This window comes from Leptothoe sp. LEGE 181152, from assembly GCF_032906605.1.
Taxonomy (GTDB): Bacteria; Cyanobacteriota; Cyanobacteriia; order Phormidesmidales; family Phormidesmidaceae; genus Leptothoe; species Leptothoe turfae.
The window spans coordinates 115,344-230,686 of sequence record NZ_JASATU010000017.1 but is presented as its reverse complement, the minus strand read 5'-3'; the positions used below and the strand labels follow the sequence as shown (position 1 = coordinate 230,686).

Genomic DNA, 115,343 nt, shown 5'->3' with positions numbered 1-115,343 from the left:
TGCTCGCACAGCCGTTGAACTCGACCCCACCAGCGCAACTCGCACACCGCCAAGTGCTCGTATTCCTACCGCCTATCGAGAAGAAAGTTTTAACCTGGCTCAGGGGTATCGATACTGGAACACAGAAGATATTTATACCCCCACCCTTGGCATTCGGGGAGAGTTAGATTTTTGGTCCCGGCCAGAAGACTTATCAATATTGGAGACAGAACTTATCAATGCTCCAGTTGTGCAAATGGTAACAATTCCAGATGCAACCCATTACCTGTTCAACGATCGTCCAGAACGGGGACGTGAACGTTTTATTCAAGAGGTATTGATATTCTTGCTAGACTGACTCACATTTTTAGCGACCGTCCCATAATTTTTACTTATGTTCTTTCTTAACGTAGAATTCAGCTTATCGACAGAAGGTCGGTGTCTTTGGGTTTAAAGGCTCACTAGGAGATTTCAGGTCCAAGGTTTCCTATAAACTAGAGCCTTGTATCCTTTGCTACTTGCCCCTTTCATGACAGAGCAGATCAGCCTGTTTAGTAATCAGCTGCCCTCCGAAGTTGATGCCCTATCCCCAGAAACCTGGGAGCAAATTCCCACCCGTGCCAGTATCCCCATTCCCTCGGGCACCTACGAAAATCTAGAACAACTAGCTCAGCACTGCAATCAGTGTCAGCGCTGTGACCTGGCCGGTGGTCGGACCAACGTGGTCGTTAGTCGAGGTAACCCCAACGCCGCCATTATGATTATCGGAGAAGGGCCGGGGCAGCACGAGGACGAACAGGGATTGCCCTTTGTCGGTAAATCAGGTCAGCTGCTGGACAAAATTTTGGCCTCCGTCCGATTGGACATCAAAAACGACGTTTATATCTGCAATGTAGTCAAATGTCGTCCCCCTGGTAACCGCGCCCCCACCGCAGGTGAAGTCGCCGCCTGTATCCCCTACCTGAAAGAACAGGTACGTCTGGTAGATCCAAAAATCATTCTGCTCACCGGCGGCACCGCCCTCAAAGGCCTAGTCGGCGTCAAACAAGGCATCACTAAAGTGCGCGGCAACTGGATGGAATGGGAAGGTCGAAACTGCATGGCCATTTTCCACCCAGCCTACTTATTACGAAACCCCTCCCGCGAAAAAGGCAAACCTAAATGGCTCATGTGGCAGGACATTCAGGAAATTAAAAAAAAGCTCGATGAAGTAAACAGCCAACAAGCATAGTAGTTGCTGGTTGAGATGCACAAGGCCATCCCCTACATAGGTTGTATCGCCCTTGCCTGACAATCCTGCAACCAACGCTGCACCGCCTGCCCCACACTTCCCTGACTACTATCACGGGGCGGCAACAGGTTTTCATCCTCAGCCTCGATCGCAGAAAACATAAACACCATTTGCCATCCCGCTTCATCAGGCGCTAAAAACAACCAATGAAAATGACTGATGGAAATAGCCTCAGACTCCGAATACTGACGTTCAAGCGTCGTAAAAAACAGCTGCTGCAAATCCTGGCCGTCATCAGGCAGGGTGGTATAAACCCGATCTTTAATCTCCAAAGGAACCCGATCTGGCTGACTAGCCGTAATCACATAAGCTGGCCGATAGGCAGAACGAATATCCGCCACACTGCTTTGCAAAATCCGGTTGGTATAGCTAGGAATATCTCGAATTAACAGAGTCGAGAGAGCTGCAAAATCTTGAGGACAGCTAGCCTGGGGACGAATATAAGGGGTATCGCTTTCAGGCTCCCCTTTAAAGGTAGGTTGTTCGATGGAGGACTTTGATACCTTGGCCAGGCCGGGCGAACTACCCAGGGCAAAACTCAACACAATGCAGACGCTTCCCAAAAACTTTTGGGAATACAGGTTGGGCATAAAAGAAGCCATTCGTGCGATCGCTAACACACCACTTACGATTAATCCTAAATTCTGATCGGTAGCATGCAATAGTTCAGGGCGAGCACAAGGCATCACCCCTACGAGATTATCCATTTATCGTAATTTCATCGCAAATCTGTTGAAATGCCGTGGCAGGATTTTCAGCCTGAGCAATCGGACGACCAATGACCAGATAGCTAGCTCCAGCAGCAATGGCCTGACTGGGCGTCATGGCCCGCTGCTGGTCATCTTTAGCAGAACCGGCAGGTCTCACACCAGGGCACACCAACAAAAACTCATCACCGCACACACGGCGCAAAGCTTCTGCCTCTTGGGGAGAACAAACAATACCCCTTAGACCACTATCCTGGGCCAGCAAAGCCATCTGCAATGCATAGTCCTGTAGCTCCAGAGAAACCTTGAGCTCAAACGCCAGAGCCCGGGGATTAATGCTGGTAAGCAAGGTAACCGCAATTAAGTTAGGGGGGGCACAGCCTGTGGCGGCAGCCCCTTCCATAGCAGCCGCCTGGGCCGCCTGTAGGGCGACTTTACCCGCCGGAGCATGGACCGTGATCAGATCCACACCATAACCAGCAGCAGCTCGACAGGCTCCCGCCATAGTGTTAGGGATATCGTGGAACTTGAGGTCAAGAAAGATGCGCTTTTGACGCTGTTTTAGCTGTTCTAAAATGGCAGGCCCAGCGCTGACAAATAACTCTAGACCCACTTTCCAAAAGGTAACGTTGGGAATTGTATCGACGAGTGCGATCGCATCCTCCATCGTTGGCACATCTAACGGCACAATAATCCGCTCCGCCGCTGATTGCGTGGTCAATTTTTGGGCCATTATGCCACCAGCCTCACAAACTTCTTCTTACCCACCTGTAGCACTTTGCCCACCAGCTCATCGGGGCCAGCAAATTCCACATTGGGGTCGCTGACCTTCTCCCCATCCAACTTCACCGCACCGCCCTTAATCTGACGGCGAGCATCGCTGCTGCTGCTGCATAGAGGCGTTGCCCCTAGCAAATAAAAGACCTTGGCCGGGAAATTCACCGCTGTTAGAGAGAATTCCGGCACCGCCTCTGCCTGACCCGAGCCCCCCTGCACCAGGTTAATGGCATCCTTTTGCGCCTGCTGCGCAGCCGCTTCACCATGGAACTGACCGGTAACATCTAAAGCCAGCTGCTTTTGAGCCTGCCGTGGATTCTCCGGCAGACTATCCAGGGACCGCTTTGTCAGTAACTCAAAATAGTCAGAAATCAGGGCATCAGGCACCTTCTCTAACTTGGAATACATGGATAGCGGATCTTCTTGCAGCCCCACATAGTTGCCCAAGGATTTAGACATTTTCTGACTGCCATCGGTGCCCAGCAACAGCGGCAGCATCATGCCAAACTGTGGCGTCAGACCAAAATGACGCTGTAAATCTCGTCCCACCGCCACATTAAATTTCTGGTCAGTGCCCCCCAGTTCTACATCGGCCTTAAGCGCCACCGAGTCAAACCCTTGCATCAGGGGATATAAAAACTCGTGGAGATACACCGGATTGCCCTGCTCGTAACGCTTGGCAAAGCCTTCCTTGGCCAGCATCTGACCCACAGTCATGGTACCCAGCAGCTCCAGAATTTTGCCCAGGTCCAACTTCGCTAGCCACTCCGAGTTATAGCGAATTTCTAAACGGCCAGGGGTATCAAAATCGAGAATGGGGCGTACCTGCTCAATATAGGTTTCTGCATTAGCTTTAACCTCAGCCTCCGTCAGCTGTTTGCGCACCTCTGACTTACCAGTGGGGTCCCCAATGCGAGCCGTAAAGTCGCCAATCAACAGGACCGCCGTGTGGCCTGCATCCTGAAACGCCCGCAGCTTTCTCACCGGAATGCTGTGACCCAGATGAATTTCAGAACCCGTGGGATCAATCCCTAATTTGATCCGGAGTGGCCGGTCAGTTTGCTGTAATCTTGCCAACAAACTTTCATTAGGATCGTCTGAGTCGGGCTGATGGGGAAATACTTCACTGACGCCGCGATAGATCCCTGCAAACTCCTCAGGGATGGCCGACATTACAAAATTAGAAGCCTCGGTCATAGTGTGTTGGTGTAAAAATGCGCAGTGAACCGCCAAAAATAAATACTGATAACTCCGTAAGACTGCCTAAGTTTTCAAACTTGCCTAGACATCTGCCCGGAATCCACTATAGTAGCGGGTAAATTATCTCCCTTTTCTGATGGATGCATAAGGCCCTTGTGCCTGCATCATGTGGTTAGGGAGATTTAACGGCACACATTGAGTCCTCAACGACCTATCCACCCAATTTTTTCAGATTATAGGTACGTCATTCGTCCGATGCGCTTGCCGCAAATCATTTTACTGGTCTATGGATCAGCTGGAACATTCCTCGGTACTGAATCGGTCCTAGGGGCTTGTTGTTCCTAAAGACGTTTTGAGTACGATCTGGGAAGTCTGACTCTAATTTCGACATCAACCGCATCCACATCTGAAACAACGGTTTTTCTATTTGGGAAGTATACGTGTTTAATTTGGATGTGATTTAAATTCTGTTTATGGCAGCAGCTTTATAATTACGGGTGCTGATTTAGAGGAGGAGTCGATCTGTTAGAAATGCTATAAGTCGGCATTTTTCAGACGAAATCATCGCTCAGATCAGCCGCGCCTCACTAATCTGGCCTGCCGTGTATTTCCGTAAGGATGTAGCGTATCCGTGGCATTTAATACCATTCGTCAAACCCGAGTTCCTTTGCAGTTTACTGGTGAACCTAAGCTGATGAAGCACATTCAAGATGTGCTTCAGATTAGCGGGGCGACACTATTGACGGCAACCATGCTATGTAGTGCGATCTCAGCTGGTGGCTTAGTGGGTTTAGCCATTAGCTTTCGAAATTTGCCCGATGTGCGATCGCTACGCAACTACATCCCCACCGAAACCAGCTACATCTACGACGTAGACGGCACCCTGCTCGATAGCTTGCACGACGAAGCTAACCGGGAAGTGGTAGACCTCAACGAAATTTCCCCCCACCTCAAGCGCGCGGTTTTGGCCATTGAGGATAGTGACTTTTACGAGCACAGCGGCATCAACCCTGTGGGCATTGGCCGAGCATTTCTAGCCAACTTCCAGGCAGGCAATACAGTGCAGGGTGGTTCAACCATCACCATGCAGCTGATTAAGAATTTATTTTTGAGCCCCCAGCAAGCCATTAGCCGTAAGGTGGCTGAGGTGGTTTTATCGCTGCGCCTTGAGCAAATTTTCGAGAAAGATGAAATCCTCGAAATGTATCTCAATCAGGTGTATTGGGGTCACAATACCTATGGTGTTGAAACCGCTGCCCAGAGTTACTTCAATAAGTCATCCAAGGACTTAACCCTGGCTGAGGCTTCGATGATGGCGGGATTGATTAAAGCGCCTGAAAGCCTGAGTCCATTTGTAGACTACCAGGCCGCAAAGCGAGAGCAGTCTATCGTCCTAGAGCGGATGCAAACGCTGCGGTGGATTACCCCAGCCGAAGCCGAGGCTGCGAAAAAACAACCCCTGCGCTTGGGTAAAGTCACGTCCTTTGTTTCCAGTAAGGCTCCCTACGTCACTGAAGCGGTTGTCCAGGAGCTACAGGAACAATTTGGTCAAGAAGCCGTACTCAAAGGTGGCATGCGAGTGCAGACCACCATTGATATTAAGCTACAGTCCTTAGCTAAACAAACCGTAAAATCGGCCCATGCTAACCGCTTTGGCAACGGTGCCATCGCCGATCAAATGGCTCTGGTTGCCATCGACCCGCGCACCCATTTTGTAAAGGCCATCGTCGGTGGTGTGGACCATGAAAGCAGCCAGTTTAATCGGGCCGTTCAGTCGCGTCGTCAGCCAGGATCAGCCTTCAAACCCTTTGTTTACTATGCGGCCTTTGCCTCAGGTCGGTACACCCCTGATAGCATCGTGGGGGACACACCGGTCACGTATCCCGATGGGTCTGGCTACTATTCACCTAAAAACTATGGTGGTTCCTTTATGGGAAGTATGCCGATTCGGCGTGCATTAGAGCTGTCCCGTAATATTCCCGCCGTAAAACTGGGACAGGCTGTGGGCATCTCGCGGGTGATTGACGTAACCCGTACCCTGGGCATTGAGAGCCCCATGGATCCGGTGATTTCTTTGCCCCTGGGGTCAGCAGGTTTAACCCCCATGGAAATGGCTGGAGCCTATGCCACCTTTGCCAATAATGGTTGGCACTCTGACCCAACCCTGATTGCCCAGGTAACCGACAGTGATGGCAATGTGCTACTTGACAACACGCCTAAACCCCAGCTGGTGCTGGATCCTTGGGCAACAGCGGCCCTCACGGATGTGTTGCGCGGCGTCCTTGAGCGAGGCACGGCCACCAATGCTCGCATTGGTCGACCTGCGGCGGGTAAAACGGGCACCACTGACTCCCAAAAAGATGTCTGGTTTGTGGGCTATGTGCCTCAGCTAGCAGTGGCGATATGGGTTGGTAACGATAACAATAGCCCCATGGGCCGAGGGGCAACGGGCGGCAGCTATGCAGCTCCCATCTGGCGAGATTATATGGTCCAAGCGTTGCGCAATGAGCCGGTTCAGAACTTCCGTCGTCCGTCAGAGTTCATTCGTCCGTAGGGTGGGCAAAAACGAGAGCATAGGCTGACATATGTTTGATGGGGATAACGTTACCGAGGCAGGTGAGTCGCTGCATGGCTTGCTCAAGCAATATGAACAGGCCATTGCTGCTTTAGAGCCGTCTGGCTATGCCCCCCAGGTGATTTTGGAAACGTTGTTGGTGCGCGATCGCATCCAAAGCTTATTAAAAGATGGCACCCTCAATGCTCCAGGTTTGGTACATCTAGATCAGTTGGATGCCCAGCTACAAACCCACGAAAATTCCTTTAGTAAAGCGTCAGACCTGGGACGATGGCGAGAGCTCTCTCAGCCGCAGTCAGATGCATGGTGGTGGTATCCAACCACGAAGGATGCTAAACAGCAAAATCGTTACGATTGGCTTTGGAATGGTCTGTCGATTGTTTTTTTAACCGTATCAGCCAGTTTGATTTTGAATACGGCATCGCGGTTTTGGAGTGGCGGCATTGCATCAGCGGGGACGCTAGCAGTGGCAGCCCAAAGTGTGTTGACACTGATTGTAGGAAAAGGGGCGCTGACAGACTCCGGACGCAAGGCTTGGGAGCAAATTTTGAAGCGGCGTGGTGTGCCTGAGTACCACTGGCAGGAATGGAGCTGTGGGGCAGCGGGCGGTGTGTTTTTGGCAGTGGCAGGCATCCATGGATCAATGCCATTGTTTGCCACCTGGTACAACGGCTGGGGTCTGAAGGATTATGAAAATGATCGGTTGGCCAGTGCCTTGCAAAACTATCAGGTGGCCCTTAACCTGAATCCTGACTATGGAGAGGCATACTACAACCTGGGGGTGTTGTATGAAGATTTACAACAGCAAGGGGATGCAATTGAGGCGTATCAGTTTGTAGTAGAGAAAGGTCCTGAGGTTGTTGAGTTGCAAACCTGGTTAGAGGCGAATAACAATCTAGGTCGACTGTACATTTTGCAAGAAGATTATCGGGCGGCGGTTACACTACTGCTACAGGGATCTGATGAGGTACAAAGCAATGCGACAGCCATAGATTCAGATCTGGCAAAGGTCCACTACAATTTGCTAAAAAATTTAGGCTGGGCTCGATTAGAGCAAGAACGTTATGCAGAAGCTGAAACCTCTCTAGACGAGTCAATTCTAGTATTGGAAGAAAATCTGTCTAATGATGAGTCTGTCCGTAATCGAGGTTCGGCCTATTGTTTAATGGCTCAGGCGTTAGATGCTCAAGAACTGTCCGATGAAGCCGAAGGATTTTGGGAAACGTGCTTGATCGCAGCCAATGCCGGTAATCCGGATGAGGATACCTGGCTGGGGGTATATGAGCAGAGAATACAAGCTGAGGAAGCAGAAGACATTGGCGGATAAGAGATGCGTAAGGAAGTAATCGAACGACTTAAGCGTCTGGGCGATACGTGGTTCCCCTTGGCAAGGGGAACCGTCAGGGAGGGGGCTTCGATATTTGCATCTTCGATCGGGCCCCCTCCGCTACGTTTGCCATGTTACGAAACAATTCGCCAGCAGAATCTTCCTAATTACCGAAACCTTAGTATTCTCGCTTTTTCGCTTGTCCTACAAGGACTTCTCCCAACAGCGGCTCTAGCCTCTGCCCGCATTGTTAGCATTCAGCGAGGAACCGTTCAGGTACAGCGTCGAGGCAGTTCTAGCTATGAGCAAGGAAGAGTAGGAACACAGCTAAATTCAGGAGATGCATTAATTATTCCCAATCGCAAAACACGGGTGCGGGTGCAGTGCCCCAGTGGAGCCAGGCGACGGGCAACGGCAGGACGACGTTCGGGCATGCGGGTGATTTGTCCGGATTTGGCCCGGTCGACGGATCCGCGTAATGACAATGATTTGTTGCAGTTGCTGGCAGGGCAGTTTCCCTATAAGCCACAGGTTTTAGACACGGTGCCAGGGTTTTATTGGCCTGCCAAGGCAGGCGTGGATGAATATCAAGTGCAGCTATTACAACAGGAGTATGTGCAGCCGGAATCGGAGGATGCGTTTACCTTTGCGCAACCGGAGTTGGTGGAAACGGTGGTGTGGGAATCGACAGTGTTAGGCAACAATCTGGTGTATGACGGCCCTGAATATGAGCCGGGGGAGCGGTATCGGTTTCAGGTGATGGCTGGGACTGAGTTGCACTACAGTGTGGCGTTTCAGGCACTGGCAGTAGAGAAACAGGAAGAGGTTAGTGTTGCTGTTGCGGGTCTGACGGATGGCGATGTGTTGCTAATGGCCTATGTGCATCTGGAGCAGGGACTGTTTTGGGAGGTGATTGCCACGCTGCGACCGGTAGTGGAAGCGGGCGGCGCTTCGGCAGAGATGCATCGGTTATTAGCGGAGAGTTATTTGCGGGTAGGGCTACCTGGGTTGGCGGAGACGCACTATGGTGCGGCGGTGGCACTGGCGGATGAAAGTGGTGGGGTGAGGACGCGGGCTGAGGGCTGGGTTGGGTTGGCTAAGGTGGCGGCAATGCAGCAGGATGAGGCATTGGTGCGGCAGCGGTTGGTGGCGGCGCAGGTGTTGTATAGGGCGCTGGAAATGGATGAGGGATGGTTGGAGACTATTGAGGTTTGGTTGGCGGGGTTGGATGGGGGTTAGGGGCTTGTATATTTTTGTTATGAAATTGTTCCTCCCCCTGCAAAGAGGAGGTGCCTTAGTCAGAGGGGTCTGCGGTTGTTGGCGCTAGTTATTTAGACCTCTCCCTAATACAGTCACGTTTGCTCAAGCCAGTTAAATTCTTTAAGGAAGTCGACGATCTTGCTGGGGGCAAACCAAGATGGCAGGAATAGCAACTGGATTACTGGCTACGGTTTTAATTACGGGTGGTTTCTCTGCTCAGTCCGTAGGAGGGTGGGCCAAACCGGTGAATAGCTCCCAAACCACATCTATTGCCTTTGTTATCGACGATGCTATTGCCCAAGCCCAGACTCAGCAACGTCAGGGTCAATGGCTAGACGCGATCGCAACCTACAAAACTATTCTCTCAAATTCAGAGAGTACAGCCTTACAACAAGCCCAAGCCGCTTACCAAACAGGCCGCCTCCATCGCCAACTACGGCAATTTGTCAATGCAATTCCCTATTTAGAACAAGCCCAAACCCAGTATCAAGCGGCAGATAATCCCCTGGGAGAGGCTGACACTCTGACTGAACTGGCCTATGTCTATCTATTGTTTGAACGCGAGACGCTGGCCTCTGAAACGTTAGAGCAGGCAAAACGGCTATTCCAGACTCTGTCAGATGGCTCTAGCAGCTCTAAACAAAGCCTAAAGGCAGATATCAGCCGTACCGAGGCAATTATTCAATTTCGACTGGAACAGTATGCTGCTGCCAGGGATCTGGCCACAATAGCGATCGCAAACTATCAGCAACTGGTCGATAATCCTGATCCAGACAGCCCTGTCGAGGCTATTCTGCAAGACCAATTGCAGGTTGTTTTACAAACTCGAAACGTGGGTCTGGTGGATTTTGTTAACAATGACTTTGACTCTGCTATTACGATCCTGACCGAGGTGATTGAGGGTCTGGAAACCATTTATGCCGAGTATCAACGGTTAGGGAACACAACCGGCATCGCCACCACACAACATTATCTCTGTGAAACCTATAGCTTTGTGGGCGCGTCTCAACCTGCCTTAGGGTACTGTCAGGAGGCCCTGGCCACTTTTCAATCTTTGAACTATGGCCACTGGACAGGTCAGATGTTACAGAGTATTGGCTCAATTTACTATTTTGCTGAACCAAACGATGTCGGGTTGCAGACCGAGGCGGAGGCTCAGCAACAATCGCGTCGGTTTCAAGAACAGGCCATTGCCGCCATGGCAGCAGTTGGTGATGCCTGGAAGGTGGCAGAATATCAGCTGAGCCTGGGGGAAAATTATTTTTTTGTGGGTGACTATGATAGGGCCTTTGAGTTGGAGACCCAGGCCTTGGCCACCTATGAAGCCCTTTTGGAAACACCCTATGGAGAGATTTTAGGAGCCCCTTATCAAGCGGGGCAGGCGTTACTACTCAGGGGAGATGTCTTTTATCAGCGGGGAGACTATACCACTGCCTTAGAAGACTATCGCCGGGCTGAGGAAATTTATGCACCCCTGTCTCAAGTACCGTTAGCCACCCTAGAAGAAAAGCGTTCCCTGGGCTATGCCCATCTAGATTTGGGGCGCACCTATGAGAAACTGGCGCGCTATGGAGATGCGATCGCATCTCTAGAGAAAGCTCTGGCCATCGGTCGAGACTTTTATGAGCCCTTTACCGAGAGCATGGCCCTGGATGGTCTGGCTAATATTTCTCTGGAGCTAGGCGAGTCTGCTCAACAAGAGACCTTATCAGCTGAAGCGGAGGAGGTGCGATCTCAGCGGCGAGAGTATCGTATCGGGTTGTTTGAGGCACCAGAAGATGACTTGGCTAATCTGTCACCCGAGGAACAATTGGCCGCCGCCCAGGAGTTGGGCAGTCAGCAACAGGAGGGCTACGCCTATACGTCTATTGGGCTAGAAGCTTACCATAACAATGATTATGAGAATGCCCTTGTGGCCTTTCATCAGGCGATTGCTATCCATCAAGAGGTGGGGGATATCCCAGCGGTGGCCAGTTCGTGGGGTATGGTTGGTCTCAGCTATGAGGGTTTGGGCCAGCTAGAAGCAGCCACTCTGGCATTTCAGAACTCCCTGGCACTGCATCGTCAAACAGGCGACCGCTTTCAGGCACGGGTGACATTGCGGGATCTTGCCTATGTTTATTTCCAGCGAAATCAACCGGAAATTGCGATCGCATTTTACAAAGAAGCGGTGACTGTTAGCGAAGCCCTACGGGACGAATTGGAAACACTTCCCCTGGCCCGACAAGCATCCTATGTGCAAAGTGTGGAAGCCACCTATCGGTTTCTAGCAGACTTGTTATTGCAGCAGGGACGAATTCTAGAAGCACAGCAAGTCTTAGAACTGTTAAAGGTCCAAGAAATTCGTAACTATATTGATGACCAGCGGGCTGTTAATAGTGCTAGCGGTGTTACCCTACTGCCCCAGGAAGAATCGCTGTTAATCAGCCACGGCAGCCTGGTGGAATTTGGTAAAACGGTATCTCAATGTGAACAGAGCCGCTGTGACCAGCTCAGCAAGCTTCGCAATCAGCGCGATGATCTGGCGCGGGCCTATCAAGATAATGTGGATAAACTATCTAGCTTTATTCGTGAGCAGTTGGCGGCTGATCAGGCCTTATTAGACCCAGAAGATTTAGGCGGTCAGGCCAGGGAAATCCTTAAACAACAGCCTGGTACGGTGGTTATTTATCCGTTAGTGCTGGAGGATAAGCTGTGGTTGCTATGGGCTACGGAAGGCCGAGTGGTCAGTCGTCGGGAGATTGCAGTCAGTCGTTCTGAGGTGGCCAATGCGGTGGTGCAAATGCGTCAACTGTTGGATAACCCCAGGTCGGATATTGAGACCCTACAAGCGACAGGACAACAGCTGTATCAATGGTTAGTTCAACCCATTGAAGAAGAATTAGAGGCGGGGAGCATTACAAATCTGGTGTTTGCCCTGGACCGTAACCTGCGCTATGTGCCCATGGCGGTTCTCCATGATGGGGAGCAATATCTAGTTGAGAAATATGGCATCAGTCACATTTTGTCAGAGGAGCTGACGGACTGGCGCGATCGCTTTCCGGCAGACTCGGTTAGTGTTTTAGCGGCTGGGGTTTCAGCGGGCACAGCGGAGTTTAATCCATTGCCCTATGTGCCAGTGGAGTTAGATGGCATTGTGCGAGAGGACGGTGAGGATACGAACGGGATTTATGACGGCACCAGTTTGTTGGATGAGGCGTTTACGTTTGAGAGTTTGCGGGATGGGTTAACGGGACAAAATATTTTGCACATTGCCACCCATGGTGAGTTTGTGCCGGGCCGTTCGGATGAGTCTTATTTGCTGTTGGGGGATGGTGAACGTTTGCCGATTCCGGAGATTCGGATTTTGGGGGATTATCTGGAGGATGTGCATCTGGCGGTGCTATCGGCCTGTGAGACGGGTTTAGGTGGGGCTAAGGCAGATGGTTTGGAAATTCAGGGGATGAGTTATTTCTTTTTGGACCATGGGGTGGAGTCGGTGCTGGTGTCGCTGTGGCGGGTGAGTGATGTGAGTACGAGTTTGCTGATGCAGCAGTTTTATCGGAATTTGGCGACGGGTGAGTTGTCTAAAACTGAGGCGTTGCGGCAGGCGCAGTTGATGTGGATTGGGCCTGGGGAGGAATTGGCGGCGGATACGGCGCGGATTATTGGGCAGCGGGTGACGGAGGAGCAAGGTAGTACGTTATTGTCGCATCCGTATTATTGGGCTCCGTTTATTTTGATTGGTAATGGATTGTGAAATGTGATCTGGGTAAATAGCGTTAGATATTAGCGGGCAGCCACAAGGCCAGCCCCTACAGAAAAATCCGTAATTTTGATTGTGAAGATGTAAAAAGGTTAGGTCCCACCGTATTAAATATGGGGGCTTCCATAATGATTTAGCTTTTCCAGAAAATACTTATCTTGGCTGGTTGTATGTTTCTATGAAATTACGCTTTTTGTTTTGGCTACTGGCAACGGTTGGGATAGTGCCTATCGCTACAGCACCCGGCTGGGCTCAAGAAAGTGTACTCCTTCTGCAGGTAGAAGGCGTGTTGGAACCAGGGGATGCTCAGTTAGATGATGATGGTAGTTTTTATGATGAGTATTCGTTTGAGGCAGAGGCAGGTGAGACCGTTATCATCACTCTGGAAAGTGAGGTATTTGATACTTACCTATTACTATTGAATGGGGTTGGGGAATCCATTGCGAGTAATGATGATGCGGATGGTGAAACAAACTCACAAATAGGCATCGTTTTGCCTGAGACAAGCATCTATCGAGTCAGAGCTAATGCATATAGTGCTGATGCCCAGGGAGCCTATAACCTCAGCGTTGAATTATCTGCGGCTGATGTTCCTAAAGTACGACGATCAGAGGCAGAACGGCTCTATGCACAGGGGATGGAATGGCTCAACCGAGCCAACTATCCAGAAGCATTGGACCTTTTTCAGCAATCGCTCGCCATTCGTCAAGACATTGGTGACCGTCGAGGCGTTGGAGAGTCACTCAACAATATCGGTGGCATCTACGATAGTCAGGGGGATTATCCCCAGGCTCTAGACTACTACCAGCAATCACTCGCTATTCGTCAAGACATTGGTGACCGTCGAGGCGTTGGAGAGTCACTCAACAATATCGGTGGCATCTACGATAGTCAGGGGGATTATCCCCAGGCTCTAGACTACTACCAGCAATCATTCGCTATTCGTCAAGACATTGGTGACCGTCGGGGCGAAGGCGTGATGCTCAACAATATCGGTGGCATCTACGATAGTCAAGGGGATTATCCCCAGGCTCTAGACTACTACCAGCAATCACTCGCTATTCGTCAAGACATTGGTGACCGTTGGGGCGAAGGCGTGATGCTCAACAATATCGGTGGCATCTACGATAGTCAGGGAGATTACCCCCAGGCACTAGACTACTATCAGCAATCACTCGCCATTCGTCAAGACATTGGTGACCGTCGAGGCGAAGGCGTGATGCTCAACAATATCGGTGGCATCTACTCTCGTCAGGGAGATTACCCCCAGGCACTAGACTACTATCAGCAATCACTCGCCATTCGTCAAGACATTGGTGACCGTCGAGGCGAAGGCATGATGCTCAACAATATCGGCGGCATTTACTCTCGTCAGGGGAATTATCCCCAGGCACTAGACTACTACCAGCAATCACTCGCTATTCGTCAAGACATTGGTGACCGTTGGGGCGTTGGAGAGTCGCTCAACAATATCGGTGGCATCTACGATAGTCAGGGGGATTATATCCAGGCACTAGACTACTACCAGCAATCACTCGCCATTCGTCAAGACATTGGTGACCGTCGAGGCGAAGGCATGATGCTCAACAATATCGGTGGCATCTACTCTCGTCAGGGGGATTACCCCCAGGCACTAGACTACTACCAGCAATCGCTCGCCATTCGTCAAGACATTGGTGACCGTCGGGGCGTTGGAGAGTCACTCAACAATATCGGTGGCATCTACGATAGTCAGGGAGATTACTCCCAGGCACTAGACTACTACCAGCAATCACTCGCCATTCGTCAAGACATTGGTGACCGTCGGGGCGTTGGAGAGTCGCTCAACAATATCGGCGGCATCTACGATAGTCAGGGAGATTACCCCCAGGCACTAGACTACTACCAGCAATCACTCGCTATTCTTCAAACCGTTGATAGTCCTGAGATAGAGGCTGTTTCACTTGCAAATATTGGTCGCTGGTTTGAGCAACAGGGGCAGTCTGCTTTAGCAATTATTTTCCTAAAGGAAGCTGTTAACACTTACGAAATAATTCGCACTAATAATCAAGATTTTTCTTCCCAAGAGCTACAACAAAGCTATACAGATAAGGTTGCTGATGACTATCGAGCCTTGGCTAATTTGCTGCTTGAACAAGGCCGCATTCCTGAAGCACAGCAGGTGCTCGATCTATTGCAACTAGAAGAACTACGAGAGTTTACCGACACCCGTACTGTATGGACCAGCGACGGCATCCGCTTAAGCGAACCGGAGCAAACTATAGCCGATGTCCATGGCAGCTTTATCGCTTTGGGTAGCAAACTGGTGGAGTGTGAACGCAATGACTGTGCTGAACTTGATACACTGCTCGATCAGCAAGAAAGCTTACTGGCTCAATACAATACCGAAGTGGATCGCTTTGTCGAGACTATTCGAGCGAATCGCCGTGATGATGACAACTTTCAAGATCCCGACAACATCAGCGTCGATGCTCGAAAGCTATTAGACGCCTATGCCGCCGATGAACAAAACTCCCTGCTGGTGTATCCCTTTGTATTAGAAGATAAACTCTGGCTAGTATGGGTCACCGTGGGCGATGTCGTCGGCAGTATCGAGGTACCCGTCGAGCAAGGAGAGTTGGCCACTACAGTCCAACAGTTTGGTGCATTGCTTAAGTCTCGCTCCAGTGACATTACAGAACTACAGGCCACCAGCCAAAAACTCTACAACTGGATCATTCAACCCCTCGCCGAAGAACTAGAAAAAAACGACATCGACCATCTAGTATTCGTCAACGACCGCGTCACCCGCTATATCCCCATGGGTGCCCTCTACGATGGTGAAAACTACCTGCTAGAAAATTACACCGTTTCTACGGTGCTATCTACAACCGCCACCGATATGGACGATCGCCTTGGTCCAGTGGCTGATTCGAATGTCTTAGGCTTAGGACTAACCGAAGCAGTGGATATTGATGATCAGACTTTTAACCCTTTACCTGCTGTCCGCGATGAACTAGCTGGCATTATCAAGGGTCAGGATGGCGATGGCGTATATCCAGGGCAGACATTTCTCAACCAGGAATTTACCCTGGATGCCTTCAAAAACAACCTGCGGGGCAATCGTATTCTCCATATGGCCACCCATGCCGCCTTTGTCCCCGGACAACCCAAAGAGTCGTTTATTGTGCTTGGCGATGGTGAGCGCCTGGAAATTCCTGACATTGAGACCATGACACGACGATTAAAAGATTTGCATCTAGTAGTACTCTCCGCCTGCCAGACTGCACTGGGTGAAACAAATCAAGAAGATGGTACTGAGATTGCAGGACTCAGTTCCTACTTCTTAGAAGCCAACCGCTCAGGGGCAGTGGTTGCCTCCCTTTGGAATGTCAATGACCAAAGTACCAGCGTACTGATGCAGCGTTTTTACGAAAACATGGCCGCTGGTGAAACCAAAGCCGATGCCCTGCGCAACGCTCAGCTTTCCCTATTGGGCAGTGACCAGGCAGCTGACGGCGATGAGCGCATCATTGGGCCGCGCCAGGCGGAAGATTCAGGAGCAGCAACTCTGTCGCACCCCTATTTCTGGGCACCTTTTATTTTGATTGGTAATGGTCTGTAGGTCTTGCTGATTAGGAGATTTCTACCGATACCGTTGGCTGAGCGGAGTCGAAGCCAACAATCTCAGCCAGCGTGCCCTGAGCGGAGTCGAAGGGCACGATTATGCTCCGAAACACCCAAACGGGAATTGTAAATACAAACAACCCTTCCCTGAGCTGCACCTATGCAACGTTTTCTCTCAACCTTGATTGTCATAGGTGCCCTCATATCACCTGTAGCCCTGCCAATGCCGCAGGCAGTCGCCCAAGAAACCATTGAACCTATAACCGACGAAAGCAGAGCCATACAGCTGCATAATCAAGGCTTAGAGCAATTTAATCGCGGTCAATATCAAGAGGCATACGTCTCCTGGCAAATGGCCCTTGAACTTTTTCAAGCCTCCGGTAACCGTGAGAACCAGGTCAATACCCTCAATAGTTTAGGAATTCTATTTCGTACCTTGGGCCAGGCCGAACCAGCGCTTGACCATCACCAACAATCCCTCGACATTGCCCGAGAGTTTCATAATATCCCCGCAGAAAGTAGAGCCCTAACTGGCCTGGGCCAGGTATATGACATGCTCGGTCAATACCCACAAGCCATTGACCATTATGAACAAGCTCTGGCACTTAACCTTGAGCCCCAGGCACATATCTTTGCTCTGGGTAATCTGGGTAGTACTTATATGAATCTAGGCCAATATCAACGGGCCATTGAATACTACGAACAAGTACTGCCTTTGGTGCGTGCAAGCGATAATCGTCTAGGCGAAAGCTCGGTTTTGGGTAATTTAGGCATTGCCTACGACAACCTGGGCCAGTATCAACGGTCCCTCAGCTTATTAGAACAACAACTGGCCATCACCCAAGAACTTGGCTACAGAGCAGGTGAAAGCCGTAGCCTGGGAAATTTAGGGAATGTCTATATCGACCTGGGGCAGTACCAGCAGGCCATTGACCTATTGGAACAACAACTGGCCATTACCCGAGAACTTGGCGATCGCCCTGGGGAACGACGGACCTTAGGTAACTTGGGCAATGCCTATTCCCGGTTGAATCAAATTGAGGTGGCGATTGGTTTTTATGGGCAAACCCTTGCGATCGCACGCGAACTAGGTAATCGCGTTGATGAAGGTCGCTCCTTAGGTAATTTAGGCTATGGTTACAGTCGTTTAGGTCGGTGGCATCAGGCCATCGACTTTTTAGAACAGCAGCTAGTGATTGCCCGTGAGCTAGGAGATCTGCCTGGAGAAAGCAGAGCCCTAGGAAATCTAGGCCATGTCTATGGCCGTTTGGGGCAATCTCAAAAGGCGATTGAGTATTTTGGTCAAACTCTGGCCATCAGTGGTGAAAGTGGCGATCGCCACGAAGCCGGACTGGCCCTAAGCAACCTGGGTTATGCGTTTCAGGCAGATGACCAACCGGAATTAGCCATTGCCTTTTTTAAGGAGGCGGTCACGGTACGGGAAAATATTCGTCAGGATATCGCAGATCAGGCTTTGCTACAGTCCTACACAGATACGGTGGCGGATAGCTATCGTACGTTAGCTGGCCTGCTGCTGGAGCAAGGGAGGGTTCTCGAAGCCCAGGAGGTATTGGAACTACTGAAAGTTGAGGAGTTAACAGAGTATACGGACGAACGGGCTAGCGATAGCGATGCGAAAGTGACGCTGCTACCAAAGGAAAAGGAAATGGTAGAGCAGTACTCCTCATTGGTGGAATTTGGTAAACAGCTGCAGGACTGTGAAGCGACTAAATGTGAGAAATTAGGAGATTTGAGATCTCAACGGGACGATCAGTTTCGTCAATATCGAGAAGCCGTCAACAGCCTCAAAACCTTTGTTGGCGATCGCCTGGCAGAGGGCGACAAATCTAACCTTTTGTTAGATCCTGAGAACTTTGCGACAACGGCCAAAGACATTATTGATCAGCAACCTGGCACCGTTGTTATTTATCCATTGGTGCTTACAGACAAACTGTGGTTGCTGTGGGCTGCCGATGGTCGTGTCATTGGTCGACGAGAACTGCCTGTGAGCCGTCAGGAGGTTGGCCAGACCGTAGTGCAATTTCGAACACTGGTGGAAAATCGCAATTCTGACATCGAAGAAATCCAGCGCCTGGGCAAACAACTCTATGACTGGTTAATTGCCCCCTTTGAAACTGAGCTTGCCAGTAACCAGGACATTAAACATCTAGTGTTCTCTCCAGATCGGGTGATCCGTTATTTACCCCTGGCGGCCCTTTACGATGGTGAACAATATTTGGTGGAAAAATACACCGTTGGCACAATCCTATCGGCTGCCCTGACAGATGTGAATCATCGCTCTCCGGTGGGTACCGATGGGGTATCGATACTGGGGGTGGGCATATCGCAACCCGTGGAGAATTTTAGCGCCCTTCCCAACGTACCCATCGAACTAGATGCCATTATTCGTGAGGAAGATAATCCCACTGATACTCAAGGTATCTATCCGGGGCAACAGTTTCTCGACGGTGAATTTACCGCCGCTGCCTTACGAGATGGGCTCAATGGTCAGCAAATTCTTCACATGGCCACCCATGCTGAATTAGGTGAATCGCAGGAAAACTCTTATTTGTTGATGGGTGATGGGCAACGGTTACCGGTTCGAGACATTGACCTTCTGAGTAGCTATCTGGAAGATGTGCACTTAGTTGTTTTGTCTGCCTGTGAAACAGCCCTGGGTAGTCCCGATGCCAGGGGAGATGAAATTGCGGGCTTAAGTTATCACTTTCTTAAGAGTCAAGTTGACGCGGTAATGGCGTCTCTATGGAACGTCAACGACCGGAGTACCAGTTTGCTAATGCGCAGGTTTTATGACCAGTTAGCCCAGGGCACCACAAATGCCCCTGTGACTAAGGCTGAAGCACTCCAGACTGCTCAACGTTCTTTTATCCAAAGCACAGACTCGGTTACAACTGACGATGCTCGCATCATTGGCCAACGCCAAACCGAAGATAATGGCCCAACTCTGCTGGCCCATCCCTACTACTGGGCACCGATGACCCTGATTGGCAATCCGCTGTAGTCGCTGTACTAAACTACCTCAAACGAAATGGAAAATGCAGCGATATCAGCTGTTTGAATCTGGGGTAGCTCATCCGTCGCTGGTGAATTATCCAACGTCCCACTACGCGAAGAACTGATCTCACCCAGCAGAGTGTTCACAGCTCCTAAGGACAACTCTGCCGATTCATTCTCACTGCGCTCACCCGAGGCTTGCAACGTCGCCAACTCTTGCAGCTGGGCTAATCCTTCTACAAACGGTTGCCGACTGGCAATAATCAATACTTCTGCCCGACCTCGTTCCTGGCCATATAACGGCGTTTCTGATAAAGATGGGGCATATAGTTTGGCACCATTGCCCTCAATGCGACTTTCTAGAATTTGCTGCCCACGGCCCCTTTGAGGACGGGGCAAAATCACAAACATCCGCCCATCGGTGACGAATACCACAATGCTGATGTACAGGGGCTCCGGTTCATGGTTGACGACCTGAAACCGAAAGTCCTGCTGGTCTAGCAAAATCTTGTGGGTGCCGTCTGTCTCACCAGATTCACCCCGCACAGTAAAGGCTGAGGCCACTAGTTGAAACTGCTCCCCTGCCAATTCTGTGACCATGGATGCGTCTACATTCAACCGGGCGGAGTTGGCTTTGAGGAGGGACTTAATTAAACGGGCTGCGAGTAAGGATTGAAGTTTGGGGGTGAGGCGTGCGATCGCATCCGTCGCGAATTCTTCAGCATCCTGACTAAAGGACCCTGGTATCCACTCATCGATACTTTGAGACAATAGCCCAATCCTATCTATACCGGGCACCGCATCATCCGGTACCGCATCATCTATAAACCGCTGCCGGTAGTCAGCCGTCATCCGACTAAGAATATAGTGCACATCCTTTTCGTAGGGAACATTGCCCCCTTGATGGGGCACTCCAAGCACCCGAGGAATGGCACCTAACTGCTGCTGAATCCGGCTGGTATAAAGACCCAAAGACGGATCAATGCCAATCCGTAGCTGCAACTCAGGCGATACCACCCGAGAAAATTCCTGTAGCAATGTTCCTGCTGGCACTGCCGAAGGGAGCTGGATAACACCCCGCATACCCTGGCGTGACAATAGCTCCACCTCACCCAGTGATTCAAAGCCTGCCGGGGTAAACTTAGCCCCCCGACCAAAGGTGGTAATACTTTCATGGTCGATCCCCCCAAGCCATACGGTGGCCTGATCACCATCCACCTGAGTAACAACGGCCTCAGCCGGTGGAATTTGATTTTTCTCAGGAACAAAATAAATATCTGATTGAGCCTGTTCCGATGGGGCATCCAGAAAAGGAACCTGACCAGACAGATCCTTCATATCACGGGTAATGCGCACCACAGTACCTTGACTGCTATCGGTCTGCTGCCACAGATACTGGGTGAGCAGGTAGGTAAAGGCTCCCGCATAAAACCCGTCAAAGCCTACATCAACAGCTTCTTCATCTTTTTGGGCAGCAGCGATGACCACCCCTTTAGCCACACCAATAGTGCGACGATTTTGCAGAGTCGGAACATCTACACCTAACGTCCGCAACCACTGGCTTTGATACGCTAACTCTGCTGCACTCGCCTGATACGAATTGCCATCAAAACCTGAGCGCACCCGCACATTCCCACGGGTACCGCCGCCGGCGTAGCAGCTGTCCAAGACAACACTGACCTGGTCCGTTGATAACGCCGACGTCAGCAAAAACAACGTCCGTCCCATGATGTCATCAACGTCAGTGCCATTTTCTTGAATGTCACCAGGTACAAAAGTACTGTTAAGCCCATCACCATCAGGGGAATTGGGCTCTAACACCTGGGAACCATGGCCCGAGAAATGAAAAACCACCACATCCCCAGGCTGAGCCTGATGGATCAGATGCTCTTCAAAGGCTGTCAGAATATTGCTGCGGGTAGGCTTCTGTGCTGCATCATCACTAAGGACCAGAATATCGCTGGCCTGAAATCCAAAGCGATGTATCAGTAGCTCGCGTTGTAGCTCTACATCCGTTGTACAGCCTCGTAAATTTGTAAAGCGACTGTTACCAGCAGGATATTGATTGACACCGACTAGCAACGCCAATTTGCGAGTCGTCGATTGGGCTAATGCCTGACCGTAGCGTAGACCGTGGGAAACAAGTTGCCGCTCACTTAGCCCGTAAGCTGCCAATGTGGTCCCGGCAAACTGTAAAAAACGGCGACGGTTAAATGTCGGCATAAGGTATCCCTTTCAAGCAGCCCGTAGGGTGGGCAATAGAAACTGCTCAGGCATACCACAGCAGGATATCCAATGCCCACTTTCGAACAGGTTATGTCTCTTTGATTTCAGACTTCATGCGGTCTAGGGTCATCTGCATCTGGTCAAACATCTTTTGTGGTGTCATCCCAAATTGACCCAGATGGGTTTTCAGCTGTTCCATCGTAAGTTGAGCTGTGAAATCTTCGGACAGCTCAAATCGTTTCATAAAGACGCGATATCGATCCATGATGCTTTCCATCTGCTCGATGTATAGCTTCTTGCCATCGCGATCAAATTTGCCGTAGCTGCTACCGAGCTGCATGAGGGCCTGATAATCCTGAAAGAGCTTCGTGGCTTCCTGCTGCACGATCTCTGAATCAAAAAAGCTCATACATCTACTCCCAGGGGCTTACTTTCATTGGCTGCGCGCTATCTGTAAGCGTTAACGTTGACTACTCTTTCAGAGTAAAAGCTCGTTTCGATATACGCAAAGGTGAGATATCCCCACCTAATACCTACTAGCGATCACCTAGCGACCCAGTAATTTCTTAAGCCAAGATTGTTGCCCTGACTCAGGCTTAGGATCTGGTGGAACCACCTGACTAGCTGCCTTACGCTTTTCAGCCATGCGTTTTTCTAAAACTTGACTATATTTCAACGCTACGGAATGGTTGGGGTTTAATTCTAAAACACGCTTCAAATGGGCACGGGCCATGCCGTAAGACTTCTTCATCAAATAGGCTTGGCCCAGCATTGAGTGAAGCTCAATCCCATTGGGTGCGATCTTAAGCGCTTCTCTCAGCTCCTGAATGGCTAGATTGTAATTACGCTGGTTCAGATATGTCCGAGCTCGAATACCATATTTTTCAGCGTAGTTGATAACAGGGGGTTCCGGAGGTTTAGGATCTTCCTTCTTTTCTTCTTCTTCTGAAGGGGTATGGTCAACGGCAACTAAGCCAGTACGCTTAGGTCGGATAGGCTTACTGATCTTACGGTGTAGAAATGCTAGGTTGAGCTGACTTAGACCAGACAGCACCATGGCAAACTCATCGGTCGAGCTGAACTGGGTTGTTACTAGCTGATTAACCGTATTTTCATAAAAAACTTCCACTTCTGCTTCTGGAATACGCAAAAGCTGTTGAGCGCTTTCAAAAGAAGGCGCGAGTTTGCCTTGACGATCGAGTTGCCTAGCGCGAAACCGCATGTTGGCCAAAACTTCGGAGCGATTCTTCTCTTGCTTAAGCCGTTGATAGCCAGGGTTGATGACCTTAGCAATCAGCTGCTCAGATATTTGACTAATGGCAGTGGGGTTAGTCGCTTGAACATCGGGATGAAGAAGTTTTGCTATCTGGCGATAGCGCTTAAGAATGCGACGATCTTCAGCATTTAGAGAGAGGCCTAGGGCAGCGTAGGGATCTTTCTCAGCAACTGTGATCCATTCATCTTGAAATGACTTGGCGTTGGTCATGCAACAGGAGGCTAAGAATTGGCTCACGTACAATTCATAAACAACACGAGATTGCTAAATTCCGGCGACTACTAACATTTGAACCGTCCGTTAGATATAAAAGTAACCGAATTTTTAGCGTTTTAAGTTTTGATTTCTGACCTTAGGGATTACTTTCAGGAGAATGCACAAACTAACTTTGCAAAAAGCATACAGTCTATAAGCACAAACGTTTTGGATGGATGAGGTATGGATACCTCTATAAATTCTAGATTCTCCAGTCAAAATATCCCTTGGGGTCAAGCATGATGGATGCATCATGTTATGTAAACACATATCAAATTCTAGCTGTTTCATTGGAAAATTAGGCACCCTCTATAGTGCTCAATTACTAAAATTCGCGATGTCGTACCTTCAAGTTAAAACCAAGGCTGTTTATGGATGATCATCAAACTAATCATCAGAAAAATAGAAAAATCGCAGCCTTACTCGCATTTATAGGGGCAATTCAGCCAACTCCGGTTCCTTTTGCTGGGATTCATAAGTTTTATTTAGGTCAGTATGGCTGGGGGATGGCTTATTTGCTTTTGGGGGCAACCCAGGTACCACGGTTTGCCTGCCTGCTTGAAAGCATTTGGTATTTAACTGAGCCTCTGTTCCAAAGGCTTTGGCAGCATAATAACCAGAGGGCTTCACCCATCCCTAACCTGGGTGAAGCCGTTGAAGGTGTGGCGAATAGCCTCCGAGAAATCGAGCATTTGCGGCAGGAAGGGCTGCTGTCAGAGTATGAGTTTGAGCAAAAACGACGCAGTTTGCTAGAGCAAATACCCTGATGCAATGGAGGCCTTGAGTGACCCGTCAGAAATCCCCACAGTCATGGCGACGTTTTTGGGTTAAACAGGCCCTGCGAGGTTTGGATGCCCTAGAAGCTGGGCTTACTCCCCTGAGAAAAAAGCTGGCTCAGGATAATTACTATCGCTTTAGCTCAGTTGATGAAGTGCAATTGGGAGCAAAGTTGGGAGTGCGGATTGACGCCAATCGCGCCACTGTCGATGACTGGTTACGATTGCCAGGTATTTCGATTCATCAGGCGAGGTCTTTGGTGGAACTCAGTCGTTCGGGCACGCTGCTAACCTGTTGGGACGATGTTGCAGCCATCACTGGCATCGGTTTACAGCACCTGCAGGCATTTGAGGGTATGGTGCAGTTTTATTATTACGATCTCGATAGTGAGGTTATGCCCAGACAGCTGCTGATTAATCAGGCAAGTGCTAGGGAGTTAACAACAATTCCGAGTATTGATCTAGCACTTGCTGAGCGGTTGGTTTACGGTCGCCATCGCTATGGTCCCTACAGGGATTGGTTAGATCTAAAACGGCGACTACAGCTACCTCCTGATGTGATAACAGAGTTATTGCACTATTTGCGTTTTTAAGGTGAATGAACGCTGTATCCCTTGCCTATGTAGACATTGGGACGATAAGAAACGGCTGAAGGGAAATCTATTTAATCTGAAAATCTCTCATCCGGTCGGGTACTGTGCGGAAAACGGTTGAGTTGACTTGGTGATAGGTATATCAAGTTATGGTGATGAGACTCACACCAATCTTGTAAAACGCGGAGTTTACTTGAGTTGTCTGCAAATTCTACGGGAATATCCTGGGTCTGTCTGTGGAATTGAGTAGGTTGAGATAAGTATAGAGTCGGGACCATGCAGGGACTAACAAAGGTCAGTAAGGCAATTCATCGTGGGATCACAGCTGTTGCAATGACGATTGCGATCGCTACAATTTACGCAGCCATGCCCGCTGAGAATCAGGCAAACAGCGGAGAGGTATTAAGACACCAGATACAGGCTATTTTAAAACTTCATCAAGCTGATAAAGAAATTACGCAGGACATGCAAGACTCCCAAGAGAGTTTAGCAACACTCTTACTGAGCTCCCGAACCAAGGCTTACAGCCATCAGTGAACAGCTGTAGGTTAACATTTATTGCATTAGATTTAGCTGACCGCGATTTTGGGCATGTTCCGTAACAATATCCTTGGATCCGGCGTTGGCTCCCATACCATAGGGACTATGACTAAATCTCTACTGACTGATGCCAGCCGTCGCCTGGATCGGGCACTCAAGTACGTGACGATTTCTGAGGATGCGGCGGAGCGGTTAAAAGCCCCCAAAGCAAGTCTTAAGGTGTCTATTCCGGTGCGTATGGATGACGGATCCCTGAAGGTTTTTGAAGGATACCGTGTGCATTTTGATGACACTCGTGGACCCACAAAGGGAGGGATTCGCTTCCACCCCCAGGTGACGTTGGATGAAGTTCAGTCCCTGGCGTTTTGGATGACGTTTAAATGTGCGGCGCTCAATATCCCGTTTGGTGGGGCCAAGGGAGGCGTTACCCTTAACCCCAAAGAGCTTTCCAAAGCAGAGTTGGAACGGTTAAGCCGAGGATATATTGATGCGATCGCAAACTTTATTGGTCCTGATACAGATATTCCGGCCCCCGATGTCTACACAAATCCCATGATCATGGGGTGGATGATGGATCAGTACAGCATCATCCGCCAGCAGCGCAGCCCGGCAGTGATTACCGGTAAACCTGTGGCCCTGGGGGGGAGTTTAGGTCGATCTACAGCGACGGGGACTGGTGCGTTTTACGTGCTAGAAGCCATGATGGAGCATCTGTCAAACAAACGATCAGGCAAACAGCCATCCTCTCCAAAAACTGTTGCCGTTCAAGGTTTTGGTAATGCTGGTGCGGTGGTCGCTCGGCATCTATTTGACGCAGGTTACACCATTGTTGCCGTGAGTGATTCGCGTGGGGGCATTTATACCCCTAATGGACTAGATATTCCCAGTATTCAAAAATTCAAGGCTGATACCCGCTCTGTTAAAGCCGTCTACTGTGATGGCAGTGTGTGCAATCTTGTTGAGCACGAAGTGATTACCAACGATACGTTGCTCAGCTTAGATGTGGATATCTTGATTCCAGCGGCATTGGAAAACCAAATTACCGCAGCCAACGCCGATGCGATTCAAGCTCGCTATATCTTTGAAGTGGCCAACGGGCCCATCAGTACCGACGCCGACGACATTTTAGAGGCCAAAGGCATTACCGTCTTTCCCGATATTTTGGTCAATGCCGGGGGAGTGACCGTGAGCTATTTTGAGTGGGTGCAAAATCGCAGCGGTCTGTATTGGACCCTCGACGAAGTTAATCAACGCCTGAAGAAACAAATAGTGGCGGCGGCCGATACGATTTGGCACATTGCCCAAACCCACAAAACATCGGTGCGCACGGCGGCCTATATCCATGCCCTGAATAGCTTAGGTGCAGCCATGGATGCACGGGGCACACGGGCGGATTATGTGTCGGGGAATAGAGAATAACCCTATGTAGGGGCGTTCCATGGAACGCCCCTACATAGGGTATGGAGAAGGTAAAATTGCTAGGCACATTATTAGGCCTGGAATGACCGCTGAAAAATCTTCTCCCGAAACCACGTTGGGAACATCACTGCAAACCATGGTGAAGTCCAATGCCAGATTGGTGGCCATTGCTATGGCAATCGCCGTGGTCATTCGACTATTTATTGCAGAACCTCGATTTATTCCATCTAACTCGATGGATCCAACCTTACATATTGGCGATCGGTTGCTGATCGAAAAACTCTCCTATCGTTTCCATCCACCGCACCATGGCGATATTGTGGTGTTTGAACCACCGCCACAGCTCCAGGCCATTGGCTATCGGCCTGAGCAGGCCTTTATTAAACGGGTTATGGGTTTGCCTGGTGACACATTAGCTGTCCGTCAAGGTCAGGTCTATCGCAATGATCAGCCCCTAACAGAACCCTATATTCTGGCTGCTCCTAACTATGAGATGACCCCAGTCGCGGTGCCAGACAATACTGTTTTTGTCATGGGAGACAATCGTAACGACAGTAATGATAGTCACATTTGGGGTTTTTTACCCATAGAAAATATAATCGGCCATGCTACTGTACGCTTTTGGCCCCCGGATGACTTAGGAACGGTTTGAAGTAGTAAGTAACTGGTTCAAAAGAACAGACATGGACCGCAGGGCGCAATGGCAAAGCTCTAGTCTTGAACAAGGATTAGGTTTTAACGGCGGAATACCGAACCTCTTTCCCTTACAAGCTTTGCTAGGCTAATCAAGAAAATACCGTAACGGCATTGTGCGATCGCAACGAGGAGCTTGGCTATGGCAGCAACTGACTTCAAAGATTATTACCAAATTCTGGGGGTCAGTAAATCCGCTAGCACGGACGACATTAAACGTGCTTTTCGCAAGCTCGCTCGTAAATACCATCCAGACGTTAACCCTGGCGACAAAGTAGCTGAAGCCAAATTTAAAGAAATCAACGAAGCAAACGAGATCTTATCGGATCCGGAAAAACGTCGAAAATATGACCAGTTTGGCCGTTATTGGCAACAGGGGGGGCGTGCAGGTGCAGGCGCAGCCCCGGGCGATTTTGGTGGCTTCGACTTTAGCAACTACGGCAGTTTTAATGAGCTACTAAATGAACTGTTGGGAGGGTTAGGCGGCGGCTTCCCCGGTGGAGCCCGCACGACCTATCGTCAGTCCACCGGTGGCGGCCCAGGGTTTGGGTTTGAAACCGCTGGGGCCAATAATAGTGCCCAGTTTGACCAAGAAGCCAGCATCACTCTGGCCATGTCAGATGCGTTTAATGGTTCTCAGAAAAAGTTTCGCATCGGTGGTGATGCACTGACAGTCAAAATTCCAGCCGGTGTAAAACCGGGTAGCAAAATCCGTCTGCGGGGTAAGGGACAAATGAATCCTTACACCCAGCAGCGGGGCGACATCTACCTGACGGTAGATATTCAACCCCATTCTTTTTTCCAGTTTGATGGCGACAATAACCTGGTGTGCGAAGTCTCTATCTCTCCCGATGAGGCCGTGTTAGGGGCCAAAATTGACGTCCCTACCCCTGACGGTAGTGTTACTGTCAATATTCCTGCCGGGATTCGCTCTGGTCAAACCCTGCGTTTGCGAGGTAAAGGATGGCCCAAACCCAAGGGCAGTCGCACCGATCAGCTGGTAACGGTGATGATTAAAGCGCCCAAAAGCGTTACTGATAAAGAGCGTGCTCTGTACGAGCAACTGCGTAATGTACGCAGCTATAACCCCCGACAAGAGTTGCAAAATGTCAGGCTGTAGGCTGTAACTAGTTAGCAAAAAGCGAGTAGAGTCATTGCCTACTCGCTCTTTGTGGGGTCATTTTTTGTGGGGTCATTAACGGGTGAAAGGGGCGCGCTATTGGCTAAGTCTGTGACGTAGCGTTCACCGTTATATCGCAGGACAGGAACCGCTTCATCCATTTCAGGCTCAGTTGTGTCAGCGGGAGCATCCAGGATGGATGCTTCTTCCAGACTGTGTTCCAGATCTGTGACAATTTGCCCCTGATGGTTAAGCTGGGCAGCCACCTCAGTTTGGTCTTCTAAATCCCCTGTGTAGGACACCAGATTGGAGAGGCTGTTGAGTAAATCCCGCACATTACTGCGTAGGGTGGGATCGCCGGTCAAGGTGTCCACATCGGCCATGATTTTTTGGGCGCTCTGAAACACATCGCGGGCGGATTCGATGGTTTGCTGTAGCAGGACTAAGTTTTCGCTGGTGTTAAGTCTCGAAGAAATATCCCGCAAATCCTGGGATGCAACGGCAGCATTGGTGGCTAAAAGCTCAATGTTGTTCACCAGAGTGCCATCCTGGATGACGGGGCTGAGGGTATCTAAAGCCAAACGCAACTGCCCCGTGCTAGCACTAATGTTGTCAAGGGTAATGGCCAGATCATCTTGGTTGCTGGCCAGCATCGTATTGACCTGGGTCAATGTGACATCTAATTGCTCAGATGTACGTACAGTGGTTGCTTCTAGCTGGTTAGCTGCTTCCGATACAGACGCCAAGGTCTGGCGTGCTGATACGGATAGGGGTTGAATTTCATTGCGTAGACTTTGAGCCATCAAAGTCACTTCATCGGTCAGGCCAACGACGTTACCCGAAATTTGGCGAGTATTGTCCAGAATTTCCCTAGCATCTGCCAAGAGCTCAGGGTCGGCAAGGGCCTCAGAAATCTCCTGGGAGGATTCCAGTAAATCCTCATAGTTCACCCCCACCAAGCCATTCACCCGGTCGCCATTGCAGAGAATTACGCTACTATCACAGTCGCGTGCAATGGGCTCAGGTAAGGAATCGTCGTTCACACTGACGTCTGATGGCGGTTGAATGGCAATCGTCGTTTCACCAATGAGTCCCGACTGACTTGTTTTAATGACTGACTCGGCGGGAATACGCAGGTCTGATTTATTGATCTGAATCTCGACTACCACTGTATTCGAGCTTGGGGTCATGCGAGTAATTTGGCCGACTTGCACACCACGATAACTAACGGCGGAGCCTTCCAGGATACCGTTGGCGCTTTCAAAATCCACCAACAGGCGATAACTACGCTGACCGTAGTTCACACCTCTTAGCCATATAACCAGACCGCCAAAGAGGGCCACACCTGCCAGTACTAGCAGGCCAACAGAGCCTTCACGAATGGTTCTTGCACGCATTAGTTTCCTATGGGATTAACGGTAGATAGTACAGCCAGTCGTACACCCTGGGGAAAATTATAAAGGGGAGTCTAAACCTCGTCTATATCTAGAAAGTCGTCCCATATTCAGAAATATTGTTCTGATCCAGGGAAATGCGCGGTTTCAATTTCGCTACATTTAACAGAATCAATTGGTAACTCGAATCGGGCCGTCGATGGCGGCACTAAAAAACTGTCGGACATAGGGGTTAGGGGTAGAGTCAATGTCTTCAACAGGTCCCATCCACTGAATGGAGCCTTTGTGCAGCATAACGACACGATCGGCGGTGCGACGAATTGTGCTGTCCTGGTGAGTGACAATTAAATAAGTGCTACAGCCCCGGTTGCCATGGATGTCACGAATTAAATCTTCAATCACCGTTGAAGCAATGGGATCTAATCCGGCAGTTGGTTCGTCATAGAGCAAAACCGTTGGCTTTTCTTCGGCCTCACGGGGATTATTGATGACGGCGCGGGCAAAGCTTACTCGCTTGCGCATACCGCCTGAGAGTTCGGCTGGGTAGCGATCGCAAATGTTCGGTAGCCCCACCATCTCCAGGGCATGTTTAGTCAGTTCATTAATCTCACGTTCTGCTAAATCAGAGTTTTGATATAAGGAAAACCCGACATTTTCCTGTACTGTCAATGAATCAAACAGGGCTGCCTGTTGAAACACCATGCCAATATTGACCGGATCGTTGGTCGCATCTTCAATCAACCCGTGGCGCTGCTGGCCAGCCACAAAAACATCGCCATTGTCAGCAGCGAGCAACCCCGCAATGATGCGCAAAATAGTCGATTTTCCCGTACCTGATGGGCCGATGAGGGCGACGGCTTCACCGGGCTCAACAGTTAGGTCAACATTGTCAAGTACCTGATTGCTACCAAATCGTTTAGAAATACCCTTGAGTTCAAGAATTGGGGTATCCCCTCCGCAGGGAGACTGGGGAACAATCGCGTTAGGTTCTGGGACAGACATGGCGGTGGTTGCTATAACTCGCTAACGAGCTGGGGACAGCTTATGACAAGATAACCCAAGGTTATAAAAAGGGCGTGAGAGATAAGCCTATGCTCTTGTGGATCGGTTCAATTAGGAAGTTTTTAAAGCGTAATATCCGATTTGTTTGGCAAGAAACAAAGGATTTAACCCCAGTGAACAAGCGCTGGGTACGCTGGCTTCTACCGGGTCTTTTAGTCAAACGCTGGCTGTTTCTAAGCACAGTGGGGGTGCTCCTGGTGGGTCTAGGGGCCATGATTTGGTTAAGATTAACCCCCGTCTTTTTGACCGTTCGATTTGTATCTACGGTACTGCGTACGATCACTCAGCTGATACCCCGATACATTAGTGGACCGCTGGCCATCATCTTTGGATTATCCCTAATTATTTGGGGGCAAAGTCGTACCCTGGGGTCAATTACGGAAGTTTTGCTACCGGGCAGCCAGGAAAGTAGCCTATGGGATGCGATCGCATCCCATCGTAAACTCAATCGCGGTCCCCGCATTGTGGTTGTTGGCGGTGGAACGGGCTTATCTACCATGCTACGCGGGTTAAAACGTTACAGCGCTAATATCACTGCCATTGTGACCGTGGCAGATGACGGCGGTTCATCAGGGCGACTACGGCGGGAAATGGGCGGTCTGCCCCCTGGCGATATTCGCAACTGTCTGGCCGCCCTGGCCGATCAAGAAAAACTGGTCACTGAACTTTTTCAATATCGCTTTAGCAGCGGCAGCGGTCTCAGCGGCCACAGTTTTGGCAACCTGTTTTTGGCCGCCATGAACGAAATAACTGGCGACTGGGAAAAGGCCATTGAGGCCAGTTCCCAGGTACTGGCGGTACGGGGTAAAGTGCTGCCTTCCACCCTCAGCGATGTCAAGCTGTGGGCAGAACTCAGCGATGGTCGGCGGATTGAGGGAGAGTCGAATATTACGAAGGCGCGGGGCCGCATCGTCAATATTGGCTGTACTCCATCTGCGCCACCAGCTCTGCCTAAAGCCATCGAAGCAATTAAGGAAGCTGACTATATCATCATTGGCCCAGGTAGCCTTTATACCAGCATTGTGCCGAATCTACTGTTGCCCGATATTGCAGATGCGATCGCATCTGCCCAGGTCCCCCGTGTATATGTGTGCAATATCATGACCGAACCCGGTGAAACCGACGATTACAGTGTTTCTGAGCATATTCGTGCCATTGACCGAGCCTGCGGTCGCCGGTTATTTGATGCTGTCCTTGTGCAAAAACGTTCACCCTCGACAGCGGCACTAGAGCGTTATCGCAAAGAGGGGGCAGAGCGAGTGGTGTTTGATCGAGATGCCGTCATCGCTTCAGGTCGCCGCATTGTCATCGCCAATGTCATGCATGAAACCGAAAAGGGCACCATTCGCCACGACCCACCACGACTGGCTAAGGTGCTCATGCGTTGGCACGCCAGGGTTTATTGATCATTATGTAGGTCAAACAATTATGTGGAGACGTTCCATGGAACGTCTCCACATAATTATCCCTTAGCAAAAAAACGATTTGATACCCAGTTAATCACACCGATGGCGATGGCCCCTGCCATCAAAATACCAATGGAGGGCATAAATAGGGGGTCCCACAGGCTGTACCAGATGTCGAACCCCAAATTAATATGGGCAGCTTTGCCTGCTAAGGACACTACAAACCACCCAAAACTGAGCAGCACAAAGAAAAGGTTGATGGTTAATGCTGTATTTAACCAGTTGATTAAGCGATCTTTCATTCAGACAACAAAAGCGACTTACGGTCTAATAGGTCAGATTATCAACCCTAAAGGGCAATTAATCGAGCACAATCGGAGCAAACTTGACTGAATATTTGCCCCAAAGTCATCAGTAGATCGCCCGGAGATAGCAAATATGATGACATTTTTCAGTAAAGTTTAATGTCTTAAAAAGGAAACTCTTAACACTCTAACAAACACCGAAACAGTCAAGTACCAGCCTCTTATTAGTCATATTTAAGATGCACATTGACCTTGAAATTGGCATCGCAAAAAGACAAAAAAATATGGCTGATCCAATCAGGATAGCCATACTGTAGAAGCTGAGTTTTACCGACGGTGAACAACAGAAGGGATGAGGGGTAAGGCCCTACACAGCATCAACATCAAGTCCTTGAGAAGCTTTTAAATTGTCAGGATCAACGTAGTGGCAAACTGAATCATCGATACAAATTAAAGCCCAACCAGACTTTTCGATTCCCATCAATTCATAGGGCCCATCCTGAACAAAGAACCCCTTGTGGTTTCTAGTTTCAGGCTTAACTTCTACAGCATGCTTATCCATTTTTTTAAGACTCCTTGCAACGGGGTGAGTTCCAACAAAAAGAAAATCTTATTGGAATCTTTTCTTAAGCTTATCAGTTCCTTTTTATTCCGAGCGTTAAGTTATCTGACCTCAAAAAAATGCAAAAAAAAGCGGGGATCATTGCCCCGCAACCCTTACAAAAAGCTAACGAACACCCACTACCCGACGTTTGTTAAGGGGGGGTAGCGCCTGATGTTTTTAGGGTAAAAAAACAAAAATTCATAAATTTCTGTAAACCCTTAAAGTATCCCAAGTGGATCGTACGTTGACGCCACATGCCCTTTACAAACAGGGGTTTCAGCTATTGAAAATCCAGTTTTCTACTTTTTTAAGACTGGCCCAATCGGGTTTTCTAGTTAATCCTTCTTTAAAATTCTGCCGTATATCGTCTTGAACCTCCTCAACTGACATCACAAGTTGAGTTGCTAATTCGATATGTTCCCGTACTCCTTTACGACCGCTATCAAGAATTGCGATCGCAATGTTGATATGGGCTTGAGGGTCTTGAGGTGTGATCTTAATGGCTTTCTGAGCAGCTTTATAGGCAGCAGTAGGTTTCTCCGCCAGTAAATAGAGCCATGACAGGCATGTGTAGATAGCACTATTTTTGGGTGCCTGTGCGCTAAGTTCCTTGAACATAGGAATCAGAGTATCGACACTTTCACCTGCCTGGTAGCGGTTCAACCCCTCTTCAAACAGTTCATCAATGGTTTGGCTCATGGGAAGTTTTTATCGAAAACCTTCCCATTTTAAGCCGCCTTAGGCACTAAACGACTTGCCACAGCCACAGGTTTGGTCAGCGTTGGGATTCGTAAATTGAAAGCCACCACCGATGAGGGCATCGCTATAGTCGAGCACCAGTCCGTAGAGATAGAGCATGCTCTTTTTATCACAGATAACCTTGAAGCCTTCATAGTCAAACACTTCGTCGTGCTCGCCAAGATTGCCAAGGGTTTCAAAGTCCATCATATAAGACATGCCAGAGCAGCCTCCCTGACGTACCCCGACTCGCAGACACAGGTCATTTCCCTGTTTCTCTTTTAACGCGAGGAGGTGGGAGAGAGCCGCCTCAGTCATCATGATTCCCTGTTGCGATTGAGTAGCTTGGGTCATGGGTCGTGTGGTTAACTAAAATTCTGCCGTTAATACTTATATAGTGTAGCTTCAGGGACTGATAGAGCGCTTTTCTAGCTTCAATGGCAATCATTGAATACAGCCACGTTTATTACCCTCAATAGTTGAACAAATCTATCGGGACATAGCCAATGGTTTGATTCTTCTCCACAATAGAGGCTGTTTATATACCCATATTTATGCCTCCACTGAGCCCGTTTACCCGCCGTCGTATTCAAAAGCTACCCCAAACGGATAGTGTTTGGGAGGGGGGACGTTTTTCTATGCCTGAAGCCCAGGAAGATGAGCGTGACTGTATTTTGTGGATTGATGGCAATCAGGGGTATGTACGCAGTGTAGATCTGATCTCTGCCAATAGTGGGTATGACGCCGTAGCGCGGAGTTTACTGCAGGCGATAGAACATCCCCAAGGACCTGCTGAACCAAGCCGTCCCCAGAGAGTTGTTGTCAACGATCGAGAGTTACAGTTTTTTTTGCGGGGTGTGCTTCAGGATTTAGAGATCGATGTTGTCTATGGGGCTAAGCTGCCTTGGGTAGACGAAATTTTTGATCATGTGTTGTCCCACTTCTCCGTACCGTCCTCCTCTTTGCCGGCAAATTACAGCGAGAGTCTTCGTCAAAAAGCGCTGGCGTTGTGGCATGAAGCGCCTTGGTATCAACTTAGTGAGCAGGAACTACTGGCGATTGAGTTAAATCAATGGGATGTGGATACGCTGTATGTGTCTATTTTAGGCATGGCCGATGTGGACTATGGTTTGCTGTTTTATCGCAATTTGGATTCACTATTGCAATTTCGTGAGCGCGTTCTGGATTGCGATAGCATCAGCGCCGATTTACCCATGTCTATGTCTCCCCAGGATCTACAGCAAATTTTTCTGACGCAGGACTGCTTTTTTCTAAACTACGTTGTCGAACGCCCCCGCCAGCCAGAACCTGATGACTATGAATTTGGCAGTATCCACCCCCTTGAAGGGATGCGCCATGAACTAGATGAGGCGGAGGCCGCTACGTTGATCGTGGCATTAGAGGCCCTGCATCGCTTTTTTAAAAAAGCGCCCGATCCCCTTAATGTTTTAGAGCCCATTGAAAAAACCTTCCGAGTGCCTAACCCTATGGAAGGCAGCCATCCTAAACAATGCACGGTAAACGTGAAGTCACTGCCAGAGGTTTCGACTAATTTGATGGCAGAAACTGAGGACATGTTGGATCTAGGAGAGAATTTTGCCAGTGGTCCTATCTTGCACGATGATCTTGTCCCTGATGGCGCTCTGATTTTACTGACCAAGCTACCTCCAGACCGCCTCAAGCAACTGCGCACTGGAAACATGTACTATCAGCCTGTTGCTAGCGTTAAAGCTAGCGCCAAAAAAGCCGCTTGGCCTGTGGTAATTGTTCAAACATCTCGCCCTAAAGCCATGGCCCTGGTTGAGCACATCGAGTTAATCGGCGGGATTAAGTCCATGTGTTTCAATCCTGGTCATGATCCGTTTAGTCAGCTCACATTTCAATTGGGTATTTGGCAAGCTGGTGATAATAGTTTCCACCTATTCCATGAATATGACGTGAGCGATGGTCAACATCGCACTGCCCTAGATAAATGGCATCAACAGCAAATCAAAAGTCATGGTTGCTGCGGCGTTATGATTGCGGCAGGGGTGACGGGACGAAATCGGGGAAATCCCCAGGAAAAAGATGTTGTGGCCTTTTTAGAAGTTAATTTTTGTCCCCCTGAAGCCCTCAATTTAGAGCCCCTAGTCTTGAGCTATGCCTTGGAATAATGTGGGGTATACGTCAGTGTCGCCATTCAATCTTCAAAACTCAACCCTGAAAACGGATGCACATCTAGTAGTCTGTAAATCTTGAACGTGATGCACTACGATCCCCCTTCATAAATTCCTCAGATTCTTTACCTACAAAAGGTATGGGAGGAACTATGGACGGCGGAGTCATTGTTCAGGGAGGACGACATGCTATTTGTGAAAGACATTATGACCAAGCCTGTGATTGTCATTCGCAGTTCGGCAACGGTAGAAAATGCAATTTGGCTGATGCGGACTAAGCGCGTGCGATCGCTAATTGTAGAAGAGGCTGAAGGTCAGGGTCCCTATGGGATTGTAACTGAGAGAGATATTATCTATAAGGTGATCGCTAAGGGCAGCTCTCCACACTTTACTCGGGTTAGCAATGTAATGCGACGTCCTTGTATCCGCATGCCCATGAATGCCACGTTACAGGAAGCGGCCCAAATTTTCTCAGCCACAGGTGTGCATCGAGCTCCGGTAATTGAGGATGACCAGCTACTGGGCATTATTTCATTGACGGACATGCTGATGAAAGGACACCCAGGTGCCCTGTCTCGAGATGAACTCTCCCAACGAGTACAAACAGCGTTACAGCATGCTCGAATCATTGATGATGAAGATGCTCAGATTCAACAAGAATGTGACATCGCCTGGCAAGTACTTGAAACCATGAAACCCCAGACGGTTACTTCGGTTTAATGGGGGTGTACCTATCGTGGAGTAGGGGTAATGGCTATGGGAAAAAGCATGAACACTCGATTTCGAGATCGCACCGAGGCAGGCCAGAAACTAGCGCTACAGCTCCAAGCCTACGCCAATCGTGCGGATGTTTTAGTGTTAGCCCTGCCACGGGGTGGGGTGCCCGTGGCCTACGAGATTGCCCGCACCCTCAACCTAACCCTGGATCTTTGTTTGGTACGCAAGTTAGGAGATCCCGATAATAAGGAACATGCCATCGGAGCCATTGCCGCAAATGGTGCACGGGTGATTAACTATGACGTTGTCCGCTGGTTGGGAATTACTAAACAGCAGCTTGAAGAGATTACGGCCAAGGAGCAGCAAGAGTTACAACGCCGAGAACAGGTGTATCGCGGTAATCGCCCTAAAGTCAATGTCTATGATCGCATTGTTGTTTTGGTTGACGATGGGTTAGCCACTGGGGCAACTATGCGGGCGGCGGTGATGGGGGTGCGATCTCAATATCCAAGGCAGTTGATTGTAGCTGTACCCATTGCCTCTCAAAATGCATACCAACAACTTAAAAAGCAGGTAGATCGGCTGGTGTGTTTGTGTATTCCCAACCGTCTGTTTGCCATTGGGCTGTGGTATGACAATTTTGAGCAGGTCACGGATGAACAGGTTTGTACTTTACTGGATCGCTTGACTGTTGCGCACAATCTACCAGGGTAAAGTCTGAATTTAGAGAGATCCAACTAAACTCTTGAATTAAAAAGATTTCGGCGACCAACAACAATGTTTATATCAGGCTGTACAACACCATTAAAGCAAGCTTTTGGGCAGGTAATATTTTGTGCAACAGCTACGTATAATATGCGCCCAAAGAGATGTTTTAACCGGGCCAACGGAGCAAAACAACTTCTTCTCTAAGATCTACTTCGGTCTTAGACGCACGTCTTGTGCGGAAAAGGTCGATACCCATCAGTTCATAACCGAGATCTTGAGCAATGTGGGCGAGCAGGGAGCCCGTGGGGATATGCACCTGTAGGTAGGATGCCTGGTCCCCAACAACGTAGGCTAATCGGGCATTGGGACGGAGTCGCGATCGCAAATTAGCCAGATGACAGGCCATCCCACCAAAATAAAGCGTTGTTGCCCGCGCATACAGTCGAGAAAACCCACTCGTTTTACCCAGTTCTTCCCGTCGTCGATTGATGGTATCGGCAATCTCTAAAATCTGAGGATAGTTTTGAATCCATCGATCATCATCGTCATCACGATAGACACAACGGCTATTAGACCGCACCAGTTCATGCTTAATTGCTTGCAAACCAGCCTTATTTTCCAAAAATCCCAGGAGTACTGACTCTAGACGGGTAGTCCGGGTATAGTCTTTTTCATTGGGATAGGGAGGTGATGTGATCACCACATCAACCGAGTTGGGCGCAATATGACGATGGGGCTGACGGGCATCCCCCAAATGCACAACAGCAGACTGGGTTGGTGAAAATGCATTCCCTAAAGCACTCAAATCCTGGACCATTATGTTGACCTGTTGTAACCAATGAGCAACCACCTGAGCATCGGACTTGTGTTTGCGGGAAACACTCACCTCCGGAGCAAATCGTAGATTGCTCGCAAATACCGCTGAGTTCGCTAAGGCAAGGCGGTAATGTCGCCAAGCGACGCTAGAACGGTCTCGATCAATATGCCCTAACAACGTCAGAACTTTTTGGAGCGGACGGGGACTAATGGCATCTTTAAACAATAAGCCAGCTGCTTCTGGAGATAAGCTTGGGGCAAGATTTGGTAATAGCTCGAACTCTTCCCGCACGGCTGCCGCAATCACCTCAGCGGTTTGGGACAAATGCTCCGGTAGCGGTGACCAATCTAGTTTTACAGAGGATGCAAAATGCGCCATTGGATTTGCTTCTAGCCCAACGGCAGGTAGACCCAGTTTTTTCGCTTCAACGACAGTGGTTCCTGTTCCAGAGAACGGATCTAAAACAACAGTTTGTTCAGTCGCTTGCAGTCGATGTAAATAATGTCTCACTAAGTGAGGCGGAAAAGACAAGACAAACCGATACCAGTTATGTATAGCTCTATCCTTAGAGCTCAGTTGGTTACGGGCTTTACGACCAAGTTCAAGGTCTAAAAGATCTGAGTCAGACAACGTAAGAGATGCCATTAGTAACTGTGATAAAACGCTTGGCTTGGCCCCATGCAAAATATAAAGACTTTAAATTCAGCGCAGATCAGCGTAAGTGTTGGACTAAGAGTTTGATACCTTATTCAAATATGGACCAGGGGCAGTATAACGGATGTTGTCTTTCAGTACAAATGAATTATTATGACGGGTATAACAAAGTGTCGCATAGAGCTCGGCTGAATGTATTGGTGTAATTTGGCATTCTAAGGATGTCAACCAAATCACGTGAGACAGCTTCGACACAATAAGCGTGAGTTAGTATTGCGCTTCTCAAATTTAGGGCGTCATCACATTGCCGGAAGCGTTACGAATCTGGCACGACTGGGGTCACTTAGCTTAGTTAGTGTGGTCTGGCTAGGTTATTGTCAAGCGCCATTGCTGTGGGTGGTGTTGATGGCAGCAGGCATTTTATTGATCTTGGTAGAGCCCTTTGTGCCAACACTCTATCCTGAGGTAGCCACCTGTATATTCAACAAAGCGTTTAATCGGTTCACCATTGTCCACGAAATTCCTCGGGGTCGAAAACGTCAGCGACGGGTTAATCACTATCACCTCAGCCACATTGAGCAAGTGCAAGTGTATCGTCAGCGAGTGGGGTTATGGCGTTTGAACTACGTGATGATCATCCGAGTGTCGTCCCCAGCCAATACAATTATCCATGTCAATGGCTGGTCAGATCAGGTGCTGATTCAAACGGGTGCCCGCCCCATTCAGCTGCTATCTAAGACCGTTCGCTATCATCTGGGTCGACGCACTGCCGTTGATTGGTCTTTCATTGATGTTCCCCACGGATTACCCATTGCTGAAATTGGTCGCAGGATTGTTTCTCGTAACTCTATGGAACGGTTGGATAAGTTTGACCTGCGACGGTTAGCCCACACCATTGAGCAGTTTATTTGGTCGCCGTGATCGCTCGTACCATACCCAGACCGAGAAATGTTTTATTGCCAATACCACAGTAACGGCTAAAGTTCGTCAGCGCGTTGATACGCTTAATAATCAACGGATCCGCTGTACCTGAAATTTGAAATGTTAAATCACCGAGGCAGCCAATAATTGTTTTATTACCACCAATGGACACTGTGACCGTACGCAAATCAAAGGTTTTTGCAACAATGGGGGTAATGGTGTCAGGGGCGAATACCAGTCCACTGTAGCGATTCCAGCACTTGCGCAAACCGTGAAAAACAGCATCGCGTGTGGGTAGTGGAGACTCTTGTTCTCCCTGGCGAAAAACCGCAGGTGTAATGAGCTGAAACGTCAAGTGACGGTTACTGTCAGACGCTTGCTTATACAGTTGTTGATAACTAATATGGCTGGTCCATTCTGGAATATTGGCCGGTGCAAAATTTGTGATGTGTAACCGCGCAGGTCCCAGATACCAAGGTTTACGGGCAGCTACCTGTTCCAATCGTGAGCTGATGTGCTTAAACAGCCCATCATCTAGTAGAGCAATCCGCCACCAGCAGTGAGATCCGGCGGGCATTGAACTATTCGCATATTGAAATGTAGTGGTTTCTAACTGCTGACGCGGGAGTAAAAATTTAAGGTTGCGGGCTGACGTGGTTTGAGGTTGAGACGCCATCTGTAACGGACTCAAAGCAAACGCTCGATAACTATATGCTTGTAGCGTTTGACTCAGGTCTACATCAACGGCACTAATGAGGGCTAAAAACAATCGGTGTAGATGATATCCTCGAAGATATTGGAACGGGATAGTTGATTCCGCAACTAGATTAATCACTAGACTTTCTGGCATGCCGTTGGGGCTCTTGGCCGTGGTAGATATCCCTTTCTTCTAGATGTAATAGTGATGTCCAGGACAGTTATCGTCGGGGAAGTCAGGGTGTTCACTATAGCTCGGCAAGCCCCAAAACAAATAATCCCAGTCTAGTTCTACGACCAGACTGGGACACAGCAGACTATAGACCATATATGGATAAAGATGCTTGGGGCATGATCGACCTAAGCACCGGCTGAAACCTTGAGTTTTACCGTTTACTTAAGAAGACGAGTGATCCGAATGTCATATTCAGTTGCTTTAGGATATTCTTGCCCTGCTTTAAATAGTGCAGTGTCGTGGGCATCTGTGCGACCACTGGCATCTATTTCATAGCGAGTCGCCATAATACGATTGCTGGCATGATTTTTCCCAGCACATTCTTTAATATCGACGAACACTTCAAATGTGTGCATGATGGGCTCTCCTTATCCGCCGGGTAGCAATATCGGCGAATACCCAAGTATGTTGTGTCAATCTAGGATCACTGATGAGTTAGCCGAAAATAATTGATGAATCTTGGTAGTTCGACACAACTAGTTTTAGAAACATGAAGCCTGAGCCCAGCTATGAGAACGTGAGAAATTAATAATTTGAAGATGAAAAAACACCGTTTGCGCACTCTGAACGAAAAGCTGTGCGGTATGATATCACCCGAGTAGGCTGTTTACTACCAAGCATTTGAGAGCAGCTGAGCACGTAAGCATCGGAGAGTAATCGTGACTATTTACGTTGGAAATCTGTCATTCCAAGCCACAGAAGATGATATTAGGGATGTATTTGTCGAGTACGGTGAAGTGGCCCGCATTACACTGCCTGTTGACCGTGAAACTGGTAAACGTCGTGGCTTTGCCTTTATCAACATGGTCAAAGATGAGGAAGAAGATTTGGCCATTGCCGAATTAGATGGTGCCGAGTGGCTTGGACGTGAGCTACGGGTGAATAAGGCTAAACCCAAAGGTGATGACAGCCGCCGCCCCAGCCGCAACAGTAACTTTTCCCGTAACCCTCTTTAATGTTTAGTTTTTCGCCAAACTGATCACCATCCCTTCATGGGCCAGCAAAACTTGAGGCTCAACATCTTTAAGCTGATGTGCGAAGGCCTTTAACATGGCATCAGTTTGGCGAGGACCATAATGAACCATGGCAAGTCGTTTGACCTGGGCTGCCTGGGCCAGGTTAATGGCCGCTTGCCATGGTTTCTGGGAAGACGGAATTTGGATCTGATCGCACATATCTATATATAGGCCATCGTAGATGAGTAAATCTGCGTGATGGGCTAGAAATAGTAGATTTTCGTCAAGATGCTCATAATCAGTATCTGTGGCATATACCACCGACTTGTCCTGATAATTCAGTCGGTATCCAAGGGCATTATTGTCAACATTTAAGCCGATGGGCTCAATTTGAACATTGCCAATTTGCAGGGTTTCACCAGGGGTAATGTCATGGAATGTGAGATTAGCCCGCATGGTGTGTAGGGGAAGCGAAAACCCTGGTTTAAGCATCTGTGTTGTTAAACACTGTTTGATGGAAGCCCCATTGGCAGCTATTCCACCATAGATATGAAAGTGATTGCCCGCTTCAAAGGCTGGTAAAAAAAATGGAAATCCTTGAATGCGATCCCATTGGGTGTGGGTAAAAAACAGATGGCCTTCCACAGGCACTGACGTTTGATATAAGGTTTCACCTAGCACCCTAAGACCGGTGCCACCATCAAAAATAAAACGCTGTTGATCGGCCAAAACCTCAATACAGGATGTATTGCCTCCGTAGAAGGCTGTGGCTGCACCTGGTGTTGGTACGCTGCCACGCACCCCCCAAAATTTAATCAAGAGGCCCGATTGAAATTGTAGTGTGCTTTCTGTGCCTGACATATAGGCAGATACACTCACGGTGTGTATCCCCAAACTGTACGCATGCTCATGTAAGGTTGGTTGTCCCCTGTAACCTCAAGGATACTAGTAGGCATTATAGGGACACATTTTATACGGTGATGTATCCCTATAATGCTTAATCCACTATTCGGAGATTACTAGCTCCATACCGGACTACTTAGCAGCAGCAATACACTTTTCTACAAGAGGTTGCACCTCATCCAGGCCTTTCCAACCCAAGATTTCGGTTACTTTCTTCTCCAAGTTTTTGTAGGTTTTAAAGAATTCTGCAATTTCATCTAAACGATGAGATGCAATGTCATCTAGAGTTTTAACACCTGCATAACGAGGATCTTTGTCAGGAACACATAAAATTTTCTCGTCACGATCGCCACCGTCGATCATTTCGAGCATACCGATAGGTCTAGCTGCGATCACACATCCAGGGAATGTGGGTTCATCCATGATGACCATGCCATCTAGGGGATCGCCATCATCAGCTAATGTGTTGGGTACAAAACCGTAGTCATAGGGATACTGAACAGACGAGAAAAGGACGCGATCTAGGGCAAATGCATTGATATCCTTATCAAACTCATACTTATTCTTGCTGCCGCCTGTAATCTCGATCAATACGTTGATCAGACCTGGCTTAGGCTGAGCAGGAATACGAGATAAATCCACGATACTTCTCCAACTAGTAATGAGCAGTCGGGATAAACGTAAACCGTCTATCCCGATAGCATTTTAGGAGAAAAGGGAGACAGCACCCACGGAGTGGTTAGATCTTATTCGTTTGTTTGTATTGCCGAGTAAGGTAAACCATTCAGGGTATCGATGGGTATTGATGAAAAATAAGTTACCGTAAATAGGGGCAATGTCAGGGTTGCTAAGGCAATAAAAGTACCTAGTAGTTCTACAAGTGGACTATGAGGGGGTTCAGAATTAGACTCTAACTGACTGGCAGATTCCATGCTGGAGGATATGCAAAAAATGATAAAAAACTAAGGTATACGTTGCTCTCATTGACGTATAGGCCTTGGAGGGTATGAATTTAAAGATGTTAAGTGACCCTATGGTGGTCTGTTCATAAAGGAGTAGTTTGTGATGGGTGCTAACTGCCGACATCCACTAGGGTAAACATCAACGGGGCCATGCTAAATTCCTGCCGGTATATGTCAAAATGCAAATCTTGACAATGCTCACTTGATCCAAGGTTAGCACTGGTTTGTGGATCTAGACGCAGCTTAAAATATAAAGTATAAGCCGTATCCAAGTTCATGGCTTGTCCAACACTATGGGGCAGTCTAATGGCTTTGTTCTATCAGCTCTCGAATCACCTTCAGTTCAGCCAGTACCTGGCGTAGAAGTTGATGGGTAATGGTTTCTGCTGGTTGGCTAATTTCAATGGTGACCTGTTTAATCCCTAAAACATCTTGAGCAAAGCGGGCTACTTCGTTGGGATGGAACATCAGCGGCTCTTCTTTATGCTGTCTTGATTCAGGGTTAAGACGCTTATGGTCAAATGGGGGATTAAGAATTAGAGCATCGGTGTTGGCATAGCGATAAACCGATGCTCGGGAACGGTTTAGCACCTTTTGCACTGATTCCACACTCATGAGGTTATGGGTGTCAGCTTCGACGGAAACGTGGGGCTCGAGGGTATTAATGGCTGTAGTGACACTGTCTAATGCATTGGTTATGTCGGACATGGGGAAACCAATCTTTGTTTTATGGCTAGACACACTCTACGCATATTGAGCCTCATGTCAATACTTAGGGTCTATTTTTAAGACAATGAGTGGTTCTTAGTGTTCATGGGCTTGACTGCCTAGCTTTTTGCAACATGTGATGGTGGGGCTACATGAAAGTCTTAATTTGAGATTCAGAGTCTTTACATTGGTCTTGTTTTGAAGTTATATAGTCTTGTTTTGAGATTTAATTTGCGATCGCACCTCTCCTGCTCCCAGCTACCCCATTGGAGTTGTGTCAGGATGTCAACAGAGTGTGTGATTTAACTGCCGATTCAAGCTGCCTAAAACTCTCGTTCTACTTTGACTAACGCCTCAATTGTCAGACTAGTGGGTGCTTCTCCACCAAAAGCTGTGCCGATGCGCTTATCAGTAAAGTGATCAAAAGCCAGGTTGTAAACCTCGTTGGGCAATGGCACATACCCCACCACCTCTGACTCACCAACAATAGCCTCAGTGAAATAGTCATAGGTGCCTGACTCGACTGTACTTGCATTGATGGCAGCCTATTTTTAGGTTGGATAGTTTAATGCTATTGCAGCGGTCATATTTGTAAGAAACGCTTTGTCTCAAGGCAAGATCAAGATCGCAATCTCAAGACTCACATTAAGTCAGTGAGTCTTATTTTAAGACACGAAAGATGCCTATGATTGTGAATCTATCTCTTGAAGGTGATAGAGACGCAGTAAACTTAGGTCACTTTTTTGGGAATGTTGCCATAAACTACAGGTTATTTGTGTCGATTGCGATCGCAAATACTGCAATTCCCAGCTATAGATTGGATAGGGGTATCCTAGGGGTGCGGCAGACTTTAAAGGATGTTTTGACCTAAAAGTAGTTCTCGAAATTTAGTCCATCTTTAGTCCATAGTCCTTTTAGGTACCTCTAAAGTTATTGAATTTAGATGGTTTTTAGTTTTTGATTGGCTGCGGTGTACGCAACTAATCAATTTGATTTTCAAGATCGGCTTTCTTTGTGACTGCGACCATAAAATATCCAATTTTGACGCTTTATGGTCGCATTTGTGGTGTGACACTTTATGGTCGCAATGATGCCGCCAGAAATATGGCACAGTGCAAATCAAAATCTCGCTCTACATGGCACTTGGACCGTACGTGCTTTATTGCCGATGCCTGAAAATTCATCTCCAGTTTTTGGGCAATAGTTTTTGTCAATACATTTGTAAGTATCAATATCTCAGCCTATGATGCGTGTTGAGAGCTGAACTCAGCACTTGATACTGGTGATTGATAAAGTAAAGCTCCACAAGCCATACAGTCTGTAAGCTTATGATTGGATACGAGTAAAGGTTGCAAAGAGCCGCATCGACGGCACTTACGTTCCAGTCGGGTCATGTGTTGTGGACAATCATGCACTGTCCTAATCTGCCAACTTAGGGGCTTATAGATTATGCTGCTCTTCTCCTGCCATTCTATGTAACAGGCTGGGCACCAAAATTGAGTGCTGCGAAAGATATATCCGTTGCCTTTTTCCGTCGAAAATATACCTGTATTTATTAGGCAACGCAGGTCATCGCGAAGTGTTAGACCTTCGAGTATTTCCACTATTTGGTCTGATACCTTGCTTGAAAGCAACCAAATTGCTAGCTCATCAAAGTGTTTAATCCGATTAAATTGGGCTCTTTGCCTTCTATCCAGTCGCGGATATATCTCTTCGCTGATGAGATATGAAAGATTTACTTGGTGAGACCAGGCTAAACGAATAAGGTAGCTGCTAAGGCTTTCTACTTGGGATGTGCCTATTCCAATAGGTTTAATAGAGTTCAGACGACTGCGTAATGGAATACCAGGTATATCTGGTTGCCATGCTCCATAAAATTGGTGAGGTTTAACTGGCATCTTTGGCTTTGCCTACCGGTCTGCGTTTGGGCTTTGGTGTACCGACAGCCTTACGCTTAGCTTTTTCTATGGTTTTATGTTTCGGTGCGGTATCTTTTGGGAAATCCATTCCTAAAGCAGCTCTTAGCTCGTCTTGAGATGTCCTTGGCCTTAAACGTCGCTCTTCTTCCGTAATTTCAGTAAGCATTTTCATACTTTGATCAATTGAAAATGCATGTCTTTCTAAATCTCTAATAGTTAGTTCCTGATCATGCCCATCATTGCTTAGAACAGAACCTAAAGTTCTAGATAGCCAGTCTTTCAAAATGCCCACACAGCCGAGACTTCGCTCATAACATAATTCCCAATGATCCAGGAGATTAGGTTCTGTCTCCAGCGGAAGATGCCTCTGAAAAGAACGAACAATGCTTCTAAAAATCTTTTCATCTTGGGGGCCATCCATTCTATATCTGGGAAAATGAATGTTTGTGCTACGACGAGTTAGTTGGGCACTCAGATCACGTAACATGACTAGTTCGTAGGTACCCACCAGAATGAATTGGTTATTGGTAAGATTAGCAATAGATTTAAGAGAGTCAGGTTGCTCCTTTAATCTTCGACCGCTACTCATTTTCCCGACATTTTGTGCTTCATCAATGAAGAAAGCATCTGGGTGTCGCTGCTGTAGAGAGGTTTCAAAAGCTAGTCTAAGCGCCCACTTTGAACTACTTTGAGTATTCGCAATTCTCCCACGGAAGTAGGATCCCATTCTATGTTCTAAAAAAGGATCATTTAGCGCCTTCAGTGCTCTGTAATAAAAATCCTTCCAATTAAAATTGCCATCTTCTGATGCAGCAGCTTCAATTCCCACGATGGGTATATAGCTTTTGTCCTCCTCGATTTTGTGCAATGACGATTCAATAATCTTCTGCGTAGTTCTTTGCAATAATGTAGACTTTCCTACTCCTGTCGGCCCAAAAACAAAAACTAGTTGAGATCCAACCGGACTTTGAATGCAAGCCATTAATTCCTTTGCAGCTTGCAAAAGTTTAGGATGAGCCATTGTGTAAGATAAAAAATAGGCGATCCTATCTTCTACGGGGCTTTTTAATAGCTCCCTTGGAAAACCATCTGGATTCATAATCAAAATTCTCCATAGTATTCCAATTCTTCAACTGAGAAATCATTTTTTAAGTTTTCTGATTGTTCATTTTGTATATCAACTGTCTGTACTGCTTGCTCTAAATGAACTGTATGGTCGTTTCGTATTAATTCATTGCCCTCGACTACTTGAAAAACAGTCTTATCTTCAAGAGCTTGCAGACGTTTTTGGAGTAGCTTCCCCTCTTTAGCTTCAACAGAATTCAAAAACCTGACTAGTTCTTTTTCTGTCGTAGTAGTCTTATTTACATCTAATTTTTTGCGGCGATTGAGGTCTGCTGTTAAAAGCCTAATTTCTTTCTCGGTACGTCCTTTGAAATATTGCGTGTAGTTCGATACGCACTCTACCCATTGGCCTTGAACATAAGCATAGGCAACACTTGCATCAAACGGATCATACTTAACATCGACCATCGTCTTTTCAATTTCAGGGTCTCGAAAAGCATTGCACCAGTAGTAGATGTTGTTGATTTTCACCCCATGACTTGGCTGAACTTTTCGTTTACCGCGTTCCGGTGCAGGCAAGGTCAGCACATGAAATGACTCATTGTAAAGGACACTTATATGAGTCCGATTACCTCCTATGGCCAATCCACTTTGGTAGAGACTTCGAGGACTGGTACCCAAAGCAGAATGTTCGCGTTGATCATAGATTTCGTAAGCCCATTCACATAATGCTTGGTACAAATCACCAATTGTCCAAGTTGCAAGCTTAGCAGGGGCTACAGACTTTGTAACTTGGCGAACATTTTTCATGATCTGGGTGTTGCCTTGTAGCTCGTATATCAGTTGAGAATTTGCGGTTCCAAACAGACGCTCAACAACAGAACCAAATCTAGCTTGGGCAGGTGGACGATACTTTTGCGTGCAGGAATAGTAAGCAAGTAATTGTTCAAAATAGTGGCTATGAAATTCCTTGCCGTTATCAACCACAATAGTCTGGGGAAAGCGATTAAATCGCTTCACACAAATCCTAAGCGCCATCATGCAGGATCGATAGCTAGGTTCCTCATAGGTAATATAGACAGCCAGTAAACGCCTGCTATAAGCATCAACCATGAATGTTGCCCAAGGGCGACCCAGATTAAATGGATTGCGCTTTGATATCGAGGAAAATTTTCTCGATGACCAGTCCAATGGCTGGAATGTACAGAAATCAGAAATCCGTTCTGTTCCTGCCTTATCTAGATTGTGGTTCATTTTGGCAGTGGCCACTCTCTATGTAACCGCCCAAGGCGTTGAGGTGGTAGAAACAGGTAAACGTCGATGGATAGACACCCACTGGTTTCGAGGAAACAGCTATTTTCGGATTGGTTGGGAGTGGATCAAGACAGCTTTAGAGAATGGCTGGAACCTGATTCGCCGCGTTCGCTTCACCAGTAATCACGATCCTGACCCAGCCATGGCTTCGCGAAAACAACATGAAAAACGACAGTATCGACTGGAGTTCAAAATACAGACGTATCAGTATGCTGCTACATAGTTTTGTCAGTCAACCAGGTGATTTCATCAATTTTTTGAAGGCGATTTCCCCGTCCTTTATGCTTAGGTAGTAATCCTATGTAGCCAGCGCCGTATATTGCTTCTGCTTCTAGATAATTATTGCGCCAGCGCCGAAGTTTTCGAGTTGGGCAAGTCGGAGCATCGCTATCGAGATAAGGAGCTAGTTCTTTAAAGCGAGAATTAGCAATACTGTTCAGAGTTTTCCAGTGCGCTCTGTAAATAGCAGTCAATGTATTGACTAATGATTTCCTTCTGAGACTGAATGCTAAGTGTCATACCAATACCTCTGTTATGTATGTTTGATAGAAATTATTTGCGGTCAAAGCAGTGCCGATTAGTATTCCACGCACCGTATTGCTTACATCAAGAGCCTCACAGGCTGAACTGTAGACACTGATTCTGACCAGTTCAGCCTCAAGAACCTGCTGAACAGCTTCGACTGATTTTGTGGTGGCTTTAGCCTCAACGAGATATGTTTTGCGATCAGCGACCATCACAATGTCTGGATAGTCCTGAATAGGACGGGCTAGTTTTCTGGCCCGATAGCTGCGCTGCATAACCAGACCAGCAATACCTTCTCCAATGGCTGCTACAGCGCTTTTATTTGGCGATAAGTTCTGCTTTGATGTTCGACGACTGTAGTAGAGCGATGGGTATCCAGGTTCAAGGAAAATGCCGCTGTAGTAACCAAACCAGAACCCCAGTTCTTCTAGAGGCTTGTAAACAAGCTGCTCACTGTATTTACGGACCATCACCTTCAACGTACTCGGCGAAATTTGGAGGGTACCAATTGAGGAATACGCTGTAGCTTTGTTAGCGAGTCGAGTCTGGAAATGATCACGCATTGCCTTACGACTCGAAGCAGCCTGAACTATTGACTGCTCGGAGACGGAAAGCTGAATCTGTCTGCGATAGAGCGAAATTTCTATGTCCATTGTTCTAAGCAAAGCGCTCAGTAAAAATATCCCATTTTGGGATATTTTCGCAAGCTCTGTAGTTTCCCTGTTTATGGGAAACTCAGTGTATTCAGAACGTTACAAAGCTTTTCTAAGGCGGCTTCGTGCCGCACGAAAGGAAGCTGGTTTGACTCAGGAAGACGTAGCAGATCGCCTTAAAGTACATCAGTCATATATTTCTAAATGCGAATCAGGGGAGCGTCGCATAGATGTGGTTGAACTACTTGATTTTGCAGCTATTTATAACAAGAAATTAGATTACTTTGTTGAAGTCAATATTAACCAAACCTGATTACCTTCATCTAGTTTCTAGATAAATGAATCAGTCAGTTTTATATTCTTTGTTAAGAGGTTGATTGTTAATAAATAAGCAAGCTTTGTGCAGGGGAAGCTTGCTTATTGCTAATCAGACATCTATTTTTACAAACTCATTGCATATTCAATACCATTATTATCAAGGTGAGAACTCATATGGGACTATTTTCAAATTACAATTTAGTTCCTTATTAAGGGAACGCATAATAGGATTAACATCACGGAAGCCCTCTGCACCTCTATTATTAAGACTGTCTTGTAATTTCGTTGATAATTGAGATAGGCACATATTTGAACTATTACTCAATATTATTAAATTCTCTTTTGCAGATTGAATATCCCATGCTGCAATAGATTTGTGTAAATCATCCATGTAGTATTGTTCCTGAGCTGGGGAAATATTTTCCACGGTAGGCTGTGCTACTTCATCAGGAGAGTATTGCTCAATTTCAGAACCTGGGGGCCTCATCAAGAAAATGAACGCCATAACCACTAGAACTAGAACCCAACATCCTGCTGAATCATCACTACCAACAGTTGCATTATTTCTATAATTGGTTTGGCCAAAATTCAGGCTGACAGAGAAGCCTGGTAAGTTAAATATTTTTCTTATATTTGTGACATCTAACAACCAACTTAAAGATGTCCAAGATATTGGCGTTCCGTCCACTATATTAAGTTTTTTATATACATCTGCTTTACGTTCAGCATTTTCATATACAAAATCGGTGCAAGTTATGCGCCATCCTAGAGTAATATTATTATGCTTTCTTATGACCAATTTGAATTGTTGAATCGCTTTTTCTAAGTTATTAACTTCCTCTCCATCAATACAAATAATTCTGTTTTTATGTTCATTATCTATTGATAAAGATATTGCTGCAACAGCAATATCTACACTGTTATATTCACTATAGTCTTTGAATCCATAAACAGAGACCTCTTTGATCCAATTCTTTTTTATTCCTAACTTCATTCTTTCTATCGAATCATGAGGCTCATTCATTGTGCTACTTAGAAGTAGCTCCAATTGATAATATAAAAAGTCTTTTGAGAATCCGGTCATCTGATTCTCATCATTGCTTTCCTCTGAGGAATCTTGATAATCTTGGTAGCTTTCATCAGTATCTTCTAATATTGGTAGTTCATCTTCTAATACTGATAGTTCTATCTGTTCATCTAATTCATCAAGACTTTCAGAAGGTTCCTCATGATATTTTATTTGAGGTTCATCTTGAGATTCAAATAGAATGTCAGGCTCAGAATCTAGATAAGCATAACTATAGATATCTGGTTGAATATCTGGTTCAAAATCTGGTTCAAAATCTTCTATATAGTCATCAGAATCATTTTCAATTAAGTAAGAGAACCACTGCAAAAGATGATTGACACTTTCAAGAGTTTTTAGATTTTCAGCCCTTATTGAGTAAGGATTACCTTTAATATTATTTTCCAAATCGGAAACTAAATTCAGCAGCAAATCTTGTGATGGTAGCTCAGAATATATATTGTATTTTTCGATTAAGTGCCTCAAGGAATTTCTAATATTTTCTAGGTCTTTTTCAGCAGCATTTTTTTCACCTAATAAAGTATCTAGAACCTTTTGAGCTTTATAAAGTACTGGGTCATATTCTTTTCTTAAAGGCTCTAAATCCAGATCAATACGGCTTTCTAACCTTTCGATATTCCTGATTAGATCAGTTTCAGGTTCATTAGAAGATTCCGTGACTCGATAAAGAAACTTGAGAATCTTTTTATCCAGGAAAAGTCGATTTCTTTTCTGGCTAAGTCTGATGTATTCTTCTTTGGATTTTTTACTTTTGTCTTTCCTAAGATTTTCCTTATGTAGATTTTTGATGTCATTAGAAACTGCTTTACGCATTTTCTTAGGATCTTCGATACAATCCCATAAAAGATTAAATACATGTTTTACGGGAAACTTGGTTTTTGCAAATAATCCTCCAATAGACCAAATGATTAAATAAAATGATAGAGATAATAATATTAAAATGTAATGAAGTATACGATCTTTCGGATCAAGTATTGGATGCTTTTCAAGAAAATCACATGCATTCCCTACATATACTTCTTGAGCATCTGGAGCATTTAACTGAAAGACATTTCCTGAAGAAGCATAAGCAGATTGTTGGTTACCCTTTGGAGAACCAGACATATCTTGCCTAACGTCATTTTTATCTGACTTATTGCTATCACTGTCTGCTTCAAAATCAGGTATATTTGAAGTCATTTTTCAGGAACTTTAATATGAAAATTAATTTTGAAATCTTTGCTAGATGAATGTTCCAGTTATCCAAGCAACAATTTTACCTAAGAATGGTGATATCTCTTGCCATAAAGTTTTACCAGATTCTGAAATTTTAGAAGCCTCTTTCAATGATTCCGAAACTTTCTTAAGGGATCCTAAAAGGATATCTTTGCTAGGCTTTTTATCGTCAAGCTCAGATTTCGTTTGACTCAGATATTTAATTATTGTTTTGCGATCATCTTCATTTTCTACTGAGTCAGGCTTGATTAATTTCTCGATTGTATTTAATAGCTCTACAACATCTTCTTTAGACATTTTTTCAATGTCGGCATCAGCATTTGCTGTCGAATATTGGAAAACGTTATCCCCGCTGGCAGCTTGCTGATTTCCACCTGGAGAATGAAACATACTTTGACTAATTCCTTTAGTCGGTTTGGTCATGATCTTTACTCCATAAATATTTCTGTGTTAACACGACTCATCCCTAGTTATTTTGTCGTTTACGTTACATTATTCTAATAACGGTAAATTGAAAGGGTGTTCATATATTCGCATACTGACTCTGAGACATCACAAATCGATAGGATTTACTGTTCTAAGAATCTACAGAATCAAGACCGCTAAGCTTATTGTTTGGGAATGCTCTCAAAAAATAGGCTTTCGGGCTCTATGTTAAGTTCGGTAGAACTAATGTCAATTAGTACAGCAATCAAAATTATCAAAATTACTTCATACCCCAGATAGATACAATCAAAAGCATATCTGTCTGAAATATTGGTGCGAATGAACTACAAATCTATTGGTCATCATGTTGTGCCGACAAATATCTGGACAGTTTATGATCGCAACTAGCACTGCTGGACAGTTTATGGTCGCAGTATCCGAGAAGTAATTCATCGCTCATAACGAATTAATAAGCATCCTATCGTCATTTAGTGACAGTTTATGGTCACAACTTGGGACGATTTATGGTCGCAGTCACATTCTTTGTGATGTCATGCATAAGTTGAGCAAGCTGCTCAACTTATGCCTTCTCGGACGTTTGCTCAACTTATGGATAGTCTCTCCAAGAAAGCCTATGACTATCATGTGCTCCCAGGCTAATGACACGGCGTACTGAATCCTGAAATTTACTCGTCCTCAGATGCCTTTGATATTGGTAATATTTGACCTTGACTAGGCTGGCATATTTCTAGATGTTTGATAATTCCTTCCATACCCTGAGCCAAGAAACTATCTGGCCAGTCTTTATATATAACAATATCTGATAATTCTCTTAAAATAGAGGAAACAATACTCTCAAACCTTTTCATTAATCTCTCATAGGCTACTGTGTTCTCAACCCCATCATGTATAAGAGGGTTTCTGACAAATGTGTATAGATCTTCTATATCTTCTCGCATCCATAAACGTGCCTGTCTGTATAGATAGCTATTTCCAGGCTCTATTAATTGATTGACTCCTAGCCGAAATAGCGACACGCTATATGGAACGAGTGCTTTAGTAGTTTGGTTAGAGAATGTATCTGCAGCAAACAATGTGTCAAGGATAGTCCAATACAGTCGAAAGCGTTCAGATAAGTTCTCAGTAAAATATCCTTTTCTAAAGAGCTTAATGCAATGCAAAATATTACGAGCAATTTCTCCTAAAGGATTACTAGCAGCAGCTCTTTGGGTCAATATCTTCGTTTTACGTGCTGGCACAGCTAAATATAATTGAGTTTTTTGATTTAATTGATAGGGAAATACACCTGGCCTTTGATGGGATATTTGACTTATCCACCAGCTAGAAGTAAACGAATCATCATCATAAATTTTCTTGCAGAAAGCCATAACTTTAGAATTTTCCACAAGTGGCTCAACTTTATATTGATGCCCATGTTGACTTAAGTACCATTGAGCCTCCATAGCATCGAATAACTGGCTCATAGCAATTTTGAATGCCTGCTGAGAGTCACCCGCTTCAATTCCTTCAAAAGATGCACATGCAGTAGCATTTTCAAAAATAAAAACCATTGGTCCATCTTTGATTGAAGATGTTACTTCTATTGAGATAGTTTTCAGTATTTCTGGAGAAAGAAACTTTATTTCATGCGTTTCGCTAAGGCTAGTAGCAAGTTCATGGAAATACGAATCTATTGATTTGTCAGTTACAGCTATACCTCTTATTGGAAAATATACATTCCATGAATAATTTTTTCCAAAATATTTATGCAAGCATTTATGAATTTTTCCTATATATTCATCTCCAGCAAATATTCTATCTATGAGGTCATTAAATTCCTTTTCTGGAATGGATGTGTAAGAAAGAAAACGGCGAGATAGCTCCAGAAGTATATTCGATGAATTAGATCCGAAAAAACGAGATTCAAATCCATCTTCGATGAATTCAGTTTCATTTTTTTTGGCTATTTGATTGGCTATCTCAATAAAAATATTGACTAACTCAATTCGTAGACTTTCGGCTTTTTCAATCGAATTAAATAAGTTGGTTACTCTTGTACATATAGAATCTACTGAAGTGGTAAGTTCTTGTAAAGATATTCCCTCATAATCTGTTAAAGCAGGATAATGTTTATCTAACAAAGATTTGCTTAACAGATCCATGTATTCACTTGAGCCTTGATCTATATTTTCAGGCAGTTTGACTGATCTTGAAATAGGCTTAGCAGTGATTTTATAAAAGATTTTCTGAAGAATCTTTCGAATAGAAAATTCAACGAATTTAAGCGATTCATTCTTATTTTCTTGATTCTGAATTAAAGCAAGAAATAAATATATTTCTATATTTTCAAAAAATACTTTTTTAAATACTTTGAATGCATCCTCAATTCCAGAATTGGAAAATAATTGATCATTATTAGAGTAAGAAAAAATCAATATATTTCTTACTCTCAAAGCCAATTTATATATAGGCCTATCAATATAGAGTTTTATGTTACTATCTTGTCCTAATCTATATAAATAGTCATCTACAATCGCTAAATTGCTTCTATTATTTCTCGCATTATATAATTGTTTTAAAGTGGGATGGATATAACCTCCAAGCTCTGAATTGATGATAATACTTCCTTCTTTTTCATCATGCGGACTACTAGGAGAGGACGAGTAAGACTTACTCTGTTTTATGTTCTGAACCCTTGTAATCTCTTCGTCTACACTATTAGGATCGGTAGGTAAATCATTTCCAATACTTATTGCTATCCACTCACCTTTTTTATTATCATCTTTCTGTTTTTTTGATTCTGCTTCTGCTTTTTTGATGTCCTTGATGATTGGATTCTCTTCTTGAGAAGATAATCTGGATATTTCATTCTTCATGAAAATGTCCAGCAATTCTTCCAGCATTACAGAAGTGGCATCGCAAGGAATCTCTGCCAAAATCCTATTAATAAAATCTGAGTCCTTTAAACTTCCTGCAAAATAACATAGTGATAGACGTAACTGTTTATATAGAAGAAGCTTTCTAGTGGAGTGTATAAGTGTATTTGTAACTATCTTTTCATTTTTCTTGAAACCATTTAAATCTTTTAGAGCATTCCAGATATTATTATTATCTAAAATATAATTTAACTTTTCGGATACTATTGGCTTTTCAATATCTATTAATCTGTCTAATAAGCCTACAGAGATCGCCGCATTAACTTTATGTTGTAAATTGACGAGCCATTCTTCATAGGGATGTGCCGCCATTAGTGAAAATCTTAGACTATGTTTAGAATGTAGCATTTATGTTCGAACCTTTGGTGTGGGAATGCTTCAAAGCAATATGCTACCCAGAAGCATTTCTAAAATAAATTTCTTAGTAGCTTGCTGATGCCTTTTGAGATAAAGCTTGCCGATTTCAGGCAACCAATAGTGATAGGTTGAACCTTCAACCATCCAGCCTAGTATTAAGGATCGATTTCGGTGAAAAATGGTCAAATAGCGTCTTCTGCCTTCCCAAATTTGGGTAGCTCTCGTACTGCAAAAAATAATCGAAATCAATCGAGTGCGCTTCTATCAACCGTTGGGTATAGCTGGCCAAACTTTCAACATTGGAAAATGCTTTTGCACCCCCTTGGGTAACATCGCCTGTAGCATCCGACGAAACTGCTGCTGCTCCTCGGTTCGCGCTAAGAAAATATCCTCTACCATTGGCCTTAACTGCTGCACTTTCCCAGATTATGGCCCAATTCCAATTAAAGAAGGCCTCTTTCCCAACGACTAATGGTTCGGCCAGACGTACCAATCTGCCGTGCAAACCCCTCCCGGGACATATTCAACTCTTCTCGAAGTTTTTTAAGCGGCGATTCGCCTGAAACCTGTACATGCCTAAGCTGATTCATCGGCCTCAGCAAAATCATCAGGGATATCTTCTATAGATTGAATATCCAAAAGCATCATTAGCGCCTTCCATTGTGGTGGGGTCAATTTCGCCTCAGTCTGTCCAGACACCCAGCGCTGATACGTACGCAGAGGAATGCCACACTTAACAGCAAATTCAACCTGTGATAATTCCGTACGCTGAATGCGCAATACCTCAATGGGAGATTGACTTTCCTGGGGCCGCCTGTCTTTTTTCATTAAGACAAAATGGCACGCCATAATGGCGTATGCAATCAAACGCTTGTAAGCAGCCGAACCTAAGCTGGGCTGTTTTACTCGTGTGCCTTATTCTACCGCCATCATGCAACTCTACGACTCACCACGTCCGTGGGTGATCTATCGTCGCCTGCCCAATTTTCAGCACATTGCCGTTGCTCGATTTCAACGCCGCACCGATGCCGAACAATACCTTGCCACATTGCAATATCTCATCCCCCAAAGCCCATTCCTCATGACCTTTGACACTGACAATATCCCCATGGAAAATGCCCCCCATCGCCATCGCCTACGTTACTATCTGGTAGATTCACCAACCGATACCCAGCAAGCCATTGACCGCTTACATCTGTTGGGCTACCTCGAACGCATCATCTGGAGTCAACCCATTCAACTCTCCGAAGCAGGCGTTATCATCCGGCCTGATCCGGGTGACGTCTTACGATATACCCAGCGAGAATTCATAAACCAAACCACAAGTTTTTGATACCCAAACCACCCTTATTTGGATTTCATTTAACCCTTACCAACCTGCATATCCATTAACAATCCGCTGACAGAATAATGCACATCTAACTCAGACCACTGCAACACAGAGCCCATATTTACCGCAACAACATCATGAAGCTGTTCACCCGTCGCATCCTTCAGCTCAGCAAAAAGCTCTAAGGAAAACTCAACATGACGCCCGTCCCGTAAAACAGCCTTGTAAACCCGGTGTTCCTCATCAAACTCGATAGATTTCACCAATGGTTCATCCGTAGTAAACGCCCACAACTCAAGGGGAGTCAAACGACTTTTCTCAATCGTTATGAAATCGCTTCCAGGTATCCCAACAGTCATCTAGATTATCCTCAACGAGCTTAATAGCCAGTTTGCGCCACTTAGCAGCAACGAGTTCAGAATAAGCGTCCTGCCTTAATTTTAGATGCACACCCTTCTTTGCCCAGTTCTATCTTGAGCGTCCATTCACCACCTTTGCGAACATGGGCATGAGCGGGGTTGTGATCATTTGAATAAATCAGTAAATCCATTCCGCGTAACCGGGCAATGGTGACCATTTACGTTTACTTGATCGAGACATCAGCATTGAGTAAATATCGCACATTGCCAGATGTATACCGTAAACAGTCGATTTCTTACACCAAAACCCTGTAGAAAAGTCAGTACCCCCTTCGGCTTCGCTTAAGAGAGCACTGACGGGTAGCGTTCCAGACTGGATGCTTCAACCCCAACACACAATTTTTCCTGCTTTGTATCGGCAACTCTTGAACGTAGATAAATTGGCGTGGGATATATTAATTTGCTCGACCGCCTAAATTGTCATATTTTTGGACCAACAACCATGACTCCCAATCAAGCAGCCGTCACCACTGCCATTACCGTTCTCCTATCCACCACGCCAGAAAACCGCCTAGGCCAGCTATTAAAAGTTTGCTTGGCCGCCAAAATAGATGGCAACGCCCATAGCAAAGCCCAGGAGTTATTTCACGATACCGGTAACCTGGCCCATTGGGTACAAGACGTAATTGGCAATGACGGACAATACACCCCGGACGAATGGCAGGCCCTAGGGGAAATGGATCTACTGGAGAATGTTGAAAAATTTGTTGAAGGATTATTGACTGAAGTGGAAGCACTGTAGCCATGGAGATATTGGCTGCGGCTAGCCATAATGAAGCTAAACTTTAAGCCAAAGTTGCGCTCAAGGGTGTTTTCTATGCCTCTCTTTTCATTCTCAGGCAAACGTCCCGATAATCTAGGTGTTAAGCAGGGCAAGCTCTTGGCCTGTCCCGGCACTCCTAACTGCGTCAGCAGTCAAACTGATGCTAGCGATCAGGAGCACTTTATTGAACCGATTGCCACTGATAAAGCACCTGGGGATGCGATCGCAAAACTCAAAACCATCATCGAAGGGATGGAACGCTCCCAAATCAACGAAGCCACTGACAATTATCTCTACGCTGAATTTGCCAGTAAGCTCATGGGCTTTGTCGATGACATGGAATTTTATGTCGATTCTGGTCTGATCCATGTTCGGTCAGCCGCCCGATTAGGCAAGTCAGATCTAGGTGTCAATCGCAAACGAGCCGAAACCATCCGAGAAAAATTTCAAACGGATAATTAATTCCCAGGCACCTATGGAACGCCTCTACAGGTATAGATCCTGGAATTCTCATTCTCCTAGGTGCAACAATCTGCAGATGCCTTATGAGACATCTGCAGATTGCCACCTTTTGCCCAGGGCTGGCACAAGACCAGCCCCTACCAAATTGATCATCTTAAACTAGGTGCTTTGAGACCAAACTTGGCAGCACCCAACTCTCTCATATCAAGACGAATTATGCTCAACTTGAGACTTACGTTGATCCATTTAGTCTCAAAACAAGACCAAATGGATCAACTCGCCACAGCCGACTTCCATAACTCAAAATGCAATCCTCAAAACTCAGCACTGATTAGGTAGAAATTGCATTTTCAGTCCCTTAAAGAAACACAAACCGGCTATTCGCTGACTATCATCGACGTACCGGCTTCAGACGTAGGGTACAAACTTGTACAAATTCCTGCTGATCCAAGTGTTGAAGATGTAACTTCGGTAAATAGGGTATTCTGCGGCGATTGATTAAATTTATGACCGGAGCAATTAAAGCCATACAAATTGGACTGGTCTCGTTATTATTGGTGCTCTGCTGCTGCACGGGCACAGCTTATGCCCGTGGGGGCTGTTTTGGTGCTGGCACTCCGATCTTGACTCCAGATGGCTATAAACCCATAGAACAAATCGCTATCACCGACCAGCTTGTGGGCCTAGATGTGTCTAATGGTCAGACTGAAATAGAAACCATTGGAGATATCCAAATAGCACAAACGTCTGATTATTACCTGATTAATGATGCTACTCAGGTGACCGGCTCCCATCCTTTTTATGTGCAAACAACTCAAGGCTTAGAGCTTGTCCAGGTTCACAATCTCAAAATTGGCGACCATCTTATTGGAGAGAACAATGCTTCAGTTGAGATTTCTAGCATCCAACATATTCAGGCTCCCCTCAAAATCTACAACCTGGTGGAGATTACGCCATCCCATAATTTCTATGCGGACGGTATTTTAGTTCACAACAAAGGTGGCGGTGGCGGTGTTGCTGGCAGTGGCGGTGCTTATGGAAAAGCCAACGGAGCAGTCGGTCTTGATGACAAAAACCTACCGAGGTTGATACTATCTCTATTCCTCCTAATAGCCGGTCTGATACCTTTTGCCTTCCTGAGAGAGATTTATAATTCAATTCGCTTCAGAAATAAGACGTTCACTGATGATGCTGAACTGATTGAATTTACGAAAAGCATCAATGAAAAATTCAAAAATGTTTATTCTGTTCGATATACCGAAGATAATGAGCCTTGGATAAAAATACGTCCTTCTCAGGAGGTAGCAGAGACAACATATCAAGACTTTATTGATAAGGCTGAGCTGATAGATTTAGTCTCTCAAGTGTTTGTCCAGTATCAACAAGATTGGACTAAGAAAAAGTTTGATGAAATGGCTGACTATGTAGACCAGCCATTCTACGACATGCAAAGGACAATCTTTCAGGATGCATTTGGCAATAATTTCGATATTGTCTATCAGCCAACGTTACAAACGGTGGTGCCTTTAAGCCGTAGCCAGCAAGAAGATAGCTATATTTTTAAGCTTCAAATCAACGCTGAGCTGATCAATTTTGCCCTATCATCTCAAGGCTATGTCCTAAGTGGAGCAGCCTATTCCAGATCATTTACTGAATATTGGAAGATTAAGATAGACTCGGCTAAACAATGCTCTTTGATGGATATTGAGAAGCTTTATGATTTCTCAAAAGTGCATGATTAAAATTGAGTCTCTGTTAATCCCTTGCAATTACACGCTATGCATTTTTCCAGGCTGTTACGCACTATTATCCTCGGACTGATTAACCTTTTTGGGGGGCTAATTTTGGTAGGATTCGCAGCCTGGATACATTATCGAATCAATGGCCCCTATAACCCAGGTGAGATAGCGCTTGAAGATTGGTCCCTGGCACTCGCCATATATACTGTCCCGCTGCAGTTAGGGGCAGCGATAGAGGCCATAATCATTGGTCTCTGCACCCGGTTTCGGTGGATCAAGGTTAATCACGGTCGACTCGCAGTTGGAGCATTTAGCCTGATTTCGCTTTACTTCGCAATTAGCGCAATTTGGGTAGGCATGACAAGCCGCTATAGCAATCTGTTCGGGGTTTTACTGTACGAGTTCATCATCACCCTACCCCTGTGGTTGGCTTGGGGTTTATTATTTTTGCTACCCCACCGTCAACAGCGGCGAAAAAATAGTTAACCCCCCTGGCACACAGGTAAACTCAATCGGATTTGCCTCCCATAACTCCCCGTCAACAACCAGCTTCTGCGGTGGATTTGTGGTTACCGTAAGCCGCTTGGTGCGCAGACAAATCACATCTTCCCGCTCAACTTGGGATTTAACCAGGGCAGAAGTAAACAACGTGGCCATTACATTGACCCCTTGTAATCGCGTTTGGGGCAGAGGAATCGTCACTTCCAGCAACCCATCATCGGGAATCACCTCGCCAAACCCTTGGGCTGCCACAGAGGTGGCCGGGGCGGCATTGGCCACTGTCACGGCCACCGTATCAAATTCAATGGTCTCTCCATCAATTTCAATTTTTGCCTTAAATAGCTCTTGGGAAAAAAACTGCTGTGCACCAGATAGAACATAGGCCAGGGTTCCTAGCTGATTTTTTAATTCTCGGTTGGCATTGTCTACCATCTCCGCCTCAAATCCCAAACCTGCCAGCAAAATCATTGGGATATCGTTGCAGTAGGCGGCATCTACCACCCGTGTATTCCCGGCTGCAATGGCTTCACACGCTTGCTTCATGTCAGTGGGAATCCCCATGGCTACCGAAAACGCATTGGCGGTCCCTCGCGGAATCACCCCCAGGGGAATACCGGTGTCTATGGTCACACCTGCGATCGCAGATACTGTCCCATCGCCCCCGGAGGCAATGATAAATCCGGTATCATCCTCGGTTTGGTTGGCTTGGATGGTTGAGATCGCAGCTTTTGCCTGGTCAATGGGATCCACATCCGGCTGCGTAAAAATCGTATGCAAATTAACCTGGGGTGCCAAAATCTGGCGAATTAAGGCCAAATCTCGATCTGGGTTGCCCTGTCCAGCCACTGGGTTAAAAATCAAATAGGCATCTCGCCGCTTTGCAACCGCTTGAATCGCCAGCTCAGCCGTTGCCATATTGGTGGCCAGCACAACGTTGTGTAAGGTACACACCCGCAGCAACGCCCGAATATCCGGCTCATTAGGATTGACACTGACCGGATCTAGCAAAAAAAAGACCCCTGCCACTCCACCAGACACTACCCGAGCTGCAATCTGCAATTCTCCGCCCTGGGCTCCCGCAGCCATTCGCTCCACAGGTAGCCCAGTAACCGTTTCAATTAACTGTCCTGTGGTTTCAGTCGCAATCAAATGGTATCGAGCCAACACATGCCTGTAGTTGGTTGCCAGCATTACCAGGTCATTTTTCTTGGTGTCATGGGCAATCAAAGCAAGGCAGTCGGGCATGGTGTTATCTCCCTAAGCATGGTCCTAAAGCATTTCCAAAGGATAGCTATCCGCAGGGGAAGCTGACCACTCCCACATGGAGCCAGCATAATTTTTAACCTGATAGTCCAGGGTGACTAAAACCGATGCCAGCCAGCCAGAACGAATTCCCCCCGTGCAATACACAACAATTTGGCTGTCTGGTGTAATGCCCGCATCCAGCAATTTGGCATGGATATCATCCTGGGAAAGGAGTTTGCCATCCTGCCCCAAAAACTCTTTGAAGTAGAGATTAATGGCTCCGGGTACATGGCCACCCCGTTGTTCTCCATAGGGGGTCTTACCAGCAAACTCCCGCGCTTCACGGGTATCAATCACCACAAGATTGTCGTTACCTAGCTCAGCTTTTAGCTGCTCCTGCTGAATCTCCCATGTAACATTGCGCTCAACAACAAAATCTCCAGATGGCGGTGCATTGTTCGTGCCCTGTTGTACAGATACCCCCGCATCCACCAGTGCATCAAAACCACCATCCACCATGGCCACTTGAGCATGTCCCAGCGTACGTAACATCCAAACAATTCGACCATCTTCACCCCAGCCCCCCGGTGGGTTAGCAAAAACCACCACAGGCCTGTCCTTTGAAATTCCCATTTGCTGCAGCTGCTGGGTTAGCAAGGCATCCTGCTCTAGCAGTCTGCCGCGAGTGGTTACCTGCTGCGGAGAAAATTGTCGCCAGTCGACATAAACGGCTCCCTGTAGCCTGGTGAAAGCCAGTTTGCGAGTATCCAGCAGGGTAGCCCCTTGATCAATCAGCCGTTTTGCCTCCGGTGCGCTGATAATCCACCGGTTTTCTAAAGATGCTGCTAATTCTGGCGCTGTCACAGTTGCCTTGATAGTCTCAGAAAAGAGATTATTGCGCTCAAGCGGCAAATTGTTCTTTCTCCATTGAGAAATATCACCCTCTAAATGGAAGATTGAGGTAATGCCAGCGTTCCGTAGCGTTCTTTCTGCAATCTTGACCCGTATACCCCGCTCGCAATACACCACGACCGGACCACCATGGGCGATCTCGTCAATCCGATCGCCAATCTCTTGAAAATGAATGTTAATCGCTCCCGGAATGTGACCAGCCTCATACTCCTCTGCCGTACGCACATCCAAAATTAGCGGTGCAGTGCCAGCTTCGATTTGAGCAACTAACGCTTGCTGAGAAATGGGAGCAATGGTTTCAGCCATAGCCCCACAGGCTGCCAGCTGGAGACACAGACATGCGGCCCACAAAAGTTTACGCCCTTGACGATACATCGACCCCATAGTCATGCCATAGATAAAAAATATACAATCTTATGTCGAGATTAATAGACTCACCTTAAGTCCACTTAAGATGTGCTTAATCTCGAATTGAGACCAAGATTTAACACACGTCTTTTATTATCCCATTACTTATTTATTGGCTTATCTTGCTTTAAGACTGATTTGACTCAACATAGGTCTTAACTAGAGACTTTGTGTCTCGTCTTGATTTAGTTTGATGGGTAATTTAATCGTGAATTTTGCCCCTTGTCCTAGCTGTGAGTGGCATTCTAATGAGCCTTGATGGGTTTTGGTAATAATTTGATAGCTAATGGATAGGCCCATGCCGGTGCCGGTGCCGATGGCCTTGGTGGTATAAAACGGGTCGAACAGCCGTATGAGCGATGATTCAGGAATGCCAGGACCGTTGTCACTGATCTCAATCGAGATCCAATCAGGCTCCAATATGCGGGTTGCGATCGCAATCTTAGCCATCCCCTGAGGTGGCGAACAGCGCAGCACATCAATGGCGTTACTCAGAATATGCATAAACACCTGATTTAGTTGTCCGGCATAGCATTCAATGCAGGGCAATGGACCATAGTCACGCGCGATCTCAATTCCTGGCTGACCGGGTGTAGCCGTAATTTGGCTATTGAGAATTGTCAGCGTGCTATCAATGCCTTTATGGATATCTACCCATTTAACAGCCGCCTCATCCAAACGAGAAAATGATCGTAAAGACTGAACAATCGTGATAATCCGAACTGCTCCTTCTGCCATGGATTGCATCAGGTTTGGAAAATCTTTTCGCACAAATGGCAGATCAATCTCTTCGAGAGCAGATTGGATTTCAGTAGCCGGGTCAGGATAATGCTGCTGATAGCGATCCAGCAGCATAACAATATCGTTGACATAGTCACTCGCATGTTTGAGATTGCCATAGATAAAACTAACGGGATTGTTAATTTCATGGGCAATTCCAGCCACTAATTGTCCCAAACTCGACATTTTTTCGCTTTGTATCAATTGCCATTGGGTTTGTCGCAGTTCCACCAATGTCTGCTGTAAATCCTCAGCCTGCTGCCGTAGAGAAGCTTCAGACTGTTGCAATGCCTGGGTTCTTTCCACAACGCGAACCTCCAATGTTTGGCGAGCGTCTTCCAGTTCCATGGTGTATTGTCCAGCCCAGCTGACCAACTGATTTAATGCCTCTGCCAACAGCAAGACCTCGTCCTGGGTGTGAATCGAAACGTGTAGCTGAAAATCATTCGCTTGGGTAATGCGTCGTGCAGTCAGGGTGAGCTGCTCAATGGGCCGGGCAATGGCTCGGCTAGTGATCACAGCCAGGATAATGGCTAAACCGATGGAACAGACCATACTGACCAAAATGATGATCAGTCGTAATTGCTCAGACTTTTGTAGCTGCACAATGGATTGGTGGTACTGCCGATCAGCCGTTTGTTGCAATCGCGTTAAATCTTCAGACAGTTGCTCAAAGGTGGTGGACAGTTGATTGGCATCTCGACTACTAAGGGCGATCGAAATTACTTCTAAGGCAATTCGCTTATTATCAACCCCCTCTAAATCAAACCAAAGGTACTGAATAAAGCGCTCATACTCCTGCAAATTAGTCCGATAGCCACTGATCAACAGGGTTAGCTGGGTTTCAGATGCTGTATGGGGAAGTTGCTCAATTGTCTCTAGTTGGTGACGGAGCTGACGGAGTTCTGTATTAAATTGATTGGTTTCATACTGCACCCAGATCCGGCTTTCACCGGCGATCGCAAGTAACCGCTGAGGATGCATCTGAATACTCATGTTTTGAGTATTCAGCTCATTGAGCAACTGCTTTTTACGCAGTGTATTCTCAGCTTGCTTGCGAGCAGAGAAGGCTTCATAATGCCCTCCCAGCAGACCACCGGTAGTGCCCAAAACAGCTGTTCCCAAAGCCAGGGCATATCCACAACTAATCTTTTTAGAAATACTGCGATGGATACCCAGCCGTTTACTAAAGCTAGAGACTACATGGGATAACAATGCAATCATCGACCCTAGCCCTCTCAGACTTATTCAATTGCTGAGCCCTGGCCAATAGCATAATAGCTATCTCGTAGGACTTGATAATCAGCATCAGTTACCGCCACTAATTCTGATGTTTTATACTTCTGGTTGGCTTCAGATGCTAAAAGCGCTGCTATCAATGTCTCTTGATGGTCAAGCATGTGGTTTCTCAGTTCTTCTAAATACCGTGGCCCCAGACTAGGATTGGCAACAAATACATCGGGGGGCAAATGATCACTCGCAGCAATGACTTGAATGTCAGTCCCTTCCAAACCCGGTGCTTTCACATACTCGACATAACGATCATGGGAATCACTCCAGGCATCTACCTGACCAGACTGCAGCGCTTCAAAGCCTTGGCGATTAAGCATGACCACCTGATAATCTTCAGGTGGCACTCCCGCATCTAGCAACATTTTCATCGGCATAATATGCCCTGCTGTTGACCCCTCAGTTCGCATCGCAATGGTCTTGCCTTTCAAATCACTCAGTTGATCAATGCCACTATCTACTCGGGTCATCACCATGGCCGCATACTTGGGACGAGTTATGCCAATGATGGGGATAGCCCCTGCCCGCGCCCTCAGTAGCAAATACTCAGAAGGTCCCGCCATCACAAAATCCAACTCATCGGCAAGGAGTGCTGGTGCCGCCGCAGAATAGTTTTCAACTGCAAAAAAAACAACGGGTAGCTGAAGGGTCTCTTCTAAAACTTGTCGAAATGCACCAAAGTCTCGCTCTAAAGCATCAGAACCACTTAAATCTGTCACAGCGAAGTGGAGTTTATTAGGATAATCAAACTGACTATTGGTTGTTGAGTTTGTCTTAGCTAGACCACAGCCCCCTAAAAACAACAAACTATACCCCAGAAAAAAACGACGACCTACCATAGCAGCCACAAGCAAGAAGGCTAACAGTACTGCTTGACCTGCATACAGCACCGTTTGACCTTCATATTGCCCAAACTATCCTTGGACTACGCGCTTAATTCTGAACCACTCTAAACTTTTCTTAAAACGAGATTGACCCCTAAAAATAAACCTACAAGACTTGATAAACCCAAATAAACAACAAAACAAATCTTTGCCTTAAAAAAAGTTTATATTTCTTATTTTGGACTCACAGAAAACCAAGCATTCTTATTTTAAGGATTAAGAGCAGTTGGGAAACCCTCTTGATTAACCGTAATTTATAGGGAATTTATAGGGTTAAGTGAGCATATACAAGATTTCAGGCTAATTAGTATATTCTAGGGAGATTCAGCTAATTGAGCCTCCCTAGAATATACTAATTAACGTAATTTATTTGTCAGGTATGCGCTTACGAAGCTTCTTGCTTTCGTTAAGGACATAGCTGCCATTGGAGACAATTTTAGGCAGAAAAGAAAGCTTGCTGTCCCCCTAATAATATCTACGGTTAGCTTAGCCCAATGTAAACGCCAAACTCATGTATTTATCCACCAATCTGAGACATTGTGCGGCTATAGGCTCCAGTAGTGCCAGATTCTCGCATTTTGAAATTAATCTCTGGTTTATCCGCCACTAAAGCGCCGACGCGATCACGAATAGTTTCAATGGCTTCTCCACTGCGCAAGGCATCTCGTAAATTAAGTTGACCCGTTTCATTTAACAGACAAGGCCGTAGCCAACCATCCGCAGAGAGTCTCATGCGATTGCAGCGATCGCAAAAACATTCAGACATTTGGCTAATAAATCCGAGCGTCCCTTTAGCACCTGGAATCTTAAAAACATCTGCAGGGCCATTGCCACGAATGCTTGATTCTTCTAAGCCCCAGCGATTTCGGATCTGTTGGCGAATTGTCTCAGAATCAATCCATCCCCTAGTTGTGAATAGCGCGTCATTACCAATAGGCATAAACTCAATAAATCGCACATGCCAATTCCTATCCAGGGTTAATGCGGCAAGATCTAAAATCTCGTGATCGTTGACACCCGGAATCACAACAACATTAAGTTTAAGGGGGTCAAATCCTACCTGGTGGGCCATTTGAATGCCTTGCCATACCTGTTGCCAACGCATATATTTTGATGCGGTCTCTGATGTTAAATCACGAGTAGCCGGTGGGCCCACAATTTTCTCAAATGTCTCTGGCTGCAATGAATCTAAACTGATATTGATGCGTCGTAACCCTGCATCATATAAAGGTTTAGCCAACTTCTCTAGCTTAAAAGCATTAGTCGTCAGGGCCAGATCTGTTGTCTCTGGCAAATGGGAGATCTCATCCACCAGCTGGACAATTCCTGGACGTAGCAGTGGCTCTCCTCCCGTAAGCCGAAATTTTGTGAATCCTAAGGGAATAAATACCCCCTTCAGCAAGCTCAAAATTTCCCCATGACTTAGCCAAAGCTCTCGCAATACATAATTAAGGTCGGCTCCCTCCGGCATGCAGTACACACATTGAAAATTGCAACGGTCAATCAGGCTGATACGGAGATAATCAATAGGATTCATGTGGTTTTTGAACTCAAAGCCCCCATATATCAGGGGGTTGGGAGCTGAACACGTGGGGGAAAGGTTGCCTCTATCTTAGCGGCTACGATCTTATTGAGTCGTATTGCCTGACGCAGTTGCATACATCAAATTCTGAACAAGCAATTTAGAGAATGAAGCATTAATACCGTGGTTTGCTACTCTAGTTAAAATAATTTTCCATATACGTCTGGAGCGGCACACCCTCTACCCATAATCAATGGTTATTAAATGCCAGGATTTAGCTACTCGCGTTTAATAAGCAGCTCATTAGAATACGAAAATTACACCTGCTTTCCCACCCAATAGAGCTTCAGGACCTATCCGTGACTGCACAAACTCCCGCTATTACCGATAACGTATCTACCAAACCATCTGAGTTTAACCGTCAGATGCTAATTATTCTTGACTTTGGTTCCCAATATTCTGAGCTAATTGCTCGACGCATTCGCGAAACTCAAGTTTATTCAGAAGTGCTTTCCTACCGCACTTCAGCTGAGAAAATTCGTCAGCTTAATCCTAAGGGCATTATTCTGTCCGGTGGGCCTAGTTCCGTTTATGCTGACCACGCTCCCAAGTGTGATCCTGCCATTTGGGATCTGGGGATTCCTGTACTAGGTGTGTGCTACGGCATGCAGTTGATGGTGCAACAGCTGGGGGGGCAAGTAGAGACCGCCGAACGGGGTGAATATGGCAAAGCGTCCTTGCACATTGATGATCCAACCGATTTGCTAACCAATGTGGGTGACGGTTCCACTATGTGGATGAGTCACGGTGACTCGGTCACTAGGCTGCCCCAGGGGTTTGAAGTTCTAGCCCATACGGACAATACACCCAGTGCTGCGATCGCAAATCATGACCAAGGCTTTTATGGTGTGCAGTTCCATCCAGAGGTGGTTCACTCCGTTGATGGTCAGGCCTTAATTCGTAATTTTGTATATCACATCTGCCGCTGTGAGCCCACATGGACCACGGAAGCATTTGTGGAAGAGGCCATTCGTGAAGTACGTGCCAAGGTAGGCACTAAACGGGTTTTACTGGCTCTGTCCGGAGGTGTAGATTCATCCACACTGGCATTTTTACTCCATCAGGCCATTGGCGACCAGTTAACCTGCATGTTTATTGATCAGGGCTTTATGCGTAAGGGGGAGCCTGAACGTCTGGTAGAGCTATTTGATCAGCAATTTCATATCAAAGTTGAATACGTCCAAGCTCGCACACGCTTCCTAGAGAAAATCAAGGGCATTACTGACCCAGAGGAAAAGCGGAAACGCATTGGCCACGAATTTATTCGTGTTTTTGAAGAGGAATCAAAACGCCTGGGCCCCTTTGATTATCTGGCCCAGGGTACACTATATCCCGATGTAATTGAGTCTGCAGACACTAACGTTGATCCCAAAACCGGTGAACGGGTAGCGGTCAAAATCAAGAGCCACCACAATGTGGGTGGTCTACCTAAGGATTTGCAATTTAAGCTAATCGAACCCCTGCGCAAGCTCTTCAAAGACGAGGTGCGTAATGTGGGTCGCTCCGTTGGCCTTCCCAATGAAATTGTACGTCGTCAGCCCTTCCCCGGCCCAGGTTTAGCCATTCGTATCCTGGGTGAAGTGACCGCGGAACGGCTCAATATTCTGCGGGATGCTGACTATATCGTGCGGGAAGAAATCCGTAATCGAGGACTGTATCACGACTTTTGGCAGGCGTTTGCGGTATTGCTACCGGTTCGTAGCGTTGGCGTCATGGGCGATCAGCGCACCTATGCACACCCTATTGTGTTGCGTCTTGTTAGCAGTGAAGATGGCATGACGGCTGACTGGTCTCGGCCTTCCTACAATTTGCTAGAGGTTATTTCCAACCGCATCGTCAATGAAGTGGACGGAGTTAACCGAGTGGTTTACGACATCACCTCCAAGCCCCCTGGCACCATCGAGTGGGAATAAGCTGCGCTTGAGCCGCAGGCTCTTTTCAAAACCCCGGGTGCTAGCAACCGGGGTTTTGGGTTTTTGCAGCTAAGCCGTCGCCGTCCCTTTAGGGCGTGCAAAAATCATGCGTCCCGCTGACGTTTGTAGAGCGCCAGTCACCACCACCAAAACATTATTGCCGATGTAGCCTTTCCCTGACTCCACAACCACCATGGTGCCATCATTCAAATAGCCCACACCTTGGAAATCTTCCTTTCCTTCCTTAAGAATTTTGATCTCGATATCGTCTCCGGGTAAATACGCCGGGCGAATTGCCTTAGCCAGGTCATTAATATTCAAAATGCCTACCTGCTGCACCCGTGCTACTTTGCTGAGGTTGTAGTCATTGGTAATGAGCATGGCATTCATTTCCTGGGCCAGTTTAACGAGCTTAGCGTCTACAGTTGTGATGTCTGAATAATCGGCAGGATCAACAACAACCCGGTCGGGATAAGCCGCCCGCAGACGATTCAGAATATCCAATCCCCGTCTACCCCGGGCTCGTTTTTGGTCGTTGGCAGCATCGGCAACGGCCTGTAGTTCCTGTAAAACAAATTGAGGAACAACGATCCGGCCCTCTAAAAAGCTGGTTTCTAGCAGCCCTTCAATGCGACCATCAATGATGCAGCTAGTATCCAAAATCTTTGAGGTAGCTGGTTTAAGCGTGCCTTCTGCAATCAGCATGCTCTCTACGCTGGAAGGATTGACTAAACGCAGCAATGCCCGTCCTTGAGTGTCAGCCAGATTCATCCCCGAGACTGAAAATATAATGCTGTTCATGACAGCTGCCAAGGGTTTGATGAAGTTAAACTCGCTGGGGATCGGCAACAAGAACACGGGGGCCAAAATCAAGTTGGCAATGAGTAGACCCAAAATTAAGCCAATGGCCCGAGCAAAAATGCGGTCGGGGGGCAGGGTGCGGATTTGTTTCTCGAACCGCCGATAGCTGGTCTGGGCAACAATTCCTAGGCCAGTACCAATCAGGCCTCCAAACCCGGCCATGACGGTACCGAGACCCTCAATGTTGTTAACTTGTCCTAAAACCTGAGGCGGTAGCAGGTCAACACTGTAAAAACCAACACCTGCCCCTGCAAAAATGAATGAAATTATGATTAATGCGTCTAGCATTCGAATGATGTCGCCCTTAGGGTATATCTATTGATGTGATGATGGTGAAGCATACACCATCCCTGGGAAGGCTCAAACAACGACATTATAATCACTGATGTTCCCCACGATTGGGTTCCTCCCTGAATGCTTTTATGTTCTCCAGTGGCCCCATGCCCTTATCGGCCCCCACATCGGCCTACGTTCATATTCCGTTTTGTCGGCGTCGCTGCTTTTACTGTGACTTTCCCATTTCGGTCATTGGTAACCGAAAACGCGGAGAAACATCTAGCACCATTAGCACCTATGTCGATTGGCTATGCCAGGAGATCAAGGCTACACCCGTTTTGGGGCCTGCGCTGAAGACGGTTTTCTTTGGCGGTGGGACGCCATCGTTGCTATCTGTCGCTCAGCTTGAGCAGATTTTGCAGACTCTTGATCAGCAATTTGGCATAGCGACCGATGCAGAAACGTCCATGGAAATGGATCCGGGCACCTTTGATTTGTCCCATGTACAAGGCTACTGTGCCCGAGGTGTGAATCGCATTAGCCTCGGAGTGCAGGCATTTGACGATGGCTTGTTGGAGCGATGTGGGCGATTCCATCGCCTGGTGGATGTGCATCGAGCCGTGGATGATATGCATCAAAGTCAGGTGCCAAGTTGGAGCTTAGATCTAATTTCAGGATTGCCTTATCAAACTTTGGAGCAGTGGCAGGAGGCAGTGGAGAGGGCGATCGCAATCCGTCCCCATCACATCTCCATCTACGATCTCACCATCGAACCCCAAACCCCCTTTGGTAAGCAGTATCAGGCAGGGGAGCAACCGCTACCGACCGAAGCAGCCACCGTTGACATGTACCGGCTAGGGCAGCAGATTCTGACCAACGGGGGCTATGGGCACTACGAAATTTCTAACTATGCCAAACCGGGGCATCAATGCCGCCATAATCGCACCTACTGGGAAAATCGCCCCTTCTATGGCTTTGGTATGGGAGCCACTAGCTACACCCAGGGACAGCGTTTTGCCCGCCCCCGCACCCAAAAGACTTACCGACAGTGGCTTAACAATTATCAACAAGCCGGTGGCATTCTAGATGAACCCTCATTACCGGTCACTGAACAACTGACCGATAGTTTGATGGTAGGGTTGCGCCTGGCAGAAGGTATCGATATTAGCGCTTTTATCAACGCATTTGGTGCGGCCTTTATCGGCATGTTGAATAGTCGCTTGCACCCTTATGTAACGTCAGGTCAAGCCATATTTGAAAACAACCGCCTTCGCCTCAGCGATCCCGATGGCTTTCTCATATCGAATACGGTGCTAGCAGATCTCTTTCATGGGATTGAACAACTCACCGAAAAGTAGCGATCCCTCTTGTGGAGACGTTCCATGGAACGTCTCCACAAGAGGGATCGCCATCTAGAAAGACCTTGCCTATTTCCAAAAAACTTAAACGTTTTGTAACATTGGCAACCATATCTGCGAGCCATAATTTGCCAAAGAAAGGATTTGTCCCCTTGCAGTGATGCAGTACGATGAGTCCTTGTGAAAAAAAATCCTCCCTGCTATGCCGAAGGTACTTGTCTCCGACCCGATTGACCAAGCTGGTCTCGATATTTTGGCCCAGGTGGCCCAAGTTGATGTGAAAACCAAGCTTCCGCCTGAGGAGCTTGTTCAGATAATCTCCAACTACGATGCTTTGATGATTCGCTCGGGCACTAAGGTTACCAGCGAGGTGATTGAGGCGGCAAGTCAGCTCAAAATTATCGGTCGGGCTGGTGTGGGTGTCGATAATATCGATGTAGCTGCCGCCACCCGTCGCGGCATTGTGGTGGTCAATTCCCCCGAGGGCAACACCATTGCCGCAGCAGAACATGCCCTAGCGATGATGCTGTCGTTATCGCGCAACATTCCTGAAGCCGATAAATCAGTCAAAGAGTCTGCTTGGAATCGTAAACAGTTTACCGGCGTAGAAGTTTACAAAAAGATTCTCGGCGTGGTCGGTCTCGGTAAAATTGGCTCCCATGTGGCTACGGTTGCCCGCTCAATGGGAATGACTATTCTGGCCTACGATCCTTTCATTTCTAAGGAGCGGGCGGCTGAATTAAACTGTAGCTTAGTGGATTTAGACCTCCTTTTCCAAGAGGCCGACTACATTACTCTACACATTCCCAAAACTAAGGAAACTGCCCACTTGATCAACGCTGAAGCGCTGGCCAAGATGAAACCAACTACCCGTATTATTAACTGTGCTCGCGGCGGCATCATTGACGAGGCCGCTTTGTATGACGCCCTGAAAAATGGCGTCATTGCCGGTGCCGCTCTCGATGTTTACGAGGCGGAACCCTTAGGAGAGAGCGCTCTGCGAGAGCTTGGCAAATCTGTTGTTCTCACTCCCCACTTGGGCGCTTCCACCACCGAAGCCCAAATTAATGTGGCGGTGGATGTGGCTGAACAGATTCGCGATGTGTTGTTGGGACTCCCTGCCCGGTCGGCTGTGAACATCCCTGGCCTCCGCCCCGATGTACTAGAAAAACTGCGCCCCTATCTACAGTTGGCTGAAACCTTAGGTAACTTGGTAGGTCAGTTAGCCGGTGGACGTGTGGAGCAAGTGCAAATTCGTCTCCAGGGTGAGCTGGCAAATCAAGATAGTAAGCCCATCGTCATCGCCACTCTCAAAGGCCTATTAACAAATGCTTTGAGAGAACGGGTGAACTATGTTAATGCCTCCATTGAAGCTAAGGAACGGGGCATTAAAGTGATTGAGACTCGTGATGCGAGTATCAAGGACTTCACGGGGTCCCTTTATGTCTCTGCCCAGGGGTCCCTGGGTGAGCATTCAGTAACGGGCGTTATTCTCGGTGGCAGTGAAGTACGTATTACTGACATCAATCAGTTTCCCATCAACGTGCCTCCCACCAAGTACATGTTATTCACCCTGCACCGCGATATGCCAGGCATTATTGGCAAAATCGGGTCTTTACTAGGGAGTTTTAACGTCAATATTGCCAGCATGCAGGTGGGACGCCAGATTGTGCGCGGTGATGCCGTTATGGTGTTGAGCATTGACGATCCGCTACCCGACGGGATTCTCGAAGAGATCACAAAAGTGCCTGGCATTCGCGATGCGTATACCGTCGCCCTATAAAATGGGTTAACCATGACTGTGTTAAGGACACTCCAAGTGCTTAACACAGTTATTGCTGATTTCTATAACCCTTACGAAAGCCTTGGCAAACACTTGGTGGGAAATACAAGTTACCTGCTCCCCACTGCTTGAGGATACGATCTTCTGGCGGTTTGAAGATTGGCATGGGCGCGGCACCGCCAGCGAGCGCTGGGGGCAACAAAGCCGAGTGAAAGCCTATTTTCCACAAGAGCAGTTTTGTAATGTTGATTTGGCCGCCCTAGCCTTGCGGTTTCAGCAAGACGCTCTATGTTTGGGTATCAACGAACTACCCGATGTCACCTGGCATCTGATTGAAGATGAGGATTGGTCCAAAAGCTGGAAAAAATATTGGCACCCTCAACCGATTGGTGATCGGCTATTGATTAATCCGGCTTGGATGGATCCCCCTACTGACTCGTCGCGTTTAGTGCTCAAGCTGGACCCAGGAACCGCCTTTGGCACTGGTACCCATCCAACCACCCAGCTGTGCCTGGAAGCGCTGGAGATGCGTTTGAGCGACGCTCAACCAGTGACCCTGGCAGATATTGGCTGTGGGTCTGGCATTCTATCCATTGGCGCAATTCTGCTTGGTGCTCAACAGGTTTATGCTGTTGACACAGACCCCCTCGCTGTTAAGGCAACGGGTGAAAATCGGGCTCTCAACAGTATGGATGCGAGTCGCATTCAGGTTACCCAAGGGAGTATCGACAGCCTCAAGGTGAGTGAACCCGTCGACGGCATCTTGTGCAACATTTTGGCCGAGATCATCGTTGAGCTGATTCCGCATTTTAATGCCATTGCCAAAGAGTCCACCTGGGGGATTTTGAGCGGTGTTTTGTTGGAACAATCGAAGTGGGTGGCCGATACCCTCGAAGCGCATAATTGGACGGTAGCTACGCTCTGGCGACGTGAAGATTGGTGCTGTTTGAATATTCGGCGTCCTTAAAGAATGGAGTAATGATTATGGATAACGGGTTGTATGTGTTGAAAATTGCGATCGCATCCGCCCTACTCAGTGTCTTAATTAAATGGATAGGGCCAATGATCGCGCCTCCCGAATCCATTGCACTCATTCTTGTCTTACTTCCAACAGCTATTCTAGGCGGCTGGCTTCTGAGTCGTTGGAGCCGATAACGTCTGCCATGGCCACCATCCGCACCATCCCTGAAATTAATCAAAAAATCAACGACGGCAGCGTCACCGTATGGACCGTCGAAGAAACTAAAGTCAACGTGGCAGAACTCGGCCTAGAGGCGGCCACTAAAGCGGTGGATGTAGTCACCACCGGCACCTTTGAACCCATGGAGTCCTCCGGGGCGATTATTAATCTCGGCCATACCGATCCCCCCATTAACATCCGAGAATGTTATCTGGATGGGGTACAGGCCTATGCCGGTTTTGGTGCAGTTGATCTCTATCTTGGGGCTAGCCAAGCCGTTAGTAATAATCGTTGGGGAGATACAGCAGAAAATAACGATATCACGAGCGAACGGGGTGGAGGCCACGTCATTTCTACCTTGATTGCCGGCAAATCGGTCAATCTCCGAGCCATCGGTCAAGTCAGCGACTGTTATCCCCGCTCCACCCTAGATATCTCCATTACCCGAGATACGATCAATCAATTTTATCTGTTCAATCCCCGTAACCTTTACCAAAACTTTATTGTCGGGGTTAACAGCAGTGACCGCCCTCTACTCACCTACCTGGGTCCACTACAGCCATTTCTCGGGAATGCTGTCTATGCCAATGCCGGGGCACTTTCACCCATGCTGAACGATCCTCAAATGCAGACGATTGGCATTGGCAGTCGGTTATTTGTGGGAGGAGCCCCCGGCTACATAGCTTGGGAAGGGACTCAACACTTCCCTCTACAAAAACGATTACCTAACGGTACGCCCGTTGGCCCCTCTGCCACCGTTGCCCTGATCGGAGATGCGAAACAAATGCAACCTGAATGGGTTCGTGGTTGCTACTTTACTGGCTATGGACCGTCCCTGATGCTGGGTGTAGGTGTCCCCATACCCGTTTTAGATGAAGCTGTTTTACAGAAATGTGCCGTTGAAGATAAAGATATCCTGGCCCCAGTGATTGATTTTTCAATTCCCCGCCGGGTCCGGCCCAGTTTCGGCTTGGTCAGCTATCAGCAACTTAAATCAGGTCGTCTTACCATCAACGGGAGCCGTGTGAGAACAGCTCCCCTATCCAGCCTTTATCTTGGGCGCAAGGTTGCGACCACCCTAAAAGACTGGATTATTCAAGGTAAGTTTCAACTCAGTGAGCCGGTTGCTCCCCTACCGAGACAAACAGCCTTTCTGCCCCAGAATAACTGAGGCCAACATTGCATCGCTAGGGCATAGTTGGGGGATACAGCTGGGAAGATGCAGCCGCTTTAACCCTCTGAGCGCTCGGCGGCATCAGCCACCTCATTGCTGTTGCCCACTTTGACCACCTTAGGTGCATCTGCATTGGATTTTTCCACCCTGGCAGTATCATCCTTAACCAGATTAGGTTTAGGACTAGGACGTCCTCCACGCTTTGATGATGGAGGCCGCCGCTTACTACCGCCACCGCCACCCATTGGCTTTTTCTTAGAACGCTTTTTCGGGGGGACAGCGCCGACATAGCTACCATCAGTTAAGATCAACTGGTTTCCCTGCCGCTGCACATGCATATCCCAAAAGTAGCCAATGGTTTTAACACTAATGTTGCCATTGATCACTAGCTTAAAGGGACGTTTGGGCTGTTTTCCAGTGCGCATCTTTTGCACGATACTAACGGTGATCTCCTCTTTCCGCTCATCGAATTTGATGACCTCACCGCGAATAGAAAAGTAATCGGGCTGCACTGCATCAGCGGGTGTTTCGAGCACGTCATCCTCTTCATCGCCCAAGGTCTCTGGCTCCCATACACCGACGATTTGTACGGCAATACCAATATCATCTTGGAAAATAGTGCGTGGATAAACCACCCAGAGGTGATCTTTTTCTAAATCTAGATGCTTTTTAACCAAGCTGGTTGTGCGTCCTAAGAGCACAGCACAGGTTGTGGTGCCATCGTGGTTAACAATGTTACCCCGGTTAAACGTTTCTTCTGAGGGCTCATAGCGTCCTTTTAACAGCCCAATCGCTCTGTACTGCATGGGCTCACTAGGCGGTGCAATCGGCTGCAACCTGGGTTGAGGCGTTTCTGGCTCAGTAGGCGTATCGTCTACTGGTGGCTCAGCTACTGATGACTCAGTAGGCTCACTCTCCGTAGGCTTGGGGCCTGGCTCGGACACGATTGGCGTTGGCTCAAGGGCATCTGCTTTCTTTAAGGCAACTGCTTCAATCGTGGGTTTTTTAGGAGACTCTTCAACGGGGGCAACAGGCTTAGCTGGTCGTCTAGGTGGCTTCTTAAGAGCAGGACTATTAGAGTTAGCAGCTGCGCTAGCATCCGAATTGTGATCGGATGAAGTATTGGACATTTCAGGGGGGCGACTGTCTGCAGAACTCATTAATCTCGAAACCTCCTCAATCAGGAAAATCGGCTTACTTAACAATTTGAACAATAGTTTAGGGGGTAGCTATAAGTCGCTACAGATTTAGATATCTAACTAACATCTGACTAATTACTTATATCTGGTTTGTATCTGTATCTATCTAGAAATCATAAAAATAAAATTGACATTGAATTGCCGTTTGGTTGAACCTAACAGTTTTTAGATAAATAAACCAAGTCTATCTAGAAAAAAATAGTTGGAATCGTGACTTAAACAATTAAGTTCATGGTCGCTTTTACGTTACCATTCACAGATTTTGACAGATGTCAGCTCAATTTAAGGATATTCTGTCTGATCAAATATTTTGAACCTTGTTCCCCATGATGTGACGCACTTTAAAGATAGTTGGGGCAATTCCTAAGGAAATATTTACTATTTTTTGTTCATGATCAGTTGGAACAGTTTAAAGCGGATAGTCAGTTGTACGAACACTACCCATGGGGTGTATCAGGGGCCAAGCGGTCCTGACTCATTTGGGTTTAATATGGGCAAGTTGCTTTGAAGGAGGGGAGCCCTGTGGCTGTCAAACGCAATCGCTGGCTGATTGGCGGTATTTTATTCCTAGCTGTTGCTGCACTGTTAGCGGTCTCACTTGGACCCTTAATTCAGGCGGCATTTAATCAGAATCCTGGCTATGACAACAGTGTACCCACGGCCACGGAGACCGATCGTCGGGCCGAGTTAGAAGGTCGGGCCAACGGTTATGAATTAGTTTTGGAACGTGAACCGGATAACCAGGCGGCCCTTGAGGGACTGGTGGAAGCCCGCATTACTCTGGGGGATTTGGCGGGTGCGGCTGAGCCATTAGCTCGCCTGGCAGAATTGAATCCCCAAGAGCCGCGATATTCCGTCTTGTTAGCCCAGACTAAGCAACAGCTCAATGATTTAGAAGGGGCTGCCCAAACCTACCGCAGTGTATTGACCTCCACACCTGGCAATATGGAGGCACTACAGGGTCTGGTTGCTTTACTGGTGCAGCAGGAACGCCCCCAGGCAGCGATTGGTTTGCTGCAGGACACTCTGAAAACAGCTGAGCAGTCTAATCAGATTCAGCCCGGCACCATTGATGTGATTGCGGTCAAATTGCTTCTAGGTCAGATTTATGCTGACCAGTCCCGGTTTGAAGATGCGATCGCAACCTACGATACGGCTATCCAGGATGCTCAAACAGTCAGCGGCACACCAGACTTTCGCCCCATACTTGCCAAAGGTCTTATTCTCAGGGAAATGGGCAACGAAGATGAAGCCCAGCCTCTCTTTGAATCGGCGCTGTCCCTAGCCCCGGTTCAGTTTAAAGACCGGATCCAGCAGCTGATTAATCAACCCCCTGTTAGTGAGGCCATCGAAAATCCCCCTAGCGAAGATGTTCCTAGCCTAAATGAGGCCCCAGCTAACCAACCCGCTGAAGCCCCTCCTGAAACTGTTACACCTGAACCGGCTGAAGCCCCTGAAGCGGTTGAATCAGACGCCAATTAGCGCTTTTTGTTAAGCCGCTAATTAGGACGCCGTTTGACTGGACATTGGCTGGTTACTAAAAGCACGGTTTTGGTTGCCCTCTGATGCGATCGCATCCATTTCACTGAATTCGATATGGTTGATCAGAGTGGTGACAAAGGCAAATAGCAAAAATGGCAATGATAGGACCAGGATCAACCCAACACAAACCAGAGCATAAATAGGACGACTAGACCCCATGAGAGCCAGGGCAGTTGCCAAACTCAAAAACAGCACAATGAGCCAGACAATGATCTGCCCATAGATATCACCAAAGGTCAACGTGCAAACAAACCGGTACTTAGAGGCGTTGTTCATATTGCCAATACTCATACTCATCGAATCTATTCAGGATATCTGGCGAGTTAACTAACTTCACTATTTCTCAATACAGCTTCAAGAATTACCCGCATCTGCCCATCGCTAATGGACTATCGTTATCTGATTTTTTATAAGCCCTACGATGTCCTGAGTCAGTTCACAAATACCGATAGCCGCCACACTACACTCAAATCCTTTATTTCAGTACCGGATGTCTACCCTGTAGGTCGGCTTGACCGGGATAGTGAAGGCCTCCTATTGCTCACCGATGATGGCAAGCTACAGCATCGTCTGTGTCATCCCCGTTTCCACCATCCCCGGACCTATTTGGCCCAGGTAGAACGGATTCCTGATCATGATAGTTTGCAGCAGTTGCGCCAGGGAGTGACCATTCGCGACTATAAAACTCGACCAGCGGCAGTGACCTTGTTGACAACGCAACCCGCACTGCCTCCACGCACACCCCCGATTCGATTCCGTCAGCATATTCCAACCGCCTGGCTACAGCTCACCCTGTATGAAGGTAAAAATCGTCAGGTACGACGGATGACAGCTGCCATTGGTTTTCCGACGTTACGACTGATACGTGTGAGCATTGGCGAGCTGCATCTGGGTCAGCTACACCCCGGACAATGGCGTCACCTCACACCCCATGAACAGCGACAATTAGGGAAGTTAACAAAAGGTTGTGACCAGCCTGATTCCATGCAGATCAGGCGTTCCCGTTCGCACCGTCGCCGCCGTCGCCGCTGATTTGGTTGCGTTTATACCAACATCTGCCATGCTTATCGGCTATGCTGAACTGTATTTAACTGATAAGACTTCCCATACTAATGATTTTAAGCGCTAAGACTATTTTTAACTTTGGGAATAGTAAATTACAGTGACGTTTAACTGCGTTGCTGAGGGTAAATCTCAACTTATGTGTCAGATTTGCTTGACCACGTCCAACTAAGAATGTTGTATTTTTCCTGGGAAAACCCTAAAGTTCTGGATATGGACAAGGGTTATCTACCAGCAGCCTACGGCTCGATTCATCCCTAAAATCAGGAACGCTTTCATTTTAATAATCTGCGGTAACTGTCAACGGACGTTTTCTATCCACTGATGATCATTTGCCCATACTGCCAATTTAATAACCCTACCGAGCACAAGTTTTGCCAGTCATGTGGATCGCCATTGCAGCAATGGAGGGCCTTTATCTTTCCAGGCAAGTCTTCCATCGCTCTGGCTGTTAGTGAAATCCAGGCTCCTGAGGGTATTCAGCCCGGTGAAGACACCGATATCTGGGAACAGGTAACCGCTAATACATTAACGCCCATTGATCCAGTGACCTTGGGCACTCGCGACGCCAATGACTGGTTAGGGCCTCAGCAGCGCTATCAGTTAATTGAGGCACTACAGCTAAATGTTGACAGCGAAAAACCGTTAGAAGTTCAGGTAACCGATACAAAGCCCAATGATGTTGCGTCTTCCCTGGTAGAGCAACGGCATCAGTTTTCACTGACTGAGTTGAGACATACCAGTGAGAAAAAGCTATTTCCCTTGAGTGCCTATCCCTATTTAGCCCTGCACAGTCGCTTTTTCCCATCAATTCCCGAACTACAGGAGGCTTGGGTTGAAAGTGACCATAGCGTTTTAATTGTTGAAGATCGTCGACATTTGCCAGATTTACTGACTATTTGGAAGCAGGAAACCTTGGATCCGTTACAGCAGGTCCACAGCTTCTACGTCATGGTTGAACTGTGGGAGGCAATGTCGGTCTTTAAAGGTCAGGGCAGTTTGCTGAATATCAGCAATCTATGTATGGATGAAGACCAGATTGTGTGTTTGCGCTACATTGAGCCTGGCCCCTATCGTAATGACTATCGACTGGCGGATATGGGGCTGCTTTGGCAGTCGCTGCTCCAATCCAATGGTCAGTCGTTACCTGATTTGATTAACCTTGCGGCCCAGGTCATCGAAGGGCAGTTTGATGACATTGAAGGACTCAAAGAAGCGCTGATTGCGATTGCAGATAAATATCAATTAGGTACAGATATCTCAACCGCTATTTCTGAAACTCCGTCAGAGACAAACGTCTTAGCAGATTTGGATATTCCTGGCCTAGAAGGTCTAGATATTAACGAAGATGCCAGTATGGACAGCATCGATTCACCGACAATGGTGCTGCCAATGAAGCTAACTGGGCTAGAGGATGCTGGACAGTCCCATGTGGGTCAACAGCGAGATCACAACGAGGACAACTATTTTATTCAGTCTGCCCTCAGCCGTCAGGAAACCCTGTCTAGCCAGACGTTGGATGCCAAATGCGCCTACATTCTTTGTGATGGCATGGGGGGACACTCCGGCGGTGAAGTGGCCAGCCAGCTAGCGGTTGATAACCTGCGTGAGTATCTTGATGGCCATTGGCAGTCTGATTTACCCAATGAAGCAGAATTGCGCAATGCCATTGGCCAGACCAACCAGGTGATTTACGAGAAAAATCAATCTGAGGAACGTACAGGGAGTGCTCGCATGGGGACTACCCTGGTCATGTTACTGGTCAAAGGCACCCAGGCCGTGGCTGCCCATGTGGGCGATAGTCGCCTCTATCGCTATACCAAACGTCTTGGGTTACAACAAATTACTGTTGACCACGAAGTGGGACAGCGCGAAATCAAGCGCGGTGTAGAACCGGCCATTGCCTATGCTAGACCGGATGCGTATCAGCTGACCCAGGCCCTAGGTCCCTGTGGTGAAGATGTGCTAGATCCCAGTTTTAACTATCTGAATCTAACTGAAGACACGTTGCTGTTGCTGTGTTCCGATGGTTTAAGTGACGACAGACTATTAGAGACCCACTGCTCCACACATATTGAGCCAATTCTGAGGGGCCATAAAGGGATTGAAGAAGGTGTGGCGGATTTGATTGAACTCGCCAATGAGCAAAATGGCCATGACAATATCACAGCCTTGGTGGTGAAACTTAAGGTGAAACCCGATCTCTCCAAACTCCAATCAGTTTAGGGATTTTTATGGATTACCTTCATAGAGGCGTTCCATGGAACACCTCTACAAAAAAATGCATCTCACAAAACCTATGACAAATAGGTGTATCGGCTCAAGCTCTCTTCGTAGTTTTGTAATAATAATTGGGCCTCTGGTAGGGTGATTTGTTTTTCCCTCAGAGAGATTTCCGAACGGAGTCGAATTTGTTCCACCAGATCTTCAGAGTCGTACTGTACATAGCTTAAGACCTCCTTCATGGTATCTCCTTTGACCACGTGTTCGATGGTGTAGCCCTGGGGGGTTAGATCGATATGAACCATATTGGTATCCCCAAAGAGGTTATGGAGATTGCCCATGATCTCTTGGTACGCGCCAGTGAGAAACATCCCCAAGTAATAGGGGTTCCCTGCTTGGAGATCGTGGAGTTCTAAAACCGATTTGACATCATGTAAATCAATAAACCGATCAATCTTGCCATCACTGTCGCAGGTCAAATCCGCCAGAGTCGCCCGACAGGTAGGCTCTTCATCCAGACGATGGATGGGCATGATGGGGAAAAGCTGGTCGATTGCCCAGGTATCCGGTGCTGATTGAAAGACAGATAAATTGATGTAGTAGATGGAGGCCATCATCTTTTCTAGATCCGCTAAATCATCGGGAATGTAGCTTTCCTGACGAAGTACCTGAATGATTTTTTGACAACAGGCCCAAAAGAGATTCTCCACCCTTGCCCGCTCAGTTAAACTCAGGTAGCCAAAGTTAAAGAGACTGACAGCTTCTCCTTTAAACTGTTCAGCATCATGAAAAACCTCTTGATAGTTTTTTGAGTTGATACTTTGGTAGGCCTCATAGAACTCTTTGAGAATGGCATGATCCTCAGATGTTGGCTGGAATGGCTCCTGGGGACGTACTTCACTGCTGCCCAGCACATCAAATACCAACACCGATTGGTGGGAGGCAATGGCTCGACCACTTTCACTGATCAAGATGGGAACAGGCAGATTCTTGGAAGAGCAGGCTTCTTTAACTTCAGCAACAACATCGTTAGCATAGTTTTGAATGCTGTAGTTTTTAGAGGCTGGGACATTGGTTTTAGATCCGTTATAGTCGACACCGAGACCACCACCGACATCCAAATACTGCATATTGGCCCCAAGATTAGCCAATTCTACATAGATTTGGCAAGCTTCTCGAAGAGCGTCTTTGATAATGCTAATGGATGAGGTTTGGGACCCAATGTGAAAATGGAGGAGCTGTAAACATGGCAGCATATCCGCTGTCCGCAGTTGCTCAACCACGGTCAAAATCTCGGGAATAGTCAGACCAAACTTGGCACGATCTCCCGCTGAACCGCCCCAGCGTCCCATACCCTTTGTACAGAGCTTGGCCCGCACCCCCAACCGAGGGCGAATGGATAGCTGCTGACTCACCTCGATCACCAAGGGCAGCTCATTGAGTTGTTCTAGAACGATTATAGGAGTTTGCCCTAGCTTTTGACCCAACATGGCTGTCTCAAGATAGGCGCGATCTTTATATCCGTTGCAAACTAGCAAAGCTCCTGGTGTTTTGAGGGTGGCCAGGGCAATCATTAGTTCAGGTTTAGATCCAGCCTCTAAACCAAATTGATAGGGCTCACCAAACTTCACCAAATCTTCAACTAAATGGCGCTGTTGATTACACTTGACCGGAAAAACACCTCGATAACAACCATCGTAGCCATACTTAGTAATAGCTTTGGCAAAACAAGAATTGAGTCGTTCGATACGATCTTCAAGAATGTCAGAGAAACGAACAAGAATCGGCAGTGATAAATTGCGAGCCTGTAGGGCTTCAATCAGACTGTGTAGATCCAGAGAACCACCCCGCTCCCCCTGGGGAGAGACGATCACATGACCTGCAGAATTAATGGAAAAGTAGGGCTCTCCCCAGCCATTAATACGATAAAGTTCTTCACTGTCTTCGATGGTCCATGACACGCTCCCTGAAGAGAGTTTTGTTTCAGATGAGACACAAGGCTCAGCAGACACATTTGTTGGCTGTTGATTGATTGAAACTGGAGCTGAACTCATCAAAGTGTTTCCTTTAACAAAGATGTAATGATAGTTTAAATTTATCCCTACCCTATCTGTTCGCAATTAGACAGTCTGCATAATTTAGAAGTCTGCATAATTTAGACATTGCGATGAGATAGTTCTACGTAGATATACTCGGTTGATCCACTGGAATTAGGCATATTTGTACAAAGGAATATATTCGGTTTATGAAGACACGCACAGCCCCGATACCGGTTGGCCCTGTTCTGGGCGTTGACTCGATAATTTTACTGGTGGCAGCTATTGCTGCATTTATCTTTAGTCAAGCCGTCCATTTAGCGTTGTCATCGGAATCTATCAATCAAACGCTACAGGCTCCTCCTAGATTTTTGGTGGTGCTATCCAGCTTGAGCATTCCTGTCTTTTTTATGGCAATGGATGGCATCAATGCAGCGGGTAATCGATTAAAGCTACCGTTTGCGGGTAGCCGTAAACGGGCACAGCAGATTTATGCCCGCCGCATTCACCTGAGTCTATTGGCTTTATATTTTAATGCGATTTTAGTGGCCCTCTGCTGGTCAGCGTCGGCAATGCCGGTTATGTCTAAGGTTTATTTGGCAGCTGTATTTGCGATCGCAATTTATGCCCTGGGCCAAAGCATTCCATCCACCAAACTGAGTTTCACACTATCAGGGATTCTTTTTGTCATTGTTTTGCTGGCTACCCAAACCTTTATCATTACTAAGACCCAGGCTGAAGCTGAGCAGGCTGGTCAAGAGCTGAGACAGCGTTTAGGTGGAGATGAACCTACAGCTGACGATCAGTAAGTAGCCTGGCGCATCTAAGGCGTTCTAAGATAGCTCCACAACTGCCTGATTGTTAGCCAGAACTTCTTCGGTTAGCATGTCCTCGACAGTGACTCGCAGCAGTCGGTCCTGATCCACAGTGAAACTCAGGCGTACCCGATCTTCCCCTGGCCTCCCAGGAGGATTAAGGTTAGCAATATTGGGGGCTTTATCGTTTAACGGTTGGGCTACGGTTTGCCCCGCCTTTGTCTGGCGCGTAATCAGACGGTTGCCCTCAAAATAGACTTCGGTGCTCCCCTGTTCGCGCCCGAGTTCACCAATAATCAGTTCAATACTTGGCTGTTTTTCATTGGCAGCCCCCAACACCAATTCCACTGGTTGGGCCATGGGATAAGGCTGACCTTGAGGAATAATCGGGTGCCAACCATGGCAGTTATTGCGCCGATCCCAAAAGCGAATACCATAACCGTGATAAAGAAAGTCCGTCAGCTTTACCTGCTGTAGCTGGAGTGCGCCGGCAGAAACAGCGGTAAACGGCTTGTCACCACACACCTTGGTGCCATTAAATCGATTTTTTGCCCAGGTTTGAATCGCTGGAATTTGAGTGGTGCCCCCCACCAGCAACACCGCGTTAATATCGTCTAGTCCTATGCCCTGTCGACGCCCCTGCTGCAATACCTGATCAACTCGGGCATTAAGACGCTCAAAAAAATCCCGCTTCTGCAGCACCTGTTCAAGCTGCTCCCGTTCTAGGGTGAGATCATAGCTCTCAAATGTTTCATCATCAAAATAGCTTTCGTTGGCCTTGAGGGCATTAGATAGCTGAATCTTGAGTTGTTCTGCCAGGCGTAGGGTCAGGGGTGAAAGGGGAATTCCATACTGCTCGGACAAATGCTGGGCCACCCACTGATCAATATCGGCTCCCCCCAGATTTTCCCCTGCTTTAGCTAATACTTTAGCGGTTGACACCTGCTGGGCAGACTTGCCCATGGCCTTTTGACCCCATTTGAGAATATATCCCAACGCTTGGGAACGACCGCCGCTTAGCTGCACAATGGCCAAATCTAAGGTGCCGCCACCAAAATCGAGCACCAATACGATTTCATTGTCGGTCAGACCATAGCCTAAAGCCGCCGCCGTGGGTTCATCAATCATGCGGACGCGATTGATATCCCAGCTTTGACACAGGGTGCCTAACCAATTGCGGTAGGTCTCAAAACTGTCTACAGGAACTGTTAGAACCACCTCATCAAGGCTCTCTTCCTGCTGCTTGAGCTGGTCAATTACCTGGGTTAAAAACCAGTCTCCCACTTGTTCAAATGAGAGATTACGACCATCCAAGTCTGGCATAAAGCCTTGAATGGAGGTGCCGATACCCCGCTTAAAGTTTTTAAAACAGCGTTCCGAGCGTTCTAGACCGCGATCGCGAATAGGTTGACCAATCAGCACCTGATCCAGCTGTGCATCCTCAACGTAGAGCAAACTAGGCACTAACGCTGGACCCGATGCACGCTGAGCAATGGCATCTAAGGTGAGAACTTCGGAGGAGAGAGTCGCGGCATTCCACCGGCATAGCACCGTGTTGCTGGTGCCAAAGTCAATTGCTAATACCATCAGATTCCATTTCTAGCTTGCGATCGCAAGTCCAAACGCCCCACCAATAAATAATCCCAACAAACAAACGCTCAGGAGCGCCAGGCTACAGCGGATCCGCCCCATTCCCGCTAGTAGTCGATCGCCCACATGGGCAATTAGCAAACTACACACAGCGGTTAGCACCAAAACCCCTAAATTCACAAAGAACAGCGTCATCCCCATGGGCCCGAAGCGAATATCGTCAATATTGTTGGTGCCACCAAACCCGACTGCCACCGCCAGGGCCACCACCGATAGGGCAGTTCCCAAGCAGGTTAAAGAGCGGCATACTATGATACGAAATCCCTTTAGGGACGATAGCGCTTCCGGCCCAGCTAGAGCTAATGTCTGTATGAATGTTCCGCCAAAGGCCAATGGCCACACCCAGAAGGGGGGTGAAAAGACCGATAAAAAGATCCCCACCACCGTATGCAGGGCTGTAACTAAAGCAATTGACGGCCAAGGGGGAGTCGTAGAAGGTTGAACTCTGCCCCTGCGCCTAGGCCTCTTAAACGGAAAATTCTGATTATTTAGCGGTTGTTTACTCATTGAAACCAAAAACGATATGCCGCGCTGGTATTGATACTATAGCGAGGTGCACATAGTTCACAACTTTGGTGATCGCTGAAAGCCCCATATGCTAACAGCTATGTTCGGCACAACCCGCTAAATGCCGTCCACCGCCTGTCAGCTCAATCCACCAGGCCAAACTCCTGCATCGCTGGGATAAAATTTCGATTCTCATGGCTGGGGCGACTGAGCTTAATCAAAGCAAATCGCTGGGCCGGCGTTAACGTCCCCCAATCATCATTGGAAATCTTTAAATTATGGGTCGCAGCCTTGGTCTGCACCTGCTCAGGCACCGTTAACCCTAGCCAGGGTGGATTGATCGCCACGTCTATTTCCTTGGCTGGTTGACCGGTGTAGTCAGTTACCAGCCCTTGCAAATGCTGCCGATAAGTCAGAATATTTGCTGGCGTATCACAGGGCATGGTTACCAAGATTTGGCGTTCAGCCTGAGTAAATTGGTGCCAATGATTGAGTTTAAGCTTCACACCGCAGGTATCTAATTTCAACCGCACAATCATTGGAATACATCGCAGGGAATCAATAAATTCCTGCTCAAACTGAAAACCTTTAGATCCCATATAGTTACCTCACTTAATTTGCTCACTATTAACGGTTTTGAATAATCTAATCTGTTGCCAATCAGTCACTCAGTTAATAGAAGGCATCATCACCTAAATTGAAATGCACCATGCAATCAAGCCAAAAATCATTTCAAAGTATTGCTTTTTGTAACAATCAATCGTGACGGTAGATCCCGTCCGAGGCTTTCCTTGACGGCTCTAGAAAGTTGCGCGACACTAATCCATATAACTGGCGCAGGCACTCCCTATTTCAATACTCTGTATTAACTTTTTGTATGGAGTTTTAACTACTTTTTAGTTATTGTTTGTCTACGTTCGCCCTTTTTTTAGTGTGGCGATCGACCTAAGAGGTAAATCCCTTTGGAAACACTGGAATTTGTTATCTATCCTGATGGCCGAGTTAAAGAGCTTGTGACCGGTATTATCGGTCGCTCTTGCGCTGAAGTGACTGCTGCTGTCGAGGCTCAGTTAGGCCAGGTTTTATCCCAGGAGAACACGTCTGAGTTCTATGCCCAGGACAATCAATTAACGTCTGAACAGACTGATTCCCAGGCGAACTACAGCAGCTGGTAAGGACATTAGCTTTATTGCTGCTGAATCGGCCCAATGGCCCTATTGTCAACTTCTTAAAAACGCAAGGTTTACGATGTCGCACTTTAGCCAGATTAAAACCAAAATCCGTAATCTACCTGCTTTGCAAGCTGCTTTAACCGATATAGGCACCGACTGGAAAGCGGGTCCGCAAAAAGTACGTGGCTATCAGGGAAAGACTGAAACTGCTGAAGTAGTCATTGAGCAGGAAAATGGCTATGACCTTGGTTTTAAGCACAATGCTGATACTGGAGATTATGAGCTGGTAGCTGATATGCAGTATTGGCAACAGTCTCTATCTGTAGATGGCTTTTTGAATAAAGTTACCCAGCGCTATGCGTATCACACCGTGCTGGGTGAAACGTCCCGTCAAGGCTTCCAGGTAGCTGAGCAACAGACTACTAAGGATGGAGCCATCCGTCTAGTTCTACAGCGCTGGGCTCAAAACTAGTCTCTACGGTAATCGCTGACCAGATTAGGAGGACGACGTTGAGAGTTCCAACGTCGTCCTTGTTGCTTTAGGGCATATCCCATGCAATTGGAGTAATCATCATGACTTTGCAAAACGAACCTCCTAATGATGAACGTTCGGGGTTAGAGCCTGAACTCGGTGGATTACTTAGGGATACAGGCAATCGCAGTGGCCTAGAGCCTGAATTAGGGGGAAGTTTTCGTCAGAAGGGTGTCTACGTCGATGAGACGACATGCATTGGGTGTACCAACTGTGTGCACGTGGCCCGCAACACCTTTTACCTGGAGCCTTTGCATGGTCGGGCACGGGCAGTGCGGCAGGATGGAGATAGCGAAGAGCTGATTCAGGAGGCCATCGATACCTGTCCCGTGGACTGTATTCATTGGGTTGACTATACAAAGCTACAAAAGCTGGAAGAAGAACGACGCCATCAAGTAATTCCTGTGACGGGCTTTCCGGTTAATCAAGGTTTAATTCAACGCAAGAACCGCGTAGCGAAGAAAACTAAACCACCAAAGTCTTCGTCAGATTGAGGGTAGTTTCTATAGCGTCTGCTAACGTTCTTGAACGATCGGTTGGTCCGCGCCTGTGTAGATCAGCTCCAACTGTAGTAAGCGTCCAGGCGTTAGGTGAATGACATCTGTAGGAATGTTGAGGATTGGCGCGTTTGGGCTGATGGGTTCTAGGTTAAGGATGGTACCATCGGCAGCAATTTGGATGTGATACGTCAGTGGGTAGGTGGCATCTGCTGGCTCATAGGGGGCTAGTTGGGTTGCGATCTCTCTCAATATTTCCTCGCCATCGACTACGTTAGCAGCATGGTCGGTAGAGGGTTGAGATCGTCGTTCTATCCTGCTGGCAGCACTGAAATCAGCACTACCTAAACTTTCTTGCTCTTCAACTGTTAGAGGCGTCTCAGTAGCAGGACTTGTTTCCGCTGGCGCAGGCTGTGATGGCGGAGCCGGAGCATCTTTGATGATCGCCTCAGGAATGGTGTCAAACTCAGGGAAGGCTCGCCCGGGTGCTTGAGCAACGCCAGTCGGTGGGGCGGCATCACTCACATCAGCGCTTGGTTCTGGGGATTCTGCCGGCAGTCGAGTCACCCTGACAGATTCCAGCTCTTCTGAGTTGAGTGGTTGCTGCACCAGCTCCTGGCTTTCCTGCGCGTTAATGTCTTCGGAGCTTTCTACACTATCAGCGGCGGCACGTTCTTCTTGTGCGGGTGCTGTTAAGGGTGGAGAGCTACCTTCAGGTATGGCATTTGCCCCAGATGTGCTCTCTTCCACCGCATCGTCAAACACAGCTTCAGGGGCCTGGGTAGTGGCCACTTCGTTAAAGGCAGCCGGTCTGTAGTGAAGATAGGCCGTTGTGACACCAACAGCTACCAAGAGAGAAGCCGCTGCTGACCCTGTCCACCACTGGCGACGACGACGTGGTTGGCGACGTTGGGCAACCGCTACGGGCAAAATAACCTGACGTTGTCCACAGGCATTGAGCACTTCTGCTAAATCAAACAGCTGTAGTGTGCTGAATGCTAAATCCTTATCCAGCAGCTTGATGCTGTGGGTTTGTTGGGGCCAAGCTTGCTGACTCAGGTGAGTTTGTACATAGGTTTCAACCGCATTACTGAGGGTCATCAGCTGCAGTTGGTTGCCCACGGCCAATTGCTGTCGCTCTGGCTGTTCTGACCATAGACTAAAGCGTAGCTGACGCACCACTGGCCGATCGCTCCATTGGGATAGTGATGAAGCATGGGCCATCACCTCCAACGTGTAGTTGCCAGACTGATAGCGCTGGGTATCAATGGGTAAAACCGAGGACATGAACAGACTGAGCGCTACCGTTCTAGCTTACTAGCCTAACCCCATAGCGACCAGGATGGTTACCGTTAGAGAAACGGATCCACCCCCCTGGAGTTTGTGTGAACCATATCCAAGGGAGCCGGTATTTAATCGTCTTTAGCTTTAGCTTCGTAAGGAGGAATGATCACCCGATAGTTGGCATCATACACATCCTCATCCTCATCTGATTGTGGTTCACCAGGTTCAGGTGTCCCCGAAGATTCGGCAGGGGAATCATCACCATATAGCCAGCCTTCTTCATAGGTCCGTGGCGATGGTCGATCGGCTCCATCTGAACTGTAGTAGCTACCGCCATCATCATCCCAGCCAATGTCTGGGTCTGATTTCTGCCTGGATACGTATCGTGACGATGCCTCGTAATCATCGTCACCCCAGCCGGATTCAATATCTCGGACGGTATCGCCAACCGTATCCCGACCCATAGTATCCCGACCCATAGTATCCCCTACAGAGGTTCTCGATTGGGGAGCCGCACCAGAGGCTTGCTGTTGTCCCCAATCGTCCCACTGTTCTGGAGCTCTAAAATTTTCCCAATCATTATCATAGGGATTTTGGCGCTCAGGTTTTCGGGGTGAGGACTGAAAGCGGCCGGCTGATCCGCTGCGATACCGTTCATTGGGGGGATCATCTGCAAATCGCGTGGGGTCATGGCCAGGGGGGGGATCGCTCAATCGTTGACCGATGGGTCGATAAGTCCGTTTTTGAGGAACTAGCTGATAGATCAATAATGTGCAGGCCGTTCCCGTTGCGATCGCACCCAGCAACCAAACCGAGAATGGCAAAGCCCCCACTGATGTCCCTAAAATCACTAGCCCCAATACAGGACTGAGATTTTGTACAACCAATATCACCAGAACTGCCACTATCAGTAGCAACGCCATCAGCTGAACCATCACGTCCTCCTCAAAGGTTTTGAGCCCTGAGTTTTGAATTAAAAGTTACCCCTATCACTCAAAACTAATCCTTAGCCATTCACCTGAGTCTCTTGACCGTGCCCTTTCCAGCGATTTAATTGCACACAGTCAATATCCAACTGGTCCAGAGCCCGAGCAACAACAAAATCCACCAGATCATCAATGGTCTGGGGCTGATGGTACCAGGCTGGAATCGCTGGGACAATTTTAGCGCCCGCTTCAGCCAAGGTCGTTAAATTACGTAGATGAATTAAGCTTAGGGGGGTTTCACGGGGCACCAACACTAACGGCTTACCTTCCTTGAGTTGCACATCGGCAGCTCGCTCTAGCAAGTCAGAACTTAAGCCTGCCGCCAATTTTCCGACGGTGCTCATGCTACAGGGCATAATCACCATACCCAGAGTCTTAAACGACCCGCTGGCAATGCTCGCTCCCACATTGCTCCAGGTATGGCACCGTAGAGTACCCGCCGTTGGCACCCCGGCCCGCTCTCGCCAAAACAGGGCCTGTTGATCTAAATCCCCGGGTAAACGCACCTGTTCCTCAGCCTGCCAAACCATATAAACAGCTTTGGAGGCTACTAAATCTATGGGGTAGCCTGCTGTGAGTAAATGTTTGATAGCTCGTACGGCGTAGATTAAACCAGAGGCTCCGGTTATGCCTAAAACCAGGGGACGAGATGACGGAAAAGCGGATGCGGCCTGTGCATCTTGTGGCATCACTAAGCTACTCTTCTCCGTCATCAAAGATGTCATCACCATTCATGGACTCGACATCTTTGATATCATCGTCATCGTCATCAATGGCTTCACTACCACCACCTACAGCCACTAAATCAATCTGCTGACGGTAGTAGTCTACGCTCTTCACCTGAACTTCCACCCGATCGCCTAAACGATATTGCTGGCGATTTTTACGACCCATGAGCTTTTGTTGACGAGAACGATATTCATACCAATCATCCTTAAGAGAGCTAACATGCACCAGCCCTTCTACCAGAAGTTCCTCTAATTCCACGAAGAAACCATAGGATTGAACACCTGTAATTAAGCCATGGAAAACCTCACCCGTATGGGCTTGCATAAAGGCAGCTTTTTTAAGGCCTTCTAAATCAGACTCAGCTTCCTGAGCCAGACGCTCTCGCTCCGTCAGATGGGTGGTTGTATGGGTGAAGAGTTCTTCAAACTCGTTGTGAATATCGGGTGGCAGTACGCTCCAGCTCACATTGCCATGGCTGCTGCTGCTGCGTAAATCCACCCGGTCTCTGGAACGGGTGGTCTTGCGATCTCGACCCTCATCAAACACCGCATGGAGCAACCGATGTACCAATAAATCGGGATAACGTCTAACAGGAGAAGCAAAGTGGGTGTACCCATCTTCTAACGCCAGACCAAAATGACCATCGGAATGGCTATTGTAGGAAGCTGGCTTTAAAGTCGACAACAGCAAATAGGTGAGTACTTTTTCAGCCTTAGACTGGCTAAACTGTTGAACAAATCCTAAATAATCCTTGGGTGAAACAGACTCCTCATCTTCCAGCTGTAGATTGAGTCCCATGTTATTGGCTAGCTTAATCAGCTCTTGCACATCGCCAGGGTCAGGGGTGCCATGGAGACGATAAATAGCTGGCACACCTAACTCTTTTAGATGCTTGGCCACTAGCTGATTTGCTAGCAACATACATTCAGTAACAATACGTCGCGCAGGCAACAAATCCGAAACCACCATGACTCCGAGACCACCCTCATCATCATGTTGAAATTTAGGAGAGAGATAATGGGAAAGTTCTTCTCCTGCTTCTTCAGGAAAGACATGGTCAGGTAAATTTAAGTCAAAGGAGCCACGCTGATTACGTTGTTCCTGTAGAAGTTTACTCACTTCAAACAGCTGATCAATGAGTTCAAAGCTCTCTTTGAACTTAGTCAAATCACGTTTTTTAAACGACAGGGCTTCCATCGCATCCTTGTCGTCCCGTGCCAGTATGGCCTGGGCCTGATAATAATTCAGCTGATGATCGTTACAAATGACGGAGGGTTGTACCTCATAGGCCAAAACCTCACCTTCGGACGAGAGAATGACCATAACCGAAATAGTCAGGCGCTCCTTATCTGCCAGCAGTGCACACAACGATGTGGATAACGGGGGTGGCAGCAACGGCACCGGTGAATCCGCCAAATATACGGAAGTCCCACGGCGATAGGCTTCTTGGTCAATGGGACTGTTGGATGGTACGTAGTATGAAACGTCTGCTACGTGAATTCCTAATAGCCAATTACCATCATCTAGCGGCTCCAGGGTGAGGGCATCATCAATCACCTGGGCACCATCCGCATCAATACTGACGGTGGGCTGGTCACGCAGGTCAATGCGTTTTTTGATATCAGCTTTGCGCACCCGATTGGGCAGCGCTTTAGCCGCCATCATGACTTCCTCAGGAAACGCTCGGGGCAGATCGTGTTTACAGTAAACAATATCGATATCAGCTGCCGCTTCGGCATCGCTACCCAAAATTTGAGCCACTTTACCTTGGGGTAAATATTGCCCAATGGGATAACGCAAAATCTCTACATGAACCAGGTGGTCTATGGCTGACTGCAAATCTGATTGATTTAATTCGTCGTTATCTTGATTTTTGAGATCGAGCTGAAATAGCAATCGATCGTCTAGAGGCACCGCTTGTAGACGATCACCCTCTTCAGGCTCTTTAATTCGCGCCAGCACGGAAGAATTTGCTCGCTCCAAAATCAATTGCACTTCGCCTTCAGGACTCCGACGTCGATTGCCTTCCTTGGTCACCTTCACCAAGACTCGATCCCCATTCCAAGCATGGTGAAGATGGGCTTCTCTTACATAGATATCGTCGGCTTCTTCCTCATCTTGAATAGCGAAACAAAACCCCTTACTAGAACAGCGCAGCTTACCTTCAATCACCCCATCTTGATGAATACGGCGGTATTTGCCACGCTCCTTTTCCAGTACACCAATGCGTTCCAATGCGTCTAGGGCAATGCCCAGATCCTTAACCTGGTCGTCGTCAGCACAATTGAGCTTTTTTTCGAGGGTCTTAGTCGTAACGAGCTTATCGTTTGAGAAATTAGCCAGCAGGGAAGCAATTGAAAAATTCATGTAGCGATGAATCCTACGCATTAGTTGAGACATGCCACTGGTTTCTTGGCCAGAGACTGGGCATAGAACGCGTTGCTTCCTAAGAAACCTCCAAAAGCTGCATCCTTCACAACACCCAAACGCCAATGACAAACGTTGCCCTGAAGAACGTTAGTATGACGACCAGACCATCTAGCAACCAGCAAATTTACAAGGTACGAGGGCACTCCCCCAAGACGCATCCCTGAAAAATCACTCCGAACTACCGCTATACAGTATGGTATGCCATCTAAATCGTACCTATTCGAGCACGCTCAAGAAAATTAGCATATGAACGGTATAAGTTTTCCTTAAAGTGACCATTATGTCAAATATGTTTCAAATAATTTATTTATTTTGGCAAGAGACTTAGCGATAGGGGGTGGGGGAGTAGGCAATAGGGGGAATGCTCCTGACCTCTTCGCCATTCAGGAAACTCTACTTCCCAACCCCTATTCTCATGCACTCAGGCATCAAAATAAATTAACTTCCAATTTTTGGATGTACAGACATTCCATGGACCGTCTCTTCACCATTTATTTTTGGAAGTATTTATGGCTTACTCCTAATGTCGTTCTCCAGTGACCACAAACACGACTCGCCGACCAATATTTGTTGCGTGGTCGGCAATGCGTTCTAGATAACGAATAACCAAGACTAACAGGACTGTGGGCTCAACATTACTAGCAGCGGTAGGAGATTGAACTAAAAGATCAAAGAGACGTTCGTAGTCATCATCGACAACGTCATCCTTTTCTTTAATTTCTCGGCCAGCGTCTACATCAAGCTCTGACAGCGATAATAAACTCAAGGCAACCATTGAGCGACACCGATCCAACATCACCTGAATCTGCTCTATAGCGTCGTGGGGAGGATAGGGAAATAGTTTTAGGGATACCTCACCAATATCCTTGGCATAGTCACCGATGCGTTCTAAATCTCGAATCATTTGCATCAACGCACTGACCAGACGCACATCCCTGGTAACAGGGGATTCTAGAGTGATCAGGTTGATACAATCTACTTCAATTTGTCGGTAGAGATAGTCAACTTGTTTATCGTGCTTCTTCAGGTTTTTTGCGGCATCAATGTTGCGATCGCATAGTGCTTCCCTGGCCAACAAGCAAGAACTTTCCACTAAAGCCCCCATACGCAGCACATCCCTCTGAAGCCTGGTCAACTTAAGATCTAAAGCTGAACGAAATGTTGGAGACACATTCAGGGGTTGCTCGATATTGTTTGATACAGTCGGATTAATGCTTTCGACGTCAGAGGAGGCTGTATTCATCGCTTAATACAAAAGTAACTGCACTGAAGGCAGTTCTTAAACGGTTGATTTTATTCAATGGTGATGTCTAGTAGTGATAGCGCATTCGTTATTGATAGGGGTGTTGTCAAAGCTACATTCTAATTCAGGCAAATCACTATTTTTAAGATAGTTTGAGAAGTTTATGAAGCCTGTCAATGTATGACTAATTTCTAGCACCACCCGATAGGGTGTAACACCCGCCCGCTCACCGTATATAAACATCGATATATAAACAGCTATGAAGCTTTATAAAGTGCTTATCTTCATACAGATAGCTCCCTTGACAGTTACAAATCTCTTGTTAGTCAAGGCTTAGCACAGAATACGTTTGATAATCAGTTGTTAAAGACTGTAACAGATTAACTGCGAAGCGTCTGATTGCGCCAATTTTAGTCAACAATTCTCTAAGAGCATAGTAGTTAATATTTAGTAAGGAACTTGGCACTCTATGGCTTTATCTGACACTCAAATCATCATCGCTTTGCTGATTGCTTTAATTCCCGGTGTTTTGGCCCTTCGTCTTGGCACCGAACTCTATAAGTAGAAGCACGTCAGAAGTACGTCTGACTGATTTCAAGCGGCCCTGCAAGTCATTTGCTTTGGGCCTTAGTGTTTTGCTTTGGGCCATAGATTGAAGCACCAGTTTCCTTCTGAGCCTTGTGGGCGTAATAACCAATCCTTTAGAGCAATGTTTATAGTGGCCTCGGGCAGACTATGCCTGGGGCTATTTTGTAGGGCGTTCCCTGACAATCAAAGGAAAATTATCGCAAAAAGATGAATTTGTGGTGCAAATGAAACAATAGCCCCATAATATGGTCAAGCTGAACAACGTGCTGGGGATGTATATCAATGACTCGACGGGCAAAACCAATGGTTATCAGGGGCAAAGCTCGCCAATCGCTGGTTTTGGAGTCTACGGTAAAGCTCACCGTCAATATTCTGCTGGCAGTGGTTGCCACATCTACCATTGCTAAGTTGTTTCCCTACTATCGTCAGCAAAAAGTTGAGCTAGAGCAACTCAACCACTCTATTCTCTCTTTAGAGAGAGAACATGCGGGTATATGGCAGGACTTTAGCCATAATTTTGATCCGGAACAATCGAGCCGCATCATGCGCGAACAAAGTGGCCAAGAGGATCCTAGCCGACACTCAATTGTTCTGATCGATCCTCTCCAAAATTCTCAGCCATCATCTCCCTAACGGCTATCTTCAGCAATCTAGGAAATAACGCACTACAATCTATGGGCAGTCAATTGACAGTCAATAGGCGGAATCCGTGGTTGCCAACGTTAATCCATTTTCTTTTCCATCCAATTCGGACGCCAGTCAAGCAGCCAGTCAGACCATAGACCAGAAACTGGCGGAATTTCAGTTTGACAGCGTCGATGCAGCTCTGGCAGATTTGGCTGCAGGTAAAGCGATTGTTGTCGTCGATGATGAGAATCGCGAAAACGAGGGGGATGTGGTTTGTGCAGCTCAGTTTGCCACCCCCGATATGATCAATTTTATGGCTGTTGAAGCTCGGGGTTTGATTTGCCTTGCCATGACGGGCGATCGCCTGGATGAGCTCGATCTGCCATTGATGGTCAGTGGCAATGGGTTTGAAGATGAAAATGAGCAAACGGCTTTTACCATCAGCATTGACGCTAGTTTGAGCTGGGGCGTAACCACAGGTATTTCGGCAGAAGATCGGGCGCGTACCATTCAAGTTGCCATCAATCCAGAGGCCAAGCCTCAAGATTTACGCCGACCGGGACATATTTTTCCCCTGCGAGCTAAAGAAGGCGGCGTCCTCAAGCGGGCAGGCCACACAGAAGCTGGGGTGGATTTATCCAAACTGGCAAGACTTTACCCTGCAAGCGTTATCTGTGAGATTCAGAACGCTGACGGGTCCATGGCACGACTGCCAGAACTAATTGATTATGCTAAAAACCATAGCCTGAAACTGATTAGCATTGCCGATTTAATTAGCTATCGTCTGCGTCACGAACGGTTGGTTAAGCGAGAAGCGGTGGCTGATTTACCCACCCAGTTTGGGAAGTTTCAAATCTATGCCTATCGTAATTTGCTGGATAATTCCGAGCATGTGGCCATTGTTAAGGGCAACCCAGACACCTTTGGGACTCAACCTGTCATGGTGCGGGTCCATTCAGAATGCTTGACGGGGGATGCTCTGGGTTCGTTGCGGTGTGACTGTCAGCTACAGCTACAGACAGCGTTGAAAATGATTGAGAATGCAGAGACCGGTATTGTGGTCTATCTGCGTCAAGAAGGGCGGGGTATTGGTTTAGTCAATAAGCTCAAGGCCTATTCTTTGCAGGATATGGGCTTTGACACCGTTGAGGCCAATGAAAAATTGGGACTACCTGCGGATCAGCGGAATTACGGCATTGGTGCTCAAATCTTGAACGATCTTGGGGTCCATCAGTTTAAGTTGATTACTAACAATCCCCGTAAGATTGCCGGTCTTAAGGGCTATGGCCTAGAGATGGTGGACCGGCTGCCATTGCTGATCGAGGCCAACACGTACAACTTAGACTATCTTTCTACGAAGGCTCAAAAATTAGGCCATTTGCTTCTACGGTCGTATTTAGGGACCCTGGCTCTCCACTGGGCACAACCGTTGCCCTCAGCTGAGCGCCATGAAAAAGTAAATTCTCTGCGGCAGCTAGCCCATAATTCAGGTCTGCTGTTGCAGGAAGAGGCTCGTTCCATTGCGGTTTCACTGTTTAGTCCCCAAGCCCTGATTATTAACCTGGGACTGGCGGAACCGGTGGTTAGCAACTGGTATCAACAGCCTGATCATCAATATCGTGGTGCGATCGCAACCTTACTGGAACAGCTCATTCAGTGGTCCGATCTAGAAGAGCTAGACCTGCTTATTGCCAATGGCAGTGACCCATTCACCACACTGCAGGTAGGGTTAGATCGACAGATATTTAGTTGGCAGTCCCCCGATGTCATTGGTGAACAGCTCAGCACGCAAAGGATCTACAGCTTTTCTCGCCACAGCGTTAATGATTAAAGATGCAGAGGCGTTCCATGGAACGCCTCTGCATCTTTGTGGATCGTCTCAACCGTTTTATTGATGTGGCTGCGTCGCTAGAGCGTGCGTCGCTAAGGCGTACGTCGCCTAAGGCATGCGTCGCCCCAATTGGGGCACCCGTGGTACCGGGGAAGACACCGTAGAAAGCTGCTGGCGACGTTTGGCAGCAGCCACTTCTGGCACCAGGGCAGATACCGCTTCAGCAAATTGTGGATCCCTTGCGGTACCCATCAAATCAGGGTTTCTGGTTAAGGTACTACGTTCATCGGAGGACAGGTCTACTTGAATATCAGGGGTAATGCCTCGACTACTGATATCGGTACCATTGGGTGTAAAGTAATGGGCCACAGTGACAGCCACTCCAGACCCATCAGAAAGACCGTGCAAAGATTGAACCAGGGCTTTACCAAATGTGGGACTGCCTACCACAATGGCACGATCATTATCCCCCAGTGCTCCGGTGACAATTTCACTGGAGCTGGCCGATTCTCCATTGACTAAAACCGCCAAAGGTAACTCAGTCAGATGAGTTCGGTTTGCCGAAATTGCTTCACTGTCGCCGCTGCGATCCACGGTGCGCACAATGGGGCCACGCCGCAACCACATACGAGAAATATCAATACTCGCCTGTAGCAGGCCACCGGGATTATCCCGCAGGTCTAACACAAACGCCTCGGCTCCCTGCTCACTCAGCTCAGCAATAGCCGCTTGCATCTGTTCTGCAGCATGGGCATTGAACTCATCCAGACGAATGTAGCCCACATTGATATTGTTCTGATTTTCTAGCTTGGCATTAACCGTTTGGATTTCTACTCGAGCCCGAGAAAGCACCAATGTCTGAGATTCGCTATTGCGTTCGATGGTCAGCGTAACCTGGGTGTCTGCATCTCCTCGCAGCAGTTGGGACGTCCGCTCTGCACTCAGCAGGTCGGTGGCCCGTCCATCTATCACTAAAATGTGATCTCCAACCTTCAGCCCTGCTTGCTCAGCTGGGGAACCTGCCACAACATCAGTAACCACGATGGCCCCAGCCTCGTTATCACGATTCAAGCGGATACCAATGCCAGAGACCTCACCAGAAGTTTGCTCAGTGAGCTCAGCATATTGATTAGGGCTTAGGAAACGCGTGTAGGGATCATCCAGGCGGCGTAGGGCCCGACGTAACTCTGTGTAAGCGGCTTGGCGTGACGTGTAGTTTTGTCCTAGCAGCTCCTGACGAACCTCAACCCAATCGGTGCGATTAAAGGAATCGTCAACGTACTCGCGATATACAATCTGCCACGCTTCGTCAAGAATCGTCTTAGGTCCATCCGTAAATGCCGCCTCAGCTGGAAATGAGGTAAAAAATGCGGGTGCTAGAATAACTGTTGCGATCGCGCCAGTCGACCGAAGTAACTCTAATGTGGTTTTCATTGAAACAGTTGCGGCAGGGGGTAATGAGATGTTTGCAAGCAATGTAAGAATCTAAACGGAGGAGTAGATTAGCCCAGGATCAAAATGAACGCTAACAAAAATAAATTTTCAAATTATGCAGCTACAAATTTGCAATATTAACGTAAAGTAACCAACCGTTTAGAATCAGCCCCTTACGTACTGAGTTTTTCAGCATAAATACTGGACTTAAATCTAGCGCACGAAACAGGTCAATTACGTAAAACTGCAGTATCTTTATTCAAACCTTACTTTTGTTATGGGCAGAAACAGTGATATCTGAAAGGTTTTGCTAAAGATTTTAACTAGACCAATCAAATTATCTAAATACTACGTCCTCAAAGACTCATAGTCCATCTACAGAGTATGCTTTGGACCGGGGAATTACAGGAGTATATTTACTGAAGCCTGCAGCGAGAGCTATCTACTATGTCAAAGGCCAAGACGTTAAAACGACGTTTAAGGCACGTCGGACTGGGATTATTAGTGGCAGTTACGATTGCTACATTGATTGCCTTCAGTAGTCTATGGCCAGCCAGCCAGCGCCCCACAGATGCTTACCTGGTTTTAGGCGGTAGCATTCGCCGAGAAATGTACATGGCTCAGCTAGCTAGTACCTTTTCAACCGAGATACCCATTTTGGTATCTGCCGGTTCTGCTGACCCCTGCATTCGTTTGCTATTTGAGCAAGCAACGGCGTCTCTAAATCAGGTTTGGCTAGAGAACTGTGCTGAGTCTACCTTTGGTAATTTTGTTTATTCTGTCCCTATTCTAGAGCGCTGGGGAGCTCGTCATGTCACTCTAGTTACCTCTGGCAGCCACACATTTCGAGCTGTCACCCTGGCCCGTATTTTGTTTGGAGCCCAGGGAATTTGGGTCGAGCCCCTGATTGTGGATGAAATTGGCATCCCTGGCAATCAAGAAACGACGCTGAAAAGTACCCTTGATATCAGCCGCAGTTTGCTGTGGGGATTCGTCGCTCAAGTCCATAGGCCTACCTGCCATCGGTTAACCCCTCTGACCGCAGTGAACTTAGAGCAGTGGCGGCAAAAGGGGTTTAAGTGTGAGCATCAGGCGGGGATTGAGGGAAGTTGAAGGAATTTTGAGTTTTTTTATTGGTTATTGGTTATTAGTGAGTTGCTTTTTAAGGGGTACGCACTAGTAAACGCCTAAGACCTAATATCCAATACCTAAGACCTAATAACTCTCCACCACACCTGAATATAAGTAATAGTCCTTAATCTTCACCCCAAACCGCTGTACTGGAATTGTCGCTACTTGTTCCCAGTTAGACGCTAGCGTCAGCGGTCCTGCACCAAAGGGATGCCAGTCGTCGGCTACAACCAGGGCCGATTGGCCAATCAAAGCTCGTTTGCTAGCCCAAACATCAAACTGATCGATGCGATCAGATATGGCTAAAACACGATCGTCATTAAGCGCATAGGCCAGGGCAGAGGCAGAGCGGTAGTCGGTCGTCAACAATAAATTGTGCTGGGGGGCATAGTCTTCGACAACCGCTGCTACCTGGTGCCATCCAAACGACATACGCCCATCGGGATCGCCGTCTGGGCCAAATAGAGCAGTTACTGGTAACAGACAATAGTTAATCACCAGTAGCCAGGCGACAACTACTCCTAAAATTTGCATGCCATTGAGCCAGTCTCGATGACGCAGGATTTCAAGATTCGTATCAAGGAAAAAGGTGGGGACTAGCGGTATCAATAGCAGGTAGGCCAAAATATTCCAGTAGTAGAGCGCAGTGGAAAACAGCCCCACTAAGGAAAGCGTTCCTGTTGATGTGAGGAATAATCCTAAGGCTATGATGCGATAGGTAGGAGAATTTAAGGGACGTTTGCGCATCACAGACCGTACCATGGCCCAAACTAAAGGGGGTGATAAAATCAGCGCCGCTGTTAGCCAAAAAAACAAAACGGCATCGGCCCGCAACGTGGGACCACCGCCACTGTCAACGCTGCGGGTGAGGTAATACTGAAACGACAGCCAGTCGTTTTGAAAATTCCAAATTAAAATCGGTAGGCTGAAAAGAGATGCGATCGCAACTGCCCCGTACAGTCGCCCATCCCGCAAAAGCCAGCGGAGTTTGGGCTGACTGACAATCGTACCCAGAACCGTTATGCCCACAAATACAGCCGTATATTTACACAAACCGGCCAACCCTAAGGCAGCAGCTCCTCCATAGAGATATCTGCTGTTGCCCTGCCCCGTTAACCACACCCCATCTAAAAATCGTACAAACCAGTAGGCCGATAGTAGAGAGAATGCAATTAGCCACTGATCGTGCCAGGCCAATGTTAAAAATAAAAAATAAAGCGGACTACTCCAACAGCACAGGATGGTAACAACCCATGGGGTATAGAAGCGTCTGCCATAGATATAACGAGTAATTTGATAATAAGCCCAGAAAAATAACCCATTACTTAGCACTGTGGGTAGCCGCAACACAAATTGGGAATGTCCTAAATAAGAAAAAAGCCCCTGCACCCAGGCATGGAACGGTGGATGGTCGTAGTAGGACCAATCTAAACGCTGACCCCACAGCCAGTAGTAAGCCTCATCGGGATTGGGAAACGCCGTCAGCCAATAAACAATATGGGCTAGTAACATTAGCCACAGCCAGGGGGCTTTCAAAAGCCAGGGGGCTTTCAAAAGCCAGGGTGCCTTCAAAATAGGATGGGACTGCAGTGAGCCTTTTAATTTAAAACTCAAAATACCCTCCGGGAAGCCACTGAAGCGCTTACTCAAATGTGCGCACCAGAATATTCTAGGGCACCTGTCCTCCCTTACTCTTCTTTGCTATGGTCTCACACTCGATTTTACGGGTCGTTCCTAGGGTTCCACCCCATCATCCGCCGCTTCAATATCAATGCCCCAATCCCGCAGGGCTTCGTCTCCGTCGTCAATCAGCTCCTCAGACTCGAACTGGGGTGAAATTACCAGCTCTGAACGTTCTTCTGGATCGCTCCACAGGGTTGGGGTATAGATAATTACAGGTAATTCTGCACCCTTTAATCCACGGATGATGCGCTCTGGGGTTTTGGGAAAGGTAACAAACAGCGGATAGGGCTGCTCTGAGCCCTCATTCATCAGATGTTCATGCCGTGCTGGCATGAGCCATTCATAGTTTTCCGACAGCAATATCTGGGTTTGTCGCCACCGAGATAACAGTTCCGAAAAATCTTCATCTGGACGGTGAATAAAAAGAAGCACATCCACACCAGTTTTGATTTTCCATTCAGGGTCACACATGAGGATGGCCAAATCGCAGGGTAACGTGACCACCTCTCGGCGTTTATTCAAGGGGCCGACGGGACTCTCAATAGCGCGTCGAATACTAATATTAGGTAAGGGAATCGTGACAATGCTTTCCTGGGGGCGGCGCATGCTGGGCAACATTTCTAGATAGGGGCGATACTGCTTGAGCATGGCTAATGCCCCTCGGTAGTTGCTGCACCTTGCAAGCAGATTTTCATAGTCGCCCTGCTGAATAGCCATGGTTGATTGAACGCTGATCAAACAAATTCATTCTAGCTTTCCCAACTGGCTACCCACCATTGTCGGGAATTATTGTAGGGGTGTCCCATGGGACACCCCTACAATAATTCCGTAGATCTCTCTGCTAACGCTGAGCGCTCACCCCGGGTTAGCAAAATATGACCCGCTAAAGGCTCATGCTTGAACCGCTCTACCACATAAGCTAAACCATTACTAGCGGCATCCACATAGGGATTGTCGATTTGTGCTGTGTCACCCGTCAAAACAATTTTGGTGCCCTCTCCTGCACGGGTCAAAATAGTCTTAACTTCGTGGGGAGTCAGATTTTGAGCCTCATCAACAATCAAAAACTGTTTCGGTAACGTTCGTCCGCGAATGTAGGTCAATGCTTCGATTTGCAATAGGCCCATTTCCATGAGTTCTTCATGTCCCCTGCGCCAATGGGCGGGTTGACCAACCGGATCTTGAGTGCCAAAAATTAGATCAAAGTTATCGTACAACGGCTGCATCCAAGGCGTCAGTTTCTCGTTAATATCCCCAGGCAAATAACCAATATCTCGTCCCATGGGTACCACTGGGCGAGATATTAACAACCGACTGTAGGATCTCTCCTCCGATACTTTTTGAACACCTGCCGCAATGGCCAACAGAGTTTTACCCGTACCGGCTTTACCTACTAAAGTAACCAGAGGGATAGTGTCATTTAGTAACAAGTTTAATGCAAACTTTTGTTCTCGGTTACGGGGATGTACTTGAGAGATTCCGGCATAGGGCACTTTTGGCAAGGGAACAATACGTCCTGATTCCCCTTCCACCATGGCCAGTGCAGTGTGGGCTGGATTGTTAACATCCACAAGGGTGAGAGACTGGTTAGGATAGAACTTGCCATCTAATTCCAACGTTCCACCACGAAACAGTTGGCTCAGTTGTTCTGCATCAACCAGTAGCTCCCCTGTCCCAGAATACAGATCGTCAATATCAATTTTGTCGGTTTCATAATCTTCGGCAGCCAGACCTAAGGTATCGGCTTTAATGCGAAGGTTGGCATCTTTACTGACCAAAACCACAGGGCATTGACAGGTTTGTTTGTGCTCTAGGGCAACGGCTAAGATCTCATTGTCGGCCTTATCGCCTTCAAGTTCTAGGGGCAATGAAGAGAGAGTTTCTTGATGACACAAAGAGACCTTGAGAGTACCGTCCCCTTCCAAAAAGATCCCTTCAGTAAGGCTACCCTGCCCGCGCAGTTTGTCTAAGGTACGAGACACTTGACGAGCATTACGGCCAGTTTCATCCAGGGACTTTTTAAACCGATCGAGTTCTTCAACGATGGCAATGGGTAAGATGACGTCGTTTTCCTCGAAACGATAGATGGCTTTAGGATCGTGCAACAGCACATTAGTATCGAGGACAAACGTCTTTTTCATAAATAAGAATCACCCTTGAAGTTCCTTAAAATCCAGATTGGACAGGAACTTCGTTACAACTAAATGACATCAGAAATATATGTACTATTATCTATTAAACTGCATCGGTTTGAGTAGCAAACTACCGTAAAAATGACTTTAATATTTCCCTCACATTTAGCCCTTGACTTAGACTAGTGTCCCCAATAAGGGAATGCTCTAACGGCTATAGCGACGATCAGCAACACCTGAATTTAGCCGTTATCAGGCGTTATCCTTCTGAGTTCCTGATGGACACTGGTTCCTACCTGCAGGGCTTCGTTGAGAAGTTGAGCATAGTCTCCAGCCATCTCTGAGGCCTGGAGGGACTGTAGGCTGGAGAGATTAGTCTCAATGCTGGCAAATAGTTCATGGCGACGCGCTATAAATCGCTGGTGTTTGCGCATAATCTTATCGCTCGTAAGTCCGCACACTAGACTCTCGCGGGTAAGGTGTAATGCTTCTTTGACAGCATCGGGATTATCTAATGCCAAACGTCTAGATGTGCGATCGGCCTGACGTAATTCTTCTAAAATTTCAACGGCCTTAATCATTTCGTTAAAGCGATCCACCTCATCCAGTAGGTGGCTGAGCACCTTAAGTTGCCGGCCTTTGTAAATGCCATAACTGCCATGGGCAAGGGTAGTGGCGATCGCACCCACCACACCAATACCCATAAACACAACCACCGCCTGCTGGGCCACATTGCGGCCCAGCACTAAACACACCGGCAACCAGAGCACCAGCGCCACAGCCAGCACCAGCCCTTGATTTATCAACCAGGCCCAGCGTAACCGTGGCCGCCGAAAGACTGACAAGCGGGTCCCCCACCCCATGGATAAATCGCTAATATCCAGCCCCGTCAGCTCGTCCAAATCACGATTTGTAATCCGCAAACTATCCAGATTCACGTCGCTCATGTCTGTCTCCGATCCTGTAGAAACGTTCCACAGAACGTCTCTACAGACCTAATAGGGACCCCAGACTTGTCAAAATCTGAGCGTAGAAGTTCCCCTCAATTTCGGGTCGAAATATCTGAAACGGTTCATTAGGGGCACCGAAAAAGGGACGCAGCGTCCATCCTAATTGTGAACCGACCAACGCATACAAACCTAGCCAACCTAACAATAAACGGTTGCGCAGCTGACTACCTGCTGCATCTTCGCCCACCACCTGGCGCATCCCCTGATAAAACAGACGCACGCCAATCACACCGGTTAGGCCCATCACTGCCACATTGAGTAGCAAAAAGAAGTTATACCCTTGAATTGAAATCAAAAAGAATAAGACCACGGGGGCAAAGCTGAACAGCAGCACGCTAATCACAGCCACTGTGGTCATTAGCATGGCACTATATTGGCGAAAATTTAACTTAGAGCCAAAGAGAATATCAAAGAAATAAAGTGTGGGAAGACAAATGGCTAAGGTAATCAGGTACAAAGCGGGTAGTTTAACCGCCGATGCCATCATCTGTAGCCAGCTGCTGGATGAACCAATGATGGCTCCATACACCCCAAAGAATATACAGCTGACGACCAGCAACGAAAAGATTTTACGCTCCAGTTTGACATCACGCCGAATATCCTCAAGAAACTGATTGCGATCGCGCAATAACTGAATCAAGACAGCAAAATGCTTCATATGATGCTCACCGGAATAACGTCAGAAATACTCCCAGCCAAAGCTACAAAGCACTCACTAAAAATTTCGAACGGGTCCGGTGTTTAAAAATAAAGCGTCAGCATTGTTAGCAACGCTGACGCTTTGTCAAACAAATTTATTAACGGGCTTTAGCAGGGAGAATGCCATCCGTTGAACAATCTCAATGGCCTACTCTCCAATCACGGTGATTGCCCGCACTCCGTACTGGAGCTATCACCTATGACCCTTGAGCCTTGAGCTGTTCAATTTCTTGACGAATGGCCGATAATTGCTCAGTCAACGCCTTAATTTCAGCCTGAATACCGCTGTCTGTCACAGGCTTAGCCACTGTATTGACAGTAGCATTGCTAGCAGAAGACGGGGCAAAGGGATTAGGGAACTGATCGTTAAAGTTACTACTAACGCTATCAACAAACTCACGCGCTTCTTTCTCGGTGACCGCGCCTTTTACTTCTAACTCATCGGTGAGCCGATTAAAATCTGTACCAATATCAGAAAATTTGTTAGCAGACGCCTGAGGATCTTGAATAGCCTCGACTGCAGACGCTGCTGCCCCTAGAGAAACCCGAAAACTTTTTTGAATAAACTCAGTAAAAGTATCAAAATTCATGACTCAAGTCGATCTAAACGCCTAATCACCGCGAGCATACATTATAAACACCATTGAACGGACTTACTCTGGTCAGATACATAGCTCAATACCCCGCTGTTGGCCCTAGAGGCCAAGACATTGCCGAGCCATCCAACCAATCTGCTCTCCAATCTGAACTCGGTACCAACCGCGCCCTGCTTCCCCCAGCAATGTCACCTGCCTGCCATTTCTGTAGGTTCCAATCACACGGTATTGAATGCCCCCTTGACTGCGCAAATTACAGGCATTGTAAGGAGCTGGAGCTTGGATCACCCGTACTTGCTGCGCTTGCCCAGGGCTTCCTAGTATCAAAGAAGCCATTGGTATCAGCATTAATCCGCTCCATCGCAGTCTTTTCAGAGAAATAGACCTTGGAGAGAGTTGAGTCCCTAATTTAGTAGTCATTTGCTAATAAAGCCTTCACGAGGTTTCCATAGCAGCTCTTTATATTTAATTCTAACCAGAAAAATTTATGCTTCAACAATTAAGCGAATGATACATATTTTTCTAAAGTATTAATAAATAAGTCACGCTGTTAAAGGTGTGAGCAGGGCTGTTAAGCCAAGAAGATTACGCTGTTAGAATCAATGTGATTCCAAATACAAACAATTAGGACTACGTATGCGCTCATATCTTGTCGCGGTTGTAGATGGTGCCCAAGCTCGTTTTTTTACCCTTAACGGAACTGAGTTTTCTGATCAGGGACAATCAGGCCCCCATTTAACCGAGCACAGTAGCCTGAATAATGCCGAAAAGCCCATAACCACCAAAGGGCCTAGCAACAATCTAATTGGGCGGAAACACCACGGCAATCGCCACGAAAAAACAACACAGTTTACAGAAACCAATCGCCGCTTTGCCAGTAAGGTTTTACAGCACATTGGCAGCATGGCCCAAAGCTTCTCTGGCTATGACCTCGTATTGGTAGCAGAGCCTCATATTTTAGGAACGTTACGTGAGTCTGTTCAAAACTATGTGCCAGGAACAATGACCATTAACGAGTTATCCAAAGATCTCTGCCGTTTAAATGCCCATGAACTCCACAAATATCTGACCAGCAAACAGATGTTGCCTGGTCCCAAACGCATGGCTAGTCAATAAAAACAGCTCCATGCCAAGTCTTTAAAGTATTCGATCAATTTGAATCATTATTTTCCCTGTGGATGATCCTTTTTAAGATCTACTGTCCATGAGGGTTTGACAGTTACAGGCGACACATTTTATTGCCAGCGACATGGCAATAAATAGTTACACTTGTTATTGTAAAGACAATGTGTGCAAAATCCCTTTACAGGGCTTAACCATGCTTAGAGTATTTAGCATGTCACGAATGTCGCCCGTTGTTTGGTATGGAAGGAATGATAGACGCCTTTAAGGCTGTCCAAAAATACAGTCTGCTACAGCGTCTAATGCTGGTTGTTGCTATTGGGCATCGATCAGCTAGCTATTCACGCAACGCATACCCCTCAATTTTCTGTCAGTAGCCTATATTACTGACAGAAAATTGTTGATTTAAAGCTGTTGTTAATGAGGTTTTTTATGCTGATGGAATCCTGTCCCTGCTGTGGCGTTCAATTACTACGTCATGCTAGTAAATCTGGCTCTTTTTTACGCTGTGGCAGCTGTCGATTTGAAATTCCTGAAGAACTCCCATCCGTCACTGATAAAACATCTGAGTCTGCTGGTAGTCTACTGGACAAACTAGAGGCTGGTTTACTGGATAGTTTGGATGCTGAAACAGCAACAGCATCGTAGCTACCCGTAAACATTGCAGGTTTGATTTTTCTGTAAAACCGTGATTTAAAGTCTGAGACCAAAAGCTGTGATCGATGCTTTAAGTAAGATCACAGCTTTGTTTTAGGCATTTAAAGGATGTTGTATTCTGAAATAAGTGGCGTAGTTGCCTGAACTCCCTGGCTGTAACTGATTTGCTATGTCTCAATCCGAGTATGTTCTAGCTCAGCAAACTCTTGATGTACTCACAAATTTAAGCTATCGCGATCGCAATCTTACCCACTATCTAGATCAATTAGCCCAGGGAGTTCAGAGTATTTTAGGGACAGACTGGGCTGTGGTCACCCTTTGTTGGGATAATTCAGAACGAATTCTGGCCAGTACCCTTGACTTAAACGACGATCCAGAAGCCGTGTATGAGTTGCATGGCACCCTAACGGACAAAGTGGTGAAAACGGGATGTCCGCTGACGGTGGAAAACTTTATTGTCGATCGCAGCCATGGTGAAGGACCGGAGGGATATTCTGCCTATTTGGGCGTCCCACTGCGGACGGTGACGGGTAAGACCATTGGTACAATTTGTAGCTTTAGCCAACAACCACGACCGTTTTCTAACGAGCTCATCAGTATGGCAGAGCTTTTTGCTGAGCGAGCGGCAACGGCCATTGATAATCATCAACTATGGCAACAACAACAGAAATTTAACGAAGCGCTAGAAGCAGAAGTGATCAAACGGACCCAGGAGCTGCGTGCAGCCCAGTCTAAACTGATGACAATCAATGCTGAATTAGAGCAACGGGTGCTCCAGCGTACGGCGGAACTGACAGAGCTGAATGCTCAGCTTAAAGACAGTGAAGAGCACTTACGCCGAATTTTCGATGCTTCAAACGACGCTATTTTTGTCATTGATCCCACTAGCGATCGCGTTTTGGAAGCGAACCCTCAAGCCACGCAACTACTTGGTTACAGCCACCAAGAACTACTGGAGAGTGTTCACATTTCCAGTATTCATCCCCAAGAGATGCCACAATTTTTGGCCTTTGCCGAATCGGTGTTGCAAACAGGTCAAGGCTGGACGGATCAGCTCACTTGTCTGACCAAATCTGGTATCACCGTACCCGCAGAAATTTCTGCCTCGACGATAGAGTATGCCGAGCGGATATGTGTGGTGGCGATTGTCAGGGATATTCGCGATCGCAAACGTGCCGAACAGGCCCTGGCGGCGTTGGCAGAAGTGGGGGAATTGGCCTCTATGATTGTTCATGAGGTGCGTAATCCCCTCACCACGGTCAAGATGGGGTTAGGTGCCCTGCGTAACGCTGATCTCTCCGAGAGAAATGCAATGCGTCTGAACCTGGCCGCTGCAGAAGCTGAGCGTTTAGAGTCCCTGTTAAACGAGATTTTACTCTATGCCAAACCACAAAAATTGCAAACTACCCATGTCAATCTAACTGAGTTAACGACTGAGGTGTTAGACACCCTCAGGGTTCAACCCATTGCAACAGGTCGATCGATGGTGTTAAAAACCACTGACCAACAGGTAATCATCCAGGGGGATGCAGACAAGTTGAAACAGGTGTTGATCAACTTGGTGAGTAATGCTTGTGAAGCAATTGAGCCAGGCAGTGCGGTGACTTGCTATTTGGAGACAGAGCCCGGTCAGGTGTGTTTACGTATTCACAATGGCGGCGAGCTAATTCCGCCAGATGTGTTGCCCAAGTTGACCAAGCCATTTTTTACGACAAAATCTACAGGTACAGGATTGGGTTTAGCGATTGTAAAACGGATTGTGGAGGCCCATGGGGGGTATTTTACGATTGAGTCGACGGCGGCAACAGGGACGGTGATATCGGTGGTGTTTAGGATGGCTGAAACTAATTAACTCTTGATAAGGGTCCTTTAAAGCTACAGGTTACAAGCATAGTTATCGCCCATCGCTACTGATAAAAATGCTCAATCTAGCCGAATCTACTACAAAGCGAAGCTACTCTCTACTCTGATAATGATGATGTTTGGGCCCAGTGTAGACAGACACTGATCAGACGGTTGTGCGATCGCACCCTTTAACCATCATCAAACTAACTCAGAACTGCACTGTCTTTAATAACCTCGTTCTAACCAATAGGAATCCATTAGTTGGACGATTTAGACGCATTTATATAAATAAGCTAAGCCAGGAACTATATGTAGCAAACTGTAGCAAACTTGTGAGCTACGAAACATTGAAACAAATACTACCAACTAAGTCTTCCCTGGATTGTTTTATCCTCTTTTAGAGAAATCTTCTGGCTCGATTTGCCAAAGCCGCTCTAGCTGTCTTAATTGATGCAACCGTTGAGACTCAGTATTTTGGACCCAACGATATAATTCAGTTGGAGTCTCAATGGTGTCAAAGAAATAATTACTCGACGGCTCAGATAAATTCCTAGAAGCAGAGTTTGACTCAGAAAAAATAACCTGGAGCATTTCAGACTCAATGTGCTTTAGATCACCCGAGGAAAACATCATAGGATAAGCAGTAGCTATCGTAAACTTTGGACAAAACTTAGAACTCATGATGGTTTAATCTATCTGCACAGTGCAACAAATTCACTGTTGCAGTCATCCTTGACATAAACAATCCGGAAAAGTTCATGTTTATTCAGTTTTCATCAACAGTTTATTCAGATTAATTTTTATCAATGACAGCGTAAAAAGCTTGTGGATTGACTTTGAGCTTTATTTGCAAAGGATAAATATTAACAAAACGTGACTCTTAACACGCCGTTTAGCATTTCACTACTTAGAACACCAACCAGTGTCGCAGACAGCACAAATTAGGTCTGTATCAAAGAGCCTGCTACCAAATTGTCAAACGGAATAGCAGCAAACATTAGATTGCACAATGACTTATTTCTTTAAGCTGTATGATACTTGTCACTATGCGCCACGCTATCAATGGTTAGGGCTCTAACGACAGCTCTAGTTGAATATTGCAACGCTCATAGGGAGACGCTGGACCAACAATCTTTTGAAATCCCAGTTTCTGATAAAGGCTAATGGCTGGTTTTAATGTGGTATTGCTTTCTATATAAAGCGTTTTCGCACCTAATTCATGACCTTTACGGATGGCCGCTTGACCTAATGACCAACCAATACCTCTACCTTGCATATCTGCTGCAACAGCCATTTTAGACAGCTCGTAGCGAGTATCATCTATTTTTACCAGAGAGCAGGTACCGACAATTTTGTTCTCATATCGAGCCATGTAAATGTGCCCCCCTGGTGCCAATATTTTTTGATCAGGATGTTCTAGATACTGGCGATCTGACTCTTCGACGGTAAAGTAATACTCAATCCAGGTGTAGTTTAGCTGCTTAAAGTCGTCGTGAAACTCTGGCCTGTAGTCAATAATCTCAATTTGCTGCTGCTCACGTAGCTTACGGGCATCTCGCACACGCACAAGAAAGTTCTTTTCATCTAGCAAAAATTCAACCTCTTCCAAGGCTTTCCAGAGATTGAATTGGGTTTCTGAAAGTAAAGATTCAACGGCCTGAGCAACATCACTATATTGCTTATCTATCTTGGGGATTAACTGCCTGCCTGTTTCAGATAAGCGAACAATAGTTACCCTGGCGTCTTTTTGGCTTTTATCGGTAATCACTAACTCTTTTTTCTTCATTTCTTTGACAATCTGGCTCACTGATGGGTGAGAATGACCAATGGTTTGAGCGATCTCCGTAATGGAAGCACCTGGCTGATGGGAAAGCACATAAAAAACAGGAAACCATTTGGGATCAAGATCCACATCGTATAGAGCATAGACTTCGGTAGCATCCTCCAGCAGCTTTTCCCCTAAGCGGCGGAGACGACTTCCCAAGGCCATTTTGCCCACCTGCTGATAAAAATTCATAACCTCGAAGGTAATTACGTAATTGATTACATAATAATGTAGAGCCATTTTCTGATATCGACTTACAAATTTCCAGTTAAGGTTTTGTAATCTATTGCTTATGGGAAAATGGCTATTCACCGGGATGTAGCATCAAGGAAAATGCTGATATGCTGGACGATGCACGGTTAGTCTGGGACTTACAACGGGCCACTCAAATTGCTCAGGGATTTTCTAGTTCCCTTGATCAAGAGGACATTGCCCGCGTAGCCACAGAGGGTTTAATAGAGCAGTTTAACTGTGCCTTTGCGCGAATTTGGTTGGTTGAGCCCGATCGTAAACTGTTGCGACTGGTGGCATCCTCGGGGCTGTATACGCGCACAGACGGTTCGTTTAGCCGTATCCCCATGGGGGAATTAAAAATTGGCAAAATTGCGCAAAATCGTGTCGCTCTCTTGAGCAACCACTTAGCCGAGGAATCCTGGATTCGATATCCTGAATGGGCGATCGCTAATGCTATTACTAGCTTTGCTGGCTATCCTTTAGCCAATGCTGACAAGGTGATTGGCGTATTGGCCGTCTTTGGCCATCATCCCATGGGGGCAGAATTTTTAGAAGTTTTGTTGGGGTTTTGTACCACATTAACGGTGGCGTTAGAGATGGCCTCACTACATCAAAAAGAAACTCACCCTTCCTCTGTAACTCTTCCAGTAAATCCCCTTGCCGAGTTTTCACTCTCTGATAGCCTTGCGCAGACACTGGGACCGATAAAGTTGACAGTTTTAGGAACAGAGCGCGCCCTCGATTTGTCCCAAACTCAACTATTCCTAAAGGTTGCTGAAATTCTTAAAACCCTCGATTGTACCTACTGTCGTTTAACCTATGACATCAAGTCGGTAGCCTTAGAGGCAATAGTGACAACCACATCTTTGATGTACCAGGAACAAGAAGCTTGGGAAGCTTTAGTATTTGGGAATTTAACCTCAATTGCTACCTATTTTGGTGGCATCCTTAAGATCAATGCCGAATCTGGCATTAATGCTCTGCACATATCCCTGGCATTTCCAGCGGTAGCAAGTATTCCAGAA

At 47.1% G+C, this 115,343-nt stretch carries 108 protein-coding genes (2 of these 108 cut by a window edge); 48 read left to right on the top strand and 60 right to left on the bottom strand.

All coding sequences use genetic code 11. The annotated features are described in order from the left end of the window. Together QGP82_RS09340 and QGP82_RS09335 are read left to right on the top strand one after the other, a co-directional pair. On the top strand, positions 1-337 hold the 3' end of the coding sequence (locus QGP82_RS09340) for an alpha/beta fold hydrolase (RefSeq protein WP_163664034.1). The gene continues 776 nt to the left of window position 1, outside the view; 337 of the gene's 1,113 nt are visible here — the last part of the coding sequence; the start codon falls outside the window, past its left edge; the stop codon is at positions 335-337. 171 nt (positions 338-508) lie between these two features. Further along, positions 509-1,210 carry a uracil-DNA glycosylase gene (locus tag QGP82_RS09335; protein WP_499058572.1) on the top strand — a complete coding sequence of 234 codons (702 nt, stop codon included), beginning with the start codon at positions 509-511 and terminating at the stop codon, positions 1,208-1,210. 32 nt (positions 1,211-1,242) lie between these two features. On the opposite strand, the gene QGP82_RS09330 is transcribed toward QGP82_RS09335, so the two are convergent. The 3 genes from QGP82_RS09330 to tyrS are packed head-to-tail and all read right to left on the bottom strand — an operon-like array spanning position 1,243 to position 3,927. Beyond that, positions 1,243-1,977 carry a hypothetical protein gene (locus QGP82_RS09330; RefSeq protein WP_499058570.1) on the bottom strand — a complete coding sequence of 245 codons (735 nt, stop codon included), beginning with the start codon at positions 1,975-1,977 and terminating at the stop codon, positions 1,243-1,245. Further along, the gene (gene pyrF / locus QGP82_RS09325) at positions 1,970-2,710 is read right to left on the bottom strand and encodes an orotidine-5'-phosphate decarboxylase (RefSeq protein WP_163664040.1); all 741 of its coding nucleotides are present in this window, start codon (positions 2,708-2,710) and stop codon (positions 1,970-1,972) included. Before pyrF ends, QGP82_RS09330 begins: the two co-directional genes overlap by 8 nt. Next, positions 2,710-3,927: a tyrosine--tRNA ligase gene (gene tyrS / locus QGP82_RS09320; RefSeq protein ID WP_431732102.1), complete on the bottom strand. Its 1,218-nt coding sequence runs from the start codon at positions 3,925-3,927 to the stop codon at positions 2,710-2,712. Before tyrS ends, pyrF begins: the two co-directional genes overlap by 1 nt. A 658-nt stretch (positions 3,928-4,585) precedes the next feature. On the opposite strand from tyrS, the gene QGP82_RS09315 reads away from it, so the two are divergent. The 6 genes from QGP82_RS09315 to QGP82_RS09290 all read left to right on the top strand — a co-directional run bounded on the left by QGP82_RS09315 (position 4,586) and on the right by QGP82_RS09290 (position 19,489). After that, the gene (locus tag QGP82_RS09315; RefSeq protein ID WP_499058568.1) at positions 4,586-6,508 is read left to right on the top strand and encodes a transglycosylase domain-containing protein; all 1,923 of its coding nucleotides are present in this window, start codon (positions 4,586-4,588) and stop codon (positions 6,506-6,508) included. Between the two features lie 31 nt (positions 6,509-6,539). Next, positions 6,540-7,856 carry a tetratricopeptide repeat protein gene (locus QGP82_RS09310; RefSeq protein WP_499058567.1) on the top strand — a complete coding sequence of 439 codons (1,317 nt, stop codon included), beginning with the start codon at positions 6,540-6,542 and terminating at the stop codon, positions 7,854-7,856. Between the two features lie 3 nt (positions 7,857-7,859). After that, positions 7,860-9,095, top strand: a complete 1,236-nt coding sequence (locus tag QGP82_RS09305; protein WP_499058565.1) for a tetratricopeptide repeat protein — start codon at positions 7,860-7,862, stop codon at positions 9,093-9,095. A gap of 178 nt (positions 9,096-9,273) precedes the next feature. Beyond that, entirely contained in the window at positions 9,274-12,855 is a 3,582-nt protein-coding gene (locus tag QGP82_RS09300) for a CHAT domain-containing protein (protein ID WP_499058563.1), read from the top strand. 184 nt (positions 12,856-13,039) lie between these two features. Then, positions 13,040-16,465 carry a tetratricopeptide repeat protein gene (locus QGP82_RS09295; RefSeq protein WP_499058560.1) on the top strand — a complete coding sequence of 1,142 codons (3,426 nt, stop codon included), beginning with the start codon at positions 13,040-13,042 and terminating at the stop codon, positions 16,463-16,465. A 162-nt stretch (positions 16,466-16,627) separates the two neighbouring features. Next, positions 16,628-19,489 (top strand): CHAT domain-containing protein, encoded by a 2,862-nt coding sequence (locus QGP82_RS09290; RefSeq protein ID WP_499058559.1) that lies wholly within the window; start codon positions 16,628-16,630, stop codon positions 19,487-19,489. An 8-nt stretch (positions 19,490-19,497) separates the two neighbouring features. Here QGP82_RS09290 and QGP82_RS09285 read toward each other — a convergent pair whose 3' ends face one another. From QGP82_RS09285 to QGP82_RS09275, 3 genes are all read right to left on the bottom strand, one after another. Beyond that, positions 19,498-21,705, bottom strand: a complete 2,208-nt coding sequence (locus QGP82_RS09285) for a caspase family protein (protein WP_499058557.1) — start codon at positions 21,703-21,705, stop codon at positions 19,498-19,500. Positions 21,706-21,796: 91 nt separating this feature from the next. Next, positions 21,797-22,117, bottom strand: a complete 321-nt coding sequence (locus QGP82_RS09280) for a DUF1825 family protein (protein ID WP_163664053.1) — start codon at positions 22,115-22,117, stop codon at positions 21,797-21,799. A gap of 138 nt (positions 22,118-22,255) precedes the next feature. After that, positions 22,256-23,194: a J domain-containing protein gene (locus QGP82_RS09275; protein WP_163664055.1), complete on the bottom strand. Its 939-nt coding sequence runs from the start codon at positions 23,192-23,194 to the stop codon at positions 22,256-22,258. 416 nt (positions 23,195-23,610) lie between these two features. Between QGP82_RS09275 and QGP82_RS09270 the strand changes: the two genes are divergently transcribed. From QGP82_RS09270 to QGP82_RS09245, 6 genes are all read left to right on the top strand, one after another. After that, positions 23,611-24,006, top strand: a complete 396-nt coding sequence (locus QGP82_RS09270) for a hypothetical protein (protein WP_163702180.1) — start codon at positions 23,611-23,613, stop codon at positions 24,004-24,006. A gap of 17 nt (positions 24,007-24,023) precedes the next feature. Further along, positions 24,024-24,608, top strand: coding sequence for a ComEA family DNA-binding protein (locus QGP82_RS09265; protein WP_499058555.1), 585 nt, complete (start codon positions 24,024-24,026; stop codon positions 24,606-24,608). Between the two features lie 276 nt (positions 24,609-24,884). Then, positions 24,885-25,145 (top strand): hypothetical protein, encoded by a 261-nt coding sequence (locus QGP82_RS09260; protein ID WP_163664058.1) that lies wholly within the window; start codon positions 24,885-24,887, stop codon positions 25,143-25,145. A gap of 108 nt (positions 25,146-25,253) precedes the next feature. Beyond that, positions 25,254-26,567 carry a Glu/Leu/Phe/Val family dehydrogenase gene (locus QGP82_RS09255; RefSeq protein WP_163664060.1) on the top strand — a complete coding sequence of 438 codons (1,314 nt, stop codon included), beginning with the start codon at positions 25,254-25,256 and terminating at the stop codon, positions 26,565-26,567. Between the two features lie 136 nt (positions 26,568-26,703). Then, the gene (gene lepB / locus QGP82_RS09250; RefSeq protein WP_250566207.1) at positions 26,704-27,219 is read left to right on the top strand and encodes a signal peptidase I; all 516 of its coding nucleotides are present in this window, start codon (positions 26,704-26,706) and stop codon (positions 27,217-27,219) included. 183 nt (positions 27,220-27,402) lie between these two features. Next, complete coding sequence (locus QGP82_RS09245) at positions 27,403-28,380, top strand: DnaJ C-terminal domain-containing protein (RefSeq protein WP_163664062.1); 978 nt, start codon at positions 27,403-27,405, stop codon at positions 28,378-28,380. 38 nt (positions 28,381-28,418) lie between these two features. On the opposite strand, the gene QGP82_RS09240 is transcribed toward QGP82_RS09245, so the two are convergent. Further along, positions 28,419-29,777, bottom strand: coding sequence for an MlaD family protein (locus QGP82_RS09240; RefSeq protein ID WP_163702178.1), 1,359 nt, complete (start codon positions 29,775-29,777; stop codon positions 28,419-28,421). 168 nt (positions 29,778-29,945) lie between these two features. Further along, positions 29,946-30,776, bottom strand: coding sequence for an ABC transporter ATP-binding protein (locus QGP82_RS09235; RefSeq protein ID WP_163664066.1), 831 nt, complete (start codon positions 30,774-30,776; stop codon positions 29,946-29,948). A gap of 89 nt (positions 30,777-30,865) precedes the next feature. On the opposite strand from QGP82_RS09235, the gene QGP82_RS09230 reads away from it, so the two are divergent. Continuing rightward, positions 30,866-32,242 (top strand): gluconeogenesis factor YvcK family protein, encoded by a 1,377-nt coding sequence (locus tag QGP82_RS09230; RefSeq protein WP_163664068.1) that lies wholly within the window; start codon positions 30,866-30,868, stop codon positions 32,240-32,242. Positions 32,243-32,298: 56 nt separating this feature from the next. On the opposite strand, the gene QGP82_RS09225 is transcribed toward QGP82_RS09230, so the two are convergent. From QGP82_RS09225 to QGP82_RS09210, 4 genes are all read right to left on the bottom strand, one after another. Further along, a complete protein-coding gene (locus tag QGP82_RS09225) occupies positions 32,299-32,544 on the bottom strand; it encodes a DUF8620 family protein (protein ID WP_163664070.1) in 246 nt (81 codons plus the stop codon). 370 nt (positions 32,545-32,914) lie between these two features. Beyond that, complete coding sequence (locus QGP82_RS09220) at positions 32,915-33,109, bottom strand: hypothetical protein (RefSeq protein WP_006514008.1); 195 nt, start codon at positions 33,107-33,109, stop codon at positions 32,915-32,917. Positions 33,110-33,427: 318 nt separating this feature from the next. Further along, positions 33,428-33,850 (bottom strand): tetratricopeptide repeat protein, encoded by a 423-nt coding sequence (locus tag QGP82_RS09215; RefSeq protein WP_163664073.1) that lies wholly within the window; start codon positions 33,848-33,850, stop codon positions 33,428-33,430. A gap of 39 nt (positions 33,851-33,889) precedes the next feature. Beyond that, positions 33,890-34,243 carry a HesB/IscA family protein gene (locus tag QGP82_RS09210; protein ID WP_006514010.1) on the bottom strand — a complete coding sequence of 118 codons (354 nt, stop codon included), beginning with the start codon at positions 34,241-34,243 and terminating at the stop codon, positions 33,890-33,892. Positions 34,244-34,443: 200 nt separating this feature from the next. Here QGP82_RS09210 and QGP82_RS09205 point away from each other — a divergent pair, with 200 nt between their 5' ends. The 3 genes from QGP82_RS09205 to QGP82_RS09195 all read left to right on the top strand — a co-directional run bounded on the left by QGP82_RS09205 (position 34,444) and on the right by QGP82_RS09195 (position 37,476). Further along, positions 34,444-36,042 carry a DUF6930 domain-containing protein gene (locus tag QGP82_RS09205; RefSeq protein WP_163664075.1) on the top strand — a complete coding sequence of 533 codons (1,599 nt, stop codon included), beginning with the start codon at positions 34,444-34,446 and terminating at the stop codon, positions 36,040-36,042. 189 nt (positions 36,043-36,231) lie between these two features. Then, positions 36,232-36,765 carry a CBS domain-containing protein gene (locus tag QGP82_RS09200; RefSeq protein ID WP_163664082.1) on the top strand — a complete coding sequence of 178 codons (534 nt, stop codon included), beginning with the start codon at positions 36,232-36,234 and terminating at the stop codon, positions 36,763-36,765. Positions 36,766-36,813: 48 nt separating this feature from the next. After that, entirely contained in the window at positions 36,814-37,476 is a 663-nt protein-coding gene (locus QGP82_RS09195) for a phosphoribosyltransferase (RefSeq protein WP_163664084.1), read from the top strand. A 160-nt stretch (positions 37,477-37,636) separates the two neighbouring features. On the opposite strand, the gene QGP82_RS09190 is transcribed toward QGP82_RS09195, so the two are convergent. Continuing rightward, positions 37,637-38,932 carry a DNA methyltransferase gene (locus tag QGP82_RS09190; RefSeq protein ID WP_499058547.1) on the bottom strand — a complete coding sequence of 432 codons (1,296 nt, stop codon included), beginning with the start codon at positions 38,930-38,932 and terminating at the stop codon, positions 37,637-37,639. Positions 38,933-39,178: 246 nt separating this feature from the next. On the opposite strand from QGP82_RS09190, the gene QGP82_RS09185 reads away from it, so the two are divergent. Then, entirely contained in the window at positions 39,179-39,862 is a 684-nt protein-coding gene (locus QGP82_RS09185; protein WP_499058546.1) for a hypothetical protein, read from the top strand. On the opposite strand, the gene cas6 is transcribed toward QGP82_RS09185, so the two are convergent. Both cas6 and QGP82_RS09175 read right to left on the bottom strand, forming a co-directional pair. Beyond that, positions 39,846-40,712, bottom strand: coding sequence for a CRISPR-associated endoribonuclease Cas6 (gene cas6, locus QGP82_RS09180; RefSeq protein ID WP_163702168.1), 867 nt, complete (start codon positions 40,710-40,712; stop codon positions 39,846-39,848). The genes QGP82_RS09185 and cas6 overlap by 17 nt on opposite strands. A 239-nt stretch (positions 40,713-40,951) precedes the next feature. Then, the gene (locus QGP82_RS09175) at positions 40,952-41,149 is read right to left on the bottom strand and encodes a hypothetical protein (protein WP_006514017.1); all 198 of its coding nucleotides are present in this window, start codon (positions 41,147-41,149) and stop codon (positions 40,952-40,954) included. A gap of 303 nt (positions 41,150-41,452) precedes the next feature. On the opposite strand from QGP82_RS09175, the gene rbp reads away from it, so the two are divergent. Beyond that, positions 41,453-41,749 carry an RNA-binding regulator gene (gene rbp / locus QGP82_RS09170; RefSeq protein ID WP_006514018.1) on the top strand — a complete coding sequence of 99 codons (297 nt, stop codon included), beginning with the start codon at positions 41,453-41,455 and terminating at the stop codon, positions 41,747-41,749. Between the two features lie 3 nt (positions 41,750-41,752). On the opposite strand, the gene QGP82_RS09165 is transcribed toward rbp, so the two are convergent. The 8 genes from QGP82_RS09165 to QGP82_RS09130 all read right to left on the bottom strand — a co-directional run bounded on the left by QGP82_RS09165 (position 41,753) and on the right by QGP82_RS09130 (position 48,419). Next, complete coding sequence (locus QGP82_RS09165; protein ID WP_348917943.1) at positions 41,753-42,628, bottom strand: MBL fold metallo-hydrolase; 876 nt, start codon at positions 42,626-42,628, stop codon at positions 41,753-41,755. 156 nt (positions 42,629-42,784) lie between these two features. Continuing rightward, the gene (locus QGP82_RS09160; protein ID WP_163664090.1) at positions 42,785-43,294 is read right to left on the bottom strand and encodes an inorganic diphosphatase; all 510 of its coding nucleotides are present in this window, start codon (positions 43,292-43,294) and stop codon (positions 42,785-42,787) included. A gap of 104 nt (positions 43,295-43,398) precedes the next feature. Beyond that, the gene (locus QGP82_RS09155) at positions 43,399-43,584 is read right to left on the bottom strand and encodes a TLTLP motif-containing protein (RefSeq protein ID WP_006514021.1); all 186 of its coding nucleotides are present in this window, start codon (positions 43,582-43,584) and stop codon (positions 43,399-43,401) included. 333 nt (positions 43,585-43,917) lie between these two features. After that, positions 43,918-44,322: a DUF8631 domain-containing protein gene (locus QGP82_RS09150; protein WP_499058539.1), complete on the bottom strand. Its 405-nt coding sequence runs from the start codon at positions 44,320-44,322 to the stop codon at positions 43,918-43,920. A 323-nt stretch (positions 44,323-44,645) separates the two neighbouring features. Further along, positions 44,646-44,780: a hypothetical protein gene (locus tag QGP82_RS09145; protein WP_284681982.1), complete on the bottom strand. Its 135-nt coding sequence runs from the start codon at positions 44,778-44,780 to the stop codon at positions 44,646-44,648. Positions 44,781-45,563: 783 nt separating this feature from the next. Beyond that, a complete protein-coding gene (locus QGP82_RS09140) occupies positions 45,564-46,220 on the bottom strand; it encodes a TniQ family protein (protein WP_499058537.1) in 657 nt (218 codons plus the stop codon). Next, a complete protein-coding gene (locus QGP82_RS09135; RefSeq protein ID WP_499058535.1) occupies positions 46,210-47,340 on the bottom strand; it encodes an ATP-binding protein in 1,131 nt (376 codons plus the stop codon). Before QGP82_RS09135 ends, QGP82_RS09140 begins: the two co-directional genes overlap by 11 nt. 2 nt (positions 47,341-47,342) lie before the next feature. After that, on the bottom strand, positions 47,343-48,419 hold the full coding sequence (locus QGP82_RS09130; RefSeq protein WP_499058533.1) for a transposase family protein: 1,077 nt from the start codon (positions 48,417-48,419) through the stop codon (positions 47,343-47,345). Between QGP82_RS09130 and QGP82_RS09125 the strand changes: the two genes are divergently transcribed. Further along, positions 48,418-48,843 (top strand): hypothetical protein, encoded by a 426-nt coding sequence (locus QGP82_RS09125; RefSeq protein ID WP_499058531.1) that lies wholly within the window; start codon positions 48,418-48,420, stop codon positions 48,841-48,843. The two genes, QGP82_RS09130 and QGP82_RS09125, sit on opposite strands and share 2 nt — an antisense overlap. On the opposite strand, the gene QGP82_RS09120 is transcribed toward QGP82_RS09125, so the two are convergent. Further along, a complete protein-coding gene (locus QGP82_RS09120; RefSeq protein WP_499058529.1) occupies positions 48,836-49,093 on the bottom strand; it encodes a hypothetical protein in 258 nt (85 codons plus the stop codon). The two genes, QGP82_RS09125 and QGP82_RS09120, sit on opposite strands and share 8 nt — an antisense overlap. Positions 49,094-49,135: 42 nt before the next feature. Next, the gene (locus QGP82_RS09115) at positions 49,136-49,798 is read right to left on the bottom strand and encodes a hypothetical protein (RefSeq protein ID WP_499058526.1); all 663 of its coding nucleotides are present in this window, start codon (positions 49,796-49,798) and stop codon (positions 49,136-49,138) included. Here QGP82_RS09115 and QGP82_RS09110 point away from each other — a divergent pair. Then, on the top strand, positions 49,791-50,111 hold the full coding sequence (locus tag QGP82_RS09110) for a helix-turn-helix domain-containing protein (RefSeq protein WP_499058524.1): 321 nt from the start codon (positions 49,791-49,793) through the stop codon (positions 50,109-50,111). The genes QGP82_RS09115 and QGP82_RS09110 overlap by 8 nt on opposite strands. A 162-nt stretch (positions 50,112-50,273) precedes the next feature. Here QGP82_RS09110 and QGP82_RS09105 read toward each other — a convergent pair whose 3' ends face one another. From QGP82_RS09105 to QGP82_RS09080, 6 genes are all read right to left on the bottom strand, one after another. Next, entirely contained in the window at positions 50,274-52,382 is a 2,109-nt protein-coding gene (locus tag QGP82_RS09105; protein WP_499058522.1) for a hypothetical protein, read from the bottom strand. Between the two features lie 42 nt (positions 52,383-52,424). Next, complete coding sequence (locus QGP82_RS09100; RefSeq protein WP_499058517.1) at positions 52,425-52,841, bottom strand: hypothetical protein; 417 nt, start codon at positions 52,839-52,841, stop codon at positions 52,425-52,427. Positions 52,842-53,530: 689 nt separating this feature from the next. Then, positions 53,531-56,092: a hypothetical protein gene (locus QGP82_RS09095; RefSeq protein WP_499058513.1), complete on the bottom strand. Its 2,562-nt coding sequence runs from the start codon at positions 56,090-56,092 to the stop codon at positions 53,531-53,533. Between the two features lie 181 nt (positions 56,093-56,273). After that, positions 56,274-56,630 carry a hypothetical protein gene (locus tag QGP82_RS09090; RefSeq protein WP_499059267.1) on the bottom strand — a complete coding sequence of 119 codons (357 nt, stop codon included), beginning with the start codon at positions 56,628-56,630 and terminating at the stop codon, positions 56,274-56,276. Beyond that, positions 56,581-56,727 carry a helix-turn-helix domain-containing protein gene (locus tag QGP82_RS09085; RefSeq protein WP_499058510.1) on the bottom strand — a complete coding sequence of 49 codons (147 nt, stop codon included), beginning with the start codon at positions 56,725-56,727 and terminating at the stop codon, positions 56,581-56,583. Before QGP82_RS09085 ends, QGP82_RS09090 begins: the two co-directional genes overlap by 50 nt. Continuing rightward, the gene (locus tag QGP82_RS09080) at positions 56,714-56,965 is read right to left on the bottom strand and encodes a helix-turn-helix domain-containing protein (RefSeq protein WP_006514028.1); all 252 of its coding nucleotides are present in this window, start codon (positions 56,963-56,965) and stop codon (positions 56,714-56,716) included. The genes QGP82_RS09085 and QGP82_RS09080 overlap by 14 nt, the downstream gene beginning before the upstream one ends. Before the next feature lie 103 nt (positions 56,966-57,068). On the opposite strand from QGP82_RS09080, the gene QGP82_RS09075 reads away from it, so the two are divergent. Next, positions 57,069-57,470 carry a hypothetical protein gene (locus QGP82_RS09075; protein WP_499058508.1) on the top strand — a complete coding sequence of 134 codons (402 nt, stop codon included), beginning with the start codon at positions 57,069-57,071 and terminating at the stop codon, positions 57,468-57,470. 29 nt (positions 57,471-57,499) lie between these two features. Here QGP82_RS09075 and QGP82_RS09070 read toward each other — a convergent pair whose 3' ends face one another. Together QGP82_RS09070 and QGP82_RS09065 are read right to left on the bottom strand one after the other, a co-directional pair. Further along, the gene (locus tag QGP82_RS09070) at positions 57,500-57,826 is read right to left on the bottom strand and encodes a DUF2442 domain-containing protein (protein WP_499058505.1); all 327 of its coding nucleotides are present in this window, start codon (positions 57,824-57,826) and stop codon (positions 57,500-57,502) included. A 56-nt stretch (positions 57,827-57,882) separates the two neighbouring features. Beyond that, positions 57,883-58,044 (bottom strand): DUF4160 domain-containing protein, encoded by a 162-nt coding sequence (locus tag QGP82_RS09065; RefSeq protein WP_499058503.1) that lies wholly within the window; start codon positions 58,042-58,044, stop codon positions 57,883-57,885. A 284-nt stretch (positions 58,045-58,328) separates the two neighbouring features. Between QGP82_RS09065 and QGP82_RS09060 the strand changes: the two genes are divergently transcribed. The 4 genes from QGP82_RS09060 to QGP82_RS09045 all read left to right on the top strand — a co-directional run bounded on the left by QGP82_RS09060 (position 58,329) and on the right by QGP82_RS09045 (position 61,336). Further along, entirely contained in the window at positions 58,329-58,628 is a 300-nt protein-coding gene (locus QGP82_RS09060) for a hypothetical protein (RefSeq protein ID WP_006514030.1), read from the top strand. Positions 58,629-58,703: 75 nt separating this feature from the next. Continuing rightward, the gene (locus QGP82_RS09055; protein ID WP_499058501.1) at positions 58,704-59,111 is read left to right on the top strand and encodes a DUF1499 domain-containing protein; all 408 of its coding nucleotides are present in this window, start codon (positions 58,704-58,706) and stop codon (positions 59,109-59,111) included. Positions 59,112-59,617: 506 nt separating this feature from the next. Continuing rightward, positions 59,618-60,853, top strand: a complete 1,236-nt coding sequence (locus QGP82_RS09050) for a Hint domain-containing protein (RefSeq protein WP_499058500.1) — start codon at positions 59,618-59,620, stop codon at positions 60,851-60,853. A 36-nt stretch (positions 60,854-60,889) separates the two neighbouring features. Further along, positions 60,890-61,336 carry a hypothetical protein gene (locus QGP82_RS09045; protein ID WP_163664103.1) on the top strand — a complete coding sequence of 149 codons (447 nt, stop codon included), beginning with the start codon at positions 60,890-60,892 and terminating at the stop codon, positions 61,334-61,336. On the opposite strand, the gene QGP82_RS09040 is transcribed toward QGP82_RS09045, so the two are convergent. The 5 genes from QGP82_RS09040 to moaA all read right to left on the bottom strand — a co-directional run bounded on the left by QGP82_RS09040 (position 61,301) and on the right by moaA (position 68,407). Then, on the bottom strand, positions 61,301-62,596 hold the full coding sequence (locus QGP82_RS09040) for a methylglyoxal synthase (protein WP_499058497.1): 1,296 nt from the start codon (positions 62,594-62,596) through the stop codon (positions 61,301-61,303). The genes QGP82_RS09045 and QGP82_RS09040 overlap by 36 nt on opposite strands. A 24-nt stretch (positions 62,597-62,620) precedes the next feature. Then, on the bottom strand, positions 62,621-63,892 hold the full coding sequence (locus tag QGP82_RS09035; protein WP_499058495.1) for a rhodanese-like domain-containing protein: 1,272 nt from the start codon (positions 63,890-63,892) through the stop codon (positions 62,621-62,623). Positions 63,893-64,075: 183 nt separating this feature from the next. Continuing rightward, positions 64,076-65,920 (bottom strand): sensor histidine kinase, encoded by a 1,845-nt coding sequence (locus QGP82_RS09030; RefSeq protein WP_499058493.1) that lies wholly within the window; start codon positions 65,918-65,920, stop codon positions 64,076-64,078. A gap of 20 nt (positions 65,921-65,940) precedes the next feature. Then, entirely contained in the window at positions 65,941-66,876 is a 936-nt protein-coding gene (locus tag QGP82_RS09025; protein ID WP_163697295.1) for a PhnD/SsuA/transferrin family substrate-binding protein, read from the bottom strand. Positions 66,877-67,387: 511 nt separating this feature from the next. Then, a complete protein-coding gene (moaA, locus tag QGP82_RS09020; RefSeq protein WP_163697297.1) occupies positions 67,388-68,407 on the bottom strand; it encodes a GTP 3',8-cyclase MoaA in 1,020 nt (339 codons plus the stop codon). Positions 68,408-68,817: 410 nt separating this feature from the next. Here moaA and guaA point away from each other — a divergent pair, with 410 nt between their 5' ends. After that, positions 68,818-70,365, top strand: coding sequence for a glutamine-hydrolyzing GMP synthase (gene guaA / locus QGP82_RS09015; RefSeq protein ID WP_499059254.1), 1,548 nt, complete (start codon positions 68,818-68,820; stop codon positions 70,363-70,365). Positions 70,366-70,434: 69 nt separating this feature from the next. On the opposite strand, the gene QGP82_RS09010 is transcribed toward guaA, so the two are convergent. Next, positions 70,435-71,514: a PIN/TRAM domain-containing protein gene (locus QGP82_RS09010; RefSeq protein WP_163664116.1), complete on the bottom strand. Its 1,080-nt coding sequence runs from the start codon at positions 71,512-71,514 to the stop codon at positions 70,435-70,437. 152 nt (positions 71,515-71,666) lie between these two features. On the opposite strand from QGP82_RS09010, the gene hemW reads away from it, so the two are divergent. From hemW to QGP82_RS08985, 5 genes are all read left to right on the top strand, one after another. Continuing rightward, on the top strand, positions 71,667-72,860 hold the full coding sequence (gene hemW, locus QGP82_RS09005; RefSeq protein WP_163664118.1) for a radical SAM family heme chaperone HemW: 1,194 nt from the start codon (positions 71,667-71,669) through the stop codon (positions 72,858-72,860). Positions 72,861-73,062: 202 nt separating this feature from the next. Further along, positions 73,063-74,643 (top strand): phosphoglycerate dehydrogenase, encoded by a 1,581-nt coding sequence (gene serA, locus QGP82_RS09000; protein ID WP_163697299.1) that lies wholly within the window; start codon positions 73,063-73,065, stop codon positions 74,641-74,643. Positions 74,644-74,725: 82 nt separating this feature from the next. Continuing rightward, positions 74,726-75,610, top strand: a complete 885-nt coding sequence (prmA, locus tag QGP82_RS08995; RefSeq protein ID WP_163664122.1) for a 50S ribosomal protein L11 methyltransferase — start codon at positions 74,726-74,728, stop codon at positions 75,608-75,610. 17 nt (positions 75,611-75,627) lie between these two features. After that, positions 75,628-75,798, top strand: a complete 171-nt coding sequence (locus QGP82_RS08990; protein WP_499058490.1) for a hypothetical protein — start codon at positions 75,628-75,630, stop codon at positions 75,796-75,798. Positions 75,799-75,815: 17 nt separating this feature from the next. After that, entirely contained in the window at positions 75,816-76,994 is a 1,179-nt protein-coding gene (locus tag QGP82_RS08985; RefSeq protein ID WP_163671641.1) for a homocysteine biosynthesis protein, read from the top strand. Between the two features lie 59 nt (positions 76,995-77,053). On the opposite strand, the gene patR is transcribed toward QGP82_RS08985, so the two are convergent. After that, entirely contained in the window at positions 77,054-78,157 is a 1,104-nt protein-coding gene (gene patR / locus QGP82_RS08980) for a heterocyst master regulator PatR (protein ID WP_163664126.1), read from the bottom strand. Positions 78,158-78,718: 561 nt separating this feature from the next. Here patR and QGP82_RS08975 point away from each other — a divergent pair. Continuing rightward, the gene (locus tag QGP82_RS08975) at positions 78,719-79,678 is read left to right on the top strand and encodes a tetratricopeptide repeat protein (RefSeq protein ID WP_163697306.1); all 960 of its coding nucleotides are present in this window, start codon (positions 78,719-78,721) and stop codon (positions 79,676-79,678) included. A gap of 21 nt (positions 79,679-79,699) precedes the next feature. On the opposite strand, the gene QGP82_RS08970 is transcribed toward QGP82_RS08975, so the two are convergent. After that, positions 79,700-80,014, bottom strand: a complete 315-nt coding sequence (locus QGP82_RS08970; protein ID WP_163703425.1) for a hypothetical protein — start codon at positions 80,012-80,014, stop codon at positions 79,700-79,702. A 108-nt stretch (positions 80,015-80,122) separates the two neighbouring features. Here QGP82_RS08970 and QGP82_RS08965 point away from each other — a divergent pair, with 108 nt between their 5' ends. Then, positions 80,123-80,770 carry a pseudouridine synthase gene (locus QGP82_RS08965; RefSeq protein WP_163664130.1) on the top strand — a complete coding sequence of 216 codons (648 nt, stop codon included), beginning with the start codon at positions 80,123-80,125 and terminating at the stop codon, positions 80,768-80,770. A gap of 354 nt (positions 80,771-81,124) precedes the next feature. After that, the gene (locus QGP82_RS08960; RefSeq protein ID WP_163664132.1) at positions 81,125-83,026 is read left to right on the top strand and encodes a serine/threonine phosphatase; all 1,902 of its coding nucleotides are present in this window, start codon (positions 81,125-81,127) and stop codon (positions 83,024-83,026) included. A gap of 71 nt (positions 83,027-83,097) precedes the next feature. Here the strand turns inward: QGP82_RS08960 and speA are convergent, their stop codons facing one another. After that, a complete protein-coding gene (gene speA, locus QGP82_RS08955) occupies positions 83,098-85,077 on the bottom strand; it encodes a biosynthetic arginine decarboxylase (protein ID WP_163697310.1) in 1,980 nt (659 codons plus the stop codon). A gap of 191 nt (positions 85,078-85,268) precedes the next feature. On the opposite strand from speA, the gene QGP82_RS08950 reads away from it, so the two are divergent. Continuing rightward, the gene (locus QGP82_RS08950; protein ID WP_163664136.1) at positions 85,269-85,868 is read left to right on the top strand and encodes a hypothetical protein; all 600 of its coding nucleotides are present in this window, start codon (positions 85,269-85,271) and stop codon (positions 85,866-85,868) included. A 24-nt stretch (positions 85,869-85,892) separates the two neighbouring features. Here the strand turns inward: QGP82_RS08950 and QGP82_RS08945 are convergent, their stop codons facing one another. From QGP82_RS08945 to QGP82_RS08935, 3 genes are all read right to left on the bottom strand, one after another. Next, entirely contained in the window at positions 85,893-87,461 is a 1,569-nt protein-coding gene (locus QGP82_RS08945; RefSeq protein ID WP_163697312.1) for an Hsp70 family protein, read from the bottom strand. 12 nt (positions 87,462-87,473) lie between these two features. Then, complete coding sequence (locus QGP82_RS08940) at positions 87,474-88,031, bottom strand: hypothetical protein (RefSeq protein WP_163664140.1); 558 nt, start codon at positions 88,029-88,031, stop codon at positions 87,474-87,476. A 143-nt stretch (positions 88,032-88,174) separates the two neighbouring features. Then, positions 88,175-88,630 (bottom strand): nitrate reductase associated protein, encoded by a 456-nt coding sequence (locus QGP82_RS08935; RefSeq protein ID WP_490794636.1) that lies wholly within the window; start codon positions 88,628-88,630, stop codon positions 88,175-88,177. Positions 88,631-88,993: 363 nt separating this feature from the next. Between QGP82_RS08935 and QGP82_RS08930 the strand changes: the two genes are divergently transcribed. The 3 genes from QGP82_RS08930 (at position 88,994) to QGP82_RS08920 (ending at position 90,229) form a co-directional block, all read left to right on the top strand. Further along, positions 88,994-89,206 (top strand): DUF2997 domain-containing protein, encoded by a 213-nt coding sequence (locus QGP82_RS08930; RefSeq protein ID WP_006514055.1) that lies wholly within the window; start codon positions 88,994-88,996, stop codon positions 89,204-89,206. Between the two features lie 73 nt (positions 89,207-89,279). Next, complete coding sequence (locus QGP82_RS08925) at positions 89,280-89,675, top strand: DUF1257 domain-containing protein (protein WP_163664144.1); 396 nt, start codon at positions 89,280-89,282, stop codon at positions 89,673-89,675. A 101-nt stretch (positions 89,676-89,776) separates the two neighbouring features. Beyond that, on the top strand, positions 89,777-90,229 hold the full coding sequence (locus QGP82_RS08920) for a ferredoxin (RefSeq protein ID WP_163664146.1): 453 nt from the start codon (positions 89,777-89,779) through the stop codon (positions 90,227-90,229). Between the two features lie 21 nt (positions 90,230-90,250). Here QGP82_RS08920 and QGP82_RS08915 read toward each other — a convergent pair whose 3' ends face one another. The 5 genes from QGP82_RS08915 to phoU all read right to left on the bottom strand — a co-directional run bounded on the left by QGP82_RS08915 (position 90,251) and on the right by phoU (position 96,904). Further along, the gene (locus QGP82_RS08915; RefSeq protein ID WP_499058483.1) at positions 90,251-91,519 is read right to left on the bottom strand and encodes a DUF4335 domain-containing protein; all 1,269 of its coding nucleotides are present in this window, start codon (positions 91,517-91,519) and stop codon (positions 90,251-90,253) included. 125 nt (positions 91,520-91,644) lie between these two features. Then, entirely contained in the window at positions 91,645-92,451 is an 807-nt protein-coding gene (locus tag QGP82_RS08910; RefSeq protein WP_163699621.1) for a hypothetical protein, read from the bottom strand. Between the two features lie 71 nt (positions 92,452-92,522). Then, on the bottom strand, positions 92,523-93,191 hold the full coding sequence (locus QGP82_RS08905) for a flavin prenyltransferase UbiX (protein WP_163664152.1): 669 nt from the start codon (positions 93,189-93,191) through the stop codon (positions 92,523-92,525). Between the two features lie 7 nt (positions 93,192-93,198). Further along, complete coding sequence (locus tag QGP82_RS08900; RefSeq protein ID WP_163664154.1) at positions 93,199-95,598, bottom strand: ribonuclease R family protein; 2,400 nt, start codon at positions 95,596-95,598, stop codon at positions 93,199-93,201. Between the two features lie 583 nt (positions 95,599-96,181). Continuing rightward, complete coding sequence (gene phoU / locus QGP82_RS08895; RefSeq protein WP_163664156.1) at positions 96,182-96,904, bottom strand: phosphate signaling complex protein PhoU; 723 nt, start codon at positions 96,902-96,904, stop codon at positions 96,182-96,184. Between the two features lie 469 nt (positions 96,905-97,373). Here phoU and psaM point away from each other — a divergent pair, with 469 nt between their 5' ends. From psaM to ribBA, 3 genes are all read left to right on the top strand, one after another. Continuing rightward, positions 97,374-97,469, top strand: a complete 96-nt coding sequence (gene psaM / locus QGP82_RS08890) for a photosystem I reaction center subunit XII (protein WP_006514064.1) — start codon at positions 97,374-97,376, stop codon at positions 97,467-97,469. A 305-nt stretch (positions 97,470-97,774) separates the two neighbouring features. Continuing rightward, complete coding sequence (locus tag QGP82_RS08885) at positions 97,775-98,125, top strand: slr1601 family putative cell division protein (RefSeq protein ID WP_163664158.1); 351 nt, start codon at positions 97,775-97,777, stop codon at positions 98,123-98,125. A gap of 76 nt (positions 98,126-98,201) precedes the next feature. Next, positions 98,202-99,950 (top strand): bifunctional 3,4-dihydroxy-2-butanone-4-phosphate synthase/GTP cyclohydrolase II, encoded by a 1,749-nt coding sequence (ribBA, locus tag QGP82_RS08880; RefSeq protein WP_499058478.1) that lies wholly within the window; start codon positions 98,202-98,204, stop codon positions 99,948-99,950. Between the two features lie 108 nt (positions 99,951-100,058). On the opposite strand, the gene QGP82_RS08875 is transcribed toward ribBA, so the two are convergent. Then, the gene (locus QGP82_RS08875; RefSeq protein WP_163664161.1) at positions 100,059-101,384 is read right to left on the bottom strand and encodes a S41 family peptidase; all 1,326 of its coding nucleotides are present in this window, start codon (positions 101,382-101,384) and stop codon (positions 100,059-100,061) included. A gap of 447 nt (positions 101,385-101,831) precedes the next feature. Between QGP82_RS08875 and QGP82_RS08870 the strand changes: the two genes are divergently transcribed. Next, positions 101,832-102,497 carry a YdcF family protein gene (locus QGP82_RS08870; protein ID WP_499058476.1) on the top strand — a complete coding sequence of 222 codons (666 nt, stop codon included), beginning with the start codon at positions 101,832-101,834 and terminating at the stop codon, positions 102,495-102,497. Between the two features lie 102 nt (positions 102,498-102,599). On the opposite strand, the gene QGP82_RS08865 is transcribed toward QGP82_RS08870, so the two are convergent. From QGP82_RS08865 to QGP82_RS08835, 7 genes are all read right to left on the bottom strand, one after another. After that, entirely contained in the window at positions 102,600-104,129 is a 1,530-nt protein-coding gene (locus tag QGP82_RS08865) for an ArnT family glycosyltransferase (protein WP_499058472.1), read from the bottom strand. A 120-nt stretch (positions 104,130-104,249) separates the two neighbouring features. Continuing rightward, positions 104,250-104,915, bottom strand: coding sequence for a hypothetical protein (locus QGP82_RS08860; RefSeq protein ID WP_163664164.1), 666 nt, complete (start codon positions 104,913-104,915; stop codon positions 104,250-104,252). Between the two features lie 98 nt (positions 104,916-105,013). After that, entirely contained in the window at positions 105,014-106,339 is a 1,326-nt protein-coding gene (locus QGP82_RS08855; protein ID WP_163664166.1) for a PhoH family protein, read from the bottom strand. Between the two features lie 233 nt (positions 106,340-106,572). Continuing rightward, entirely contained in the window at positions 106,573-107,277 is a 705-nt protein-coding gene (locus QGP82_RS08850) for a hypothetical protein (protein ID WP_499058468.1), read from the bottom strand. Positions 107,278-107,317: 40 nt separating this feature from the next. Next, entirely contained in the window at positions 107,318-107,998 is a 681-nt protein-coding gene (locus QGP82_RS08845) for a hypothetical protein (RefSeq protein ID WP_006514074.1), read from the bottom strand. A gap of 238 nt (positions 107,999-108,236) precedes the next feature. Beyond that, complete coding sequence (locus tag QGP82_RS08840; RefSeq protein WP_163664171.1) at positions 108,237-108,629, bottom strand: hypothetical protein; 393 nt, start codon at positions 108,627-108,629, stop codon at positions 108,237-108,239. A 105-nt stretch (positions 108,630-108,734) separates the two neighbouring features. Continuing rightward, positions 108,735-108,971, bottom strand: a complete 237-nt coding sequence (locus QGP82_RS08835) for an SH3 domain-containing protein (protein ID WP_163664173.1) — start codon at positions 108,969-108,971, stop codon at positions 108,735-108,737. A 300-nt stretch (positions 108,972-109,271) separates the two neighbouring features. Between QGP82_RS08835 and QGP82_RS08830 the strand changes: the two genes are divergently transcribed. The 3 genes from QGP82_RS08830 to QGP82_RS08820 all read left to right on the top strand — a co-directional run bounded on the left by QGP82_RS08830 (position 109,272) and on the right by QGP82_RS08820 (position 112,266). After that, entirely contained in the window at positions 109,272-109,751 is a 480-nt protein-coding gene (locus QGP82_RS08830) for a host attachment protein (RefSeq protein WP_163664175.1), read from the top strand. Between the two features lie 438 nt (positions 109,752-110,189). After that, entirely contained in the window at positions 110,190-110,405 is a 216-nt protein-coding gene (locus QGP82_RS08825; RefSeq protein ID WP_006514079.1) for a hypothetical protein, read from the top strand. A 178-nt stretch (positions 110,406-110,583) separates the two neighbouring features. Beyond that, a complete protein-coding gene (locus tag QGP82_RS08820; protein ID WP_499058465.1) occupies positions 110,584-112,266 on the top strand; it encodes an ATP-binding protein in 1,683 nt (560 codons plus the stop codon). 380 nt (positions 112,267-112,646) lie between these two features. On the opposite strand, the gene QGP82_RS08815 is transcribed toward QGP82_RS08820, so the two are convergent. Both QGP82_RS08815 and QGP82_RS08810 read right to left on the bottom strand, forming a co-directional pair. Then, positions 112,647-112,892: a hypothetical protein gene (locus tag QGP82_RS08815; protein WP_163664179.1), complete on the bottom strand. Its 246-nt coding sequence runs from the start codon at positions 112,890-112,892 to the stop codon at positions 112,647-112,649. Positions 112,893-113,325: 433 nt separating this feature from the next. Further along, on the bottom strand, positions 113,326-114,276 hold the full coding sequence (locus QGP82_RS08810) for a bifunctional helix-turn-helix transcriptional regulator/GNAT family N-acetyltransferase (RefSeq protein ID WP_499058464.1): 951 nt from the start codon (positions 114,274-114,276) through the stop codon (positions 113,326-113,328). A 149-nt stretch (positions 114,277-114,425) separates the two neighbouring features. On the opposite strand from QGP82_RS08810, the gene QGP82_RS08805 reads away from it, so the two are divergent. After that, on the top strand, positions 114,426-115,343 hold the 5' portion of the coding sequence (locus tag QGP82_RS08805) for a LuxR C-terminal-related transcriptional regulator (protein ID WP_499058462.1). Its footprint extends 501 nt past the window's final position; the window shows 918 of its 1,419 coding nt (coding positions 1-918); the start codon lies at positions 114,426-114,428; its stop codon lies beyond the right edge, outside the window.

What these genes read in the sequence shown, in the direction of transcription:
- QGP82_RS08900 (WP_163664154.1), bottom strand. Translation starts at nt 95,598, where the DNA reads ATGAATTTTTCAATTGCTTCCCTGCTGGCTAATTTCTCAAACGATAAG.
- QGP82_RS09010 (WP_163664116.1), bottom strand. Translation starts at nt 71,514, where the DNA reads ATGCTAGACGCATTAATCATAATTTCATTCATTTTTGCAGGGGCAGGT.
- QGP82_RS08860 (WP_163664164.1), bottom strand. Translation starts at nt 104,915, where the DNA reads ATGGCTATTCAGCAGGGCGACTATGAAAATCTGCTTGCAAGGTGCAGC.
- QGP82_RS09310 (WP_499058567.1), top strand. Translation starts at nt 6,540, where the DNA reads ATGTTTGATGGGGATAACGTTACCGAGGCAGGTGAGTCGCTGCATGGC.
- QGP82_RS09085 (WP_499058510.1), bottom strand. Translation starts at nt 56,727, where the DNA reads ATGAATCAGCTTAGGCATGTACAGGTTTCAGGCGAATCGCCGCTTAAA.
- QGP82_RS08940 (WP_163664140.1), bottom strand. Translation starts at nt 88,031, where the DNA reads ATGAGTAAACAACCGCTAAATAATCAGAATTTTCCGTTTAAGAGGCCT.
- QGP82_RS08960 (WP_163664132.1), top strand. Translation starts at nt 81,125, where the DNA reads ATGATCATTTGCCCATACTGCCAATTTAATAACCCTACCGAGCACAAG.
- QGP82_RS09035 (WP_499058495.1), bottom strand. Translation starts at nt 63,892, where the DNA reads ATGGGGTCGATGTATCGTCAAGGGCGTAAACTTTTGTGGGCCGCATGT.
- QGP82_RS09105 (WP_499058522.1), bottom strand. Translation starts at nt 52,382, where the DNA reads ATGACTTCAAATATACCTGATTTTGAAGCAGACAGTGATAGCAATAAG.
- QGP82_RS08915 (WP_499058483.1), bottom strand. Translation starts at nt 91,519, where the DNA reads ATGTCCTCGGTTTTACCCATTGATACCCAGCGCTATCAGTCTGGCAAC.
- QGP82_RS09295 (WP_499058560.1), top strand. Translation starts at nt 13,040, where the DNA reads ATGAAATTACGCTTTTTGTTTTGGCTACTGGCAACGGTTGGGATAGTG.
- speA (WP_163697310.1), bottom strand. Translation starts at nt 85,077, where the DNA reads ATGAGTTCAGCTCCAGTTTCAATCAATCAACAGCCAACAAATGTGTCT.
- QGP82_RS09060 (WP_006514030.1), top strand. Translation starts at nt 58,329, where the DNA reads ATGACTCCCAATCAAGCAGCCGTCACCACTGCCATTACCGTTCTCCTA.
- QGP82_RS08855 (WP_163664166.1), bottom strand. Translation starts at nt 106,339, where the DNA reads ATGAAAAAGACGTTTGTCCTCGATACTAATGTGCTGTTGCACGATCCT.
- QGP82_RS08825 (WP_006514079.1), top strand. Translation starts at nt 110,190, where the DNA reads ATGCTGATGGAATCCTGTCCCTGCTGTGGCGTTCAATTACTACGTCAT.
- guaA (WP_499059254.1), top strand. Translation starts at nt 68,818, where the DNA reads ATGCTAATTATTCTTGACTTTGGTTCCCAATATTCTGAGCTAATTGCT.
- QGP82_RS08885 (WP_163664158.1), top strand. Translation starts at nt 97,775, where the DNA reads ATGACTCGACGGGCAAAACCAATGGTTATCAGGGGCAAAGCTCGCCAA.
- QGP82_RS08820 (WP_499058465.1), top strand. Translation starts at nt 110,584, where the DNA reads ATGTCTCAATCCGAGTATGTTCTAGCTCAGCAAACTCTTGATGTACTC.
- lepB (WP_250566207.1), top strand. Translation starts at nt 26,704, where the DNA reads ATGGTGAAGTCCAATGCCAGATTGGTGGCCATTGCTATGGCAATCGCC.
- moaA (WP_163697297.1), bottom strand. Translation starts at nt 68,407, where the DNA reads ATGAATCCTATTGATTATCTCCGTATCAGCCTGATTGACCGTTGCAAT.
- QGP82_RS09230 (WP_163664068.1), top strand. Translation starts at nt 30,866, where the DNA reads ATGCTCTTGTGGATCGGTTCAATTAGGAAGTTTTTAAAGCGTAATATC.
- QGP82_RS09045 (WP_163664103.1), top strand. Translation starts at nt 60,890, where the DNA reads ATGCATTTTTCCAGGCTGTTACGCACTATTATCCTCGGACTGATTAAC.
- QGP82_RS08990 (WP_499058490.1), top strand. Translation starts at nt 75,628, where the DNA reads ATGGATAACGGGTTGTATGTGTTGAAAATTGCGATCGCATCCGCCCTA.
- QGP82_RS09070 (WP_499058505.1), bottom strand. Translation starts at nt 57,826, where the DNA reads ATGACTGTTGGGATACCTGGAAGCGATTTCATAACGATTGAGAAAAGT.
- QGP82_RS08910 (WP_163699621.1), bottom strand. Translation starts at nt 92,451, where the DNA reads ATGGTTCAGCTGATGGCGTTGCTACTGATAGTGGCAGTTCTGGTGATA.
- QGP82_RS09270 (WP_163702180.1), top strand. Translation starts at nt 23,611, where the DNA reads ATGGATGATCATCAAACTAATCATCAGAAAAATAGAAAAATCGCAGCC.
- QGP82_RS09110 (WP_499058524.1), top strand. Translation starts at nt 49,791, where the DNA reads ATGTCCATTGTTCTAAGCAAAGCGCTCAGTAAAAATATCCCATTTTGG.
- QGP82_RS09290 (WP_499058559.1), top strand. Translation starts at nt 16,628, where the DNA reads ATGCAACGTTTTCTCTCAACCTTGATTGTCATAGGTGCCCTCATATCA.
- QGP82_RS09255 (WP_163664060.1), top strand. Translation starts at nt 25,254, where the DNA reads ATGACTAAATCTCTACTGACTGATGCCAGCCGTCGCCTGGATCGGGCA.
- QGP82_RS08815 (WP_163664179.1), bottom strand. Translation starts at nt 112,892, where the DNA reads ATGATGTTTTCCTCGGGTGATCTAAAGCACATTGAGTCTGAAATGCTC.
- QGP82_RS09040 (WP_499058497.1), bottom strand. Translation starts at nt 62,596, where the DNA reads ATGCCCGACTGCCTTGCTTTGATTGCCCATGACACCAAGAAAAATGAC.
- QGP82_RS09300 (WP_499058563.1), top strand. Translation starts at nt 9,274, where the DNA reads ATGGCAGGAATAGCAACTGGATTACTGGCTACGGTTTTAATTACGGGT.
- QGP82_RS09210 (WP_006514010.1), bottom strand. Translation starts at nt 34,243, where the DNA reads ATGACCCAAGCTACTCAATCGCAACAGGGAATCATGATGACTGAGGCG.
- QGP82_RS08850 (WP_499058468.1), bottom strand. Translation starts at nt 107,277, where the DNA reads ATGAGCGACGTGAATCTGGATAGTTTGCGGATTACAAATCGTGATTTG.
- QGP82_RS09030 (WP_499058493.1), bottom strand. Translation starts at nt 65,920, where the DNA reads ATGATTGCATTGTTATCCCATGTAGTCTCTAGCTTTAGTAAACGGCTG.
- QGP82_RS08905 (WP_163664152.1), bottom strand. Translation starts at nt 93,191, where the DNA reads ATGCCACAAGATGCACAGGCCGCATCCGCTTTTCCGTCATCTCGTCCC.
- QGP82_RS08835 (WP_163664173.1), bottom strand. Translation starts at nt 108,971, where the DNA reads ATGGCTTCTTTGATACTAGGAAGCCCTGGGCAAGCGCAGCAAGTACGG.
- QGP82_RS09140 (WP_499058537.1), bottom strand. Translation starts at nt 46,220, where the DNA reads ATGCCAGTTAAACCTCACCAATTTTATGGAGCATGGCAACCAGATATA.
- QGP82_RS09235 (WP_163664066.1), bottom strand. Translation starts at nt 30,776, where the DNA reads ATGTCTGTCCCAGAACCTAACGCGATTGTTCCCCAGTCTCCCTGCGGA.
- QGP82_RS09220 (WP_006514008.1), bottom strand. Translation starts at nt 33,109, where the DNA reads ATGGATAAGCATGCTGTAGAAGTTAAGCCTGAAACTAGAAACCACAAG.
- QGP82_RS09305 (WP_499058565.1), top strand. Translation starts at nt 7,860, where the DNA reads ATGCGTAAGGAAGTAATCGAACGACTTAAGCGTCTGGGCGATACGTGG.
- QGP82_RS08810 (WP_499058464.1), bottom strand. Translation starts at nt 114,276, where the DNA reads ATGAATTTTTATCAGCAGGTGGGCAAAATGGCCTTGGGAAGTCGTCTC.
- QGP82_RS09205 (WP_163664075.1), top strand. Translation starts at nt 34,444, where the DNA reads ATGCCTCCACTGAGCCCGTTTACCCGCCGTCGTATTCAAAAGCTACCC.
- QGP82_RS09080 (WP_006514028.1), bottom strand. Translation starts at nt 56,965, where the DNA reads ATGAAAAAAGACAGGCGGCCCCAGGAAAGTCAATCTCCCATTGAGGTA.
- QGP82_RS09150 (WP_499058539.1), bottom strand. Translation starts at nt 44,322, where the DNA reads ATGTCCGACATAACCAATGCATTAGACAGTGTCACTACAGCCATTAAT.
- cas6 (WP_163702168.1), bottom strand. Translation starts at nt 40,712, where the DNA reads ATGCCAGAAAGTCTAGTGATTAATCTAGTTGCGGAATCAACTATCCCG.
- QGP82_RS08920 (WP_163664146.1), top strand. Translation starts at nt 89,777, where the DNA reads ATGACTTTGCAAAACGAACCTCCTAATGATGAACGTTCGGGGTTAGAG.
- QGP82_RS08830 (WP_163664175.1), top strand. Translation starts at nt 109,272, where the DNA reads ATGCGCTCATATCTTGTCGCGGTTGTAGATGGTGCCCAAGCTCGTTTT.
- QGP82_RS09075 (WP_499058508.1), top strand. Translation starts at nt 57,069, where the DNA reads ATGCAACTCTACGACTCACCACGTCCGTGGGTGATCTATCGTCGCCTG.
- QGP82_RS09190 (WP_499058547.1), bottom strand. Translation starts at nt 38,932, where the DNA reads ATGGCATCTCTTACGTTGTCTGACTCAGATCTTTTAGACCTTGAACTT.
- QGP82_RS08840 (WP_163664171.1), bottom strand. Translation starts at nt 108,629, where the DNA reads ATGAATTTTGATACTTTTACTGAGTTTATTCAAAAAAGTTTTCGGGTT.
- QGP82_RS09200 (WP_163664082.1), top strand. Translation starts at nt 36,232, where the DNA reads ATGCTATTTGTGAAAGACATTATGACCAAGCCTGTGATTGTCATTCGC.
- QGP82_RS09125 (WP_499058531.1), top strand. Translation starts at nt 48,418, where the DNA reads ATGAATGTTGCCCAAGGGCGACCCAGATTAAATGGATTGCGCTTTGAT.
- QGP82_RS08870 (WP_499058476.1), top strand. Translation starts at nt 101,832, where the DNA reads ATGTCAAAGGCCAAGACGTTAAAACGACGTTTAAGGCACGTCGGACTG.
- serA (WP_163697299.1), top strand. Translation starts at nt 73,063, where the DNA reads ATGCCGAAGGTACTTGTCTCCGACCCGATTGACCAAGCTGGTCTCGAT.
- QGP82_RS09100 (WP_499058517.1), bottom strand. Translation starts at nt 52,841, where the DNA reads ATGACCAAACCGACTAAAGGAATTAGTCAAAGTATGTTTCATTCTCCA.
- patR (WP_163664126.1), bottom strand. Translation starts at nt 78,157, where the DNA reads ATGAGTTCTGCAGACAGTCGCCCCCCTGAAATGTCCAATACTTCATCC.
- QGP82_RS09240 (WP_163702178.1), bottom strand. Translation starts at nt 29,777, where the DNA reads ATGCGTGCAAGAACCATTCGTGAAGGCTCTGTTGGCCTGCTAGTACTG.
- QGP82_RS08945 (WP_163697312.1), bottom strand. Translation starts at nt 87,461, where the DNA reads ATGGTATTAGCAATTGACTTTGGCACCAGCAACACGGTGCTATGCCGG.
- psaM (WP_006514064.1), top strand. Translation starts at nt 97,374, where the DNA reads ATGGCTTTATCTGACACTCAAATCATCATCGCTTTGCTGATTGCTTTA.
- QGP82_RS09260 (WP_163664058.1), top strand. Translation starts at nt 24,885, where the DNA reads ATGCAGGGACTAACAAAGGTCAGTAAGGCAATTCATCGTGGGATCACA.
- QGP82_RS09215 (WP_163664073.1), bottom strand. Translation starts at nt 33,850, where the DNA reads ATGAGCCAAACCATTGATGAACTGTTTGAAGAGGGGTTGAACCGCTAC.
- QGP82_RS09065 (WP_499058503.1), bottom strand. Translation starts at nt 58,044, where the DNA reads ATGGTCACCATTGCCCGGTTACGCGGAATGGATTTACTGATTTATTCA.
- QGP82_RS09280 (WP_163664053.1), bottom strand. Translation starts at nt 22,117, where the DNA reads ATGAGCTTTTTTGATTCAGAGATCGTGCAGCAGGAAGCCACGAAGCTC.
- phoU (WP_163664156.1), bottom strand. Translation starts at nt 96,904, where the DNA reads ATGAATACAGCCTCCTCTGACGTCGAAAGCATTAATCCGACTGTATCA.
- QGP82_RS08950 (WP_163664136.1), top strand. Translation starts at nt 85,269, where the DNA reads ATGAAGACACGCACAGCCCCGATACCGGTTGGCCCTGTTCTGGGCGTT.
- tyrS (WP_431732102.1), bottom strand. Translation starts at nt 3,927, where the DNA reads ATGTCGGCCATCCCTGAGGAGTTTGCAGGGATCTATCGCGGCGTCAGT.
- QGP82_RS09155 (WP_006514021.1), bottom strand. Translation starts at nt 43,584, where the DNA reads ATGGAATCTGCCAGTCAGTTAGAGTCTAATTCTGAACCCCCTCATAGT.
- QGP82_RS09095 (WP_499058513.1), bottom strand. Translation starts at nt 56,092, where the DNA reads ATGGCGGCACATCCCTATGAAGAATGGCTCGTCAATTTACAACATAAA.
- QGP82_RS09225 (WP_163664070.1), bottom strand. Translation starts at nt 32,544, where the DNA reads ATGAAAGATCGCTTAATCAACTGGTTAAATACAGCATTAACCATCAAC.
- QGP82_RS09285 (WP_499058557.1), bottom strand. Translation starts at nt 21,705, where the DNA reads ATGCCGACATTTAACCGTCGCCGTTTTTTACAGTTTGCCGGGACCACA.
- QGP82_RS08970 (WP_163703425.1), bottom strand. Translation starts at nt 80,014, where the DNA reads ATGAACAACGCCTCTAAGTACCGGTTTGTTTGCACGTTGACCTTTGGT.
- QGP82_RS08925 (WP_163664144.1), top strand. Translation starts at nt 89,280, where the DNA reads ATGTCGCACTTTAGCCAGATTAAAACCAAAATCCGTAATCTACCTGCT.
- QGP82_RS08965 (WP_163664130.1), top strand. Translation starts at nt 80,123, where the DNA reads ATGGACTATCGTTATCTGATTTTTTATAAGCCCTACGATGTCCTGAGT.
- QGP82_RS09275 (WP_163664055.1), bottom strand. Translation starts at nt 23,194, where the DNA reads ATGACCAACGCCAAGTCATTTCAAGATGAATGGATCACAGTTGCTGAG.
- QGP82_RS09050 (WP_499058500.1), top strand. Translation starts at nt 59,618, where the DNA reads ATGACCGGAGCAATTAAAGCCATACAAATTGGACTGGTCTCGTTATTA.
- QGP82_RS08875 (WP_163664161.1), bottom strand. Translation starts at nt 101,384, where the DNA reads ATGAAAACCACATTAGAGTTACTTCGGTCGACTGGCGCGATCGCAACA.
- hemW (WP_163664118.1), top strand. Translation starts at nt 71,667, where the DNA reads ATGCCCTTATCGGCCCCCACATCGGCCTACGTTCATATTCCGTTTTGT.
- QGP82_RS09175 (WP_006514017.1), bottom strand. Translation starts at nt 41,149, where the DNA reads ATGCACACATTTGAAGTGTTCGTCGATATTAAAGAATGTGCTGGGAAA.
- QGP82_RS09245 (WP_163664062.1), top strand. Translation starts at nt 27,403, where the DNA reads ATGGCAGCAACTGACTTCAAAGATTATTACCAAATTCTGGGGGTCAGT.
- QGP82_RS09195 (WP_163664084.1), top strand. Translation starts at nt 36,814, where the DNA reads ATGAACACTCGATTTCGAGATCGCACCGAGGCAGGCCAGAAACTAGCG.
- QGP82_RS08845 (WP_006514074.1), bottom strand. Translation starts at nt 107,998, where the DNA reads ATGAAGCATTTTGCTGTCTTGATTCAGTTATTGCGCGATCGCAATCAG.
- QGP82_RS09130 (WP_499058533.1), bottom strand. Translation starts at nt 48,419, where the DNA reads ATGGTTGATGCTTATAGCAGGCGTTTACTGGCTGTCTATATTACCTAT.
- QGP82_RS09055 (WP_499058501.1), top strand. Translation starts at nt 58,704, where the DNA reads ATGCCTCTCTTTTCATTCTCAGGCAAACGTCCCGATAATCTAGGTGTT.
- QGP82_RS09330 (WP_499058570.1), bottom strand. Translation starts at nt 1,977, where the DNA reads ATGGATAATCTCGTAGGGGTGATGCCTTGTGCTCGCCCTGAACTATTG.
- QGP82_RS08935 (WP_490794636.1), bottom strand. Translation starts at nt 88,630, where the DNA reads ATGGGATCTAAAGGTTTTCAGTTTGAGCAGGAATTTATTGATTCCCTG.
- QGP82_RS09335 (WP_499058572.1), top strand. Translation starts at nt 509, where the DNA reads ATGACAGAGCAGATCAGCCTGTTTAGTAATCAGCTGCCCTCCGAAGTT.
- pyrF (WP_163664040.1), bottom strand. Translation starts at nt 2,710, where the DNA reads ATGGCCCAAAAATTGACCACGCAATCAGCGGCGGAGCGGATTATTGTG.
- QGP82_RS09115 (WP_499058526.1), bottom strand. Translation starts at nt 49,798, where the DNA reads ATGGACATAGAAATTTCGCTCTATCGCAGACAGATTCAGCTTTCCGTC.
- QGP82_RS09135 (WP_499058535.1), bottom strand. Translation starts at nt 47,340, where the DNA reads ATGAATCCAGATGGTTTTCCAAGGGAGCTATTAAAAAGCCCCGTAGAA.